Genomic DNA, 111792 nt, shown 5'->3' on the forward strand with positions numbered 1-111792 from the left:
GCTGGCCGAACAGGACGAGTTGGAGGACGGTGCGGTGGTCAATCTGCTCGACCAGAAGGTCGCCAATCTCAATCCCGATTTCTTCAGCTACACGCTGACCAAGATCGCGCTGGAAGGCGCGACGACGATGCTCGCCCAGGCGCTGGCGCCGCGGGTGCGGGTCAACGCCATCTCGCCCGGCCTGACCTTGCCGAGCGGCGACCAGAGCGACGCGGAGTTCGAGAGCGTCGCTGACGAGAATCTGCTGCGTCGACCAGTGCCGATCGAGGAGATCGCGCGCGCGGTCGACTATCTGCTCACCACACCGGCGGTGACCGGGCACAATCTTTTCCTCGACAACGGCCAGCGGTTTCTCAAGCGACAGGGTGACGTCATGTTCTCGACACCGGGCCGCCGCGATGGCTGAGGCGACCTACACGATCCGGCTCGACGGGCTTGAAGTGCAGATGGGGCTCGGCATTCACGAGGCGGAGCTTGCCGGGCCGCAGCGTGTGTTGGTGTCGGTGGCGATGACCTGCGCCTATCCGGCGGTGCCCGAGGACCGCATCGAGGCGGTGGTCGATTACGACCATATCCGCGAAGGCGTGCTGGCGATCGCGGCCGGCGGGCACGTAATGCTGCAGGAAGTCCTGTGCGAGCGCATCGCGACGCTATGCTTTGCCGATCCGCGTGTCGTCGCAGTGACCGTGCAGTCGGCGAAACCCGACATTTATCCTGACGCGCGGATCGGCTGCGAGATCACCCGGACGCGCTGACCTGCTCACATGAGTCATCCCGGCCCCGTGCCGGGATCCAAACCTCCCCAACGGAATCCAGCCGTTGTTGCGCGATAGATGCCGGGACAAGCCCGGCATGACGGGAGGTCAGGCAGCCCGGTTCGCCGCGCTCAGCACCGCGCGGACGCTCGCGGTCGCGACGTCCTCGTCGATGCCGACGCCCCAGACCGTTCCGCCATCCGCCGCGCGGCACTCGACATAGGCGGCTGCCTGAACGTCGCTGCCATGGCCGATCGCGTGCTCGACATAGTCGACGACATCCAGTTCGATCCCGAACCCGTCGCGGATTCCCGCGAGCACGCTCGAGATCAGTCCGTTGCCGCGTCCGCTCACCGACTTGACGCTGCCGGTTTCGGCGATGCTGCCGGCGAAGATGCGTTCGCCATTGGGCGCGCGCGTCTCGTCATAGGCCTGGAGCTGCAGCCGCTCGCCGCCATAGGGCAGGTAGGTGCGCTGGAAGAGCTGCCAGATATCGTCGGCATCGAGCTCGCGGCTGGTCTGATCGGCCAGGGCCTGGACATGCTTCGAGAAATCGGCCTGCAGGCGCTTGGGCAGCTTCAGTCCCTTGTCCTGTTCCAGGATCCAGGCAACGCCGCCCTTGCCGGATTGCGAATTGACCCGGATCACCGCTTCGTAGCTGCGGCCGAGATCGGCCGGGTCGATCGGCAGATAGGGGACTTCCCAGACATCGTCATTCTGGCGTTCGCGCGCGGTGAAGCCCTTCTTGATCGCGTCCTGATGCGAGCCCGAGAAGGACGTATAGACCAGCTCACCGGCATAAGCATGGCGCGGGTGCACCGGCAAATTGGTGCAATAGGTCACCGTGTTGATGATCTGGTCGATATCGGAGAGGTCGAGCTTCGGATCGACGCCCTGCGTGTACATGTTGAGCGCGACCGTCACCAAGTCACAATTGCCGGTCCGCTCGCCATTACCGAGCAGGCAGCCCTCGACGCGGTCGGCACCGGCCATCAATCCAAGTTCCGCCGCGGCGACGCCAGTGCCGCGATCGTTATGGGTGTGCAGGCTGATAATCACGCTGTCGCGATTGGGGATGGTTCGCCCGAACAGCTCGATCTGGTCGGCATAGACGTTGGGCGTCGCGCATTCGACCGTTGCGGGCAGGTTGAAGATGATCGGTTTATCCGGCGTCGGCTGGAGCACGTCCATCACCGCCGCGCAGACCTCGACCGAGAAATCGAGTTCGGCGGTCGAGAAGGTCTCCGGGCTGTATTCGAACCGCCAGTCGGTGCCCGGCCGCGCCGCGGCGCAGTCGCGCAGCATCTTCGCGCCCTCGACCGCGATCGCCTTGATCTCGTCCCTGGTCATGCCGAACACGATCTTGCGCCAGGCCGGCGAGACCGCGTTGTACAAGTGGACGATCGCTTTGGGCGCGCCGATCAGGCTGTCGAAGGTGGTCTCGATCAGGTCGCGGCGCGCCTGGGTCAGCACCTGCAGCGTGACGTCATCGGGAACGCGGCCCGATCGAACCAGATCCTGGATATAGTCGAAATCGGTCGCGCCGCTCGCGGGGAACCCGACCTCGATCTCCTTGATCCCGGTCTTGACGATGAGATCGAAGAAGCGGGTCTTCTTCTCGGCGTCCATCGGATCGATCAGCGCCTGGTTGCCGTCGCGCATGTCGGTCGACAGCCAGATCGGCGCCTGGGTGATCGTCCGCGACGGCCATTGCCGGTCGGGCAGGTTGATGGGGGGAAAGGGGCGGTATTTGGTCGATGGGTCGCGCAACATGGCTATGGCTCTTCTCGTCGTCAGGAGCGGCGGGGAGGGTCAGGCCCTTAGGCGCGGTGCGCGCCGTCGCCGGCACGCGGGATGAACTACGCGCCTAAGGGCGCGTAAGTCGAAGCAGGGTAAGGCCGAGTCCGATCGTCATCTCAGGTTCAGCCCTAGCCCCCGATGGTTAAGAAAGTCCAGCCCGAAAGACTGATCCACGGCAAGGAAAGGCTGGACGCGTTGTGGCAGCTTTACTGCCCTGTAAGGAGTAGCGTGTGCGTCAAATCATCTATCGCAGCCTCACCACATCGGAAAGCGGCCACGCGGCTGACGACATTCCGGACATCGTTCGCGATGCAGCGGCGCGCAACGGATTGGAGGGAATTACGGGTCTGCTCTACACAGAGGACGACGCTTTCCTGCAGGCGATCGAGGGACCCATCGATAGCGTGTCCGACTTGATGGAGCGGCTGAAAAACGACGCTCGTCATCGCGATCTGACGATTCTCGTCGACCGCCCGATCGAGGAACGCGAGTTCGGGGACTGGACGATGATCTATCGCGACCGCCGGGAATCGATCGACGCGTTCGATGATCGTCTGCGGGTGTTGCTTGCCGGGGTTTCTGACGAAACCGTCCGTCACTTCAGGGCACTGCAGCCCGCCTGACAGTTGGACCCTCTCCCGCTTGCGGGAGAGGGCAGGGTGAGGGTCTTCTTTCTTCTTCCAAACGTGTGCCGAAGCAGAAGTAGAAAGAAGACCCTCACCCTCCCACCGCTTCGCGGCGGGCCCCTCCCTCTCCCGCAGGCGGGAGAGGGCAAGAAAAACGCGGGATTGCGGTTCCTACTTAATCCCCGAACAACGCGTCGAACGGGCTTTTGGGCAGGCACCAGAGGAAGGCGACGAGCGCTGCGGCGGCGATGCCGAGCCATGGCGACACAAAGCTGAGCGCGGCGCCGGCGAGATAGATCAGCACCGCGGCGACGCCCTTGCGCGAGGTCTGGCGGTGATAGGTCTCTGCCTCGGCCCCGTGGACGCCGGTCCGCCGGATTTCGCCCTGTAGCGGAACGTAAACTATGCCCGGCAGGACCATCGACGCCAGGTAAACCAATGTCGCGTCGCGGCTGAAATGCTGCTCGCCGAGATAGGCGGCGGTGAACGGGATCAGCGACAGCGTGAACAGCAAACCCAGGTTCAGCCAGATCAGCAGGTTGGTTACCCGCGTCGCATGGCTGAACAAGCGGTGATGGTTGGCCCAATAGATGCCGACGTAGGCGAAGCTCAGGACGTAAGCGAGGAAGACGGGCCAGAGGTGCACCAGCTTGTCGAGCCCCGGCAGTTCGGGCGCGTGCAGTTCGAGCACCATGATGGTGACGATGATCGCGATCACGCCATCCGAAAAAGCCTCGACACGCCCGATCCCTGGCTTGCCTTCCCCACCTTCGCTCATTCCGTGTCGAACCCCGCTTTAACGACGGGGCCGACGGTAATCAGAAATCAGCGGCACGTCAGTTCTTTTCCTTGTCCACCAGCTTGTTGGCGCCGATCCACGGCATCATCGCGCGCAGCTCGCTGCCGATCTTTTCGATCGGGTGCGCGGCGGCCGCCTTGCGCGCCGCCTTGAGCTCGGGCTGGCCGGCACGGTTGTCGAGGACGAAATTCTTGACGAACCGCCCGGACTGGATGTCGGCGAGCACGCGCTTCATCTCGGCCTTGGTCTCGTCGGTGATGATCCGCGGGCCGGTGACGATGTCGCCATATTCGGCGGTGTTGGAGATCGAGTAGCGCATGTTGGCGATGCCGCCTTCATAGAGCAGGTCGACGATCAGCTTGGTTTCGTGGAGGCATTCGAAATAGGCCATTTCGGGAGCGTAGCCCGCCTCGACCAAGGTCTCGAACCCGGCCTGGATCAAATGGGTGATGCCGCCGCACAGCACCGCCTGCTCGCCGAACAAATCGGTCTCGCATTCTTCCTTGAAATTGGTCTCGATGATGCCCGACCGGCCGCCGCCGACGCCCGAGGCATAAGCGAGCGCGACGTCATGCGCGTTGCCGCTCGCATCCTGATGGATCGCGATCAGGCAGGGGACGCCGCCGCCGCGGACATATTCGCTGCGCACGGTATGGCCGGGACCCTTGGGCGCGATCATGATCACGTCGATATCCGACGGCGCTTCGATCAGTCCGAAATGGACGTTGAGACCGTGCGCGAAAGCGATCGCCGAGCCGGGGCGCATATTGCCCTTGAGGTCATTGTCCCAGATCGCCGCCTGATGTTCGTCCGGCGCGAGGATCATCAGGATATCGGCCCAGGCGGCCGCATCCTTGTTCGACATGACCTTGAAACCGGCGCCCTCGGCCTTCTTCGCGGTGGCCGAGCCCTCGCGGAGCGCAATGGCGACTTGCTTGACGCCCGAATCGCGCAAATTCTGGGCATGGGCATGGCCTTGCGAGCCATAGCCGACGATGGCGATCTTCTTGTCGGTGATCAGGTTCAGATCGGCGTCGCGATCGTAATAGACACGCATTTCATTCCCTTTCGAAACGTAACCGTCATGCCAGCGGAAGCTGGCATCTCATGAGTTGATTCCCTGGTGGCGCAAGATCCCGGCTTTCGCTGGGATGACGCGATCTGTCGATCGCTACGCCGCGTCTTTCCCCCGCGAAATGGCGACGATGCCGGTGCGCGCGACCTCGATCAGGCCGACCTCGTTCATCAATTCGACGAACTTGTCGATCTTCTCGGTCCCGCCGGTCACTTCGAACACGAAGCTCGATATCGTCGCGTCGACCACCCGCGCGCGGTACACTTCGGCCAGGCGCAACGCCTCGATCCGCGCTTCACCGGTGCCGCGCACCTTGACCAGCGCCAGCTCGCGCTCGACATGCGCACCCTCTGCGGTGAGGTCACGGACCTTGTGCACCGGCACCAATCGGTCGAGCTGCGCCACGATCTGTTCGAGGACATGCGGGCTGGCCGAGGTCACGATGGTGATCCGGCTGACCTGCTTGTCCTCGGTGATCTCGCTCACCGTCAGGCTCTCGATATTATAGCCCCGTGCGGTGAACAGGCCGGCGATCCGCGCCAGGATACCCGGCTCGTTGTCGACGATCACCGCGAGCGTATGCCGCTCGGCTTTCTCTTCCTTGATGTGCACCTTTGGATCGTCACCCCAGCAAATGCCGGGGTCTCCCTGTTATAATGGCGTGCTTGCGGCACGAGATCCCAGCTTTCGCTGGGATGACGGTAGATATCAGACCAAAGCCTTGGCTTCGTCGTTGAGCGTGCCCGCCACCTTGTCGGTTTGCAGGATCATCTCGACATGCGACGCGCCTGACGGGATCATCGGGAAGCAATTCGCCAGCTTGGCGACGCGGCAGTCGACGATCACCGGGCCGTCATGCGCGAGCATGTCGGCGATGCCGCCGTCGAGTTGCGACATCTCCTCGATCAGGATGCCCTTCCAGCCATAGGCTTCGCCGAGCTTCACGAAATCGGGCAGGCTGTCCGAATAGCTCTCCGAATAGCGGCTTTCATAGGTCAGTTCCTGCCACTGCCGGACCATGCCCATATATTCGTTATTGAGGATGAAGATCTTGACCGGCAGCCGGTACTGCGTCGCCGTCGCCAGCTCCTGGATGTTCATCTGGATCGAGGCTTCGCCGGCAATGTCGATGACCAGTGCCTTGGGATTGCCGAGCTGCGCGCCGATCGCGGCGGGCAGGCCATAGCCCATCGTGCCCAACCCGCCCGAGGTCAGCCATTTGTTCGGCGCCTCGAAATCGAAATGCTGCGCCGCCCACATCTGGTGCTGACCGACTTCGGTGGTGATGATCGGGGCCTGATCCTTGGTCGCTTCCCACAAGGCGCGGATCGCGCGTTGCGGCATGATCTCCTTGCCATTGCCCTCGGGGAAATCGAGGCTCTTGACCGCGCGCCAGCCTTCAATCCGACGCCACCATTCGCGGGTGTCCGGCTTGGGATGCTGGCGCGCTTTCCACACCCGGATCATGTCCTCGAGCACATGGCCGACATCGGCGACGATGCCGAGATCGATGCGCACGGTCTTGTTGATGCTCGACCGGTCGATATCGACATGGACCTTGCGCGCATTGGGCGCGAAGGCGTCGAGCCGGCCGGTGACGCGGTCATCGAACCGCGAGCCGAGCGCGAGGATCAGGTCGGCCTGGTTCATCGCCCAGTTCGCTTCATAGGTCCCATGCATGCCGAGCATGCCGAGCCATTGCGGACTGGAGGCAGGGAAGGCGCCCAGGCCCATCAAGGTCGAGGTGACCGGCGCGCCGGTGATCTTGGCCAATTCGCGCAGCAACAGCGACGCCGCGGGCCCGGAATTGATGATCCCGCCGCCGGTATAGAGGATCGGGCGCTCCGCCGCGGCCAGCATGTCGACCAATTGCTCGATCACCGCCGGATCGGCCTTAATCTGCGGGCGATAGGTCTTGTGCTGGATCGGGCCCGGCTTGGTGTATTTCGCGGTCGCGACCTGGACGTCCTTGGGAATGTCGATGACGACTGGCCCCGGGCGGCCCGACGTGGCGATATGGAACGCCTCGTGGATCGTGGCACCCAGCCGCGACGGGTCCTTCACCAAGTAATTGTGCTTGGTGCAGTGCCGAGTGATGCCGACCGTATCGGCTTCCTGGAAGGCGTCCGATCCGATCAGATGCGTTGCCACCTGCCCGGTGATGACCACCATCGGGATCGAATCCATCAGCGCATCGGTGATGCCGGTGACCGCGTTGGTCGCGCCGGGTCCCGAGGTGACGAGCACGACGCCGGGCTTACCGGTCGAGCGCGCATAGCCTTCCGCCGCATGAGTCGCGGCCTGTTCGTGGCGAACCAGAATATGCCGCAGCCGCTTCTGCTTGAAGATCGCGTCATAGATCGGGAGCACCGCGCCGCCGGGATAGCCGAACACGACTTCCACGCCGAGATCGCACAGCGCCTCGACCAGGATATCGGCTCCACTTTTTTCGGCCACGACAATGTCCTCCTTCTTCGCATACGCAACATGATTGCAGACGGGCGGCTCTACGTGCATGAAAACTACGCGTCAACCGTCAATGCTGTAATCTTATTGCTATTTCACTAATTAGATTGAAACTATCTGTCTCTTCGGTGCGTGTCCAGTCCGCAGGCGGTTGATTGCGGAACCAGGTATATTGGCGTTTGGCATATTGGCGAGTGGCAAGGCTGGCGCGCGCGATCGCGTCATCTAGGCTGATTTCGCTCAGCGCGGCCGCAGCGAGTTCGGGCATGCCGATCGCGCGGCGGATAGGGGCGTCGAGTGGGACGTCCTCGCGGGCGATCAGCGTGGCCACTTCCGCCATCGCGCCGGCGTCGACCATCGCCGCGAAGCGTCGGTCGATACGCTCGTTGAGCCAGTCGCGCGGCGGCAGCAGAATTGTCGCGACCAGGCCGATACGCTCGCCGATCCCGCCGACGCGCTCGCGCCGCCAATCGGCAATCGGGCGCCCGGTCGAGCGGATGACTTCGAGCGCGCGGCAGATGCGGCTGGTGTCGGCCGGGTTGAGCCTTGCCGCTTCCGCCCGGTCGACAGCGGTAAGTGCCGCATAGGCGTCGGAGAGGTTCATCGCGCGCACCTCGGCGCGGATCGTCGGGTCAATCTCGGGCACCGGCGCGATCCCGTCGATCAGCGTGCGGAGATAGAGGCCGGTGCCGCCGACCAGGATCGGCAAGTTACCGGCCGCGACAGCGCGATCGATTTCGACCCGCGCTTCGGCCGCCCAGCGCGCGGCGGAATAGTCAATATCGGCGGCATCGACATGGCCGAACAGGCGATGCGGCGCGCGTGCTTCTTCCTCGGGCGACGGACGCGCCGTGACGATACGCAGGTCGCGATAGACCTGCGCGCTGTCGGCGTTGATGATCGTACCGTCGAACTTCTCGGCAAGCGCAAGCGCGAGCGCAGACTTGCCACTCGCAGTCGGGCCGGCGACGATCGCCACCTTCGGCAGCTCAGTCTTGCTCATCTCCGTTCGCTTCGAACGAAGTAGAGAAGCGCTTCCCCACAACCAAAGGTGTCTCGACTTCGCGCGACACGAACGGGTAGGGCGGCGACTTCAAGGAGACCCGGCTTGTTCATCGCGACCCTGATAGCTCCCGATCTGCCCCAGGGCGAGATCACCGCCGCGCGCGACCGGCTTGATGCCGCGGGGAGCCTGCCCGTCGCGCAAGTCTGGGTCGAGAAAGGCGAGGCGATCGATCTCCAATTCGGCCGCGATCCCGAGGCCGCGCGGGTCTCGCTGGAAGGGCAAGGCTATGACGTCGTCGTCCAGCCGGCCGAGGATCGGCGCAAGAAACTGATCGTCGCCGATATGGATTCGACGATGATCACGGTCGAATGCATCGACGAGCTCGCCGATTACGCCGGCATCAAGGCGCAGATCGCAGCCGTGACCGAAGCGGCGATGCGCGGCGAGCTCGATTTCGGCGAAGCGCTCGACGCGCGCGTGGCGCTGCTCAAGGGGCTCGACGAAAGCGTGATCGCGCGCTGCCTTGCCGAGCGCGTCAAGATTATGCCCGGCGCGCGCGAGTTGGTCCGCACGATGCGCGGCTGGGGCGCGACCGCGATCCTGGTGTCGGGTGGCTTCACGCGTTTCGCCGAGCCGGTCGCCGCCGAGATCGGCTTCACCCGCGCTATCGCCAATGTGCTCGAAATCGCCGACGGCAAGCTCGCCGGCACCGTGACCAAGCCGATCGTCGACGCGTCGACCAAGCTGGCCACCTTATCGGAGGCGGTGCTCGACCTCGGCCTGTCGCGAGCCGGAACCCTGGCGGTCGGCGACGGCGCCAACGACCTGGCGATGATCACCCAGGCGGGGCTGGGCGTCGCCTATCATGCCAAGCCGGTGGTCGCTGCAGCGGCGGGCGCGCGGATCGACCATGGCGACCTGACTGCGCTTTTGTTCGCGCAGGGTGTTGCGCGCAAGGAATGGATTAGCGAATAGTGAGCGTTAACAAAACTTGAGGGAGGGGGCGATGGACCGACGTAGTGCACTTGCAGTGATGGCGTCGGGGCTGGCCTTGCCGGCATTCGCTGCCGAGCGTCGTCTTTCTCCCGTTACCGGCGGATTGGCGATCGATCGCAACCGCATCGACGCCGCGCTCAAGCAGATGGTCTCCGCCAACCGCGCCGCGGGCGCCTCGTGCCTGGTCTGGCAGCGCGGGGCCGAGCGCTATTTCGGCGCGGCGGGGTTTGCCGATCGCGAGGCCAAGCGGCCCATGGCACGCGATACGCTCGTCCAGATTTTCTCGATGACCAAGCCGGTGACCGGCGTCGCGCTGATGCAGCTTTGGGAACAGGGCAAATTCGGGCTCGACGACCCGCTGGCGAATTACCTGCCCGCGTTCGGCAAGGTGAAGGTACTCGCGGGCGGTACCGGCGCCGACGGCAAGCCGACGCTGCGTGATCCGGCACGGCCGATCGTGATTCGCGACATCCTGCGGCACACCGCCGGCTTCTCGTACGGGATGCGCGATACCGCTGCCGACAAGATCTTCCACGAGGTGGATCCGCTGGCGCTCACCAACAGCCTCGACGAGTTTGGCGACAAGCTTGCGAGTGTTCCCTTGCTGTTCGATCCAGGCGCCGAGTGGAGCTACAGCACTGGGGTCGATGTCCAGGCATTGCTGGTCGAGCATCTGACCGGTGAGAAGTTCGAGCCTTATGTCCGTCGCACGATCTTCGAGCCGCTGGGTATGAAGGACACCGCCTGGACCCAACCGCCAGAACGCCTCGCGCGATTCGCCGCTACTTATGCGCAGGCCGCAGGCGGCAAGCTTGATCGCGTTCCCGACGAGAAAGCGCGTGCGCTCAATTTCGGCCCCCGCAAACTGACGATGGGCGGCGCCGGGCTTGCCTCGACGCTCGACGATTATATGCGATTCGCGCGGATGTTGCTTGGACGGGGCACGCTCGAAGGGACCCGGATTGTCTCGCCCGACACGATCCGCGTGATGTCGACCGATCAGCTCGATCCGCGGATCACCAAACGCTTCTTCCTGCCCGGCAAGGGGTCGGTCGGGTTCGGTATCGATTTCGCGGTGCGCGTCGCGCCGCCCAAGGACGCGAAGGAGAATCGCGGGACTGTCGGCGAATTCTTCTGGGACGGTGCGGAAACGACCTTGTTCTGGGTCGATCCCGTCAACGATCTTGCCGCCGTATTCTTCGTCCAGGTTCTCCCGTTCGACGGGACATTGCATCACGACATCCGCCAGGCGGTGTACGGGCCGAACTATACCGGCCCGCCCGCCTGACGCGGTCTGACGTTACGGGTTGACCGGCACGCACTCCGACCCGGCGCGCTTGACCGCGCCGCACAGCCGCACCGCATCGGCCTGCGAGCGGATCGGTCCAGCCTGGAGCTTGGTGATCGGCCCGACGCGACGCAGATAGGGCTGCATGCCGGCAAGGCCGCCGACCTGACCCTTGAGCCGCGCCCACAAGGCCTTGGCATTGCCCTCGTCGCGGAAGGCGCCGAACTGGACGCGCCAGCCACCTCCGCTTGCGACCGCGACGGGTGCGGGTTCCGGCGCGGGCCGGACGGGCGCCGGCTTCGGGCGCGGGGCAGGCGGAGTTGCATAGGTGGGAGGCGGCGCCGAACTGTAGCTCTGCGGCGGATTGGCCGTAAGGACCGGCGGCTTGTTCTTGCCCGGCCTGGGTGCCTTGCCGGGCGCCGGATAGCTGGTACCGGGCAGGCCATAAACCGGCCCTGGCGCCGAAGACGGCGGAACGTCGGTCGACGCGATGCCGGGGCCGGCCGGGCCGCCGCCGGTAATCTCCGACCCATAATTGCCGTTGCTCGCGACCTGCGTGTCCATCTTGCGCGCGAGTTCGATGCCGCGCTGGCGCTGATCGGCGGGAATATATTTGTCCATTTCGGCGAGCGTCTGCGATCCTTGCGGCAAGCCGGCGCCCGACGAGCGCGTCATCAGCGCATAAGCGCGTACCCAGTCGCGCTCGATCCCGTCGCCGTTGAACAGCATCGTGCCGAGTACGAGCTCGGCCCGCGGCTCGCCGCGGCCGACCGATTTCTCGAGCCAGGGCACGGCGTCGGCGCGCTTGCCGTCCTGGAACAGCGCGAGACCGTAATTGTCCTCGGCCTGGGCATGGCCCTGCAGCGCCGCCTTGCGATACCAGCTTTCCGCCATCTGCAAGTCGACCGGCACGCCGCGTCCGAGCTTATAGGCCTGGCCGAGATTGAATTGCGCGTCGGCGTCGCCGGCGATCGCGGCCTTGCGCCATTCGTCGACCGCGGCCTTATAGTCGCCGCGGTTCCAGGCATCGACCCCGGTTTTTGTGTCGGCCATGGCCGGCGCGCCGATGGCGATGGTCGCGGCGATGGTCGCAAGGGAAAGCGCCGCAGCGCCGATCAGCGTTCGCATGTTTACTCGTGTCCCGCCCAACTGCACCGGTAATGAATATCACGCTCTAGCGGTTGAATGGCAAAGAAAAGGTTAGCCACGAGTCTGTTTGAAAACTCGCGGAAGAGCGGGCTGGTGCCGCGAAACGCACTCTCGGCGCGTTTTCAAACAGACTCCACGATCGTTCCAGGTCCCAACTGAATATCACGCCGTTAACCTGTTCTTAGCTCGCACCGTGGCACCTCGCTTCCCGAATAGCGGGGAGTAATAGGATCAATGCGCGTTCTCGCGATGGCATCGCAGAAGGGCGGATCGGGCAAGACGACGCTGTCTGGGCACCTTGCGGTGCAGGCACAGCTCGCCGGAGCCGGCCCTGTCGTGCTGATCGACATCGACCCCCAGGGATCGCTGTCGGATTGGTGGAACGAGCGGGAAACGGAATTTCCCGCCTTTGCCCAGACCACCGTTGCGCGGCTCGCCGCCGATCTCGAAGTACTGCGCCAGCAGGGCTTCAAGATGGCGGTGATCGATACGCCGCCCGCCATCACCATGGCGATCCAGAGCGTCATCCAGGTGGCCGAGCTGATCGTCATTCCGACGCGCCCGTCGCCGCATGACTTGCGCGCCGTCGGCGCCACGGTCGATTTGTGCGAGCGCGCGGGCAAGCCGCTGATCTTCGTGGTCAACGGCGCGACGCCCAAAGCCAAGATCACCTCGGAAGCCGCGGTCGCGCTGTCGCAGCACGGTACGGTCGCGCCGATCACGATCCACCATCGCACCGATTTCGCCGCCTCGATGATCGACGGCCGCACGGTGATGGAAGTCGATCCCAAGGGCCGCTCGGCTGCCGAAATCACCGAGCTCTGGGCCTATATCTCCGACCGTCTCGAAAAGAATTTCCGTCGCACGGTATTTGCCGCGCCGACGGCGATGCAGCATCCCGGCTTCGGCGCGCGTCCGCAGGCCGGCGGTGGTGGCTTCGGCCGCCGAGTGATGAGCTGAGGGCGGCGCGATGATGAGCGAACCCAAGCCTTTTGCCTCTTTGTCTTCCGGCCTGCTCGCCCGCAAGGGTCAGGCGCGTCCGGCGATGCGTCCGCAAGGTTTCACCGGCGGCTATGCCTCGCTGGCCGGAATCGAGGATCTCGGCTGGAACGACATGGGTCATATCCCCGAGCCGATGGCCGACATCCATCCGCTGCACGAGGATGACCAGATCCAGCCGCCGCCCGAGGGCGTGCCGCCTGTCCTGGCGCAACGCCATGCGCTGAAGCAGGAATTCGAGCCGGTCCTCGAGGAATTGGCGGGCGAGGAAGCTGAGGTCTCAGTCGAAGCGCCGGTCGAAACGCTGGTCACCGCGCCGGTCCCCGTGCTCGAGACGTTCGAACCCCGCCCGATCTCGGTCGCGGCGGCGGGCCGGATCGCCCGCGCCACGCAGCATAAGCACAAGGCGGCCTTCACCTTGCGTCTGGACGAGGAGCGCCATTTGCGGCTGCGCCTTGCCAGCGCGGTCAGCGGTCGTTCGGCCCAACAGATTGTTACCGGGGCGCTCGACGCCTTTTTGGAATCGCTGCCCGAAGTCGGCGAGCTGGCACGCCAGCTCCCAACGCGGGTCAAGGGGTGAATTGGGGGACGTTGCGATGAAGTCGAAGCGATTGACGATGGGCCTCTCGGCGGTCGCGCTTTGCGCTGCTTTGGGTGGCATCTATCAGGGCGCCGCGCTGGCCGGCTCGAAGTCGAGCCAGGTCGATGACAACGCGGCGGCAGCGGATATTGCCAAGGCACGCAAGGCGCTTGCGGACCGCCAGGGCAACAACGCGGTACGCTGGGCCGAGGCCGCGGTGGAACTCCGACCGCAAATCGCCGACTACCGCGCCGTGCTCGGTCAAGCCTATTTGCTGGCTGGTCGCTTCGCCTCGGCTCGCACTACCTTCAACGATGCGCTGACGCTGTCGCCGGGCGATGGCAAGGTCGCGCTCAACATGGCACTCGCCCAGATCGCCGAGGGCGATTGGACGGGCGCGCGCCAGACGCTCGACAGCAATTCGGGATCGATTCCGGTCAGCGATCGCGGTCTCGCCATGGCGCTCGCGGGCGATCCGATCAGCGCGGTCAATCTGTTGTTGCCGGTCGCGCGCCAGCCCGGTGCCGATGCCAAGCTGCGGCAGAACCTGGCCCTGAGCCTGGCGCTGGCCGGCCGCTGGCAAGATGCTCGCGTCGTTGCGGCGATGGATCTGTCCCCGACCGATGCCGACAAGCGCATTGTCGAATGGGCCGCCTTCGCGCGTCCCGCGTCGCGCTACGACCAGGTCGCGGCGCTGCTCGGCGTCACGCCGGCGGCAGATCCGGGTCAGCCGGTCGCGCTCGCGCTCAACGCCAGCACGTCGGTTGTCGCCAGCGCTCCGGCGCCGGTCGATGCCTATATGCCCAAGTCGTCGGCCGAGGTCGCGGTCGTTGCCGCGCCGGTCGAGCCCGGTACGATCACGCCCGCTCCCGTCGTCGCGGCCGCGCCGGCGGTCAGCACCGTCGTGTTCGGCCCGCGTGCCGAAGTCGTTCAGCCGCTGCCGGTGCAACCGGCGGTCGGCAGCAAGGCGCCGCTGATCAAGGCGCCGAAATCGGCCATCAAGGCCGCAGCATTTATGAAACCCATGGTTGCTCCTACCACCCCGGGCGCTTCCAAGGTCAGCGTGAGCAAGGGCAATTTCTATGTCCAGCTCGGTGCCTATGACAGCGCGGGCGTTGCCCGTGATGCCTGGGGCCGAGCCTCACGTGCTTATTCCGGCTTCGCTGGCCATGCCCCGACGGGCATGCCGGTGACGGTCAACGGCAAGAACTTCTATCGCCTGTCGGTCGGCGGGTTCGATCGCGCCGGCGCGGCGCAGCTCTGCGCGAATTATCGTGCCAAAGGCGGCACCTGCTTCGTCCGCGAGAATGCCGGCGATCAGGCGGTGAGCTGGAAGAAGTAAAATAGATCCCTCTCCCGCTTGCGGGAGAGGAGGGGCCCGCCGCGTAGCGGTGGGAGGTGAGGGTCTTCTTACTTCCTTTTGGCGTCGACCGCCTAGAAGAAGGAAGAAGACCCTCACCCAACCCTCTCCCGCAAGCGGGAGAGGGCTTTTTCTTAAGCGCTGATCTCTTTCCCGCCCTTCCACAGGCGGAGCACCTTTCCCTGGGTCGGTAATCCGTCGAACGGCGTGTTGCCGGCCCTTGCTGTCATGGCCTCCCCGCGAATCTGCCAAGATGCTTGCGGATCGAGCAGCATCAGGTCGGCAGGTTGGCCGGACATTAGCCTGCCGGTATCGACGCCCAGCACCTTGGCCGGATTGACTGCCAGCATCTCGAACAGCCGCTCGATCGGCAGGCCGAATCCCAGACTGAGCGCGAGCAACGTCTCCGCGCCCGACGCCCCGGGAGCCGCATCGGCGAACGGCAGCCGCTTTTCCTCAGGCCCGCGCGGATCGTGACCCGAGCATAGTATGTCGATCGTCCCGTCCGCCAGCGCGACCAGAGCGGCCTTACGGTCTTCCTCCGAGCGGAGCGGCGGCGATAAATGCGCGAAGGTGCGGAAATCGCTCATCGCATTGTCGGACAGCAACAGATGGGCAGGCGTGATCCCGCACGTCACCCGAACGCCGCGACGCTTCGCCGCGCGCACCAGGTCGAGCCCGGCCGCGGTCGTCACCTGACGGAAATGCAGCCGCGCACCGGTATCCTCCGCCAACGCGATGTCGCGCGCGATCGCCAGTGCCTCGGCCACGGCCGGCGCGGCGGGCAGGCCGAGCCGCGTCGCGGTCTCGCTCTCGGTCGCGACGGCATTGCCGGTCAGGCCGCCATCTTCCGCATGCGTTACAACGGTCAGGTCGAGGTCGCGCGCATAAGCCAGCACTTTGCGCATCACGCCCGAATCGGCGATCCAGCGCCGTCCGGTGCCGACCGCCTTGGCGCCCGCGCCTTTCATGATCGCCATTTCGGCTAGGTCTGTGCCCAGCAATTCCTTGGTTGCCGCCGCGATGGGGTGGATCCACAACAAAGGCTTGCCGACCAGCGACGAGCGCTGGACGATGCCCGGGCCGTCGAGCACCGGCGACTGATCGGGCATCAGCCCGACGCGGACGATGCCGCCGGCGCGGAACGCCTCGCGGTCGATCGCGAACACGCCGAGATCGACGATCCCCGGCGCAAGCAACTTGCCGCGGCAATCAATGGTCTCCGCGTCGGGGGCAGTGTCGACGATGCGGTCGCCGACGACGTGCAATTCGCCTTCCGCGACGCCGTCGGGCCGCACGATCCGGGCATTGACGAAGCGGAGCGCGGTCATGCCCAGCCCTCCACCTTGCGCGCCCGCCGGGTCAGCACGTCCAGGCACGCCATTCGCACGGCAACGCCCATCTCGACCTGCTCGGTGATCGCCGAGCGCTCGATATGATCGGCGACGTTCGAATCGATCTCGACCCCGCGATTCATCGGTCCGGGGTGCATCACCAGCGCATCGGGCTTGGCGAGCGCCAGCCGATCGAGCGTCAGGCCGTAGCGCAGATGGAATTCGCGGGTGGAAGGAATGAACGCCCCCGCCATCCGCTCGTTCTGGAGGCGCAGCATCATCACCACATCGGCACCCTCGAGCGCGGAGTCGAAATCTGCGTATGGCGTCACCCCCATCCGTTCGATCGCCGCGGGCATCAAAGTTGCCGGCGCCACGACGCGGACTTCGGCGGCGAGCGCGGTCAGCGCCAGGATGTTCGACCGCGCGACGCGGCTGTGCAGGATATCGCCGCAGATCACCACGCGCTGTCCGGCGATGCTGCCGCGGCGGCGCCGGATCGTCAGCGCGTCGAGCAGCGCCTGGGTCGGGTGTTCGTGGCTGCCGTCGCCGGCGTTGAGCACCGGGCAATCGACCTTGCCGGCGATCAACCGCACCGCGCCCGAACTCGAATGGCGAATGACGATGACGTCGGCGCGCATCGCGTTCAGCGTCATCGCGGTATCGATCAGCGTCTCGCCTTTTTTCACGCTCGATTGCGCGACCGCCATGTTGACGACATCGGCGCCCAGCCGCTTTCCGGCGATTTCGAACGAGAGAAGCGTTCGCGTCGAATTTTCGAAGAACGCATTGATCAGGGTGAGACCCGCGAGGCGCTTGTCGGGCTTGGCGCGATTGCGGTTCGCCTCGACCCATTGCTCCGCTTCGTCGAGCAGGAAGGCGATCTCATGGGGCTGGAGGCCGGAGATACCGGTCAGATGCCCGTGCGGAAAGACGGCGCCGCCCTCGATAAGGGCCGCGGGACGATGATCGGAAGGTTGCATTAAAGCCGTCGCCTAGACCCGCTTGGGCAGGGGCGCAAGCGCGCAACCAAGGTTGATCTGCATCAGCCCATTATGGGCTTTCGCTGTTGCCGACTTTTGGACAGAATGGACTGGAAGGAGACACATGACCGGTCCGTCAGCGACCAGCACGCCACCGGGCGCGCCGGAAATCCGCTTCTACCTGCCTGCGGAAGGGCTGCGTCCGCTCGTCACCTCTTATTATTTCCTCGAGTCGGCCGGACCGCTGGTCGATTTCACCCATCCGGAATGGGCCAATATCCGATTCGCGCTCAACGGCGTGTGGCGATTTGAAGGCGACGAGGCTCGAGAAACGATCGACCCGCCCAGAGCGGTATTGTTCGGGCCGACCGACCGCGCACGACGGTTCGCGACCGATGGCGGACTGGTGCTTGGCGTCGGCCTGACGCCGCTCGGCTGGTTGACGCTGATCGGCGAGGATGCGTCGGACTTCGCGAACCTCGCCGTCCCGCTCGACCGCCAATTGGGTCCATCGGGCTCGGCCATTCGTGCGCGGCTGCTCGAAGCGCGCACCGACGCCGAGCGCATCGCGATCCTCGATTCGATCCTCGGCGCGCAGCGGGAGTCGCAGAGCGCCTATTGCGCGCTCGCCGTCCAGGTGCAGCAGGCGCTGCTGTCGGGCACAGTCGACCATGTCGGGGATCTTGCCGAGCAGCTCGGGATCGAGCAGCGCACGCTGCATCGCGTCTGTACCGCGGTGTTCGGGTTTCCGCCGGTGCGGTTGCTGCGCCGTCAGCGCTTCCTGCGGACTCTGGCCAAGGTGCGCGACCAACTCGACCAGCCGCTCGGCGAACTGATCGATCCGGGCTATTACGACCAGGCGCATTTCAATCGCGACTTCAAGGCCTGCATGGGGATGACCCCGCTCGCCTATTTCCGCTTGCCGCGCGAGGCGCTGCGCCGGGCGGGAGAGGAACGCCAACGCGTGCTCGGCGCACCGGTGCAGGGGCTGCACATTGAGCAGGACGAGGCCGGGCAGGGGGATTAGGTTTAGAAGCTAAATAAGCCGTTGTTCTTAAATCGATCCGTTTTCCAAATTCGTCATCCCAGCGAAAGCTGGGATCTCAAGCGGCATCGCGTCACCGCCAGAGACCAACATCGGGTCGGATCGTCCCCCGGACGATCCTTGAGCATGCGGGGCATGCTCAACCCGATGTTCTTTCGCTGGGGTGACGGGAGGTGCGCTGGGGTGACGGCAGGATGACGACAGGAATATGTGTCCCCAATCTAGGGCTGAACGGCAACCAGCCCGTCGATCGCGCCTTGAAGGATGTAACTCGCCGCCAGCTTGTCGACGCGTTCGGCGCGTTTGGCGCGGCTCAGATCCTCCGCGATCATCTGGCGTTCGACCGCCTGGGTCGACCAGCGCTCGTCCCAGAGCAGGATCGGCAGGCCGAGATCGGCGATGTTGCGCGCGAATGCCCGGGTCGATTGGGTGCGCGGCGAATCGGTGCCGTCGAGATTGAGCGGCAGGCCGACGACGATGCCCTTGACCGACTGCGCCGCCGCCAGCGCCGCGAGCACCGCCTTGTCCGCGGTGAACTTGGTGCGGCGGATCAGTTCGGCCGGACTGGCGAAGCTCCAGCCCGCATCGCACAAGGCGGTGCCGATCGTCTTCGTCCCGACATCGAGCCCGAGCAGGCGCCCGCCATCGGGCAAAGCGGCACGGAACGCGACTCGATCCTCGGTGATCATCGGGTCTTCGCGGTTGGGACAGGGGTGGAGGCCGTCACGGGCTTGCCACCAGTGAAGGTCGCGAAGCGCCGCGCAGCGTCGTTTCGGACGTTCACCCAGAACATCGAATAATCGAACACATGGTAATTGTTGCCGGGCAGGACATAGCCGCCGAGGTTGACCGGCTCGCCGATCGACAGGAAGCCGCGTCCGAAACATTTGGCGGGCACGCCCGGCACGCCCAGGGTCGCGCTGCCCAAATCCTTGGATGGGATCAGCGTCCCGAGATTGTCTTTCCCTTCCGCGGTCGCCCCAGGCGTGCCGGTGATCGGATTGGTGCAGACCATGTCGGTGTCCTTGCGCGGCTTGCCGTCGAACCCGATGGTCGCGTCGTAGACATCGGTAATCATCGACGGATCGGCGGGCTCGGCGAAGCTCTGCCACGACAGGATGCACCCGGCCTGCTCGGCTGTCGCGCATTCGGGCAGGCCGAGGGCTGGGAGGTCATTGGCCTTCGAGATCGGCCAGCCGACGACATACGCCGCGACGATCCGCTTCGCGAGCGGCTGACCCGCGACGCGCTCACGCAGCAGGCGTTCGAGGTGGAGGGCGCCCTGGCTATGCCCGGCCAGGATGATCGGACGATCTGGGCCGACCTCTTTGAGGAATTCGTCGAACGCCGCGAGTACGTCGCGATAGGCGAAATCCAGCGCCTTCTGCGCCTCGGCCTGGCTCGTCAGGAAGGCGCCGAACGTGGCCTGGCGATAACGCGGCGCCCAAATCTCGCCGATCTCGTTGAACGCCGACGCCTGACCACGCAGGAAGACCGCGGCGGTGTTGTTGGCCTGGGCGTCGTCGAGCGGTGCATTCCAATGCGCGCGGTCGATGTACGAGGTAGGATGGATGAAGAAGACCGCGGCTGTCGGTTTCTCGCCCGGCTTGAAATCGGCTGGAGTCCACAAAGCCGGATTATTCGGAATGTCGGGCCGCGCGAACCACATGTCGGCCTTTTCGTAGGCCTGTTCGGGCGTGATTGGTCCGCCTTCGAATTGTGCGCTGGGGATCAGCGCCGCTTTCATCACCTGGCCGGGATAGAGCCGATAAATGAAGAGGCACGCGACCGCGACCAGGATAAGGAAGAGGACCAGATAGACGAATTTGCGGGCCAAGAACGCGCTCCGATTGCCGTCCGGGTCCCGTGCCTGATCGTCGCGGCGGTTGCAATCGTGGCGGCCGCTCTGCTAGCCGCGCGGCCATGTCCGTAGACGCTGCAACCGTAAAGAAGATCGCGAGCCTCGCTCGCATCGCGATCACCGACGAGGAAGTCGCGAAGATCGCGCCCGAACTCGACAACATCCTGGGCTGGATCGAGCAATTGGGTGAGGTCGACACGTCGTCGGTCGAGCCGATGACCGCGGTTATCGCCAATACGCTGCGCCTGCGCGACGACATCGTCACCGATGGCGGCAAGCGCGACGCGGTGCTGGCCAATGCGCCCCAGGCCGAACACGGCTTCTTCACCGTGCCCAAGGTGATCGAATAATGACCAATCTCACCGATCTTGGCGTCCGCGAGCTTCGCGACGGCATCCGCGCGGGCACTTTCTCGGCGCGCGAAGTGGCGGATTCGTTCATCGTCGCGGTCAGCAAGGCGAAGCAGCTCAACGCCTTTCTGGTCGAAACCCCCGATCATGCCATCGCCGCGGCCAACGAAGCCGATGCGGCGCGGGCCGCTGGCGAAACGCTGAAGCCCTTGGCCGGCGTGCCGATCGGCATGAAGGACCTGTTCTGCACCAAGGGCGTGCAGTCGGCGGCGGCGAGCCACATCCTCGAAGGATTCAAGCCCGAATACGAATCGACCGTCAGCCAGAAATTGTGGGACGCGGGCGCGGGCATGTTGGGCAAGCTCAACATGGATCAGTTCGCCATGGGCTCGTCGAACGAGACCAGCTATTTCGGCAACGTCATCTCACCGTGGCGGCGTGCCGATGGCGGCAACGCCCCGCTCGCGCCGGGCGGTTCCTCCGGTGGCAGCTCGGCCTCGATCGCGGCGCGGCTGTGCCCGGCGGCGACCGGCACCGACACCGGCGGCTCGATCCGCCAGCCCGCCGCGTTCACCGGTATTGCCGGCATCAAGCCGACTTATGGCCGCTGCTCCCGCTGGGGCATCATCGCGTTCGCTTCGAGCCTCGATCAGGCCGGGCCGATGGCGCGCGACGTGCGCGACTGCGCGATCATGCTCGAGACGATGAGCGGGTTCGACGCCAAGGATTCGACCAGCCTCCAGCTCGACGTGCCCAAATGGGAAGCCGGCCTCAACGCCAGCCTGGCGGGCAAGCGCATCGGCATTCCCAAGGAATATCGCGTCGACGGCATGCCCGCCGAGATCGAGGCTTTGTGGCAGCAGGGCATCGACTGGGTGAAGGACGCCGGTGCCGAGGTGGTCGAAGTGTCGCTGCCGCATACCAAATATGCGCTGCCGGCCTATTACATCATCGCCCCTGCCGAAGCGTCCTCCAACCTCGCGCGCTATGACGGCGTGCGCTACGGCCTGCGCGAACTGCCCGAGGGCGCGAACCTCCAGGAAATGTACGCCGCGACGCGCGCGGCGGGCTTCGGGGCGGAGGTCAAGCGCCGCATCCTGATCGGGACATATGTGCTCTCGGCCGGCTTCTACGACGCTTATTATACCCAGGCGCAGAAGGTCCGCACGCTGATCGCGCGCGATTTCGATCAGGCTTGGGAGACATGCGACCTGCTGCTCACCCCGACCGCGCCCTCGGCGGCGTTCGCGCTGGGCGAGAAGTCAGCCGATCCGATCGCGATGTATCTGAACGACGTCTTCACCGTGCCGTCGAGCCTGGCCGGTCTGCCAGCGATGTCGGTGCCGGGCGGTCTGGACAAGTCAGGCCTACCGCTCGGGCTTCAGGTGATCGGCAAGGCGCTCGACGAGCAAGGCGTGCTCGATGCATGCCTCGCGATTGAAGAGCGCGCCGGGTTCAGGGCACGGCCTGAGGCTTGGTGGTGACCGATCGCAGATAACCGGAATTGCGCTACAATCCGGCCAGCTTTCTACGATAATCAAGTCGAGCCATCATCCCGACGACCACGAGCAACGCAAGCCAAAGACATGGATATATGAATCGCATCCGAGCACTCTCAGAAAAACTCGAGGTGCTGTTCTGGGTTGGATCTCGCGGATCATAATAGATCGCTGTTGATTTACCGAGACTTTCGCCGCCTATTTCATCCTTTGGATAAGCGTCGCGGCCTGAATACCGCTGCCCGTTAGCCACAAAGATATAATCATACCGAGCATGGTCTTCGGGGTGATAGCGCACCATCGTACCCGTCGCGTGGGCTTCCCGACGCGATATTGAGAGATTCTCAACGCCCAAGTAGGTGCCGTAAGCGCAAAATGGCGTAAACACGAAAGCCATTGTCGCCCAAACGCCAATAGTCCTAGCGGTTATAGCAAAGAGTGGAATTCGCTCGTTCATATTTCAATATAGGCACTTCCATTCCGAGCGCTCGAGATTTTCTGTGGGGCTTACCCCCGCTCGACCGAATCCAATATCCGCGCCCCGGCCATGAACACCGCGATCGGGCAGACCGAGAACAGCATCCAGCCGCCGAAACCGGGATATTGCTGGAGATAATGGACCCCGCGCTCGACCGCGCCCAGACCCAGGCCATAGATCACCATGAAGGCCTCGAACTTGGTCTTGATGACGAACAGGCGGGCGATCTTGGCGAACATGCAGGTAGTGAAGCATGAGCTGTGCCAATGGCGGAAATGCGCGGTTTCGGATTAACGAAGATGGTTACCTGTAAATTTACCCGACATCGCTGGCGCTAAATCTCGGTCAGCGCGGCGATCAGCCGGTCGACTTCCTCGGCGGTGTTGTAATGGCATAGACCGACGCGGAGGAGCCCGCCTTTGTCGGCAAGGCCGAGTCGGGCGGCGACTTCGACCGCATAGAAATGCCCCGCCCAGGCGAAGATGCCGCGTTTCGCCAGATGCTGCGCGATCGCCGGCGCGGCATGGCCGGAAAGCGTGAAGGAGAAGGTCGGGACGCGGGCCTCCATCGTCGGCGGGCCCCAGAGCTTGAGGCCGGGGATCGCCGCGAACCCGGCGAGCAGGCGGTCGCCGAGGTCGACCTCATAGGCGGTGGCGGCGGTCATCGCTGCGACCAGCCGCGAGCGCCGGCTGTTCGCGCTGGGATCGGCGAGTTCGCCCAGCCATTCGAGATAGGAGATCGTGCCGAGCACGCCGGCCTGGCCCTCGAACGACGGCGTCCCCGTCTCGAAGCGATGCGCGCCGTCATTCCCGGCGGGTCGAACCTTATAGGCACGGACGCGATCGTCGAGGCGCGGGTTCATCCACAGCACGCCCTGGTGCGGGCCGAAGAATTTGTACGGCGAACAGGCGACGAAATCGGCGCCGATCGCGGCCACGTCAGTAACCAAATGAGGAACCGATTGCACTGCGTCGACATAGACGAGGGCGTCGCTCCGCCCACGAACCAGCTTCACCGCCTCGGCGATAGGATTGACCGTGCCGAGCGCGTTGCTCGCGACGCCGAGCGCCACCAATCGCGTCTTCGGTCCCAGCAACCCCGCAAAATCCTCGAGCGTCCAGCGGCCGGTCGCCGGATCGAAATCGAGCCAGCGCACCGTCATCCCGCGATCTTCAGCGACCTGCAGCCATGGCGCGACATTGGCGTCGTGGTCGAGGCGCGTGACGACAAGTTCGTCGCCTTCGCGCCAGTCGCGGGCGAGCGCGCGAGAGACGGCGAAGGTGAGGGTCGTCATGTTTGGCCCGAATGCGATCTCTTCGGGCTGGGCACCAAGCAGGTCGGCGATTGCCGCATGCGCATCGTCAGACAAACGGTCGGTCTCGACCGACGTTGCGAACGGACCGCCGGCATTGGCGGTGCCCTCGCGTAGATGCGTGGTCATTGCAGCGATCGCCGCGTCACATGCCTGGGTGCCGCCGGGGGCGTCGAAATAGGCTGCGGGCTGACCCTCGACGTCGCGCGACAGAGCGGGAAAGCGTGAGCGGATACGGTCGATCGGGAAATTCTGCATCAAGCTGACCTTGGCTGGGTATCAAGAAATTGCGCGCTTCCATTCTCTCGGCTGGGGCCTAAAGAGCAAGCGCCGCCCGATATGGCGGGCATGAAAATGGGATCGATGTGATGGGTTACCGTGTGGTCGTCGCCGGCGCGACCGGCAATGTCGGGCGCGAGATGCTGAATATCCTGGCCGAACGCGAGTTTCCGGCCGACGAGATCGCGGTCGTCGCCTCGGCGCGCTCGACCGGCAACCAGGTCGAATATGGCGACACCGGCCGTATGCTGACCATTAAAAACATCGAACATTTCGACCCGACCGGCTGGGATATGGCGCTGTTCGCAATCGGCAGTGACGCGACCGCGATCCACGCGCCCCGGTTCGCCGCGGCGGGCTGCACAGTGATCGACAATTCGTCGCTCTATCGGATGGACCCGGACGTGCCGCTGATCGTGCCCGAGGTGAACCCGGACGCGATCAACGGCTATACCCGCAAGAACATCATCGCCAATCCGAATTGCTCGACCGCGCAGATGGTTGTTGCGCTGAAGCCGCTGCACGACGCCGCGACGATCAAGCGCGTCGTCGTCGCGACCTATCAATCGGTCTCGGGTGCCGGCAAGGCCGGGATGGACGAACTGTTCGAGCAGTCGCGCAACATCTTCGTCGGCGACCAGGCCGAGGCCAAGAAGTTCACCAAGCAGATCGCCTTCAACGTCATCCCGCATATCGACAAGTTCCTCGAGGACGGGTCGACCAAGGAAGAGTGGAAGATGGTGGTCGAGACCAAGAAGATCCTCGACCCCAAGATCAAGGTCACCGCGACCTGCGTCCGCGTGCCGGTGTTCGTCGGCCATTCGGAAGCGATCAATATCGAGTTCGAGCACGAAATCTCGGCGGCCAAGGCCAAGTCGATCCTGCGCGAGGCCCCTGGCATCATGCTGGTCGATAAGCATGAGGATGGCGGCTACGTCACCCCGGTCGAGTGCGTCGGCGAATATGCTACCTTCGTCAGCCGCGTCCGCGAGGATTCTACCGTCGATAACGGCCTGTCGCTGTGGTGCGTATCGGACAATCTCCGCAAGGGCGCGGCGTTGAACGCGGTACAGATAGCCGAACTGCTCGGGCGCAGGTACCTCAAGAAAGCGGCTTGAGTCTGCTGATAGCAGTGTGATATCATCGAGGCATGGGACAGGTTCTGATCCGCAGCCTCGATGACGAAGTGATCGCCGCCTATCGCGCGGCGGCTGTCGCTAACGATCGCTCGCTGGAAGCTGAATTGCGTGAGGCACTGAAACGTGCCAAGCCGGTCGGCGCGGGCGACCGGCGTGCGTTGGCGATGCGGGTTCGCGACTTGCTCCCCGCCAATATGCCCGGCGAGGATGGTGCGGATATCATTCGTCGGTATCGCGATACGAACGGGGACCGCGAGCCCGATCGTTCCTGATGGCAGTGATCGTTGATGCCAGCGTCGCGTTCAAATGGTTCGTGCCTGAACCCGACAGCGATCGCGCACTGGCATTGTTCGAGACGCCCGAACCGCTGTACGCGCCGGATTTGCTGCTAACGGAAGTCTCGAATGCGATGTGGGCGCGGCTTCATAAGCTAGACGGCGACCACGGGCCCGTGGTCAAGGCCGCCGCGAGTGCGCTCCCACGCATGCTGACCTTCCTGGTGCCGGTGGTTGAGCTGTTGCCTCGGGCCATCGAACTCGCGTTCGACCTTCAACACCCGATCTACGACTGCGTCTACCTCGCCCTCGCCGAGCGGGAGAAGGCGGCGCTGATAACAGCTGACCGGCGCCTGATCGCAACAGCGGGAAGCGGCGGGCATTCCGCATTGGTGAAGGCATTGGCGTGACTTTGCGCGCGGACCTCTATTTCTCCTTTCGCAGCCCTTATTCGTACCTCGCGTTGCCGAAATGGCGCGCGATCGTGCGCGATTATGACCTCATGATCGACCTCAAGCCGGTCTATCCGCTCGCCATCCGCCAGCCCGATTTCTTCGAGCGCAGTCACCCCAATTGGCTGCGCTACACGATCCGCGACGTGGTGCGGGTCGCGCAGCATGAGGGCATTCCGTTCGGGCCGCCCCGCCCAGACCCGATCGTCCAGAATATCGCCACGCGCGAGATCGCAGCCGAGCAGCCGCATATCCGTCGGCTCGTGCGAACTGGCCAGGTGGCCGCGCGACGGGGCAGGGGGTTCGCTTATGCCGATGAAGTGGCGCAACTTGTCTGGGGCGGTGCCGTCGACTGGCATCTGGGCGATCATCTTGCCGGTGCGGCAATGCGCGCCGGGCTCGACATGGCCGACCTCGATGCCGAAGCCGGACGCGACGCAGACGCACTCGACGCCGAAGTCGCCGCCAACCAGGAGGCGCTCGAAGCGGCGGGGCATTGGGGCGTGCCGACCCTGGTCTTCAACGACGAACCCTTTTTCGGACAGGATCGCATCGACCTCGCTATGTGGCGGATGAGGCAGGCCGGGCTGGAGAAACGCGGATGACATTCACTGGGGGCTGTCGCTGCGGCGCGGCGCGCTATGAGCTGGCGGTCGACACCCTGACCGCGATCTATTGCTGCCACTGCACCGACTGCCAGCGTTGGTCGGGAAGCGCGTTCAGCGAGCAGGCGGTGGTGCCCGAAACCGCGATCAGCGCGACTGGCCCGATCGTCGAGTTCACCGTCACCAACGAGAGCGGCGCATTGTCCCACCAGCGCGCCTGCGGCGTGTGTCATAACCGGCTGTGGAACACGAACAGCTCGCGGCCCGGAATCGCGGTCGTCCGCGCGGGCACGCTTGACCACAACCGCGCGCTCGAGCCGCTTGTGCATATCTGGGTCAAAAGCAAGCAGCCCTGGGTGACGATCGCCGAGGACATTCCCTGTTTCGACGAAACCCCTCCGATCGCTAAATTCGCCGCTATCCTGTCGCGGTGAACCTTGCGCGCTATTCGGCGTGCACCACCTCGACCTTGCCCCTCGGCGTCTGTAGCAGCAGGACCAGCGGCAGCACCGCGATCGTGAGCCACGACATCAGGTAGAAATCGTCGATATAGGCGATCATCGCGGCTTGTTGCTTGACCATGTTGTCGACCATCCCGAACACTGCGTCGGACATCTCGCCGAGCTGAAATAGCTGGCCGATGTTGAAACCAGGAACGGCATGATCGGTAATGTGCTGGGCGAGATCGGCATGGCTGGTCTGGATGTTGCGCGCCAGGAACACCGTCACCATCGAAATGCCCGCCGATTGGCCGATCGACCGCATCAGGTTGAGCAGACTCGATCCATCGGTGCGGTAATTCTGCTCGAGCGTCGCAAAGGCCAGGCTGTTGAGCGGCATGAACACCAGGCCCATGCCTAGCCCCTGGATGAAGCCTGACGTAATGACCGGCCAGGAATCCATCTCGAGCGACCAGCTCGCCATCGAGTGTAGCGACCAGGCGAACAATACCAGCCCGATCGCGATGACGATCCGCGTATCGACCTTGCCGATCAAGCGGCCGGCCAGCCACATTGTGAACAACACGCCGACGCCGCGCGGCGCCATCATCATGCCGGTCTGGACCACCGAATAGCCGAACAATTGCTGCAGCATCGGTGGTAGCAATGCCATCGGCGCCATGGTCGAGATCCCGATGATGATCATGAAGAACATCGCCGTCACGAGATTGCGGTTCTTGAACAGATGCCGGTCGAACAGCGGCTTGGCAGCGGTGGCGAGATGGATCAGCGCGATCCACGCCGCGGCGATCGCGATCAGCCCTTCGGTGATGATTTCCCAGCTCGAGAACCAATCCTGGTTCTGACCGCGATCGAGCATCAGCTGGAAGCTCGCCACCGCCAGGCCGACGAACGCGAAACCGGTGAAATCGAACGAGCGCGTCGCCTTCGGCCGCGACGGCAGCAGGAACCACAGGATGGCGAAGGTCAAGGCGCCGACCGGCACGTTGACGTAGAACACCCAGCGCCAGTTGAAATTGTCGGTCAGATAGCCGCCGAGCACCGGCCCCAGAATCGGCCCGACCATCACGCCCATGCCCCAGACAGACATGGCCTGGGCCTGGCGTTCCTTGGGATTGATGTCGATCATCGCGGTTTGCGACAATGGGTTGATGAAGGCGGCAAAAATGCCCTGAAAGGCACGAAAGACGACCATCTCACTCAGATTGACTGCGGTCCCGCACAACGCCGAGGCGAGGACGAAGCCAGCGACCGAGATCAGGAACAGATTGCGGCTGCCCAGCCGATCGCTCAGCCAGCCGGTCGCGGGCAGGGCGATCGCGGTCGCGACGATATAGCTGGTCAGCACCCAGGTTATGGTGTCGGTGGTAGCGCCGAGCGCTGCGGTCATGTGCGGCAGCGCGACGTTGGCGATCGTCGTATCGAGGATCTGCATCACCATCGCGCCCATGACGCCGACGGTCAGGAGCGGGCGGTTCGAGGTCGCCAGCAGCGGCGGGCTGAGCGCGGGCTGGGCCGTGCGGGCCGCACTTGGGCCGGCGGGGATCGCCGCACTAGCCATTGGGTTTGGTATCGACCGAGACGTCGGTCGACAGTCCGGTGATCAACGGGCGGTCGGCTTTACAGGCGATCGTGATGCGCACCGGTACGCGCTGCGTTACCTTGACCCAGTTGCCGTTGGCATTCTGCGCTGGGAGGATCGACGCGGACGAGCCGGTACCGGCGCCGATGCTCTGGACCTTGCCGCACAATTTCATGCCCGGATAGGCATCGAACTTCAGCTCGACCGGCTGGCCGACACGCATGTTGGCGAGCTGCGTCTCCTTGAAGTTCGCCGTGACCCAGGGCGACGTCACGACGAGGCTGAGCGCGGGCACGCCCGAAGGGGTGATGTTGCCCACCTGCAACCGGCTGGTCTGCGTGATGATGCCGTCATGCGGCGCGCGCACCACGGTGCGGGTGAGGTTCATCTGGGCCTTGTCGCGATCGGCCATCGCGGCCTGGACCGCGGCGGGAACGCCCGATCCCGCGACGCCGCTGCCAAGCTGGACTTGCGCCTTCTGCGCCGCGGCACGGGCCGTTGCGAGGCGCGCTTTGGCGGCAAGGACCTCGTGCTGCGCGGCGTCGAGCGACGCCTTGGTCGTGAACCCCTTCTTCCACAGGGCATCCTGGCGCTGCCATGTCGCCTGGGCGAGCGCGATGTCGGCATCGGCGCTCTCGATATCGGCGGCGGCGCTTCCGGTGTCGGTTGCCTTGGTCGAGACGTCGACCTTCGCGCTGGCGATCGCGGCATTCGCCTGTTCGAGCGCGATGCGGTACGGCTCGGGGTCGATCACGAACAGGACATCGCCGGCCTTTACCCGCTGGTTCTCCTTTACGCGCACGTCGACGATGCGACCCGACACGTCGGGACTGATCGATACCGTATCCTGCTCGACATAAGCGTTATCGGTGGTCTGGTAGCGGCCGCCGGTGAGGTAGAAATACCCCGCTATCGCGGCGATCAACAACGGAACGCTGACCATCACCGCGATCCGCATCCAGTTGCGCTTCTTGGCGGCAGGCTGCGGCGCCTCGACCGTTTCGATGACGTTGGCGGCGGCGACCTTTTCGCCCTTCGTTTCTATTTTCGGATCGGCATCAGCCATGGGCGGTCTCGGTCGTACGGGGGGAAGGAAGGATGAGGAGGTTGGCGCGCATGCGCTGAAGCGTCTTGCCGAGCGCCGCTCGATCGGGTTCGTCGATGCCCTGCAGAACCTGATCGAACAGGTCTTCGGCCATGGAACGCAGATCGTCGAGGATCGGTTTCGACTTGTCGGTCAGGAACAATTGCCAGGCGCGGCGATCGGACGGATCGCGACGACGCTCGACCAGTCCCGATTCCTCGAGCCGGTCGATCATCCGGCACAAGGTAATCGGCTCGACTTCGAGCAGATCGGCCAGCGCGCCCTGGTTGAGACCTTCGTGGCGGCTGAGCGTCGTCAGCGTGCGCCATTGCGCGCGCGTTGCGCCGACCTCGCGCGCGCGTTCGTCGAAACGACGGCGCATCAGGCGCGAGACATCGCTAATCAGAAAACCGAGTGAGTCGCTCATAGCGACACATATAATGAGTATGCTTATATAAAATAGTAGCTGACGCAAAATTTTTTTGCGCAGTGCAGCATAGGAGGGATCGGTGGCGGACAGGATGACCGGCGGGTGCCAGTGCGGTCGCATACGCTATGTGGCTGAGATCGATGGCGATGATGCCTATTTGTGCCATTGCCGGATGTGCCAGCGCGCGACTGGCGGGGTATCGATCGCGTTCCGCAACGTGCCCAAGGCCGCGGTGGCCTGGGAGCACGAACCCGACCGCTATCGCTCGTCGCCCTTCGCGCAACGCGGTTTCTGTTCGAACTGCGGGACGCCGCTCACGTTCGAATTCGACGATGGCAACAATCTCGATTTGACCGTCGGCAGTTTCGACGATCCCGGCCGGTTCAAGCCGACCAGCCATTTCGGCAAGGAGAGCTGGCATGAGGCATGGCTTGACACCAGCACGCTTCCCGCCAAGCGGAGCGACGAGCATCAGGCTTTGGTCGACAAATGGATGAACAGCGTTGGCAAACTCCCCGATTGAGCCGCAATATTTCGAAAGTTTCGACGGCCAGCGCATGGCCTGGCGAGAGGTTGGAGATGGGCGGCCGGTCGTCCTGATCCACGGCTTCTTCTCCGATGCCGAGACCAACTGGATCCGCTACGGCCACGCCGCCGCCATCGCCGCCAAGGGGTTCCGGGTGATCATGCCCGATCTGCGGGGCCATGGATCGAGCGCGCGGCCGCACGATCCCGCCGCCTATCCGCCCGATGCCTTGGCGCGGGATGGGCACGCACTGATCGCGCACCTCGGACTCACCGATTACGATCTCGGCGGTTATTCGCTCGGTGCGCGGACCACCAGCCGGATGTTGGCGACGGGTGCCAATCCGCGCCGCGTGATCTTTTCGGGAATGGGGCTGGACGGTCTGACTTCGGCCGACCGGCGCGGCGGACATTTCCGCAATATCCTGACCAACCTGGGCAAGCACGAGCGCAACAGCCCCGAATGGTTTGCCGAGGCGTTCCTCAAGACAACCGGCGGCGATCCGCAAGCGCTGCTGGGGGTGATCGATACGTTCGTCAGCACGCCGATCCAGCAGATCGAGCATTTCGACTGGCCCACGCTCTGCGTGAACGGCGCCGATGACGACGACAATGGCAGTGCCGCAGCGCTCGCCGACGCCTTGCCTCACGCCCGCTATGTCGAAGTGCCGGGCAATCATATGAGCGCGGTGGTCAAACCCGAGCTCGGTCAGGCGATCGCCGATTTTCTCGCCGCTTGACCGCGGGCTTCCGGCGGGATCAGTGTCGCTCCCATAAGTTCAGGGAGTCGTTGAACATGATCCGTACCGCGATGGCGTCGGGCCTTGCGCTCGCGCTGGTTCTTTCTGGGGCCGTGGTTCTCGCCACCGCGCCCGACAAGAATGCTCCGGCGACCGCGGCGGATGCGGATACTTTCGTCGCCCGGGCCGAAAAGGATCTCGCCGACATTTCGGTCGATACCAACCGCGCCGGCTGGATCAACGCGACCTATATCACCGATGATACCGATGCGATGGCGGCAGAAGTCAGCGCCCGCCAAACCGAGCTCGCGGTCAAATATGCCGGCGAGGCGGCCAAATATCTCAACGTCCAGGGCCTGTCGCCGGACACGAAACGCAAGCTCGACCTGATCCGCAACGGCATCACCTTGCCCGCGCCGTCGCGGCCCGGTGCTGCCGATGAGCTGTCGACGATCGCGACGAAGCTCCAGTCCGAATATGGCAAGGGCAAAGGCACGCTCGACGGCAAACCGATCAACGGATCGGATATCGAGGCAGCGATGGGCACGACCCGCGACCCGGTCAAGCTCAAGGAGATGTGGGTCAGCTGGAACGACAATGTCGGCGTGCCGATGAAGGCCGATTACGCGCACATGGTCGACATCTCGAACCAGGGCGCCAAGGAACTCGGCTATGCCGATGTCGGCGCGATGTGGCGGTCGGGCTACGACATGCCGCCCGACGATTTCGCCAAGATGACCGACCGCTTGTGGAAGCAGGTCGAGCCGCTCTACCTCTCGCTCCACACCTATGTCCGCTGGAAGCTCAACGAGAAATATGGCGATGCGGTCCAGCCCAGGACGGGTCCGATCCGCGCCGACCTGCTCGGCAATATGTGGGCGCAGGAATGGGGCAATATCTACGACGTCGTCGCGCCCAAGGGATCGGGCGATATCGGCTACGATACCGAGGCGTTGCTCAAGGCCAAGGGATACGACCCGATCAAGATGGTGAAGACGGGGGAGGGCTTCTATTCCTCGCTCGGCTTCGCGCCGTTGCCCGACACGTTCTGGGCACGCTCGATGATCGTCAAGCCGGCCGATCGCGAGGTCGTCTGCCATGCCTCGGCCTGGGACATCGACAACAAGCAGGACGTGCGCATCAAGATGTGCACCAAGGTCAATGCCGACGACTTCGTCACGGTCCATCACGAGCTTGGGCATAATTATTATCAGCGCGCGTATATGAACCAGCCGTTCCTGTACGAAAATGGCGCCAATGACGGCTTCCACGAAGCAATCGGCGATTTCGTCGCCTTGTCGATCACCCCGAACTACCTCGTCCAGATCGGCCTGCTCGACAAATCGCGCGTGCCCAGCGCGGACAAGGACACCGGCTTGCTGCTGCGCCAGGCGATGGACAAGGTCGCATTCCTGCCGTTCGGGCTGCTGGTCGACAAATGGCGCTGGGGCGTGTTCAACGGCTCGATCAAGCCGGATCAGTATCAGTCGGCCTGGGACGCGCTGCGGCTGCAATATCAGGGCATCAAGCCGCCCGTCGCGCGCGATGCATCGCGGTTCGATGCGGGCGCCAAATACCATATTCCCGCCAACACGCCGTATATGCGTTATTTCCTGGCGCGACTGCTCCAGTTCCAATTCTACCAGGCGGCGTGCAAGCAGGCTGGCTGGACCGGGCCGCTTCATCGTTGCTCGTTCTACGGCAACAAGGAGGTCGGCGCGAAGCTGCAGAAGATGCTCGAGATGGGGCAATCCAAGCCTTGGCCAGACGCGTTGCAGGCATTCACCGGCAGCCGCGAGATTTCGGGGCAGGCGCTGGTCGACTATTTCGCGCCGTTGAAGAAGTGGCTCGATGAGCAGAACAAGGGCAAGCCTAGCGGATGGTGAGGGCTGGTGGCAAAGTTTAGCCCCTCTCTCCTTGTGGGAGAGGGAGGGGCCCATCGCGTTAGCGATGGGAGGGTGAGGGGGCGGTCGCGAAGCGACCGCGCGGTCCTACGGACCGCTCACCCCTCATCCAACCTCCGCTAGGCAGCGTAGCTGCCAAGCTGCGGTATCCTTCTCCCACAAGGGGAGAAGGTTTGAAGCGCCACTTCGTACTTTAAGAATCCGAGTCCTTCGGCTCGCCCTGCCGGCTGCTGCCACGCAAGGTGAACAGCGCCGCCACGGCACCGATCGCGCCGGCAATGCCGGCAGCGATTCCGCTGCGCTTGGCGATCGTCGCGGCGCGGCTGGGGGTCGATGGCGCCGGAGCGGCCGGCGTCGGAGCGGGTTTTGCGGCAGCCGGCTTCGGGGCCGGTTGCGGCGCTGCCGCCTTGGGTGCCGCTGCGGCCTTGGGCTTAGCAGCAGCCTTCGGTTTGGCTGCCTTCGGCGCAGCCGCCTTGGTTGCCGCTTTGGGTGTCGTTGCCGCTGCCGTGCCAGCCGCCTTGGCTACCGGCTTTGCCGCGGCTTTGGGCTTCGCAGCGGCCTTGGCCGGAGCCTTCGACGCGGCCACGGGCTTGGTTTCCCCTTCAGCCGCGGACGCGGCCGTCTTGGGCTTGGCCGCGGTCTTCGGCTTCGCGGGCGCCTTCGGTTTGGCGGTCGCCTTTGCAGCGGCGGGCTTGGCAGGCGTCTTTTTCGGCGTCGTGGCCATGAGAGATAATCCCCTGTTCTCTTTGGTCGCTAACGTCCGCGCATACCAGATTGTTTCAGGGTCGTGATAGCCCCGTGACAGATCAGCGGAATGGCGGCTCGTTGAAGGCGCGCAATTTGCGGCTGTGGAGCTTGGCGCCTTCCTGGCGGAGCTCCTCGCAGGTCTGGATGCCGATCCGCATATGCTCGTTGATCGCGCGTTCGTAGAAGCGGTTGGCCTGGCCGGGCAGCTTGAGCTCGCCATGGAGCGGCTTGTCCGAGACGCAGAGCAAGGTGCCGTAGGGGACGCGGAAACGATACCCCTGCGCCGCGATCGTCGCCGATTCCATATCGATCCCGACCGCGCGGCTGAGCGAGAAGCGCAGCGCCGATTTGGTGTAGCTCAATTCCCAATTGCGATCGTCGGTGGTGACGATCGTGCCGGTACGCAACCGGCGCTTGAGCTCTTCGCCCGACTGGCCGCTGATCTTCTCCGCGGCGCGCGCCATCGCGACTTGCACTTCGGCGATCGCCGGGACCGGGATTTCGGGCGGCAGCACGTCGTCGAGGACATGGTCGTCGCGCAGATAAGCGTGCGCGAGGACATAATCGCCGATCCGCTGGCTGGGCCGGAGCCCACCGCAATGCCCGATCATCAGCCATGCTTCGGGGCGGAGCACCGCAAGGTGATCACAGATCGTCTTGGCGTTGGACGGTCCGACGCCGATATTGACCAGCGTGATTCCCGTGCGATCGTCGGCCATCAGATGGTAAGCGGGCATCTGGTGCCGCCGCCATGCGCTGGTATCGGCCAGCACCGCTTCGATATCGTCGCCCGCGCGCAACAGCACGCTGCCCGCGCCTGAAACTCCGGTGAAGCGGCTGCCCTCGCCGAGCTGGTCGAATGCCCAGCGGACGAATTCGTCGACATAGCGGTGGTAATTGGTGAACAGCACGTAGCGCTGGACATGCTCGGGCGGGGTCCCAGTATAATGCCGTAGCCGCGCGAGACTGAAATCGGTACGCAGCCCGTCGAACAAGGCCAGCGGCCGCGCTTCGCCCGGCGTCGGCAGTCCGTCGGCGATCTCGTCACCGATATGCGCCAACTCGGTCGCCGGGAACCAGCGCGCGAGTTCTACCGCCGATACCTCTTCGAGGTTAAGTGCGTGACTCGGGTCGAGCACGTAAGGGAAGGGGATTTCCTGCCGCCCGGGGACCGCGGAGACCTCGACATCGTAATCCTCGATCAGCAGCGTGAGCTGTTCGGTCAGATAATCGGCATAGATGCGCGGCTTGGTGACGCTGATGCGATAGTCGCCTGCTTCCGACAGCCGGCCGAACGAGCGCAACGGGGTCGGGCGATCATGCTCGCCGCGATAAATCAGGCGGATTTCGGGATAGGCGAACGACCCGTCAGTGCGCGACTTGGGGTCGGGCGTCTTGCCGGTGGTGAGATAGGCGGTCAGCGCGTCCTGGAGGCGTTCGACCGAGGCGGAATAGAGCCGATCAAGTTCGGCGACGATATCGGAAGCCTGCGTCATCCGCTGCAGCTAAAGTACAGGGATGACGCTGGCAAGTCGTGGTCGTTACGCGGGCGCGTCAGTTCTTCTTCGTGGCGCCCTTGGATCCCGTCGTCGCCGTGTCGTCGTCCGACAGGAGTTTCGACGCGCCATAAGCCGCGCCGGCTACTGCCGCGGCAGCACCGGCAGCGATCCCGGCAGCCGCGATCGGATGCTCCTTGGCCGCCGCGACCGCGCTTTCAGCGGCATTGGTCAGCGTCTCCTGCGCCTTGGACAGGAATGATTTGGATTCGGTGAGGGCGGTGTCGAGTGCGCTTTTGGCGGTCTCGATCGCGCCGTCGACAAGCGACGAGTCGGCGGCTGCCGCCTTGGTGTCGGCTGCGGTGATGGTATCGTCGGCCATGGGGATCTCCACAAAAACAGAAAAACAGAACGCCGCGAGAACGCAGGGCGATCCCCTAGCGTTCCCGCGGCCGTGTTCATTTGTTTCGGTTACGCGACGATCCGAGTTGATCAGAGCTGTTCGAGCAAATGCTCCGCCGAGCTGACCTTGAACTCGCCCGGCGCTTCGACGTTGAGCTCTTCGACGACGCCATCGTTGACGATCATCGAATAACGCTGGCTGCGCTCGCCCATGCCGAATTTGGAACCATCGAACGTGAGGCCGACCGACTTGGCGAAATCGGCATTGCCGTCGGCCAGCATGGTGACCTTGCCGGCGGCGTCATTGGCTTTGCCCCAGGCGCCCATCACGAACGCGTCGTTGACCGAGGTGAAGGCGATTTCGTCCACGCCCTTGGCCTTGATGTCCTCGGCCTTGTCGAGAAAACCGGGCAGGTGGCGCGCCGAGCAGGTCGGGGTGAAAGCACCCGGGACAGCGACAAGAGCGACCTTGCGGCCGGCGAAGAAATCGTCCGAGCTGACCTGCTCGGGACCATTCTCGGTCGCCTTGACGATGGTGGTGGAAGGAAGCTTGTCGCCAACGGCAATGGTCATGTCGTTCTCTCCTCATAGGCGCGTCAACGCGCCGCGCGCCCGGCACTTGGCATCGCTGCCAGGAAATTCAAGCCGTGACGGCGGCGGTCCAACCGGCTTAGAGTGTCGACGATGGAATCGGCAGCCCCTTTTCTGACCGGACAGTTTCTTCTCGCATTGCCAGGCATCGGCGATCCGCGTTTCGAGCACGCGGTAATCGCGATGTGCGGGCACGATACGGAAGGCGCGATCGGCATCGGCATCGGCGCGACGATCAATGGGCTCGGGCTGCACGACGTGCTCGACCAGTTCGATATCGAGCTCGGCGAGGCGCCGGACGCGCCGGTTCATTTCGGCGGACCGGTCGAACCGCGCCGCGGGTTCGTGCTTCACTCGACCGACTGGTCCGGGCAGGACACGATCGACGTTGCCGGGCGCTGGGCATTGTCGGGCACGATCGACATATTGAAAGCGATCGCCGATGGGCAGGGCCCTAGCCGCTGGCTGGTGGCGCTCGGCTATGCCGGCTGGGGCGCCGGGCAGCTCGATGGCGAGATGCTGCGCCATGGCTGGTTCAATATCGCCGGCGACGAGCGGTTGCTGTTCGACACCGAAGCGGACGACCGCTGGACGGAAGGATTCGAGCGCGCCGGGATCGACCCGCGCCTGCTCGCGAGCCAGACGGGCACGGCCTGACGCTCGTCCGCTCTTGGCGGCCGCCGGGACAATGATTAGCGCCGATCATATGGGGTATGAGCAACTCGCCCGACCGGTATGGAACGCGCTGACGACGCGTTGGGCGCGAATCGCGGAGGGTGACGCGCGCGCTTGGCGAATTGATCGCGATTATGGCGTGTTCGGTGCGGCCGCCGATCGTTCACCCGAAAGCCTTGCTGCGCTTGCCGCCCTGGTGCCCGAACAAGGCGAATTGTGGATGGTCGAGCGCGAGGACTGGCCCGCGCCGCCCGGCACGCGCTTCGTACGGCAAGCCGAATGCGTGCAAATGATCTGCGAGGGACTGGCAGCGAGAAAGCCGCCGGCGTTCGAGATCGTCGACCTCAAGGAGGACGATGCGTCTGCCATGTATGATCTCGCGATGCTGACCCAACCGGGTCCCTATGCCGCGCATACCAATCGGCTCGGCGACTTCATCGGCGTGAAGCAGCATGGCGCGCTGATCGCAATGGCGGGCGAGCGGATGAAGATGCCCGGTCTCAGCGAGGTCAGCGGCGTATGCACGCATCCCGACCATCGCGGCCGCGGCTATGCCGGCGCGCTGATGCGCGTGGTTGCGGAGCGCATGCTGGCGCGAGGCGAGACACCGTGGCTGCACGCCTATGCCAGTAATGCGGGCGCAATCGCGCTCTATGAGACCCTGGGCTTCCGCCTTCACGGCACGGTGACCGCGAGCACGCTTGTCCGCGCTTAGGGTCGCGGGTGCGCCGCGCTAGCAAATGGTGCTGCGGAAGAACCTGACCTCGCTGATGTCGCGATTGACGAATGCGTGGGGCACCGCGCTGTCGAACAGATGGCTGCCGGGTTCGATCCGTTTCGCCTCGCCTGCATATTCCAGGGTCAAGCATCCCGAAACCACCACCAGCAGGACGTGCCAGCCCGGGGGGTCGGCGCCCGCATCGTAGCGATCGCCGGGAGCCAGCCGCCATTCCCAGGTCTCGACCTCCCGCCGGGCCTCGACGCTGGACAACAGGATACCCTGGCCGCCGTGCCGTCCGGCCCAGCCCGGTTTGTTGAGGATCTGCGAGCGGGGCAAAGCGGGATCGCTGACGAGTTCCGCCAGCGTGACGTTCAACGCGGCGCCGATTCGGTCGAGCGTCGCCGTGCTGACGCTGGTCGAGCCGCTTTCAACGCCGCCGATCATCCGTGGGCTGACTCCGGACGCCCGCGCCAGCGCCAATTGACTCATGCCCGCCGCGACACGCCGCGCGCGCACATTCTCGGCGACGTGCTGAAGGAATGAAGGGAGCGGTTGACTCGGCAATATTTTGCTGACCTATATGGCAATATATTGCCGATTATCAGGAAATCACGATCCATGCGAGCCTTTGCCCGCCGCGCCGCACGCGGCCTCGCGTTATGGAGTGCGATAGCCTTATGCGTGTCGGCGCTTCCGGCCGGTGGGCAAGCGCAACCGGCCGGCGAGTCATCGGGCCAATTGACGTCGGCGCAGGCGCGCGAGGATTTCGATCTGGTGATCGCAGCAGTCGAAGCCGGGCTGCCGAACATCTATTGGCATCAATCGGCCGAGCATTGGCGTACGGCGAAGGCGCGGGCGAGCGCGGCGCTGGCCCAGGTTCGCGACGATTGGAGCCTCTACCGCCTTCTCATTCCCCTGATGAGCGGGATCGGCGAAGGGCATCTGAGTTTCCAGCCGAGCGAGGCAATGCTTCTTGCCGGCAGGAATTCGCGTCGCTTTCCGCTCGATCTGCACTGGAATACCGAGGGCGTGTTCGTCGTCGCAGGCCATGGCGATGCCGCCGATATCGCCCGTGGTACGCGGCTGCTGTCGATCGATGGCGAAGGGTTCGATACGCTCGTGCGCGAGATCATGATCGCCTACGGTACCGACGGCTCGATCCCGACCCAGGCGATGCGCGCTGCCGGGGGTGCCGGCTATGCGAGTTTTCGGTACCGGCTGCGCGGTGAAGAACCGGTCTTTCACCTGCGCCTGCGGGTCGCCGATGGATCGACGGTCGAGCGCGACGTCCATCCGATCCCTTATAGCGGTCGCCCGGCTCTTCCCGAAACGACCACGTCGACCCTAGCGACGCTCGAATGGGTCAATCCCGTGACCGCCTATCTTTCGGTGCCGACCTTCAGCAACAAGAGATATCGCGCCGCGGGAGCGAAGTTTCCGGATACGATCAAGGCGCGGTTCACCGAAATCGCGCGCGGCGGGGCGAGGAACCTGATCCTCGATCTGCGCGAGAATGGCGGCGGATCGGAGCCGAATGAGAGTATACTCTTTTCCTATCTGACGTCACGGCTGCTGCACAAATATGCTGCGGTGGAAGCGCGCGGTAGCGCGGTGTCGATCACGAGCAATTCCGGGAAGCACTTCGAGACGACGGTGTTCGACGACGAGGAATTGCGTGGACAGCGCAGGATCAACGGCGGTCGGTTGTTGCGGCTGAACAAGGCACCGGAGGGCCTGATGTCGCGCTGGGCCGTGTTCGCACCGGTCTTTCACGGTCGATTGGTGGTCCTGGCCGGTGGCAGGACCTTCTCGGGCGGCGCCGAGCTCGCGTCGATGCTCTGGCACACCCATCGCGGCGTTTTCGTCGGCGAGGAAGTGGGTGGCAGCGATCAGGGCAATACCAGCGGCTATAGCTGGAACGTCGTGCTGCCCAATTCGGGGTTGCGCTTGTCGGTTCCGCTCCTGCAATTTCGGCTCAACTGGCGTCCGATGCAGGCCGATCGCGGGGTGTTTCCCCAATGCGATGTGCCGCCGGAGGTGATGGAGATCGGCAACCGCAAGGACAAGGCATGGCGCGTCGCGCTGACCCTGCTCGACCAGAATTGGGTGAAGCCAGCAAACGCGGTTTGCCCCCGATAGCGGCAGTCATGCCGGCAGGGTCGGGCAGGCGCGGCGTGCTCAGTGCAACGCGCCCTCCAGGTGCCGCAGCTTGTCCGGATTGCGCATCACGTAGATCGCCTTGATGCGGCCGTTCTCGATCAGTAGCGCGGTGGTCTGGAGTACGCCATCGGCCTCGCGGGTGACGAAGCCAGGCAGGCCGTTGATCCAGGCGAAGCGGATCAGCTCGCCGAAACGGCCCTGGAGCAGGCGCTGGATCGCTGCATAGGTGCGCGTGACCTCTTCCGAGCCGAGCATGATGCGCGCCGCGGCGGGCCGCTTGCCGCCGCCATCCGAATAAAGGCTCACATCGTCCGCCAGCATAGCGCCCAGGACGCCGATCTCGCCGCGCGTCGCCGCGAAAAAGGCCTGGGCGATCTCCAGGCCATGTTCGCGCTCGACCGGGAAGCGGGGCTTTTCCGCCCGGACATGCTCGCGGGCCCTGCTGGCGAGCTGACGGCAGGCCGCTGCGTCGCGGCCGAGGCTTTCGGCGACGTCGTCGAAACTCTCGCCGAACACGTCGTGGAGCAGGAAGGCCGCGCGTTCGAGCGGCGACAGCCGTTCGAGCGCGAGCATGAGGGGGAGAGTGACATCCTCCACTTCCTCGGCCTCTACCACCGGTTCGGGCAGCCAGGGGCCGATATATTCCTCGCGCCGCACCCGCGCCGACTTGAGCTGGTCCAAGCATAGCCGCGTGACCACGCGGCGCAGGAACGCCTCGGGCACGCGGACCGCGTCACGGTCGGTGTCGGCCCAGCGCAGCCAAGCATCCTGCACCACATCCTCGGCATCGGCGACCGAGCCGAGCATGCGGTAGGCGACGCGCATCAGCCGAGGCCGAAGCGCGTCGAATTGGGCAGCGGCGTCGCTCACGCCTTCCATCCGAGGCTCGGCTCGAACAGGTGGAAAGCGACCGCCAGGCGGTTCCAGCCATTGATCACGTTGATCATCATCGTGAGCTTGATCTGCTCCTCCTTGCTGAATTGCGCATCGAGCGCGGCATAGACATCGTCCGGGGCGCCCTTGTCCGCGATCAGCGTCAGCGCCTCGGTCCAACCCAGCGCCGCGCGCTCGCGGTCGGTATAGCACGGCGCCTCGCGCCATGCCGAGGTCAGATAGATGCGCTGTTCGGTCTCGCCGGCCTGGCGCGCCTCGAACGTGTGCATGTTGATGCAATTGGCACAGCCGTTGATCTGCGACGAGCGGATCTTGACCAGTTCGAGCAGCGGCTTTTCGAGGCCGCTTTCAGCGACGGCGTTCGAGTAAGCGAGGAACGCCTGCGTGATTTCGGGGGCGGCGGTCCAGGCATTGAGGCGGGGAGTCTTCATGATTGGGTCCTTTTCATCAGGGTTGCGCAGACCTGACGAGACAGCGTGGGCCGATGTGACATGGGCCGAAGGTTTTTTTCGGCTCACTGATTTTTCGACCGCCATTTAACCACTTGGGAGTGATCCGCGTGGCAAGCATCGTCCCATGCGCTTCGCCGAACTCCTGTTCACATATTTACCGGCCGCGACGCCCTGGCTTTTCTCCTTCGCGTTGATGACCGCGCTTGAATTGCTGTTGCCGCGCGACCGCCATTCGCTGCGCGGCCGTCTGCCGGGGATTCTGTTCTGGGCGATCTGGCTGCCGGTGATGGCGGCAACCTATACGGCGTTCCGCGCGATATGGCATTGGCTGGGGTTGGAGCCGATCCTGATCCTGCCGCTCGAATTCCGCTGGGCCGGACCGTTCGCCATGATCCTGGCACCGGTCGCCGGCGCGGCGGTCTATGACTTCTTCTTCTACTGGTGCCACCGCGCCCAGCATCGATGGTTCTGGCGCTATCACGCAGTCCATCATTCGATGCGCGAGATGAACGCGGTCAACGCCTATCACCATATTACCGAGCCGTTCTTCCAGGCCGTGCTCCTGCTGTTGCCGGCCAGCTTGTTCGGCAGCGACACGGGATATCTGGCGCCGGCGATGGCGGTGCTACTACACCTCCATTCCTCGTTCATCCACTCGCCGACCAGCGTCCATCTCGGGCCGCTCCGGGTGTTTTTCTGCGACAACCGCTTTCATCGCATCCACCATTCGCTCGAGGAGCGTCATTTTGATCGCAACTTCGGGGCATTCACGACCCTGTGGGATCGCCTGTTCGGCACCGCGCATTTTCCCGCGGCGGACGAATGGCCCGATGTAGGACTTGCCGAGATCGACCAGCCGCGCGACGTGATCGCCTGGGCGACCTTGCCCTATCGCCTTGGCCGGCAGGACGATCCGGCGCGCGCAACGACCGCTCCGGCGAACATATAAAGAAATCTTTATATCGAGATTGCAATCGGGCCGCCGGTTAGGTAGGGGAGCCGCATCAACCGACTTTTCCGGAGATTTTTGACGTGGCCACCGTGCTCGACCGTACGACCGATTATGTCGTCAAGGACCTTTCCCTCGCCGATTTCGGCCGTGCGGAGATCAACATCGCCGAGACCGAGATGCCGGGCCTGATGGCGCTGCGTCAGGAGTTCGGCGCGTCGCAGCCCCTCAAGGGTGCGCGCATCACCGGCTCGCTGCACATGACGATTCAGACCGCGGTGCTGATCGAGACGCTCACCGCGCTGGGCGCGAAGGTGCGCTGGGCGACCTGCAACATCTATTCGACCCAGGACCATGCCGCCGCCGCGATCGCCGCGTCGGGCGTGCCGGTGTTCGCGATCAAGGGCGAGAGCCTGGCCGAATATTGGGACTATGTCGGCTCGATCTTCGATTGGGGTGACGAGACCTGCAACATGATCCTCGACGATGGCGGTGACGCGACGATGTTCGCTTTGTGGGGCGCCAAGCTCGAGGCCGGCCAGTCGTTCGCCGAGCCCGAGAATGAGGAAGAGATCGAGATGCAGCGCGCGGTGAAGGAATTCATCAAGCGCAAGCCCGGCTACCTCACCGAGACGGTCAAGAACATCAAGGGCGTGTCGGAAGAAACCACCACCGGCGTCCATCGCCTCTACGCGATCGCCAAGAAGGGCGAGCTGCCGTTCCCGGCGATCAACGTCAACGACAGCGTGACCAAGTCGAAGTTTGACAACCTCTATGGCTGCAAGGAATCGCTGGTCGACGCGATCCGCCGCGGCACCGACGTGATGCTCGCCGGCAAGGTCGCCTGCGTCGCCGGCTTCGGTGACGTCGGCAAGGGTTCGGCGGCGTCGCTGCGCAACGGCGGCGCCCGCGTGCTGGTGACCGAGGTCGATCCGATCTGCGCGCTGCAGGCGGCGATGGAAGGCTATGAAGTGGTGACGATGGAGGAAGCGGTGACCCGCGCCGACATCTTCTGCACCGCGACCGGCAATGCCGATGTGATCACTGCCGATCACATGAAGGGCATGAAGAACATGGCGATCGTCTGCAACATCGGCCATTTCGACAGCGAGATTCAGATTTCGGCGCTGTCCAACTACAAGTGGACCGAAGTGAAGCCGCAGGTCGACCTGGTCGAGTTCCCCGACGGCAAGCAGATCATCATCCTGTCGAAGGGCCGCCTGGTCAACCTCGGCAATGCGACTGGCCACCCGTCGTTCGTGATGTCGTCGTCATTCACCAACCAGACGCTGGCGCAGATCGAACTGTTCACCAAGGCCGGCGAATATAAGAACGACGTCTTCGTCCTGCCGAAGCACCTCGACGAGAAGGTCGCCGAACTCCACCTCGAAAAGCTGGGCGTGAAGCTGACCAAGCTCACCCAGAAGCAGGCCGATTATATCGGCGTGCCGGTCGAGGGCCCGTTCAAGCCGGATCATTATCGCTATTGAGCGCTCTTCCAAGCGAATAGGCGAGGGGCCGCGGAGCGATCCGCGGCCCTTTTCGTATCAAGCGGCGAGGTCGCCCAGCGTATCGCGCAGTGGGCCGAGCCATTCGGCATAAGGCTCCCACACACCCAGACCGTCGCGGTTGAGCGGGCGACGGACCTGCTCGCTCGATGGCGTGCGTACGACTCGTTCGTTCCTGTGAAAGTCGAGAATCGTCGGGTCCCAGGGCAGACCGAGAGAGTCGAGTGCCGCGCGCAATTCGGGCTCGGGATCGGCGATCAGCCGCTCGTAATCGACGTGGTGCACAAGGCTCGGCGCCACCGCGTCGAGGTGCCGCATCATCCGGATATAGTCGATATAGCAGCGCCCGATATCGGTGAGCGCGAATGACGAGGCGTGCGCGTTCGAGAAGGATTGGGTGAAGTTGGAAAAGCAACAATCCATGGCGGGCCGTCGGATATCGAGAAAGCGCGCCTGAGGAAGAATTCGCTTAACGAACAGGATGTTGCTCCAATTGTGCGGCAGTTTGTCGAGGAAGAATCGCGTGCCCGCGCGCCGGTGCAGCGCCGCGCGCGCGAGATAGTCTCGGCCCATTGCCGCCGCTGTCGCGCCATCGAGTTGCGCGATGAGTTGCGGTACGGTGACGCGCCCACGCCGCGTCGCCAGCTCCATCGCAGTCCGCAGCAGGGCAGGGACATAGGGCAGCTCTCCGACCGGCTCGATCTCCGCATGGCTGCCCATCATCTGTTCGAGCAGGGTCGAACCCGACCGCGGCAGGCTGACGATGAATACCGGCACGATATCGGCATCGGGTGCCTCACCGAGTTTTGCGACGAAGTGCGTATCGACCAGTTGGGCGATTTCGTCGATTTCGGCGGTCAGTTCGCTGGCGTCATAGCCGATCCATTCGGCGCGTTCGGCGTTGCCCTGCGCATAATGGCGGAACGCCTCGGCGTAGAGGCCCCGATCATGAAGCGCGCGGCCGAGTGCGAAATGCAGCGGAGCGCTGTTCCGAACATCGACCGCGTCCGCGGCGCCACGCTGCATCGTCGCGACGTCGTCGTCGGTAAGCACTCGGCTCTTGATGCTGGCCAGCGCCCACCAGGCTTCACCGCACTCATAGTCGTCGGCCAGCGGCGTTCGATAAGCCGTGATCGCTTCGGGAACGCGGCCGGCGGCGCGTAGCGCGTGGCCATACTGGATCCAGAAACGAGTCTTGTCGGGATAGTCGCGCGTCAGCTGCTCGTAGATCGTGATCGATTCGGTGTTACGGCCGAGTTTGTCGAGTATCGCCGCTCGCAGCGCGCGGATTTCGGGATCGGTCGTTTCGCGCTCGAGCTGGGCGAACATCGCATCGGATTCGGCGATGCGCTCCTGCTGATTGACGACCAGCGCGAGGAGACGACGCGTGCCGAAATCGTCGCCGCCGCGCGTGATTGCCTGGCGCAGGAAGTGCTCGGCCTGACCGAGCGCGCCCAGCGCGTTGGCGATCTCGCCCAGCATCGTCAGACCGCGCGGTTCGCCCGGATGCTGCCGCAGATGCGTCATCACGCATTCCGCGGCCTGGTCGAACCGAGCACCGCTCATCAGCCTGCGGGCCTGCGCCAGCTGCGGGAAGCCGGAAATCGTGGAGCGAAGCCCGGTCATGTCACGCATAGCCCAGCAGCGCACGCAGACCGGGCGCGTGATAATCGACCAGCGCGCGATGGCGCGGTCCAAGCGTGTCAGGCAGTTCGCGCGCAATGCCTGTCAGGTTCTCGCGCGCGGTTCCGCTCTGGCGGCGGTCGGCACCAACCCGTACGCGCTCGCGCCAGTCGTCTGGCCGGTCGATCGCGCAAGCAGCGAGCAGATCGGCGAAGAACGTCTCCGATGCCGCTGAATCGAGGTCGGTGAGGGCCGCAGACAAATCCTCCAGCCTGACCGGCCAGACGCGCGCGCCGAGCCAAGCAGCGGCATTGAGCTCGTAGGTATCGTTGAGCGAGGGCTCGCGGCCCGGCAGGCCGAAGATCATCATCGTCAGCAGCTCGTCGAGGCTGAGTGACTCCGACTTCAAATGGTCGACATTGCCGACGAATTGCTCGGACAAGAAGAATCGCGCCCGGGCGATCACCCAGTCATAGGGATCGCGGTAGAGCAGGATGCGGCGTGCTGCCGCGGTTTCTATCAGCGAGGCGTCGGCGAGGAACAGATGTCCCCAGCTCAGCATCGGCTTGGCGGGGTCGAAAGCGGCCCGATGCTGCTGCAGGGTCGGCCATTGGACGAAGTCGCGATTCCATTGCTGGTCGACAGGGACGAACATGCGCAAAATATTGCGCAGCAGGTGACTGCCGCTCTTGGGTATGCTGTTGAGGAATACCGGACTGCGCAAGCGAGCCTGCGCGAAACGGCCATTCTCAGCGTCGAGCGTGTCAGCCAGGACGAACACATTGGGCATCACGCTATCCTAGAAGCGACGGCGGGCAGAGACAAACCGGGCGGCATGTCGCCACGCCGCCCAGCCAGTTTCCGGTGTCGGATCAGAACTTCGTCGAAACGTTCACGAAGCCCTTACGACCGACGAAGCTGTATTGCGACGCAGCCACTACCGGACCGAGCATCGAAATCTCGCCGCCGTTCAGCACTGACACGCGCGGTGGACGCTTGTCGAAGATGTTGCTGAGACCGAGCGTGATCGAGAACTTGCCATCGGCGATATCCTGCGTGATCGACATGTTGTGGTAGAACACCGCCGAGGTGGTGAGCACTGGGCAATAGGTGCCCCGTATCGATGAATTGATGCACCGCTGGCCGCCATTGTCCCGCAGGAAGTCCTTCAAATTGGACGTGCCACCGATCACGTTGATTCCGTAGAACAGGCTGAGGCTCTTATTGGGTTGCCAGTTGAAGCGGAAATCGCCCACCCAACGTGGCGACCCCGCCTCGCCATTGTCTGATTCAATCGGAGAACTTGACAATAACTGTTTGTTGTCAATGAACTGCCACGTCATGTCGGCGGTGAAGTTGAACGTGCCCAGCTTGCCCAGATCCTGACGCGCGTTGAAGGTGACGTCGAGGCCGCTATTGTGCTGGCTGGCCACGTTGATGAATTTGTCCTCGACCGTCGAGATGGTCAGCGGCGCGCTGGGAATGCCGCCGCGTTGGAAGAGGCTGCACAGTGGGTCGGTGGGGAAGGTTAGCGAATTGTAGCAGCCCCGGACGATGGTCGACGCCCCGAGTTGGGAGATCTCGCCCTTCACCTTGATGTCGAAATAGTCGACCGCGAGGCTCAATCGCGTGCTTTCCCCGAAGAACGAGAATTTGGGTGTCAAAATCCCGCCGAAGACCATTGCCTTGGAGGTTTCGGAGACGAGGTCGCCAATACCGCCCTGTGCGATCGCGGTCGCCGTGATACTGCCGCCCGGATAGTTGGTCGGGATGCCATCGGCCACGCAATTGTTGTAAGTACGCTGGTTGATGAGACCCGCCGCCAGATTGGCGGCGATCTGGATGCAGGGATCGATGGCACGCTGGCTTGGGAAGCTGGTTTCATTCGCGAGGAACTGCTCGAACAGCGCCGGCGCACGGAACGAGGTGCCATAGCTGCCGCGGAAACGGAGCCAGTCGGTCAATGCCCAGTTGGCGCCCAGCTTGTAGGTGAAATTACCATTGTCGCTAAACGATTTGCCATCGGATGCTCGCACAGATTTGACATTGGTGACGCGCCCTGCGAGCGAAAAAGTCAGCTCCTTGATGAGCGTGACGTCCTTCAGCAGCGGCACGTTGAGTTCGCCGAACGCCTCGTAAGTTTCCTGGCGGCCCTTGGTGATGCCCGAAGTAGACGCCCCCCATGCATTACCCGCGAGGGTGATCGCGCCCGGTACGTCGTTGATCTTGTCCTGGCGTCCGGTGACGCCGAAAGCGATGCCGAGCGGGCCGCCCGGTAGCTTGAACAATTCGCCCGACACCGACGCTTCGCCACTCAACTGGGTATAGGTCGTCTTGCCTTCCTCCCAGGAGAACAGGAAGTCGATCTGCTGTTGCGTCATCTGGCCGGCGAGGAAGTTGGGATCGGTCCACGGTAAGTCGATGCATTGCTTCTTCGAGATCGGCGTGATCATGCCGACGCACGAGCCCAGCGAACCGAAGCCCTGCTGCGTGCTGATGTCGTAGACATCTTGCAGGATCTGCTGTGTGCGGTAGCGCCCGACGCTCTTGCTATACTGGCCGTAAGCTTCGTAATGCCATTTGCCGCCGGCACCGAAATCGCCGCGCAAGCCGCCGACGGCACGCCAGTAATCGACCTTCTGGCTGCTGTCGGCCTGGTTGGTGATGCCGGTCGGGCTCAGCAGGTTGACGCCGGTCCAGCCGGGAGCCCAGAAATTGTAGGTGGTGCCAGTCCCGTAAAGGTCGCCGGTAAAGCCGAAACTCCAGAACTGGCGCCAGCCGTTCTGGTAGGTTTTGCGCCGGTTGGCAAGGAATTCGCCGAACAACTCGACCGAGTCCGAGAATTTGTACGCGCCCTCCGCATAGACCGTGTAGAGATCGGTCTTCGGGATGATCGTCTGTTCCTCGACGAACGGGTGATAGGCGTTCTGCGGCGCCAGCGAGGCGGTGTTGTAGCCCGTCGGGTACCAGCCGGGGGGCGTACCAAGGTCGCCAGAATATGCCGGGGCACCATAGGCTGGGATGCCGAGATTCTCGCCGGGATATTGATATTGCAGCAGTACCGTTTCGCCGTTGGGCGAGGTATCGAGGCCGGTGTTCGGACCGCCCGGCCCGTCGAGCTGCATATTGCCGATCAGGTTGTACGTCCAAACATGGCCCCAGCGCAGGTCCTCGCACTTGTACTTGCCGGTGCGCGGATCGATCAGATCGGCGCGGCCGCCGCCATTGGGCTTGAATGTGTACGCTTCGGGGCAGGCGAGGTAACTGCGGTCGCCGCGCCTGAGTTCGTTGGTGTGCTGATAGTCGGCCGCGATCATGAAATGGGCCTTGTTGCCCCAACTTTTTCCCCAGATCGCATTGATGCGATATTCCTCGCCACCGCCGTCGAACGGCTTCGAGACATTACCGTCGAGCTGGAGGCCGTTGGTATCGGTCTTGGTGATGATATTGACCACGCCCGCGACGGCGTCCGAGCCGTAAACCGACGACGCGCCCGTCTTGAGCACTTCGATACTGGAGACGATCGATTGCGGTAGAACGTTCAGGTCGAACGCCGATACCGCTCCGCGTGTACCCGCCGGACCGGCGCGCCGTCCGTTCAGCAACACGAGAGTGCGATTGGCACCGAGCCCGCGCAAGTCGATGGTCTGCGCACCCGGGCCGCCCGCGGTAACGAAATTGGAGGACAAGGCCGACGTAATCTGCGTCGAGCCGGCCGCGATCGGCGAACTCTGCAGCATATTGGCGACATCAAATTTGCCCTCGCGCATGGCGACCTGCGGGCTGATCACCGTGACCGGGTCAGGGCTGTTGAAAGGGGTGACCGTCTTGATGCGCGATCCCGTGACGATAATTTCGTTGGTGCCGTCTTTATCCTTCTGCGCGTCGGCGAGTGGGTCCTTTAAGGTATCCGGAGCCGTTGCACTGATCGACTGATCGTCGGGCGGGGTTGTTTGACCCCAAGCAGCCGACGCTTGGAACAACGCTATGAACGCGACAGAACACAGCGCGCTGGACGCGCGCAGAGACGTTTTTCGCATCGAGGCCCCCTTTTTTTGACCTATTTATGCGAGTGAGACTGCATTGCTGCGCTGCGGCGATCAAGTCCCTAAATTAACGCTACATGAATACATGGTTCATTCAGAAAATATTAGCCGAATTCAGGTGCTAAAGCCCGAAATCGACAAAAATTGTCACGCCGGTGCAGTCAAGCGTTGCCCGCAAGCAACAGCGTCCCAGGAAAGTGGGAGAGGAGCTTGGAAACCGATCAAGCTCGGCCCGAAGCACGTCGATATATTGGCGTGTCGGTCGAGGGGCCGAACGAGCTGGATCATTATCGGTATTGATCCCGCCTGGCAGGATCGACGGACAGGGCTGGCTTTGTCGGCCCTTTTTCGTTCGCGCTTCAGCCGGCCAGCGCAGCCTTCAGATCGTCGAGCCACGGCTCATAGTGGCGCCAGAGATCGAACGCGTCGCGGCTGATTGGCTTGCGGACCTGTTCCGAGCTTGCCGTACGGACTGGCCGCGCATTTTCATGGGGGCGCAAACACGCTTCCTCGAACGGCAAGTCGAGATAGTTGAGCAGGGCACGGATTTCCCGCTCGGGATCGGCCGCCAGCGATTCGTGCTGAACGCGATGTACCAGGCCGGGCAGGATCCTGTCGAAATGGTCCATCGCCCGGATGTAATCGCGATAATAGCTTCCGAGATCCTGCATCGAATAAGCGAAGGTTTGCCCGCGCGAGAAATGCTGACGGAAGTTCGAGAAGCAGCAAGCCATCGCATCGCGCCGCGCGTCGATGATTTTCGCGTTGGGCAGGATCAGATGGATCAGGCCGAGGTAGCGCCAGTTATTGGGCAGCTTGTCGACGAAGAACGGCCGGGAAGTCTTTCGTTTGGAAGCCGAATTCGCGATGTAGCGCTCGCCGAGCTCGCGCAGGTTGGTTGGCGTGAGGCGCTTTATGACGGCCGGGTAGGCTGCCGCACGGTTCTGCCAGTCCTTGGCGACCAACGATTGGACGATGAGCGGGATATCGGGCAGTTCCGACGTGCCCTCGATCTGCGAATGGCTCGCCAGGATCTGTTCGACCAGCGTGGAGCCGGCGCGGGGCATGCCGATGACGAAGATCGGGTCGGGCAGGGGGCAGCCCATTCCGCCATGTTCGGCGAAGAATGCGCGATCGAACAAGGCAATCGAGGCGTCGACCTCATCGGAAATCGCATCGCGATCATGCGGCTCCTGCTCGAGCCGAAGCCGGTTGCCATCGGCATAATGGCGGAACGAGGCTTCCCATTCCTTGCGGTCCTCGAACGCCTTGCCCAGGGCAAAATGCAGATAGAGTTGCTTGGTCGGCGCGGTGGCGCGCCTCAGCGCGGTCTCCATCTTCGAAAGGTCATCCGCCTCGACCTTGTTGGCCTTCAATTCGGCCAGCGACCACCAGGCCTCGGCGAGCTCGGGCTCGAGCGCCGTGGCACGACGATAGGCAGCGACCGAGTCAGATTGCCGGCCGATCGTTTTCAGGAGGTGGCCGTACCAAAGCCAGACTTCCGGATGGTCGCCGACTGTGTCGAGGAGACCGGCATAGGTCTGTGCCGCCTCGTCATAGCTTCCGGTCTGGGCCAGGATATCGGCCTTGGATGCCGCCGCGCCGACATGCCCGGGATTGTCGGCGATGACGTGGTCGAGCGATGCCAGCGCTTCGTCCAAGCGGCCCTGGGAGAAGAAGACCAGCGCCAGGCTGACGCGCGCGTCGGGATAGTCCGGTGCCACCGACGCAGCGTGCGTCAACAGTCGCTCCGCTTCCGGAAAGATACCCAGGGCGGACGCGATCTCGGCCAGCATCATCGTGGCGACGACGTCGTCGGGCGACCGCGACAATTGCGCTCGCAACAGACGCTCCGCGGAAGCGAGGTCGTTCCCGGCGATCGCGATGCGGGCAGAACGGATGTCGGGCAATCGCAGCGTCGCGTTGATCGCCGCCAGATCGGCCTTGGCGGCCCTCTCTCTTTGACCAAGCTTTCGCAACGCTTGCCCGAGCAAGCGCAGCGCGTCGGGCTGGCCCGGGGTGACTTCAAGGATTGCTGTCGCCTGTTCGGCGGCGCCGACGGGATTGCGATCAAGCAGCCGCATCCCGTTTTCGAGCGCGGCCCGAAGAGAGCCGATATCCTCAGGCATGGCCGAGCGATGCCAGCAAAGTCCGCAATCCGCTACAAAAAAGGGGCCGGGAAAGTCCCGGCCCCTCCACTATTCGATAGAAGCGATGATCAGAACTTGGCGATGACGCCGGCGTAGAAGAAGCGACCGACATTGTCATAAATCGCGCTGCCGAAACCGGCGCCCGTCGTTCCGAGCGGCGGCTGCGTATTCAACAGGTTATCGACGCCGATATAGAAATTGTATTTCTTGGTGACGTCTACCTGAAGGCGCACGTTATGATAGTATTGAGCCGGGTAGTATGTGATATTCGAATAATCCGTCTCTTGCGGCGCTTGCCCATTGACGCTGTGCAGGGCATCCCAGGGCGCGACCGTCATCTTGCCGACATAGCGCAGCTTGTAGCCCAGCGTGACCGGCCCCTTGTTGACGTCCAGATTCCAGCTGAACTCGTCGAACGGGAAGCCCAACGTACCCAATTGCTGCGTTCTGAACGTGGGATCAGTCGCGTCCAGATAAGTGTCGTTCCGGAAATTGTGGGTATAGATCAACCGGGTCGACACACCTGCGATATTGGCGAACTGATGCTGGTAGTTCAGCTCGACGTCGATGCCACGCACACGCAGCTTCGCGTAGTTCAGCGGTATGACGTGGAGGCTGTTCTCCAGGATCTGACCAGGCTCTTCGCCGGCCGGTCCAGTAGTACCCGGCGCGCCGTTGTAGCGCTGGAACAGACCGCAATATTGGTTGTTGATGCTCGACTGCGAATAGCAAGCGTCGAGCACGGCCTGGGCGTCCAGGGTGGCGATCGAATTGTTGACGTTGATGTCGAACCAGTCGACCGTCAACGACAAGCCAGGCACCCAATGCGGGGTGATGACGGTACCGATCGTGTACGAGTCGGAGGTCTCGACCTTCAGGTTGACGTTACCGCCAGACTGATAGCCCAGCGAGTTGATATACTGGTGGTTGAACGTCGCGGGAATCCCTGCCGCGGCGCAGTTGGTTGCGATCTGCGTACCCGGATTAGCCGCATAATTGGCGCACGGATCGGTGACCAGTTCATAGTTCTGGCCGAACGGTGTGTAGAGATCGACCAGAGTCGGCGCCCGCACCGCGCGCGAGTAATTGGCGCGCAGACGGATGTCGCGGGTCGGCGCCCATTCGAGATTGCCGTTATAGGCCCAGACCGAACCGGCATCGCCCTTGTAATCGGCGAACCGGACCGCGCCGCTCAGCGTCAGTTCGTGGAAGAACGGCTTGTCCTTGATGATCGGCAGGCGGAGCTCGCCGAATATTTCCTTCACCTCGAACGCCGGCGCGCTGAAATCCGGGATCGCGTTATAGAAGGTCAGGCCAGCCTTGGTGAAATCATCCTCATGGTATGACGCGGTTTCCCGCCGATATTCCGCACCGATCGCGATCCCGATTGGGCCGCCCGGCAGGTTGAGGAAATTGCGGGTGTCGCCGCTCAGGAAGGCATTGGCGACGAACTGGGTGATGCGGCCGTTGGCGACCGAGTTTTGCAACAGATAGTTGCGTGCCGCGTCGCTGACATTGCCGACGCCGAACAGATTGACCGGCTGGCACGCCGCGACATCGGCGGCCAGCTGGCTGGCGGCAAAGCCCGGATTGGCGGCATTTTCATAAGCGATGCGCGCCGCCGGATCGACCGTCGCGCGGCAGACGATATTGCCGTTCGCGACACCGGTCGTGTACTTGCCCTGGTCGACGGGATCGATCGCCAGCAGGAAGCGCTGCAGATTGACGTTGCCGAGTATCTCGTTCTTCTCGTCGAACTGGCCGTAATTGCCCGAGAGCTCGTAGGACCAGCCGTCACCCAGTTCGCCGCGGATACCTGCGACGATGCGATAGGTTTCGCGCCGCAGCCTTTCCTGGCGGTTGGTCAGGCTGGTGGCATTCTCGTCGAAATAGAAGGGCTGGTGAGCGTCGTTGGCCACGCCATAGTAGTTCGTCAGGAAGCCGCGAGCCTGCGAACTGAGGTAGGGATTGTCGGTGTAGAAAACCTCGCGCGGGGAGCCTGTCACGCCGCCGTTGAAGAAGAACGGACCGCTGGCGCTGCCGAGAACGTCGGTCCGGACATATTTGGCTTCGATGAACGGCACGAACGCCGGCGAGATTTCGAAATGGCCGATCAGATTGGCGCTGTAGCGATCCTGGTTCGGCATCAGGCCGAGCTGTGTTCCGTCGCGGAAATTGTCGCCGTTACCGCCGATGAAGCTGCCGTACGGCGCGATTCCGACACGTTGACCGGTGACCGGGCTCAGCGAGCCATCGGGTTGGAAGCCGTACGAGCAATAATAGCCACCGCAATTGTTCCCGAGAAATAGACCGCCATTTGAATAGGTCGCGCTACGAATGTTGTTGTAGAAGATGCGATTGGGTTTTCCGTCATTGACGACGTTATCGACCGTAACGAAGCCGCTGGAAATGCTGTAGTTATTACGGTCGCTAGCGTAGAAAGCTCCCTGATGCGCATATTCAAGATCGACCGCGATGTTGCCGCGCCCACCGGCGAAGTTCTTGCCGGCCAATAGACTCGCGAAATAGGACGGCGCATCGCCATATTGGCTGGTGCCGCCCTGCGAACGGAATTGAAGGCCATCGTAATGGTCCTTCAACACGAAGTTCACGACGCCGGCGACCGCGTCGGAACCATAGACCGCCGAGTCGCCGCCGGTGACGACGTCGACGCGTTCGATGAGATCGGCGGGAATCGTGTTGATGTCAGGTGACGAGGCTTCGTTCAGGATGTCGCCGGCGACGTGGCGGCGACCGTTTACGAGAACCAGCGTACGCTGCGTGCCGAGGCCGCGAAGGTCGAGCAGGCTCAACCCTGACGTTCCGAGGAAGCGAGTCGAGTTCGATTGGCTGAATGTGCTGGTCAGCGCAGGCAGTTCGTTGAGCACGTCGCCAACAGAGGTCGTACCCGTCTTGAAGAACTCTTCGCCCGAAATGCTGGTAACCGGAACCGGCGAATCCAGATTGGGCCGTCGAATGCGCGAGCCCGTAACGACGATCTCGCCCGATTGATCGGGAGCCGTCGAACCCGTCGCGGTCGGAGGGCACGGCGCTTCCGGCGTCGGCGTGCTGCCGTCCGGGCATGCTTTTTGACCATCTGTAGCCGCCGTCTGCGCCGAAGCCTGACCGGCATACAGCAAACCAAACGCGAAGACGGCGGAGGTGAGTGCCGTCGACGCGCGAAGACCATTGATGCGCATATAAGCCCCTTTTTGCCCTTTATGACAGGCGTCTTGCCACAAAAAATATGGGATTCAAGAGTAGGGGGAGTTGAGTATCGTCAAAGTGACGAACTGTTTCAAATTGGCCACACTAATCATGCGCGTTACAATTTACGACAGACTGATACAATTTGCGACAGACTGTTACAATTTGTTACAATTTGAGATAGAACCTCTGATGATCTACAAAAGTGCGTAACATTACGTTTAAGTAACGGTAAGAATCTGCCATCTATTCTTACGGATATTGCTCATCAACTGAGTGATCAGGTGGTATATTTGTCGCAGGTCATCCGCGTCGCGCCCGTCCCCGGATTGAAAATCTGGCTGAAGTCGCGCCGGTCGCGGACGATGAACGACGCGACATAATGGATGCGCGCCGGGCTGGTCAGCCAGTTGCCGAACAATGGCTTGGTCAGGTAGTTGACTTCGACGAACATCACGCCCGATCCGCCCGGCGCATCGACCTGGGCGCTGGCGTCGCCCATGCCGGTGGAGGTGGTCCCAGCATTGGTCAGGGTGGCGGTGGTGCCCGCGGCCGTGGTGGTCGTGCCGTAGGTCGAATCGTAGCCGGTGCCGCTCTTGGCGCCCAGACATCGTTGCCAGTGGATGCGCTGGACGGCAGCGGTGTCGTAACTCTGCTGGACGTTTTCCAGGCTCGACAGGATGATGCGGCCATTGGTCGTCAGATTGATGCCATTGCCCTGATAGCGGGCGGCGGCGAAGATGTCGTTGACGTCGACCTCGCGCAGCTGCTGCGAGGTAAGCCCGCTATAGGTGCCGACGCGCGACGCATTGTCCGCCAGCGCCAGCGCGATCTGGCTGATGCGCAGGTTGATCAGCGCCAGATTGGCGGTCTCGAGGCCGTAGCAACCGACGCCGAGGACCAGTGGCATCGCCATGGCGAATTCGATCATCGCGACGCCGCTGCGGTCGCGCATCAGGCGGCGATACAGACGGTGGGCGACGGCGCGCGGACGGGCAAGGATCATGTGCACACCGTGACGTTGGCGGTGGTAGTCTGGGTTGCGTAGGGTTGGTTCTTGAGCAACGTAGTCGCGCTCACCGTCTGGGTAGTCGGCCAGCCGAACAAGCCTGCGACCGGGAACAAGCGGGGATAGGTCGCGGTCATGGTATAGACCGTCACCGCGCTGGCGCCGCCCTGTCCGGCCGCGCCGGGATCCTGGTCCCACGTTCCGTTGCCGTTTTCGTCGGTGAAGCATTCCCCTGGATCGCGGACGCCGTTGCCATTAGTGTCGGTGAACGGCTCGGGCGCTACCTCGGAGAAGCTGTCATAGCTCTTGCGCGTCGAGGTGAACGTCGCGCCGGGCGCGATCTTCTTGACCATCGTCTGCACCTTGGCGTCGATCGTCGAGGTGCTGGCCGCGCCTCCTTCGATGCCCGAATCGCGCGCCGCCTTCTGCAACTCGCCGTTCAGGATCGACTGGGTGTAGACCTGATAGAGCATGTCGCCCAAGCCCATCAGTATGAGCAGCATGAGGGGCGTCAGCAGTGCGAATTCGACGAGCACGGCGCCGCGCCGATCGTCCCGCAGACCTGGGATGAACCGCGCGCGCATCAGTGCGTCAGCCGGAGCATGGCGAGATGTTGGGCGATGTTCGCGAAGGCGGCGGACAGACCGGTGCCGCTGGTCGTCGCGAGCGCTTGCGCAGAGGTCGTGGCACAGCTCTGCATCTGGCTCGTCGCGCTGGGCTGGATCGACACCGTCCAGACGTCGATGTTCCGCGCCTTCGCCGCCGAGCAGGCGGCCAAAAACCGCGCATTGTGATAGGCAGTGATGTTGCTGTAGTCGCCGCCGGTTACGCGCTTGTCGAAATACTCGACGCCGTACATGCTGTAAGTGTCCGTGGTCGGCGCCATGAAACCGTCGGTCAGCAGGACGATGACACGGTTGGGCGGCAAGGCGCCGGGACCGGATCCCCAGGGCGCGGTATCCGCCTTGAACAGGCCGGTCGGCGAGATCATCCGCACGCCCCAGATCATGCCGGTATCGTGATAGGTGCCGCCGATTGGCTTGAAATCGGCCGCGTAGAGGTAATTGTAGACGTCGGTACGCTGCCAGGTCGTCAGTCGCCGAACCGGCTTGCCGCACGACAGATAGCCCCATTTGATCATCTGCGCGCTGCCGTAGTTCGGCGCGTTGTTGCTGTCGTCACCGTTGCTGGTGCCGTTGCCGGTGCCGCCATAGTTGTTACGGCCATATTCGACGTCACCCCATTGCGGCGCCCAGCGCGTAGCGTCGCTGTTAGGCACGAAATCGGGGTCGATATCCTTGGGCAGGCTGGCGGTATTGAATACTGTCTGGCCCGCCGAGGTCGAATCGATCCGTTCCTCGAGACAACCCGCCCATTTTGTGGTCGACGAGTCGACCTTGGTCGGGTCGTCGATCGTGTTGCCCGCGACATACTGGCTAACGTCCCACGGGTAGCGCGAATAGGTATATTGCGGGCCCAGCGTCTTGGTCGTGACCACGCATCTCAAGGTGCCGGAGTTCCACGCATAGCTGACCTGCGTTGCCGTTCCGGAGGTCGTATAGGTCAGCGCCGTTGCCGGCGATCGTGTCGTCGTCTGGGCGTTGCACGTCGCCTGGTTCATCGAGTTGTTCGCGGTCGCCGTGCTGATCGTGTAATCGTTCGTGACCTTGCGAGACTGATAATTGTAATTCGTCGCCGCGCCGCTGCCACCGAGGACATAGGTCGGATCGAGCGACATCACGGCCTTGCCCGAATTGACCGCCGACGTGTAGGTCACGAAGCCATAACGGACGTGGGTCGACGGGTCGGCATTCGCCGCGAAGGTATCGTAGAAGCTCAGCACGGCCTGGCGCAGTGCCTCGATGCGCGAACCGCTCTTCTCCGGCACGGAGTAACCGGTCGATCCCGAATAGCCCGCGGTTGAATAGGTCGTGTCGGTCGGCCGGGTGTACGTGCTATTGCCGGCCGAGCCGACATAGCTGTTGCAGGTAGAGTCGCTGTCGCTTGGCGCACAGGCCATCGAGCCGGTCGTGTCGAGCACGAACAGCACGTCGGTATCGGCCACGTCGTAGCGCGCCGTGCAGGTGACCTGGACGGTGGTGTCGGGCGCCGCGAACATCTTCATCACGGTCATCGGGACGACGGCGCTCGCGGTAGCGGAGACCTGACTGTCGCTGGTCTTGGTGGGGACGAATGTGACCGTATTGGTCTTCATCCAGCCCGGGGTGAAATTGTTGTTGAAAAAGGTCGTCGCCTGGGTCGCCGCATTGCTGTCGAGAGTCGTCCCTGACGACTGGATCATGAACTTGCGCCCGGCGAGCACACCGGCGTCGCAGGCCTGTTGCAGACGGACCTTGACGACGTAAAGTCGCGCCATGTCGACACCCGAACCAGCCAAAGCCGCGAGGGGGATGAGCGCGATCGCCATCATGGCGAGCGTGTTACCACGCACATCGCGGCGTAACCGTCCCAGGAAGGTGCGCGCGTCCCCCCGCTTTGCGCCGAATGGTCCGAACATCTGCCCCGATCTGCCCGATATGATCCTACGAACATGCCTCATGCATCTAGAAGGGCTAACCGGCTCTCAATCGGTATGGTTAATGTTACGGTGACGATGGTTACCGATCCCTGGCTTGACCTCGCGCTGAGCTACGCTCCGGGCAGGTCGCGCGGGGCGCTGGACGCGCTGTTCGCGCTCGATGCTGCACTGGGCAATGTGTTGCGCACGACCCGCGAGCCGTTGGTCGGGCAGATGCGGCTCGCCTGGTGGCGCGAGGCGTTGCAGGGGCTCGACGCGTCCGACGCGCCCGCCGAACCCGTGTTGCAGTCCCTGACTGGCGTGGTCCTGCCGCTGGGGATTACCGGGCGCGCGCTCAGTGAGATGGTGGAGGCGTGGGAGCCTTTGCTCGGCGATATCCGTACCCAGTCGATCGACGATCACGCGCGCCTGCGCGGCGGCGCGCTGTTCACGATAGCCGGGATGGCGGTCGGCGCGGCCCCGGAAGACCCGGTTGGAGACGCGGGCGAGGGTTGGGCGCTGGCCGATCTTGCCGCCAATCTCAGCGACGCGGCGCTGGCGAGCCAGGCGCGAGAGCGTGCCGGCACCATGCTCACTCAAGCCCGCCGGTCGCGTTGGAGCAGGAACGGGCGGGCGCTGGGTGCGCTGGCGCTGATCGCGGACCGGCGGTTGGGCGGACCGATCCCGCCGACCTTCGTCCTTCGGCTCGCGCGATTCCGGCTGACTGGCAGATAGCACCATGATGGAGGGATTCGGTTTTCTCCGTCTTTCGTGCGCGCTAGCGTGAGGCCAAAAGGAGGATCGAGCGATGTGGCGATATCTTGCGGGGGCGGCGGCCGGCATCTTGTTGGTAGTGGCGGGAATGACCTTGCAGGCGATGCGATCGCCGCCCGCGACGACGCTTGCCGCCATGCCGGTGGCTGCGGCTGAAACCGCGACGCCGGACGGGCAGGCAACCAGTCCCGCCGTGCCCGAGGCTCTGCCGGCCACGCGCGAGCAGAAGCGATTCGATCGCTACGACAAGGATCGCAACGGTTCGGTCACCCGCGACGAATATCTGATGGCGCGGCGCAAGGCTTTCGCCAAGCTCGACGTCGATAACAACGGTACCTTGTCGTTCGACGAATGGGCGGTGAAAGCCGAAACCAAATTCGCGCTGGCCGACAAGGACAAGTCCGGCGCGATGAACGCGACCGAATTCGCCACGACGGCGGTCAAGCGCAAGTCCAAGCCGCGGCCCAATTGCCGACCGGCGTCACCCGCTCCGGCTGCGGCTCCGGCGGAGGATAACCGCGAGGACGATACCTAAGGTGAGAACTCAAATAAGCCGTTGTCCTTGAAGGGATGCGTTTCCAAAACTCGTCATCCCAGCGAAAGCTGGGATCTCAAGCCGCATCGCGTCGCCGCCAGAGACCCCAGCTTTCGCTGGGGTGACGGGAGGGTGCGATGGGATGACGGGAGGATTTCGCTGGGGCGACGACAGGAATATGAGTCCCCAAGCTAAGCGGCTAGCCAGCCGGCGAGCGCAGTGCGGGCGCGTTCGGTGTACATCTTCTTGCGATCCGCCTTTTTCGTGCGGCCGGTAATCGGCGGGAACAGGCCGAAATTGACGTTCATTGGCTGGTAGGTCTCGGCCTCGGCCGCGCCGGTGATGTGGTTGAGCAGCGCGCCCAGCGCGGTTTCGATCGGCGGCGGCGCGACGGCATTGCCGCTCAGTTCTGCCGCCGCGAAACGGCCCGCGAGCAAACCGATCGCCGCGCTTTCGACATAGCCTTCGCATCCCGTGATCTGACCGGCAAAGCGAATATTGGGCCGCGCCTTCAGTCGCAGCGTCGGGTCGAGCAATTCGGGCGAGCGGATGAAGGTGTTGCGGTGCAACCCACCTAGCCGCGCGAACTCAGCATTCTCCAGCCCAGGAATGGTGCGGAACAGGCGTACTTGTTCGGCGTGTTTCAGCTTGGTCTGGAACCCGACGATGTTCCACAAGGTGCCGATGGCATTGTCCTGGCGCAGCTGGACCACGGCATAGGGCCAGCGCCCGGTGCGCGGGTCGTCGAGCCCGACGCCCTTCATCGGTCCGAAGCGCAGCGTCTCCGGCCCGCGCTCCGCCATCACCTCGATCGGCATGCAGCCCTCGAAATAGGGCGTATCCTTCTCCCATTCGCGGAATTCGGTCTTTTCGCCATCGACCAGCGCCTGGACGAAAGCGTGATATTGATCCTTGTCGAGCGGACAGTTGATATAGTCTTTCCCGTCACCCTTGTTCCAGCGCGACTGGAACCAGGCGGTCTCCATGTCGATACTGTCGCGATGCACGATCGGCGCAATCGCGTCGAAAAAGGCAAGCGCGTCGCTGCCGGTGGCCGCGCCGATGCTGGCCGCGAGTCCGGGAGCGGTGAGGGGGCCCGTCGCGACGATCGCGAGACCATCGTCGGGAAGCGCGTCGACGCGTTCGCGAACGATCGTGATGTTGGGATGCGCCGCCAACCGCGCGGTGACACCGGCGGAAAAACCGTCGCGATCGACCGCCAGCGCCGACCCCGCAGGCACCTTGTGACGGTCGCCTTCGCTCATGATGATCGAGCCCAAGGCACGCATCTCGGCATGAAGCAGGCCGACCGCGTTGTTCTCGGCGTCGTCCGACCGGAAGCTGTTGGAGCAGACCAGTTCGGCCAGGCTGTCGGTGTGATGCGCCGGCGTCATATCGCCGCTGCCGCGCATTTCGGAGAGCTTTACGCGCACGCCGGCTTCCGCGAGCTGCCACGCCGCCTCGGATCCGGCGAGGCCGCCGCCGATGATGTGGATGTCATGAGTCATGGGGTCCGGCGATAGCCGCGCCGCGAGCGGATGACAAAGCATGTTGCCGATATCGAATCGTGGGGCCATCACATCGCCATGACCGCGATCCCATTGAGACCCCGCGCGACGTGGCTGCTGATCCTGGCATTACTGGCCGGCGCCAGCTTCTGGTTCTGGCTCTTGTTCGTCTGGTTCGTCGGGCAGCACACCGTTCCGACACTGCCCTGGATCGCGTGGAAGGGGGCGGGGGTCGGCCTGCTGACGATCTGGGCAGTGATAAATGCGCGCGGGCGCGATGGCTGGCTGATCACCACGGTGCTGGCGCTTGGAACGCTGGGGGATGTGCTGCTCGAGTGCAGCCAGACCGGCGGCGCGCTGGCATTTCTCGCGGGGCACCTTACCGCCGTCCTGCTCTATCTGCTCCATCGCCGCAGCAAGCCCACGCCGAGCCAGATAGCCTTATCCGTGCTGTTACTCCTCGGGGTGCCGGTGATCGCGTTCCTGCTTCCTGCCGATCGCGGGGCGGCACCTGGTATCGCGCTCTATGCCACCGGCCTCGGCGCAATGGCAGCGAGCGCGTGGATCAGCCGCTTCCCCCGCTATCGCGTCGGGCTCGGCGCGGTCATGTTCGTTGCCTCAGACCTGCTGATCTTTGCCAAGATGGGGCCCCTGGCCGGCTCGCTGATCCCCGTGTTCCTGATCTGGCCGCTCTATTTCGCCGGTCAGGCGCTGATCGCCTGGGGAGCCGTCACCACCTTGCTGCGTTGGAAAGACGATGAAGATCTTCACCATCGGTTATGAAGGCACGACGATGGACTCTTTCCTCGCCACATTGCGCGAGGCGGGCGTCGAGCAAGTGATCGACGTCCGCGCACTGCCGCTATCCCGCCGCCCGGGGTTCTCGAAGAACATCCTGGCGGCGACGCTGAAGGACAGCGGGATTGGCTATGTCCACTTGAAGGCGCTCGGCACGCCCAAGCCGGGGCGGGACGCGGCAAAGAAGGGCGACTGGCGGACGATGGAACGCGTCTATGCCGGGCAACTCCATTTGCCGGAGGCGCAGGCCCAGGCGGCGCAACTCCGCGACCTTGCCGCCGAAAAGCCGTCGGCGCTGCTGTGCTTCGAGCACGACCCCAAACATTGTCACCGCACGATGCTGCTGCGCGAAGAAGGCGAAGGGTTCGAGGTCGTCGACCTGCTGCCCTGAGCTGCCGTCAACCAGCGACGGGCAGCTTCACCGTCCCATCATGCTCCCGCTCGAGTTCGCCATAGGCGATCACGACGTCGAGCGGCATGGCGCCATAGACGTGCGGGAACAGCGCGCCAACGCGCGATTCTTCCCACCGAATGCTGTCGCCCAGCGCCACGAGGTCGATCGCCGCGACCCACAGGTCCGATTGGCCGGTAAAATGCCTGTCCACCGTCTCGGTCAGCTGATCGCGGGTCGACAGGTGGATATAGCCATCGGCCAGGTCGATCGGCGCGCCCTCGAAAGCATCGGCTTCCAGGGCGCGCATCTGATCGGCGGTCAGCACCTTATAGGCAATGTCCGGACGCTCACTCATTCGCCGTCGGCCGGTCCCGCCGCGCTGTCATCGGCGGTATCGGCGCCGGGATCGGGCGCGACCTCGCGCTCTTCTCCCGCGGTCAAATCCGCCTCGGCATCGCCTTCGGTCTCCTCGATCCGCGCGGCGGAGACGACATGTTCGTTCTCGGCCACGTTGAACAAGCGGACGCCTGCCGAACCGCGGCCGATCACGCGCAAATCGCCAAGCGACATGCGGATCAGCTTGGCCTGATCGGTGACGAGCATCAACTGATGCCCCTTGGTCGCCGGGAAGCTGGCGACGACCGGGCCGTTGCGGGCGATATTGTCGATATTGGTGATGCCCTGGCCACCACGGCCGGTGCGGCGATATTCATAGGCTGAGGACAATTTGCCATAGCCGTTGGCGCAGACGGTCAGGATGAACTGCTCCTTGGCCATCAGTTCTTCGTAACGGCTATCGTCCATCTCGCGCGGCTTGCGCGTGCCCTCGATGTCCTCACCCTTCCAGGGTGCGTGACGCAGATAATCCTCGCGCTCGTCCTGGTCCCTGACTCCGACCTTATGCAGGATCGACAGCGAGATCACTTCGTCGCCACCGGCCAGGCGCATGCCGCGTACCCCGGTCGAATTGCGGCTCTGGAACTCGCGCACCTCATCGCCGGCGAAGCGGATCGCCTTGCCCTGGCGCGTGGCGAGCAGCACGTCGTCGCTCTCGTCGAGCAACGCGACGCCGATCAGCCGATCGTCCTCATCCTCGCCCTCGAACTTCATCGCGATCTTGCCGTTCGACGGCACGTTGGTGAACGCGTCCATCGAGTTGCGGCGCGCCGAGCCCTTGGCGGTGGCGAACATGACGTGGAGCTTGCCCCACTCATTCTCGTCCTCGGGCAGCGGGAGCACGGTCGAGATCGTCTCGCCCTCGGCCAGCGGCAGCAGGTTGATCATCGGCCGCCCGCGCGTATTCGCGCCACCTTCGGGCAAGCGCCACACCTTCATCCGATAGACGCGGCCAAGCGTCGAGAAGAACAGTACCGGCGTGTGGGTCGAGGTGACGAACAATTCGGTGACGACGTCCTCGTCCTTGGTCGCCATGCCGGCGCGGCCCTTGCCGCCGCGCGCCTGGGAGCGGAACGTGTCGAGACTGGTGCGCTTGATATAGCCCTGCATGGTCACGGTCACGACCATGTCCTCGCGCTCGATCAGATCCTCGTCCTCGATACCGTCGGCGGCACCGGCGATCTCGGTCCGGCGCGGCGTGGCGAACTCGGCGCGCACCGCGGCCAGTTCCTCGCGCATCACTTCGTAGAGGCGCGCGCGATTGGCCAGGATTTCGAGCAATTCGGCGATCGAGGCGGCGAGTTCCTTGAGCTCGTCGCCGATCTCGTCGCGGCCGAGCGCGGTCAGGCGATGGAGGCGCAGGTCAAGGATCGCGCGGACCTGAAGGTCGGACAGGCGATAGCTGTCGCCGGTGACCTCGACATCGGTCGCCTCGACCAGTCGGATATAGCCGGCGATTTCGGCGATCGGCCATTCACGCATCAGCAGGGCGCGCCGCGCCTCGGTTGGGCTCGACGATCCGCGGATGATGCGGACGACTTCGTCGAGATTGGTGACCGCGATGACCAGGCCGAGCAACAGATGCGCGCGGTCGCGTGCCTTGGCGAGTTCGAACTTGGCGCGCCGCGTGATGACCTGTTCGCGAAACTGGATGAACGCCTGAATGAAGTCGCGGAGATTGAGCAGATCGGGGCGGCCGCCGCGGATCGCCAGCATATTGGCCGGGAACGATCCTTGCGCCGGCGTGTGGCGCCACAATTGGTTGAGCACGACTTCGGGAGTCGCGTCGCGCTTCAGATCGATGACGATCCGCACGCCTTCGCGGTTCGATTCGTCGCGAATGTCGCTGACGCCTTCGATCCGCTTATCCTTGGCGGCCTCGGCGATCTTTTCAACGAGCGCGTTCTTGCCCTGTTGATAGGGGATTTCGGTGAGGACGATCGAGCGGCGATCGCCGCGCCCCTCTTCGAGCTCGTGCCGCGAGCGCAGGATGATCGAGCCACGTCCGGTCTCATAGGCCGACCGCGCCCCCGAGCGGCCGAGGATGATCGCGCCGGTCGGGAAATCCGGTCCCGGCACATATTCCATCAACTCTTCGGTCGTGATGGCGCCATTGTCCATATACGCGAAGCACGCGTCGATCACTTCGCCCAGATTGTGTGGCGGGATGTTGGTCGCCATGCCGACCGCGATGCCGCCGGCGCCATTGACCAGCAGATTGGGGAAGCGTGCCGGCAGAACCGACGGTTCGCTTTCCGATCCGTCGTAATTGGGAACGAAGTCGACCGTATCCTTGTCGAGATCTTCCATCAGGAAGCTCGCCGACTTGGCGAGGCGCGCTTCGGTGTAGCGCATCGCGGCCGCGGGATCGGGATCCATCGATCCGAAATTGCCCTGGCCGTCGATCAACGGCAGCCGCATCGCCCAATCCTGGGTCATGCGCGCCAACGCTTCGTAGATCGAGCTGTCGCCGTGCGGGTGATATTTACCGATCACGTCGCCGACGATGCGTGCCGATTTGCGATAGGGCCGGTTGTAGAAGAATCCGCTTTCCTGAGCGGAGAACAGAATCCGGCGGTGGACCGGTTTCAGCCCGTCGCGCACATCGGGCAGCGCGCGGGCGACGATCACGCTCATCGCATAATCGAGATACGACGACTTCATCTCATCGACGATGGAGATGGGGGTAATGTCCGAGGGGTCGGCGAGGACGGTCTCGTCGGTCAAGTTTTGGGGTCTTTCAGGTGATGTTGCTGTTCGATGACGACCCTAGCGGGTCATGCAACCGATGTCACGCGCGCGCGTACGCGCGCGAAGGCGCAATTTGGCGCGCGCGAGGGCGCAATTCGGCTCGCGCGAGGGCGCAATCCGCTGGCCCCTCTGCCCGAGTGGCGGCGCGGGCGCAATTCTCCGTTCAATCCGCATTCAGCCGCTTTCGGCGATTTGCGCCGCTACGCGCCTTGAACCCCCGGCGCCCGCTGATTAGAGCGGTGGGGAAGGGTTCCCCCGCCCCCGCCCATGAGGAGAGATTGATGAAGAGCATTTCGACGGCCGCCTTCGCCGCGGCGATGGTCGCCGGCGCGACCGGGCTGGCCTTTGCGCCGCCCGCTTTTGCCAAGAAGAAGGAAGAGGCGCCGGCCGGACCGCAATATACCCAGGCCGTGGCGGTCGCCGCCAACAAGGCGAAAACCGCGTTGCTCGCCAAGGATATGGCGACGGCGGAAGCCGCCGTTGGCGAAGCCGAGGCTGCCGCCAAGACCGACGACGACAAATATATCTCGACCTTCCTGCGCTACGCCCTGGTGTCGCAGAAGATCGCCGATTCCTCCGCCGGGACCAACGGCGCGTTCGATCCGGCGCCGATGATCGCTCCGCTCGACGCGCTGATCGTCAATCCCAAGACGCCGCCGGAGATGCTGCCCAAGTTCGAATTCAGCCGCGCGACGATCGCTTACGACAACAAGGATTGGGCGCGCGCGAGCCGGCTGTTCCAGCAGGCGCAGCAGCACGGCTCGACCGAAGCGAACCTGCCGCTCTATCTCGCCAAGTCCAAGGTCCAGGCCGGTGACGCCGCCGGCGGCATGGCCGACCTCGAAAAGGTGGCCGCGGCCGGCAAGCAGTCTGAAGACATCTACAAATACGGCATCGCGCAATCGGCCGCCGCCGGCCTCAAGCCGCAAACCATCGTCTGGCTAAAGCGCTGGCTGGTCGCCTATCCGACGTCGAAGACCTGGCGCGATGCGCTCGGCTATTACGCGCTGACCCAGAATCCGGTCGCCAAGCTCGACAAGAAGCAGATGATCGACATATTCCGGCTGATGCGCCAGACCAAGTCGCTCGCCGACCAGAATTATTACGAGGAATATGCGCAAAAGGTGATGGACGTCGGCCTGCCCGACGAAACCAAGGCGGTGATCGCCGAGGGCAAGGCGGCGGGCAAAATCCCCGGCACCGGCAATTCCAACATCCAGGCGCTGGTCACCAGCTCTAACAGCCAGGTCGCGGCCGAAGGCTCTTTCGCGGGGCTCGAGACCAAGGCGGCGGCCTCGCCCAACGGCGCGCTGTCGTCGCAGACCGGCGACGCGTTCCTGGGCCGTGGCGACTATCCCAAGGCGATCGCGCTCTACAAGCAGGCGCTGGCCAAGGGCGGCGTCAACAATGACGAGGTCAACACGCATTTGGGCATCGCCTTGGCGCTGTCGGGCGACAAGGCCGGCGCCAAGACGGCGTTCGCCGCGGTCACCACCGCGCCGCGCAGCGACATCGCCGGCTTCTGGTCGACCTGGATCGACAGCCCGCCGACCAGCTGAGTCGAGGCGATCGAAACGAGAAAGGGGCGGCTGGCGACGGCCGCCCTCTTTTACTCAGCCCCGACCGGAATTCCCGGCTGATTCTTCGACGTGCGGATGGTCAGCGACGTCTTGACGCTCGCCACGTTGGGGGCGGGGGTCAGATGGGTCGTCAATATGTCCTGGAACGCCTTCAGATCGCCGGCGACGATCTTCAGGATGAAGTCGATTTCGCCGTTGAGCATATGGCATTCGCGGACTTCGGGAATCGTCGCGATGTGCGATTCGAACGCGGTCAGGTCGCGCTCCGCCTGGCTCTTCAGGCTGACCATCGCGAAGACGGTGATCGGATAGCCCAGGGTCGCGGGGTCGAGTTCGGCGTGATAGCCCTTGATCGCGCCCGCTTCCTCCAGCGCGCGGACGCGCCGCAGGCATGGGGGTGCGGTCAGACCGACCCGGTCGGCCAGTTCGACATTGGTCATCCGTCCGTCGGCCTGTAGTAAAGACAATATCTGCCGATCGATCCGATCCAACGCCATCGCCGGTTCTCCAAGAATTTTATGCGAGTTAGCCCGATGGCCAACATAATATAATTGCTGGATTGCGCAATCGTCCCACTATGCGACGCGTCAAAATGAACCGTTTGAAGCGCGCCGCACTGCGGTTAAGAAATTCCTAAGGCGCGGCGGCTCCGCGCGATCAGAGGGCGATCATTGCGCTTCGACGACAGTCTCGACACCGTGCTCGGCGCTGATATGGCAACGTCGTTCGGCGCGCAATCGGCATGGCGTCAGCTGACCGATCTGATTGGCCGCCGCCGGGCGGCGCCCGACGCGAAGGCGATCGAGCAATTGCGGGCGATACGGTCGCGGGTCCCGACGCGGACCCGCGCGGCGAGTGCGCGCAGCCTCGCCTTTGCCAACCCACCGGCGGAACTCGTCCGACTGTTCGCGGAGGACGAGCCGTCGGTCGCGGCACCGGTGATCGCGGCGGCGCAGCTGACCGGCGAGGAATGGCGCGCAATGCTGCCCGATCTGCCGCCGACCTCGCGCTCGTTGTTGCGCCATCGTCGCGATCTGCCCGCTGAGACGGTGCGCGCGCTCGACAGTTTCGGGCGGTCGGATTTCGCGCTGCCGCGGCCCGATAACGAGCCGGAGCCGACGATAGCCGCGATCGAGGCGGTCGCGTCCGTTGCCAGCATCGTGCCGGATCGGCCGGTCGTCAGCGAGATGCCGCAGCGCGCCGAAACGCCCGCGGGCGCACCGGCCAATGATGCGAGCCCGGCGCCCGCGCCAAGAGGACCGTTTCAGATCGCCGATCTGGTCGCCCGGATCGATGCCTATCAGCGCGACCATGGCGGCCTGGGGCATCCGCCGCGAGCAATCGCCAGCGATGGGCCGATCGATCATTTCTGCTTCGAGACCGACGCCACGGGGACGATCCGCTGGGTCGACGGCGCGCCGCGCGAGCCGCTGATCGGCGTGCTGCTCGGCACCGGCTCGGCGCAGGTCGATGGCGTGGTCAGCGGCGCGTTCCGCCGTCGCGCGTCGTTCGCGGATGCGCGCCTGGTGATTGCCGGTGCGTCGCCAGCCGCCGGACAATGGCAAGTGTCGGCGACGCCGGCGTTCGATCCGGCCACCGGCCGCTTCACCGGCTATCGCGGCGTGGCGCGGCGACCGCGCGCCGACCAGCGCGCCGAACCGATGCCCAAAACCGGTCCGTCGCCCGAGGCGCTGCGCGCCTTGGTCCACGAATTGCGCACGCCGACCAATGCGATTTCGGGCTTTGCCGAGATGATCGAGGCGCAAGTGCTCGGGCCGGCACCCGACGCCTATCGCGAACGCGCCGCGGCGATTCGTCATGATACGCATGACCTGATCGCCGCGATCGACGATGTCGACACCGCCGCCCGGATCGAACAGGACGCGCTGGTCCTGCGTCCCGGGGTGGTCGAGGTGGCGCCGCTGCTCGCGCGGGCCGCACGCGATCTCGAGCCGTTGATGCTGCTGCGGCAATCGGTGGTCGACATCGATGGCGGCGCGCCGGGGCTCGCTATCGCCGGCGACGAGGTCGCGGTCGCGCGTCTGATCAGTCGGTTGATGGCATTAGCGGTCGGCGCCAGCGGGATCGGCGAACGCATCGCGATCAGGGCATGGTCGAAGGACGGTCAGGCGCGGATCGCTGTCGAGCGCCCGCGCGCCTTTGCCGCATGGCCGGGTGAAGCCGTGCTGTCGCTGGAAGGCGAGGATCAGGAAGGCACGTTGCTCGGCACCGCGTTCGGGCTCAGGCTGGCGCGCAACCTGGCCGGCGAGCTTGGCGGCAGCCTCAAGATCGGCGAGCAGCGCTTGACATTGCGCCTGCCGGCGGCGTTGGATCACGGCGTGGGGCAGCTCTCTTCAAATTGACGTGACCAGCGCGTTCCGTCCGCAACCGCCGGCGGCCGGCGACCTCGTCGCGTGGCCGGACTCGTTCGGCACGCGCTTCGTCGTGTTCGTCGACACCGAAGAGGAATTCGACTGGAGCAAGCCGCTCGCGCGCGAGAACCGGTCGGTGTCGACCGTGGCGGCGCTCCCTGCGGCGCAGGCCCAGTTCGCGGCGGCCGGCGTGCCGCTCGCGCTGATGGTCGACCACCCGATCGCCACCGATCCGCGCGCGATCGACCTGATCGGGCCGTTGCTGACTGGCGGTACGGCGGTGGGGACGCAGCTTCATCCCTGGGTCAACCCGCCGTTCGACGAAGCGCTGACGCCGGGCAATAGCTTCGTCGGCAACCTGCCGCGCGCGCTCGAAGAGGCGAAGCTGGTGGCACTGACCGAAGCGATCACGACGGCCTTCGGAACGCGCCCGATGGCCTATCGCGCCGGGCGTTATGGGCTGGGGCCGGCAAGTTTCGATCTGCTGGCGGCGCATGGCTATCGTCTGGATAGTTCGATGCGGCCCGGCTTCGACTATGCGTTGGAAGGCGGCCCCGATTTCTCCGCGCTCGGCAACCATGCCTTTCGCGTCGGCGGGATCGTCGAGCTGCCGCTGACGACCGTCTTCACCGGTGCGGCCCGCGTGGGCGGGATGCCGCTCTATCGGTCGGCAGGACGCATTCCGAAGGGGAGGGCGGTGCTGGCACGATCCGGGCTGCTTCAGCGCATCCCGCTGACTCCGGAGGGCATTCCGGTGCGTGAGGCATTGGAAGCAGTCCGCGTCGCGATCGGCGAGGGCGTTCGCGTGCTGAGCTTCGCTTTCCACTCGCCCTCGCTCGTTCCCGGGCACACGCCCTATGTGAAGGATCAGGCGGATCTGGCGGCGTTTTGGGATTGGTGGGACAAGGTATTGGCCGAACTCGATCGCCTCGGCGCCAAAGCGGCAGGTCTGGACGATGTGATCGCAGCGGCGCTGGTGGGCCCGGCAGGACTTGAACCCGCAACCTAGCCGTTATGAGCGGCCAGCTCTAACCAGTTGAGCTACAGGCCCCACCCGTGAGGCGCACGACCCTAGCGGAGCTAGTGTCGAGACGCCGAACGCCGGCCGGCCTCGCGTTAGCGAGGACCGACGACGCGGGATTTACTCCCGCGTCGTCATTTAGCAAGCGACAGGAGCATCGCGCGGAAAAGTGGGCACCGGTTTTCCGCAGAAAGCGATGCGACCCCAGACAGCAAAATACTTCCCCCCCCGTTGCACTCGGGAGTTTTGCGGGCGGGCGTCCGCCGGACGCCCGCTGATTCCACAAAACTGGTCGGGGAGACAGGATTCGAACCTGCGACCCTCTGCTCCCAAAGCAGACGCGCTACCAGGCTGCGCCACTCCCCGACGCGGGCGTCCTCTAGGCGGCATTGATGCAGGCGGCAACCCGGCTCGTTCACGTCGCGTTTGACCGCCGACGATCAGTCTGGAGAGCACGCAAGAAGAAGGGGCAGCTCCCGGAGGAGCCGCCCCTCTATCGTGCCGGCGGGCCAGGCCCGACGGTGCGAAGTTACTTCTTGGCCGGGGCCGCGGCGTTTGCCGCTTCGGCGCGGATCGAATCGGCCGCGTTGTTCAGGCTGTCGGACGCATTGCTGACAGCGGCAGCGGCCGTGTTGTTGGTGAGGTCGCTGGCCTGATCCGAGAGATTGTCGGCTTCGGCCGCCAGATTGTCCGCAACCGCGTCGGCATTCGCCGCAGCCGGGGTCTGCGATTTGCAGGCCGCCAAGGACACCAGGCTCGCGGCGGCGAGAACAATGGCGATCTTCTTCATCTGGGTGCTCCCAAAAAGGTTACCGTCGTTTCGCAGCCGGGCCGATCTGCCCTTCGCGAAGCGAGAGGAATAACGGCGACAATGTGGCGGTCAACGACCAAATTGCCCCAACTCCCGGTTTGCGCCGAGCCGCACTCGCCGCTGCGGGCGTTTCACTCGCTCGTATTGGGCGTTACGGGCCCGAATTCCTCGGGCGCGTTGGCGACGATCGACAGCATTGTCGTCCAGGCGGCAACGTTCTGGCGCAATTGTTCCGGGTCGATCTTGTCGAGCGTGTCCTCGGGCGTGTGGTGCCAGTCGAAATAGCGCTGACCCGATTGGGCGAGCGTCACCGCGGGAACGCCGGTCGCGAGCACCGGGCCGACATCGGTCCCGCCACCCGCGACATCCTTGCCGCGGACGATGCCAAGCGGCGCCAGGGCGGCCGCCAGCCGATCGCCGACCGCCTTGGCGCTGTCCGGCAGGTTGGTGTTGAACCGCCAGACATTGTCGGCGCCGAAATCGGATTCGCTCGCCATCGCGAATTTTTCGCCGGCATGCGCCTTGGCATAAGCCGCGCCACCGAACCCGCCGGGTTCCTCGGCGCCGAACCACACGACGCGGATGGTGCGGCGCGGGCGGGGACCGTCGAGCAGGCGCTTGGCCGCCGCGGCGGTGATCGCGATACCCGCGCCGTCGTCGATCGCGCCGGTGGCGAGATCCCAGCTGTCGAGATGGCCGCCGATCAGGATCGTGCCGGCCTTGGGGTCGCTACCCGGCACTTCGGCGACGACGTTGCCCGATTCAGCGTCGGGCAGCATCTGCGGGGTGAGGACCAGCTTCATCGTCACCTTGTCCGTGCGCGCGAAGATGCGTTCGAGCTGCTCGGCGTCGGCGACCGACAACGCCCCCGCCGGGATCGGCGTCACGCCGGGTGCCCAATTGGTCCCGCCAGTATGCGGCCAGCGGCCCTTGTCGCTGCCGATCGAGCGGATGACGGTTGCGACCGCGCCCTTCTTGGCGGCGATGTTCGGACCGATGAAGCGCGCGCCGCCATAAGCGCCATAGCCGCTGCCGTCCTGCGTCGCCTTCATCTGGTTGGAGATGAACGCGATCTTGCCCTTCAGGCTGCCGTCGGGCGCAGCGACCAGGTCGCCGAGCGTCGGGAAATAGACGACCGGTGCGGTAATGCCCTCCGGCGGAGTCGCACCTGATCGGCCGAGCGCCGCGACGACGAGCTTCTGCGGATAAGGGCCGACAATCTCGGCCGTCTCCGCGCCGCGCACCCAGACGGGCATCTTGTAGGTTTCGATATGGACGTTCTGGAACCCGAGCTTCTTCAGGCGGATCACGGCCCAGGCCCGCGCGCGCGCTTCGGCTTCGGTCGCCGCCAGCCGCGGACCGACCTCGGTCGTCAGATCCTCGACGATATCCCAGGCGACCTGATCCTTGAGCGCGGCGTCGCGCGCCATGGCGACGGCGGGATCGACCTTGGCGGGCTCGGGCGCCGCATTGCGTTGCGCGAGGCCGATCGAGGGGAAGGTAAGGGCAAGCGTGGCGACGGACAGCATCAGCGGGATGCGCATAGGTTCAGGTCTCCTGCGACGAACAGCGCCCATGACGCCGGACGGCGCTGGGAGGACCCGTTGCTTAGAGCCGATACGCTCCGCCGAGCAAGCCTAGCGGGGCTTTCCAATCGGCAACCCAATCGCTATCTGGCCGCTCTACTTTTCCGGCAATTTCAAAACACGGAGCAACGCGCCGCCATGGCCGCCCAATACGCATATGTCATGAAGGACATGACCAAGTCCTTCCCCGGCGCCCCGAAGCCGGTGCTGAGCAACATCAATCTGCAATTCTATCATGGCGCCAAGATCGGCATTGTCGGCCCCAACGGCGCCGGCAAGTCGACGCTGATGAAGATCATGGCCGGCATCGACCAGGACTTTTCGGGCGAGGCGTGGCCGGGCGAGAACATCACCGTCGGCTATCTCGCGCAGGAGCCCGAGCTCGACCCGAACAAGTCGGTACTCGAGAACGTCAAGGACGGCGCGCGCGCCACGGCCGACATGGTCGACCGCTTCAACGCGATCTCGGCCGAAATGGGCGATCCCAAGGACGACACCGATTTCGACGCGCTGATGGAAGAGATGGGCGATCTCCAGGGCAAGATCGACGCGGTCGACGGCTGGACGCTCGACAGCCAGCTCGAACTGGCGATGGAAGCCTTGCGCTGTCCGCCGTCGGACTCGCCGGTGACCAGCCTGTCGGGCGGTGAGAAGCGCCGCGTCGCACTGACCCGGCTGCTGATCCAGAAGCCGTCGATCCTGCTGCTCGACGAACCGACCAACCATCTCGATGCGGAAAGCGTCGAGTGGCTGGAAAACCACCTCAAGGAATATGCCGGCGCGGTGCTGATGATCACCCACGACCGCTATTTCCTCGACAATGTGGTCGGCTGGATCCTCGAGATCGATCGCGGCAAATACTTCCCCTACGAGGGCAATTATTCGACCTATCTCGAAAAGAAGTCGAAGCGGCTCTCACAGGAGGAGCGCGAGGAGTCCGGGCGCCAGAAGGCGATCAAGGACGAGCTGGAGTGGATCCGGCAGGGCGCCAAGGCGCGCCAGACCAAGTCCAAGGCGCGTATCGCCAAGTTCGAGCAACTGGTCGAAGCGCAGCAGAACCGCTCGCCCGGCAAGGCGCAGATCGTCATCCAGGTGCCCGAGCGGCTGGGCGGCAAAGTGATCGAGGTCGAGAATCTCTCGAAATCCTATGGCGACAAATTGCTGTTCGAGAACCTGTCGTTCACGCTGCCGGCCGGCGGCATCGTCGGTGTGATCGGGCCCAACGGCGCGGGCAAGTCGACCTTGTTCAAGCTCATCACCGGGGCGGAACAGCCCGACGCCGGCAAGATCGATATCGGCACTACCGTCCGCCTAGGCTATGTCGATCAGAGCCGCGATCACCTAGACGACAAGAAGAATGTCTGGGAGGAAATCTCCGACGGGCTCGATTCGATGAAGGTCAACGGCTTCGATCAGTCGACCCGGGCCTATGTCGGCGCGTTCAACTTCAAGGGCGCCGACCAGCAGAAGAATGTCGGCAAGCTGTCGGGTGGTGAGCGCAACCGCGTCAACATCGCCAAGATGCTCAAGCGTGGCGGCAACGTGCTGCTGCTCGACGAGCCGACCAACGACCTCGACGTCGAGACCTTGGGCGCGCTCGAGGAAGCGATCGAGAATTTCGCCGGCTGCGCCGTGGTCATCAGCCACGACCGCTTCTTCCTCGATCGCCTGGCGACGCATATCCTGGCATTCGAGGGCAACAGCCATGTCGAATGGTTCGAGGGCAATTTCGAATCGTATGAGGAAGACAAAAGACGTCGTCTTGGGGATGCTGCAGACCGTCCTACGGCATTGGCCTATAAAAAGCTCACGCGTTAGCTTGATGGAGGAGACTCATAGGTCTCCTCCTGAAGAATATTCCATCGATGACGCGCTGCGTGACTACTTTGCACCAGTAATCCGCGATGCCGGATTCAAGGGTTCGGGTCGTAACTTCTGGCGTACCACCGACGCATTTGCTCTTGTGGTGAACGTTCAAGGATCGATGAGCGGCGGGAGGTTTGCCGTAAATCTGGGTATCCAGCCGCTGCTTCTCCTCGAGGAAGATCCAAGGAAGCTAAGGGAATATCGCTGTGATTTCCGGCAACGTCTGTCGGAAAACGACTGCGATCAGTGGTGGGACTATTCGACATCGGCATCATCGACCCGCGGAGCTGCTAAGGCAGCTGCGACAGTCTTCTCCACGATCGGAGTCCATGCGTTCGAGCAACAGACAGGCCCCGATGCGCCGATCCTAAACATCTCGGCTGCCGAGTTTTCCGAGACAGAAGAACGCTTTTCGGGCTTTCGAAACAATCTTACCCGAACAGCCCGTGCACTCGCTCTTCTTAGAGAAAAGCAAGGGGACAGGCCGGAAGCGGTCAAGTTCGCCGAAATAGCGCGCAGAGAAGCCGGCCGTGCGATCGGGCTCGCCAAGGAAATGACGGATTTGATCGAACGTGCTCGCTAGGCCGTGAACCTCTTCGTGAACCCTTTCACCGGCTGGCCCGCTTCGACATAGGCTTCGACATGGTCGACCCGCGCCAATGGCGGGCCGGCGCGGCATGCCTCGACCAGCGAGGCGACCGCATCCTCCTCCCCGGACGCCAATATCTCGACCGTGCCGTCGTTGCGGTTGCGCACCCAGCCGGTGACCCCCAAGGACTGCGCCTTGCGGATGGTAAAATCCCTGAAGCCGACCTGGTGCACTTTACCCGACACCACGACCCGCTGCATTATCCCCATAAACTTACAACCCTTTTGACGCGACCGCGGGGTTGATCCCCACTAATCGCGCCGAGACTAGCACCGGGTGTACCGAACCGTAGCGGTTTGATCCGCAGCCCGGCGTATCAGCGGGGCGATCCGGCGACGACTGCCGCTAATTTGCGCCGAACCGAAAGAGGTAGCTAGGAACACAGGACGAAATCAGGAGGATATGTGCCGATCATCCCGGTCTTGCTGAGCTGGGCGGTGGCCATGGCCACGACCACGGAAAGCCTGCCGCCGATCGACGGTGCGCTGCTGCCGGTTGGTGACGCTTGCTACGCGGTCCCTGCGCCGGAGCAGGGTAAATCCGCGGGCAATGTCCTGCGCCGTGTCGAGCGCATTGACGACAAGCGGCTGGCGATCACGATCATCTCGCGCTTCAACGAAGGTCCGCTGCTGACCAGCCGGATCGACGTGGCATTCCCCAGCTTGCGGCCAATCCGTACGATCGAGGAGACCGACAGCAAGACCGACTTGTCGGTACGCTATCGCGACGGCGAAGCGCGCGCGACAGTCACCGGCGGGGACGGACGACGCCAAACGAGTGAAGTTCCACTGCCCGGGCCGATTTGGGATGAGGAAACGATCGAATTCGTCCTGGCCGCGCTGCCGCTGGCCGAGGGTGTGCATTTCGACCTGCCCGTGTTCCATTTCGGTCGCGGACCCGGCGTGACCAGGATCGATGTCCGGCGTTCCATTTTGGCAGGGGGATTCGGTCGCGGCCCGATACCCGCCTGGGAAATCGAAGCCAGCACGCGATCGGACATGACGATCACTTTCCTGGTCGCGAAAGCCGATCGTCGGCTCCTGGCGGTCGATGTGAGCGGCGTGCGCTCGGTCCTGGGCGGCGATTGTTCGGGGTTGATCCGGTGAGAAAGCCGGAACCACGCTTGACGCGCCAGCGGCGCTTTCATAGCTGACGCACCATGACTGTCCTTACCATTCTCGAAGTACCCGATCCCGGCCTGCGCGCCGTTGCCGCACCCGTCAGCGAGGTCGACGCTTCGATCCGCGCCACGCTCGCCGACATGTTCGAAACGATGTACGCCGCGCGCGGCATCGGTCTCGCCGCGACCCAGGTGGGGATCGAAAAGCGTCTGGTCGTCATCGACCTGCAGGAGCCCGAGGAGGAAGGCGGCGAGCCCGTGCGCAAGCCGGCCGCGTTCGTGAACCCCGAACTGCTCTGGGTCAGCGAGGAAATGGCGGTCTATAACGAAGGCTGCCTGTCGATCCCCGAGCAATATGCCGAGGTTGCACGTCCCGCACGATGCCGCGTGAAGTGGCTCGACGGCGACGGCAAGGCGCACGAGGAAGAGATGGACGGCCTGATGGCGACGTGCATCCAGCACGAGATCGACCATTTGAACGGCGTGCTGTTCACCGACCATATCTCACGGCTCAAGCGCGACATGATCATGAAGAAGCTGGCCAAGGCGCGGAAGGCGGCTTGATCACCGTCGAAGGCGGCTGTCATTGCGGCCATGTCCGTTTCGAGTTGCGGCTCGAACGCCCTGAGGTCGAACTGCTCGATTGTGATTGCTCGATTTGCCGGATGACCGGCTATCTCCATCTGATCGTGCCCGATGCTCGCTTCCGCCAGACTGAAGGGCGTGGCGACGTCGTGCTGTATCGCTTCGGCTCGGGCCGGGCGCGGCACCTGTTCTGTCAGCATTGCGGGATCAAGAGCTTCTACCGTCCCCGCTCGCACCCCGATGCGATCAGCGTCAATTGGCGGTGTCTGGATGAGGACCATGGCCTGACCGCGACGATCGTGCCGTTCGATGGGAAGTATCCGGCCTGACCGTCATGCCAGCGAAAGCTGGCATCTCAAGCCGCATCGGCTAGCCTAACGTTATGGCGAAGGGCGGCTGGACCTACATCATGGCGAGCAAGCCGAGAGGGATGCTCTACATTGGCGTAACGGCCTATTTGGCGGAACGCGTTGATCAGCATCGCCGGGACGTCGGATCGGCGTGCTGCCGGCGCTATGCCATCAAGATTTTGGTCTTGGCCGAACCGCATGATGAAATCGAATACGCAATCGCCCGCGAGAAGGCGCTGAAGGCGTGGAAACGGACTTGGAAAATCGAGTTGATCGAGAGCGTTAATCCGGAGTGGGAGGACTTGTTCGACCGGATCGCGTGATCGCCTGAGACCCCAGCTTTCGCTGGGGTGACGTAGTTGAGGCGGGATCGATTAAAACAACCCCTCTATTTCCCCAGCCGGCCCGATCCTGATGCCTTCCGCCGCCGGCACGCGCGGCAATCCCGGCATGGTCATGATCTCGCCGCAGATCGCGACGACGAACCCGGCGCCGGCGGCCAGCCGCACTTCGCGCACCGGGACGATATGGCCGACCGGCGCGCCCAGTTTCGCCGGGTCGGTGGAGAAGCTGTACTGCGTCTTCGCCATGCAGACGGGAAGGTGCCCGTAACCCGCATCCTCCCAGCGTTTCAGCTGCGCCAGCACGCTCGGCTCGGCGGTGGCGTGCTCGGCGCGATAGAGGCGCGTCGCGACAGTGTTGATCTTGTCGAATAGCGGCATCGTATCGTCGTACAGCGGCGCGAATTGCGCGCCACCGCCATCGGCCAGCGCGGCGACGTGATGCGCCAGCGCCTCGGTGCCCGCGCTGCCGTCGGCCCAATGCGTGCAGACGATGGCGTCGCAACCGTTGGCAGCCGCGATCTCGCGCACGACGCGCATTTCATCCTCGGTATCGCTGTCGAAGCGGTTGATCGCGACGACCACAGGGACACCGAATTGACGGACATTCTCCAGGTGCCGCGCGAGATTGACCCCGCCAAGCCTCACAGCATCGGGGTCGGGGGTGCCGAGATCTGCCTTGGCGACCCCGCCATTCATCTTGAGCGCCCGGATCGTCGCGACGACCACCGCTGCGGAGGGTTTGAGGTCCGCCTGGCGGCATTTGATGTCGAAGAACTTCTCGGCGCCCAGATCGGCGCCGAACCCGGCTTCGGTCACGACATAATCGGCCAGGCCAAGCGCGGTGTTGGTCGCGATCACCGAATTGCAGCCATGTGCGATATTGGCGAAGGGGCCGCCATGGATCAGCGCCGGATTGCCCTCCAGCGTCTGGACCAGATTGGGCTTGATCGCCTCGGCGAGCAGCACCGCCATGGCGCCGTCCGCCTTGAGATCGCGCGCGGTGACCGGCTGGCGATCGCGCGTATAGGCGACGACGATCCGGCCGAGCCGTACTTCCAAATCCTCCAGGTCCTCCGCCAGGCACAGGATCGCCATCACTTCGCTGGCGACCGTGATGTCGAACCCGCTCTCGCGCGGGAAACCGTTGGCGACGCCGCCCAGCGATTGCGCGATGTCGCGCAACGCGCGGTCGTTCATGTCGAGCACGCGCCGCCAGACGATCCGGCGCACGTCGATATCGAGCGCATTGCCCCAATGCACATGGTTGTCGATCATCGCCGCGAGCAGATTGTGCGCGCTGGTGATGGCGTGGAAATCGCCGGTAAAATGAAGGTTGATGTCCTCCATCGGCACCACTTGGGCATAGCCGCCGCCGGTCGCGCCACCCTTGGTCCCGAAACACGGCCCCAGGCTCGGCTCGCGCAACGCCAGCATCGTCTTCTTGCCGATCCGGTTGAGCGCGTCGGCGAGCCCGACCGAGGTGGTCGACTTGCCCTCACCGGCAGGCGTCGGACTGATCGCGGTGACCAGGATCAATTTGCCGAGGTCGCGCGGGACGGGGAGGTGCTCGCGGATCAGTTTGGCCTTGTATTTGCCATAGGGTTCGACCGCGTCGACCGGGATGCCTGCTTTGTCGGCGATCTGCTGGATGGGATGAAGGGTCGCGGCCCGCGAAATCTCGATATCGGAGAGCATGATGGCTTCTTAGCCGCCCCGCACGCCCGTCGTCACCCCGCGTCCGTAATGAAATTGGGACTGTCCTAGCTGGGCTGTTCGATCTATGTTCCTGCGATGATCGAGTGTCGCGGGTGAATTGTGGTTGAATTGGTGATTGCCGCGCTGGGTGCGCTCGTCGTCGGGTTGGTGATCGGCTGGCTGGTGGCGTCACGCCGTGGCGTGGCCGAACTGGCGGCCGCCAAGGTGCATGCCGATCAGCATGACATGACGCGCCAGCAGTTGCTCGCCGTGACGGCCGAGCGCGACACGACGATGCGCGCGCTCGACGCGCATCAGGCGGCCTCGCGCGAGCGTGAGCTGGCGTTCGAGGCGCGGCTGGTCGAAATCGTCGCTGCCAAAGAAGCGCTGGCGGCGCAATTCGCCGAGGTCGGGCAGCGGCTGTTCGACGACGCCCAGACCAAATTCCTTCAGCGCGCCGACGAGCGGTTCAAGGAATCGGAAGCGACCAGCGGCCAACATCTCCGCGCCTTGCTCCAGCCTGTCCACGAACGCCTGCAGCGCTACGAAGAAGGCGTGGCCAAGGTTGAGGCCGATCGCCGCGATGCGTTCGGTACGCTTCACGGCCAGATCGAAGCAATGCGCGTCGGGCAGGAATCGGTACGCTCGGAAGCGTCCAAGCTGGTCAATGCGCTGCGTAACGCGCCCAAGGCGCGCGGGCGCTGGGGCGAGCAGCAATTGCGCAACGTGCTCGAGACGTGCGGGTTGAGCGAGCATGCCGATTTCCAGGCGGAAGTCAGCGTCGACGATGGCGAGGGCGGGCGGCTCAGGCCCGACGTCATCATTCGCGTGCCGGGCGGCAACGCACTGGTGATCGACGCCAAGGTGTCGCTCAACGATTATCAGGACGCGTTCGGCGCGATCGATGACACTGAACGCGCCGCCGGGCTGGTGCGCCACGCGGCGTCGATGCGGGCGCACGTCCAGGCGCTCGGCGCCAAGGCCTATTGGACGCAATTCGACGACGCGCCCGATTACGTGATTATGTTCGTGCCGGGGGAGCATTTCCTGTCCGCGGCGCTCGAGCAGGACCCGACCCTGTGGGATTTCGCGTTCGACCGCCGCGTCCTGCTAGCGACGCCGACCAACCTCATCGCGATCGCGCGCACCGTCGCCGCGGTCTGGCGGCAGGAGAAATTGGCCGGGGAGGCGCGGCAGATCGCCGAGCTGGGTAAGGAACTCTATGCCCGCCTGTCGGTGATGGGCAGCCATGTAGCGCGGTTGGGACGCAATATCGGGCTCGCCAACGATGCCTATAATGCGTTCGTCGGCAGCCTCGAGACGCAAGTGCTGACCCAAGCCAAGCGGTTCGAGGATTTCAATATCGACACCGGCGGGCGGGCAATCGAGTCGCCGCCGATGGTCGAGCAATCGCCGCGCCCGCTGGTGAAGCTTGCGTCGGTCGGTGAGATAGGGGATCGTTCGTCGGAGGGATGATCCTCGTGCCTGTTGGGGAGCGGGTCGATGACGAAAATGGTCGGATTGCTGATTGCCGCGATGCTGACGGCGGTGCCAATGGCCGCCGCGGGGCAGGATAAAGACCGTGACTCCGCCGCCGAGGCGACAATCAGCCAGGCTTTCTCCGCGATCCAGGCCGGTGATCCGGCGCGAGCCTTGGCCACGGTCGAGCCGGTCGTCGCGTCATTCGACAAGGAATTTTCGGGCGAGAAGCGCCATATCTTCTGTTCGCAGACAGCCGAACAGGACGGCTATTATCTGACCACCGCCGATGGCGGGGCGGACAATGTTCGACTCGTGACGGTGGTGTGGTGCGAGGCGTTATATGTCAAAGCGTTCGCGTTGGTCGATCTCGAGCGGCTCGACGATGCCCAATCGGCGTTCGAGAGATTGGTGACTTTTGCTCCGAAACACGCTCGGTATCTCAATGAGTTAGGCTATGTTCTTCTGAAGAAGAAAGAATGGCAGCACTCGATCGACACTTATAGAAACGCCGAAGCTGCGGCGACTTTCACTCCCAAGCGGCGCGATTACGAGCGGTGCGTGTCGTTCCGCGGAATCGGTTACGACCTCGTCGAACTCGGGCGGCTCGACGACGCCGAAGCCGCCTATCGCAAATGCCTGGCGATCACCCCGGATGAGCCAAAGTCGCTGCGCGAGATCGAGTATATCAAGGAGCAGCGCAAGAAAACGACGTGATGCCGTTCGCCTGACTGCGTCTCCGGCGATATGAACGGGGGCTCGGGTGATCGCTACAGTCCGAGGCCGTTCAGTCGATACGGGTCAGCGTGGCGTTGCCTTTGGCGCTCGACAAAGTGAGCGTTCGGTCGCGCAGCGCGACGCGCGCTGGGCCGGCGATGATCGACAGGAACTTGCCTTCGACCTCCATGCCCGGCCCCGGACACGCCATCTTGGTCGAGATCACCCGGCTTGCGCTCAGACTGCCACGATCGATGCGATAGGCGCCGCCAAAGCTGTTGCAGCCGGCGTTCCCGGTGATGCGGTCGCCCTCGAAGCGTATCTCGGTCGCACGGGCGGTGCGGACCGGGCGTCCGTCGATGCTGGCAATCGTCCAGTGCGATCCGTCGAGCGCGGCGGCGTCCAGCACGGGATCGCCGCCACAGCCCTTGACGCTGCGCCGGCCGGTCGTGACGGTGACACGATCGGGAAATTTGCGGTCGCTCATCCCGTCGCTGCACGGCGCGCGGGTAATATCGACGACGATCCGCCGCGTGACATAGCGCCGTCCATTGAAACTGGGCCGCGCCGTGGGCGCCTTGACCCGAATCCGCGTCTTTCCATAATCGCCGGCATAATTGATCCAGCCGCGTTCGATGGTCAGCGTCCAGCCGGGTTCGGTGCCGACCGCGCGATAGGTCTCGGTCCTGGCCGAGGCGGGCAAAGCGAGGAACAGCGCGGGGAGGGCGAGGGTCGCGGCGAGCTTCATGGCATCTCTCCTTTGGCCAGGCTCATAGCCTAGTCCGGCTGAACCGGCCATGTCGGCCATATTCAGCAGCGATGCTGGGCGAGCACTTCATACGCCATTACCGCGGTCGCCACCGCGGCGTTCAGGCTGTCGGCCTTGCCCAGCATCGGTAATTTGACCAGCAAGTCGCATTCCGCCTCATAGGCGTCAGGCAGGCCTTGCGCCTCGTTGCCGGTGAGCAGGAAGGTCGGCGCCTGATACGCCGCACCGCGATAATCGTGGTCGGTCTGCAGACTGAGCCCGACGAGTTGCCCCTGTCCGGAGCGCAACCAGGGCAGAAACTCGTCCCAGCGCGCCTGCGCGATCGGCACCGTGAATAGCGCGCCCATGCTTGCGCGTACCGCTTCGACCGAAAAGGGATCGACGCAATCGTCGACCAGGATCAGCCCGCCGGCGCCGACCGCATCGCCGGTGCGCAGGATCGTGCCGAGATTGCCGGGATCGCGCAGCCGCTCGGCGACCAGCCAGATCGGCGAGGTCGAACGGTCGAGCGCGTCGAGTGGCGTGGTGAATTCGGGAAAGACGCCGACTACCGCCTGCGGATTGTCCTTGCCCGACAATTTGGAGAGGATGTCGTGACTGGTCTCGATCGCTTCGCCACCCGCGCTTTCCACGGCGCCGACCAGCGCCAGGACCAGCGGATGTCTCGCGCTGTCGGCCGCGAAGAACAGATATTCCGGCAGGCGTCCCGCTTCGCGCGCCTCGGTCAGGATGCGCAGTCCCTCGGCGAGAAACAGACCCTCCGCCTTGCGATGCTTCTTGTCGCGCAAGCTGCGGACGCGCTTGACCAGGGTGTTGGAGAAAGCGGTGATCTCGCGGGGCATGATGGGTTCCTAGCGAACCCATCACCCCAGCGGAAGCTGTGGCGGTCACCGCAGCGGGAGCTCTAACCGTCACCCCAGCGTAGGCTGGGGGCTCACGCAGTATTTTCCCCTCATGAGATGCCAGCTTTCGCGGCCATGACGGATTGGGGAGGGAGTCAGTCTTCGCCGAACTTGGCCTCGACCAACTCGCACAGCGCGCCAACCGCGGTCTCCGCGCCGTCGCCATCGGCGCTGATCGTGATCGTGTCGCCCATCGCCGCGCCCAGCATCATCAGGCCCATGATCGAGGTGCCGGTGACCGCCGGGCCGTCCTTGACCACCTGGATCTCGACCGACTGGGTCGAGGCGAGAGTGACGAACTTGGCCGATGCCCGCGCATGCAGGCCGCGCTTGTTGATGATCTGCACTGTGCGGCTGATCGCCGGCATCAGGCAGCGGCCTCGCCGAGCGCCTCGGATGCCACTGCGATATATTTCCTGCCCGCCTCACGCGCGGCGATCACCGCGTCCACCACCTTCATCGACTTGCGCGCCGACGCTAGGCGAATCAGCATCGGCAGGTTGATTCCCGCGATCACTTCGACTCGCCCGCGCTCGAGCAGCGAGATTGCGAGGTTCGACGGCGTGCCGCCAAACAGGTCGGTCAGCACGATCACGCCCTTGCCGTCATCGACCTTGCCGATCGCCGTGGCGATATCGGCGCGGCGCGCTTCCATATCGTCGTCAGGGCCGATCGCGATCGACTCCACGCGCTCCTGCGGACCCACGACATGTTCCATTGCGGTCACGAACTCGGACGCGAGCCGTCCGTGCGTCACCAAAACCAGACCGATCATGCGTTTGCTTACTATCCCAAACCCGTCCGCGGCGCACCCTCCAAGGAGTCCTGCGGTGCCGCCCCCAGATCTCGATGCGTGACCGTGGGCGAAAACCCGGCGTCGCGCAACCGCTTCGCGATCTGTTCCGTGACATGGACCGAGCGGTGACGCCCGCCGGTGCAGCCGAAGGCTATGGTAACATAGGCTTTTCCCTCGGCCCGGTAGCGCGGCAGGAGGAGCAGGAGCAGGTCCTGGATCTGCTTCATGGCGTCATCATAGGCCGGATCCGCGGCGACATACGCCGCCACATCGGCGTCGAGTCCCGTTCCGGGGCGCAATTTCTCGTCCCAATGCGGGTTGCGCAGGAATCGCATGTCGAACACCAAATCGGCGTTGCGCGGGACACCGCGGGCATAGCCAAACGACATCACCGACAAAGTCGGTTCGCCCAGACCGTCGCCGCCGAACGTCGCGCGCACCTGTTGCGCGAGCTCGTTCGACGACAGATCGGTCGTGTCGATCAAGCGGTTGGCCCAGCGCCGCAGCGGGGCGAGCAATTCGCGTTCGCGTGCGATGCCGTCGCTCGCCGGGCGGTCGAGCGCGAGCGGATGGCGCCGCCGGGTCTCGGCATAACGCCGCTCGAGCTCGGCGCCGCTGCAATCGAGGAACAACGTACCGATGTCATAACCATGCTCGGCGCGCAGCGTCTTGATGCGTTTGACGATGCTCTCGGGATCGAAGTCGCGCGTCCGTGCGCCGATTCCGACCGCCAACGGCGAATCGCTCTCGGTGCTCTCCGACAAGGGCGTGCTCAGCAGCCGGTCGAGCAACCGCAGCGGCAGATTGTCGACGGTTTCCCAGCCGAGATCCTCGAGCGTCTTGAGCACGGTCGACTTGCCTGCGCCGGACAATCCGGTGACCAGCAGGATCTCCTTGGCGCGAGTCACGCCTTCGTGCCGACCAGGTGCCGCAACGCCAGTTCGACCTTGATCGGCGCCGAGGCCGTACGCGAATCGACCGCGATCTCGCGAATGTCGAGCCCGGCGATGCGGCGGACGTCATCCGCCAGCGGCAACCGCTCGGGCGCATCGGTCAGGCGAATGAGCAGGGCTACCGGGATCTTCTCAACATATGCCGTCTCGAGGAGGCCCAGCCCGCGCACCTCGATCTTGCCGGCGATCGTGTCGGGCGGCGACGCGATCAGTTCGCCGCCGGCGCGCTGAAGCAAAGTGTAATCGTCGCTGATCAGCGTAGCGCCGCGGTCGATCAGGCGCAGCGCGAGGTCGGACTTGCCGGCCCCCGATTCGCCTTCGATCAATACCGCGCGCCCGTCGATGGCGACGCTGGAGACATGTAGGGTTTCAAATGAGAGCCCGGTCGCGATGGCTGCCTCCCTAGCCTGGAGCGAGCGGCAGCCGGACGACGAATCTGGCCCCACTCAGACGGTCTTCACGCGATTCGACCGCGATGGTGCCCTGATGCCCCTCGACGATCGTCCGCGCAATGGCGAGCCCTAGCCCGGAATGCTTGCCGAATTCCTCATTTTCCGGGCGGATAGATTGAAAACGCCGGAACACCGCTTCACGCGCCTCTTCGGGGACGCCCGGGCCTTCGTCCTCGACCCGGATCACCAAATCGTCGTCGGCAAGGGTCGCGGCAACCGTGATCAGGCCATTGTCGGGGGAGAAGGACACGGCATTGTCGAACAGATTCTCGAACACCCGTTCCAGCCGGGCGCCTTCGCCCATCACCAATGCGCCGCCGCGCACGCGATTGTCGAACCGGATGCGCACACTGCGTTCGATCCCGCGCGTGGTGCGTTGCTCGATCAGCGCGGCGAGCATCGCCAGCACGTCGACGGCATCGAACTTGGCGCGGCTGAGCTGGGCGTCGAGCCGCGATGCCTCTGAGATATCGGTGATCAGCCGATCCAGCCGGTGCACATCGTCGCGCACGACCGCCAGCAACCGTTCCTGCAGCGCAGGATCCTTGACGTGCGCCAGCCCGTCGACCGCCGATCTGAGCGAGGCGAGGGGGTTTTTCATTTCGTGCGTGACGTCGGCGGCGAACGCCTCGGTGGCGTCGATCCGTGCCCGCAGCGCCTGACTCATGTCGCTCAGCGCGCGGGCCAGGCTGCCGATCTCGTCACGGCGCGAGGGCAGCCGCGGGACGACGACCTCGCGCGCGCGCCCCAGCCGGACCCGGACCGCGGCGCGCGACAACCGGCGCAGCGGCCGCACGATCGTCCGCGCCAGGAACAGCGACAGGAAGATCGACACCAGGCTGACGATCGCCAGCACGACCCCCAGCCGGAAACGTTCGAGCCGTACCGTCTGGGTCACGTCGCGGGCGTTGACCGTCGTCATCACGACCTCGCCGTCGCCCAAGCCCGCCGCTGCGGTGATGACAGGGGTACGATCGGGCGCGCGCCAAACCGTTGCCGGCGCGACTTGAGCGGTGCGGGCGGTGCGCACGTCGGGCCACTCACTGCCGGCCTTGCGCTCGCGATAGAGCGGCGCGCGCGGCGCGTTGACCACGGTGTCGATGATCGCATCCAAGAATCGCGCCGCTTGCAGACCCCAACCTTCCTTGTTCGGGTCGATCAGCACGAAATTGCGCAGACCCATCGCGCGCGTGTCGGCGATCGGGGTGCCGTCGGCGGCGAACAGCCGGATGCGTGTGTCGGTATCGCGGGCGAGGCGCAGCGCCAGGTCGTTGCGGTGATCGGCCGGCGTCGACACCATCGCCGCCGCGATCAGCCGCGCCTCGCGACTCGCCTGGGCGGTGCGGTTGTCGAGAATCCGCGTCCGGTACGAATCGAGGTAGAAGAACCCGCCCGCAAGCAGCGCCAGCGCGAAGATATTGAGCGCGAGAATGCGCGCGGTGAGCGAAATCCGACCCGACCATTTGAGCGTCAGGTCACGGCCTTCACCCTCCGCCTCACTCCTCCGAGAAGCGGTAGCCGGCGCCATAGAGCGTTTCGATCGCATCGAATTCGGCATCGACCTCGCGGAACTTGCGCCGGACGCGCTTGATATGGCTGTCGATCGTGCGGTCGTCGACATAGATGTCGTCCTGATACGCCGCATCCATCAACTGATTGCGCGTCTTGACCACCCCGGGCCGTTGCGCAAGCGCCTCGAGGATCAGGAATTCGGTCACGGTCAACGTCACGTTGTCGCCGGCCCAAGTCACACGATGCCGTGCCGGGTCCATCTGCAGGCGGCCGCGGTCGATCGCGGTTTCGGCGGGCGGCTCGTCGCCGCCGGCGCTGGCATGGCTCAATTCGGTACGACGCAGGATCGCGCGGATGCGGGCGATCAACAGGCGTTGGCTGAACGGCTTGGCGATATAATCGTCCGCGCCCATGGCGAGCCCCAGCGCCTCGTCGAGCTCGTCATCCTTGCTGGTCAGGAAAATGACCGGGATCTGATTCTTCTCGCGAAGCCGCCGCAGCAGCTCCAGCCCGTCCATCCGCGGCATCTTCACGTCGAAGATCGCCAGGTCGGGCGGATTGTCGACCAGCGCCTTCAACGCGGTTTCGCCGTCCGAATAGACCCGGGTCAGAAACCCTTCGGCCTGCAGCGCGATCGACACCGAGGTCAGGATGTTGCGATCGTCATCGACGAGCGCGATAGTGGCCGTCATCGTCCGGACAGATCCCAAAGCATAGCGCGGCTTGCCTAGGCGAAACCTTTGCGCCGGTAAACCATTCGCCCATTTGACGGACGCATGGAGCGGTTCTATGCGCCCGGGATAACGAGGATGCATACGTATGCGGGATCAACCCGCAGCGTGCGATATTCGGAGGAAAAATGATCGATCGAGTCCCTACGCAGGGGCTGGACGCGCAGGGCATTGCTACTGCCGCCAAGCTTTATTGGAATCTGGAAACGGCCGCGCTCGTCGAGCATGCGATCGCCCGCGGCGAAGGTCATCTCGCCGCCGACGGACCGTTGGTGGTCGCCACCGGGCGCCACACCGGGCGCTCGGCGCAGGACAAGTTCATTGTTCGCGATGCCGAGACCGAGTCGACGGTCTGGTGGGGCAAGACCAACAAGGCGATGAGCCCGGAAGGGTTCGCGGCACTGAAGGCGGACTTCCTTGCGGCGCTGGGCGAGCAGGACACGCTGTTCGTGCAGGATCTGTTCGGCGGCTCGCAGCCCGCGAACCGGGTCAATGTTCGCGTGATCACCCAGCTCGCCTGGCACAGTTTGTTCATCCGCACGATGCTGGTCCGCCCGGCGGCGCATGAACTGGCGGGGTTCGAGGCAGAGTATACCATCATCGACCTGCCGAGCTTCCGCGCCGATCCCGAGCGTCATGGCTGCCGTAGCGAGACGGTGATCGCGGTCAATTTCAGCGAGAAGCTGATCTTGATCGGTGGCACGCAATATGCCGGCGAGATGAAGAAGTCGGTGTTCGGGCTGTTGAACTATTTGCTGCCGGTCAAGGGCATCATGCCGATGCATTGCTCGGCCAATATCGGGCCTGAAGGCGGATCGGCGGTGTTCTTCGGCCTGTCGGGCACTGGCAAGACGACTTTATCCGCGGACGCCAGCCGCACGCTGATCGGCGATGACGAGCATGGCTGGTCGGACGATGCGGTGTTCAATTTCGAAGGCGGTTGCTACGCCAAGATGATCCGCCTGTCGGCCGAGGCCGAGCCGGAAATCTACGCGACCACCAAGCGCTTCGGCACCGTGCTCGAGAATGTCGTGATGGATCCGGAGACGCGAATTCTCGACCTCGATGACAACAGCCTCGCGGAGAATTCACGTGGCGCGTATCCGATCGACTTCATCCCCAACGCCTCCGCTGCCAACATGGGACCGGTGCCGCGCAATATCGTGATGCTGACCGCCGACGCGTTCGGCGTGTTGCCGCCGATCGCCAAGCTCACGCCCGACCAGGCGATGTACCACTTCCTGTCGGGCTATACCGCCAAGGTCGCGGGCACCGAGATCGGCGTGACCGAGCCCGAAGCGACCTTCTCGACCTGCTTCGGCGCACCCTTCATGCCGCGGCATCCGTCGGTCTACGGCAATCTGCTCAAGGAACGGATCGCCAAGGGGGGCGTCGATTGCTGGCTGGTCAATACTGGCTGGACCGGCGGCAAATATGGTGTTGGCAAGCGGATGCCGATCAAGGCGACGCGCGCGCTGCTCAACGCGGCGCTCGACGGCAGCCTGAACGACGCCGAGTTCCGCACCGATCCCAATTTCGGCTTCCAGGTGCCGGTCGCGGTGCCGGGCGTCGACAGCGCGATCCTCGATCCGCGCGAGACCTGGGCGAACAAGGCTGAATACGACGCGATGGCCGCAAAGCTGGTCGATCTGTTCGTCGAGAATTTCGCGCAATTCGCGGACCATGTCGACGAAGGGGTGCGACAATCCGCGCCCCGGACCCCTGCCACCGCTGAATAGGGCTCGGCATTAGGTCGGGCCTCTCCGAAGGAAGCCCGACCGATGACCGACCATGAGATCCGCTTCTTCGCCGATGATGCCGCCGTCCGCCATGTGGGGGAGGGGCTACTAGCGCGTACCTTGCCCAAGGCGGAGTGGACGCATGAGGCGCACCTTGCCGCGTGCCTGTGGCTGCTGACCGAGCGGCCCGATATCGATGTCGAACGCGACCTGCCGGCGATCATTTCCGGCTATAACGAGGCAGTCGGCGGGGTGAATGACGCCACACAGGGCTATCACCACACGATCACGCTGACCTATATCGTGGCGATACGTCGCTTCCTCGGGTCAGTTCGCAGCGACTTGCCATTGGTGGAAAAGGTCAATGCGTTGCTTGCGGCGCCCGAGGGGCGGCGTGACTGGGCCCTCACGCTTTATTCGCGCGACCGCTTGTTCTCGATACAGGCCCGGCTCGGCTATTTGCGTCCCGATCTGGCTTCCTGACCGCACCGCAACCGCGTATCTGACGGGAAGCTGGAGTCGTTTCGTCTCCGGTCCAGTGAAAGGAAGTTCTATGTCGTTGCTCGATGGCATTCTCTCGCAGGTAAGTTCGAACGCCGACGTCCAGAACCTCGCCGCCAAGGTCGGGATCACGCCCGAGCAGGCCGAGAGCGCGATCATGGCGCTGGCCCAATCGCACACCGCGCCCGGCGATACCGTGGAAGGTGCGGCCGCATCGACCGGCCTGGGCTCTGACGTGCTGAGCCAGATCGTCGGCCATATCGGTGGCGAAGGCTCGCTCGGTCAGTTCGCGACCTTGATCAACAGCGGCGAGAATTCGGGTATCCTGGGTCAGCTCGGCGGTTTCGCCTCAAGCCTGTTCGGCGGCGGCAACAAGGCCTGAGGGAAAGAGCTCAGGCGAGCTCGACCGATAAGACGCTCCCGGTGGCACCCGTGATCCGCACGAGTGCCCCGGCGGGCGCATCCGGTCCCGTGGCGCTCCAGGCGCCGTCACCCACCTTTACTCGACCTTCGCCGGCGACGATCGCCTCGCATACCTCGACGGTCTTGCCGATCAGTTTGGCGGTGCGGTCGTTCAATCCGTGCGAAGGGCTGGCCAAGCGGTCGCGATGATACCATCGCCGGCCGATCGCGACGGCAGCCGCGCTGAACGCTGCGAACAATAAAGCCTGCACGATCCAGCCCAGTCCCGGGATCACCAGCACGACGAACCCGGTCAGCGCCGCACCGGCGGCGATGAAGATCATGAAGAATCCCGGCGCGATCAATTCCGCGATCGCCAGTGCCAGTGCGGCGGCGAGCCACAAGGCGCCCAAGCTCCACTCCAATCCGAACAGCGTCATGATGATATTCCTATCGTGTCCGCGGTGCCGAAGGGTTGCTCGGTGAGCCCGCAGGGGTGCCCAGCGCATCGCGCGCCAGTTCGCCGATGCCGCCCAACGTGCCCATCAATTGCGTCGCCTCGACCGGGAACAGGATCGTCTTGGCATTGGGCGAGGTCGCGAACAGCCCGATTGCCTCGACATATTTCTGCGCGATGAAATAGTTGATCGCCTGGGTGCTGCCGCCTTCGATAGCGTCGGACACCATCTTGGTCGCGGTGGCTTCGGCCTGGGCGGAGCGTTCGCGCGCCTCGGCGTCGCGGAACGCCGCTTCCTTGCGACCCTCGGCCTCCAGGATTTGCGCCTGCTTCTGACCCTCGGCGCGGTTGATTTCGTTCTGACGGGCAGCTTCGGACTCGAGGATCGTCGCGCGCTTTTCGCGCTCGGCCTTCATCTGGCGAGTCATTGCGTTGACGATGTCGGCAGGCGGACGAATGTCCTTCAACTCCACGCGCGTGATCTTGACGCCCCAGGCCTCGGTCGCGTGATCGACCACCGAGAGTAGCCGCGCGTTGATCTCGTCGCGCTTGGACAGCAATTCGTCGAGGTCCATCGAGCCCATCACGGTGCGCAGATTGGTCGTCGCCAGCTGCATGATCGCGACATAGAGGTCGCTGACCTCATAGGCTGCCTTCGCCGCGTCGAGCACCTGGAAGAACACCACGCCGTCGACGGCGACCATGGCATTGTCCTTGGTGATGATCTCCTGGCCCGGAATATCGAGCACCTGCTCCATCATGTTCACGCGGCGGCCGATCCGGTCGAACATCGGCGTGATGAAGGTCAGGCCGGGTTGCGCCACATAAGTGAACTTGCCGAAGCGCTCGACGGTATATTGATAGCCCTGGCGCACGACCTTGATCGCGCTGAGTATGTAGATCAGTACGACGACCGCGACCAGCAATCCGATAATGGCACCCATCAGCGCTCCCCCAAAAGCCCCTTCGGCCAACGCCGAACTCGTTGCGATAGTAGCAGATCGTGGGCGCCAATATAGCGAAATGCGACGTGCGCGCTCGGCCCCTAGCTAATCCGGCGGCCCGCGTTTACATGGACCGCCAACCCTCGATTCGAGAGATTGGCACTCCCCATGAATATCCGCCTCGGCCTGACCTTTGACGACGTATTGCTCGTACCAGGGGAGTCCGACGTCTTGCCGAGCGGGGCTGACACCAGCACGCGCCTGACCCGTGGCATCGCATTGTCGATCCCGATCCTGTCCTCTGCGATGGACACGGTGACCGAAGCGGACATGGCGATCGTCATGGCGCAATTGGGCGGGATCGGCGTGCTCCACCGTAATTTGTCGGTCGAGGAACAGGTCGCCGCGGTTCGCGCGGTCAAGCGCTATGAAAGCGGCATGGTGGTCAACCCGATCACCATCGCCCCCAACGCCACCCTTGCGGAGGCGCAAGCATTGATGGCGCATCACCGCATCAGCGGCATTCCGGTGACCGAGACCGATGGCAAATTAGTCGGTATCCTGACCAATCGCGACGTGCGCTTCGCCGGCAATCCGAAGCAGCCGGTGTCCGAATTGATGACCAAGGACAATCTGGCGACCGCTTCGATCGGCGTCCGCCACGAAGAGGCTCGACACCTGCTCCACCAGCGCCGGATCGAAAAGCTGCTGGTGGTCGACGACGATTACAAATGCGTCGGGCTGATCACCGTCAAGGATATCGAGAAGGCGGTCACCTACCCCGATGCGACCAAGGACGAAGCGGGCCGGCTGCGCGTCGCTGCCGCGACCACGGTCGGGGATAAGGGGTTCGAGCGCACCGCAGCTTTGGTCGATGCCGAGCTCGATCTGGTGGTGATCGATACCGCCCATGGCCACAACAAGGACGTCGCCCGCGCGGTCGAGCGCGTGAAGAAATTGTCGAACTCGGTGCAGGTCATCGCGGGCAATGTCGCGACAGGCGAAGCGACGCGCGCGCTGATCGATGCCGGCGCCGACGGGATCAAGGTCGGGATCGGCCCGGGATCGATCTGCACGACGCGCGTGGTCGCCGGCGTGGGCGTGCCGCAGCTGACCGCGGTGATGGATTGCGCCGAAGAAGCGGCCAAGGCGGGCGTTCCGGTCATCGCCGATGGCGGCATCCGCACCTCGGGCGATATGGCCAAGGCGCTGGCGGCGGGCGCGTCGACCTGCATGATCGGGTCGTTGCTCGCCGGTACCGAAGAGGCTCCGGGCGACACCTTCCTGTACCAAGGTCGCGCATACAAATCGTATCGCGGCATGGGCTCGGTCGGCGCGATGGGCAGGGGATCGGCCGACCGCTATTTCCAGGGCGATATCAAGGATCAGATGAAGCTGGTGCCCGAAGGCATCGAGGGCCAGGTCGCGTTCAAGGGGCCGGCGCGCGACGTCATTCATCAGCTGGTCGGCGGCATTCGCGCGGCGATGGGCTATACCGGATCGCAGACGATCGCCGAACTCCAGAAGCGCGCGCAATTCGTCCAGATCACCGGCGCGGGCTTGCAGGAAAGCCATGTCCACGACGTGACGATCACGCGCGAGGCGCCGAATTACCCGACACGATGACGCCGGGTGCACGCCTGGCGGCGGCGATCGAGTTGCTCGATGCCGTCATCGCTGCTGCGCGCGAAGGCGGCGCGGCTGCGGACACGCTGATCGCTCGCTATTTCGCGACGCGGCGCTATGCCGGATCGAAGGACCGCCGCGCGGTGCGCGAGCTGGTCTATGAAGCCATTCGCCGTTTCGGCGAGCCGCCCGCATCGGGACGCGCCGCGATGGTCGCGCTCGCCGATATCGACCCGGCAGTCGCGGCGCTGTTCGATGGCTCGGCGCATGCCCCGCCGGCGATCGATCCCGACGAACCGCGCTCGGTCGAAGCGCGCGTGCCGGGCTGGCTGGGCCGGCGATTGGCGGAATCGGGGCTGGATCAAGCCGACATCGACAGTCTGATCGATCGAGCGCCGCTCGACCTCCGCGTCAATCGGCTGCGGACCACGCCCGCCGAACTGGCCGACCAGTTCGCCGAGGCAACTTTGGTCGACGGCGCGCCCGATGCGATGAGGCTCCCGACCGGAACCATGGTCGACCAGGTGCCGGCCTGGCAGGCAGGGCTGATCGAAATCCAGGATGTCGGCAGCCAGTTGGTCGCCGCGGCAGCGCGCGCGGAACCAGATATGCGAGTGATCGACCTGTGCGCCGGGGCGGGCGGCAAGGCACTGACGCTGGCCGCGGCGATGGACAATCATGGGGTGGTGCTCGCGACCGATGTCGATCGCACTCGATTGTCGCGCCTTGCGCCCCGCGCCGAGCGTGCGGGCGCGACGATCATCGAGACGCGGTTGCTTGACGGCGATCGCGAGGCCGCCGCGCTGGAGGATTGGACCGATCGCGCCGATGTCGTGCTGATCGATGCGCCCTGTTCGGGTACCGGCACGTGGCGACGCAACCCGGAGGCGCGCTGGCGGTTAAGTCCGCCACGGATCGCCCGCCTCGCGGCGACGCAGTCCCGCCTGCTCGATCTTGGCGCCACGCTCGTCCGTCCGGGTGGCGCACTGGTCTATATCGTCTGCTCGCTGCTCGACGCGGAAGGGGCAGGGCAGGTCGACCGCTTCCTCGCTGATCACCCCAGCTGGACCGCCGAAGAGCCGATCGAACAGGGGCGCCCGCGCGGCGCCGGTAAACGGCTGACCCCCGCGCACGATGCGACTGACGGCTTTTTTGTCGCGCGGCTGATCCGGCCATGCTAGCCGGTGGCATTGTGCCCCGTGTGGAGACGATCATGCGTTTTTCGCCCGTAGCGCTCGCAATCGCTTTGGCGGGATTGAGCGTTTCGACTTCCTTGCAAGGCCAGCGCGCCGATGCGCAGATCGACCCGCGGTCGATGGCCTTGCTGATGCAGGGCCGCGCCGCGGCCGCGTCGGGAAACCTCGATGGCGCGACCGACCTGATCGAAACCGCGCTGGCGGTCGACCCGCGCAACCGTGCCGCTTTCCTCGAACTCGCGACCGTGGCGACGCGCCAGGGTCTGCCCGGCAAGGCGATCCGGTTGTACCGCGAGGCATTGACGATCGAACCCAATGACGTGACCGCGCTGCGGGGTCAGGGCGAGGCTTTGGTCGCCAAGGGCGCGATGGAAGCCGCACGCGAGAATCTGACGCGGATCAAGACCTTGTGCGGGAAGAAGCCGTGCCCCGAGGCGACGACCTTGGCCTCGGCCATCGCCAAGGGGCCGCCGCCGAGCGTGGAGGTTGCGACCAAGGTTCCCGACAAACCGGACGCGGAGAAGAAGTAGGGGCCAGTTAAAGCCCTCTCCCGCAAGCGGGAGAGGGTTTGGGTGAGGGTCTTCTTTCTTCTTCCAAGCGTGTGCCGAGACAGAAGAAGAAAGAAGACCCTCACCCTCCCACCGCCTGCGGCGGCGGGCCCCTCCCTCTCCCGCGCGCGGGAGAGGGTCTTAGCGTTCAGGAAAGGCACCGCGCGAGCGCGATGAACTCTCCGACCGATACCGTCTCCGCCCGGCGTGCTGGGTCGATGCCGACTTTCTCGAGTGCTTCCAATGCCCCGGGCACGCTCTTCAGACTCTGCCGCAACATCTTCCGGCGCTGCCCGAACGCTGCGGCGGTCAAGCGTTCGAGCTTGGCGAACTCCACTCCGTCAGGCTGCTCGCCGGGTACGATATGCACGACCGCGGACATCACCTTGGGCGGCGGCGTGAACGCCGAGCGATGGACGTTCATCGCGATCCGCGCCGACGACCGCCACTGCGCGAGCACGGCCAGCCGGCCATAAGCGTCGCTGTCGGTGGTGGCGACGATCCGTTCGGCCACCTCGCGCTGGAACATCAATGTCAGGCTTTGCCACCAGGGCTGCCAATCGGCCGACAGCCAGCGGACGAGCAAGGCGGTGCCGACATTATAGGGCAGGTTGGAGGCGATATGCGGCCGGCCCGCGAACAGCGCGGGCGCGTCGACCTCAAGTGCATCGCCCTCGATTACCCTGAGCTTGTCCGGATAAGCGACTTCGAGTTCGGCGAGCGCGGGCAGGCAGCGCCGGTCGCGTTCGATCGCCGTGACGCGAGCCCCGGCGGCGAGCAAGGCACGAGTCAGGCCGCCCGGGCCGGGACCAACTTCGAGTATCTCGGCATCGGTCAGGTCGCCGGGGATCGCCGCGATCCGCGCGAGCAACTGGCCATCGAACAGGAAGTTCTGGCCGAGTGCCTTCGACGCCGACAGGCCATGACGCGCGATGACCTCGCGCAGCGGCGGAAGGTCGGGAGTCACGCCGCGACGAGCGCGTCGGCGCGGCGCTGGGCGGCTTCGGCGGCGAGGCGGAGGGCGGCAATCATCGCACCCGGCTCGGCGCGGTCCTGGCCGGCAATGCCGAACGCCGTGCCGTGATCGGGCGAGGTCCGTACGATCGGCAAGCCAAGCGTGATGTTGACGCCTTCGTCGAAATGCAGCGTCTTGAGCGGCACCAGCGCCTGGTCGTGATAGCAGCAGATCGCCGCATCATAGGTTGCCCGGGCGCGCGCGTGGAACATCGTATCGGCGGCCATCGGGCCGGTCGCGTCGATTCCCTGCGCCACCAACGCTTCGACCGCCGGGATGATGACGTCGATCTCTTCGCGTCCGATCGCGCCTTGTTCGCCGGCGTGCGGGTTGAGGCCGGCAAAGGCCAATCTCGGGCTGGCGATGCCGAAGTCGCGCACCAGCGCCCGGGCAGTGACCAGCGCCTTCGCCACGAGCAGCCCGGTGGTGATCAGGCCAGGCACCTGGCGGAGCGCGACATGGGTCGTCACTGGCACCACGCGCAAGGTCGGGCCGGCGAGCATCATGACCGTCGTGCTGGCGGCGACGCCGACCCGTTCGGCGACGAACTCGGTCTGGCCGGGATGGGTGAAGCCGATCTGATAGAGCTGTGCCTTCGATACCGGCCCCGTGACCAGCGCACCGGCGGCGCCCGATCGGGTCAGCCCGGTTGCCAGTTCGAGCGAATGCAGCGCGCAACGCGCTCCCTCCAGGTCCGGGCGTCCGGGAACGATTTCTCCGCCGTCTTCCACGCTCAGCACGGGCAAGGCGCCGTCGAATGCGGCAAACGCGCCGCTCGGCGAATCGATATGCGCGACCGGGCCGTCCCAGACGCGCGCGATCGCGCGAACGTCGCCGACCGCGAAAAACGGCAGCAACCGTTCCTCGCGCCGGCGCGCCCAGGCCTTGGCGATGATCTCCGGACCGACCCCGGCAGGGTCGCCCATCGCGACTGCCAGCGGGGGAAGGGCGGTCATGTCAGGGCCTCTCCGTCAACGATACTCGACGATGGCGTCGCGCCTGAGGTCGCGCAGGATCTTCTGCGCGCGTTTGTTCACGCGGTCCTGTTCCATCTTATATTGCAGGTCGGCCGCGTTGGGCAGCGTCGGCGCCTTGGCATCGTCTCGCCCGCACAGCACGAGGACGCTGACGCCCTCGGACGGCGATCCGAACGGTGGCGTCGCCTGGCCGATCTGCATACTCAGGACCATCTGCTGCAAGGCCTGCGGCAAATCGCGTACGGTCAGCGAATCGTTGTCGACGATTTCCGCGCCCATGCCCGCCGCCGCCTGGTTGGCGGCGCCGCAGCCGTTGATCGCCTGGGTCGCCTTGGCGAACTCGGCGGCGCGGCCTTGCGCCTGTTCCTGGGTCGTCCCGGCCGGGAACGTGATCTTGATCTGCTTCAGGCTGAGCTTTGCCGCGAGCGGATCGATCCCGAGTACCTGCCGCTTTTCCTGGAGGAACAGGATGTCAAAACCGCCCGGAAGCTCGATCGGACCGGCAAGCTGCCCCGGCTGCATCTGCGACGCAGCGGTCGCGATTTCGGCGGGCAGCATCGCGGCGCGAACCCAGCCGAGGTCGCCTCCGCTCGGTCCCGTCGTCGTTTCCGACTGCGTCTGGGCGAAGTATCGGAACGTCTGCTTGCCGTCCTTCATCTGCTGCATCATGTCCTGCATGCCGGCGACGACGGCTTGCGGGTTGGTTCCCGCGCTCTTGTAGATTTCGTAGAGGTGATATTCCTCCGTGCCCTTGTCCTTGGTCATGCGGTCGAGGATCGATTGCACTTCCTCTTCGCTGACGTTGACGCGCGGTTCGACCGTGCGGCGAAGATAACGCTGCCAGGCGAGTTCGCCCTCGATCTGCTTGCGCACCGATCGTTCCGACGATCCGATCGAGCGCAGGAAGGCGGCGAACTTTTCCGGCGGCTGGTTGAAATTCTTGGCGACGCGGCCGAGCGCCTGGTCGATTTCTGCCGAGGTGATCGTGATGTCGTTGGTCTTGGCTTCCTGAATCTGCAGCACTTCGTCGATCAGGCCGCGCAGCACCATCAGCCGCAGCTGATCGCGCTCCTGGTCGTTGAGCTGATACTGGTTGGCGGCGATGATCAGCGCCATCCGCTGGTCGACATCGGTGCCGGTGATCACCACGCCATTGACGATCGCGGTCGGCTTGCGAACGTTGGGATCGAGCTTGCCGAAGATCTGGAGGTTCTCCGGAATATCCAGGCCGGTCTGCGGCACGCCGCTATCGGGCACGGTCTGGGCGATCGAGGCGCTGCTCGCCGCCATCATCGCGCCAGCACCAAGCGCAAGCGCGATGCGCGCCGAAGTCGAGAAAATTTTCACCTGAAAGAAACCCCATGAACAACCGGGCGCACCCGACAAACCGTTTACGCCTGCCCGATTTCGCATGAACGCATGCTTAGCGACCCAAATTCTTGAACGCCAGCGTCAACAGGAAGCTGTTGCCGGCCCGGGCGTCGCCAGTATCCTGATAGTCGCGTTTCCAGGTCAGGCCGAGGCGCAGGCAATCGTCTTCATATTGCACGCCAAGCCGGTGTCGGATCGGATCGAAGCCGTCGGCTAGTGATTGCGGATCTTCGTTCTTGTCGGTCAGATCGATCGTCGTCGACCCGAAGATCGACCAGAAGCGTGCGAACCCGACCCGCGCGCCGAGACGCAATTCCTCACGATCGCGCAAATCCTCCAGCGTCGGGGCGATATTGCGATTGAGGCGAAGATAACCGAACAGCAAATAGGTGCGCTTGGTGCCGACCGTCGCGTCGACCTCGTTACGGCGGATCGCCAGATTGTCCTTGTCGAGCCGATAGCGGTGAATGAACGAAACGAAGTCGCGGAACCGCACCTCGGTCCGGCCGACGACGTCGGACCAGCGATCGGTCAGACCGGTGCCGTCGGGGAAGATCGTCGGCTTGCTCGACAACCGATAGCTCTGCCCGATCGTCGCGTTGATCGCGATACCCGGCAGATCGAGCGAATAATCCAGGCCGTAGGTGAAACGCGTCGAATCCTCCCACCGGTCGTAACCGGGGAAGCGGTTGAGCGCGAACAGGTTCGAATCCTCGAGGTCGACGGCGCGCGCATCCTCGTTGGGAACCTTGAGGTTTGGAGTCGGTGGCGAGGCGACGACCTGGAACCGCGGCGTCAGTCGCTGCGTGCCGCCGAGGAACTCGCCGATCAGCGGCCATTTGACGTCGAGTGCCAGCGCCGCGATGGCGCGTGCGTGGAAGCCGTTCTGACCGCGATAGCTGATGACCGTGGTCGCGGCCGTGTCGCTGGCATTGTAGAGATCGCCGCGCGCAAAGGCGGTCAGCGTCACTTCCTGACCCCAGGGCGTGATGCGGCGCAAATCCCATTGCGCGCTGACAAAGGCGCGCTGCGTATCCTGCCCAGCCGTGCGCGCGATGCTGAGCGTGTTGGCCTGGAGGTTGAGGCGGCCGCCGAGAATGCCATCGATCCGCCGGCGATAGTCGAATTCAGGCAGCGCGATCGGCTGCAGTCCCTGGCGGTCGCCGAGCCGTAAAGTCTGCACCAGCCAGCCGTTGATCGCGAAATAGCTATTGGCGTCGATCCGCTCGACGCTGAAGGTCGAGCGGAGGCGATCGTCGTTGGAGATTTCGTAGCGGCGCAGGAACGTACGGTCGGTGGTGATCCTGAGCGAGCCGGAGATCGACCAATTGGGATCGAGCTGATACCGTGCGACACCGTCCAGGTAACCGCGGAACGCATTCTCGGTCGTCGCCGGCGTGGGTGTCGCGAGTAGATCGCTTCGCGGCGATACCGTGCCGTAACCGGTGATCTTGAACGCGCCCTTGGTCGACAATTGCTCATATTCGGCCTGGATCATCGGCGCGACGCTGGTGAACAGCCGCGGCGTGATGGTCAGGCCCTTATTGTCGGCCAGCCGGAAATAATAAGGGACGCCGACCTCGAACCCGTTGGTGCGGCTGTAGCGGATATCCGGGCTGAGAATCCCGCTTTGCGCACCGTTGCCGACCGGGGTCGACAATTTGGGCAGCGGAACGGTGGCGAAACCGAACAGGTTGAAGCGCGCGCCGGTGAAATAGATGCGTTCGCGATCGGGGCGATAGACGACCTTGACCGCGGTGACCTTCCACGACGGTTCCTTGGGACACCCCTCGGAATCGGTCACGGAACAGGGCGTATAGGCGGCCTGGCGCAAAGTGACGACGCCGCTCTCGCTACGCTCGCCCTTGACCGCGGCCAGTCGTCCGCCCTGTTCGAGGACGACGAGCATATTATCGACGACGCCGTCCTTGAGCGTATCGGTCAGGTCGATCTGATCGCCATAAGCGGTATCACCCTGAGGGTTGGTGACTGCGATATTGCCGATCGCCGTCACTTTGCCCGTCTTGCGGTTCCAGACCACCTTGTCGGCGCGCAACTTGTCGCCCTGGCGGTACATCCGCACGTCGCCGGTCGCCGTGACGATCTCGGTGTCGGTATCGTATTGCAGCGTGGTGGCGGAGAATTGCACCTGGTCGGGATCGGTCGATGCCGGCGCTTCGGACGGCGGCGGCACCTCGACCGGGCGGTCCTGAAGATCCTGCGCGCAAGCCGGTGTCGCGGCCGCAAGCGCGAGAAGAATCGCCGAGCCGGCCAGAAATGCGGAACGCGTGACGATCACCAAACACCCTTTTTCCGGCGACGGTCCCTGACATGCCGGGCCGCCGGTATCGCATCCATGCCGCCGATCCGCAATCGCCGGGGCCGGCCTTTGCAGCCAGCGCAATAGCGGCCTAGAGAGGCGCGTCCAGCACGCATTTCGTGTTTTTGATTGAGGTTGCAGTCCATGAAGATCGAGTTCGCCGCCACACCTCCTGTCGCCGATGCGCTGGTTATCCCGGTGCAAAAGAACGGGCTCGACACGGCGATTGGCGGTCGTACCGGTCAGGAAGTGCTCGCCGCGACCGCCGCGGCAGCGCGGTTCGAAGGCGAAGCGGGCTCGATTGCCGAAGCGTTTGTCGGTGTCGATGGCGCGGTGAAGCGCATCCTGTTGCTAGGGGTCGGCGACGGCAACGAGACGGATTGGGAGCGGGCGGGAGGCGCGGTCACCGCGCGGTTGCTGACCAACGCGATCAGCGCGGCGATCGATCTCGGTGCGGTCCAGCCCAGCCCTGCGGCGGTCGGACGGTTCGCGGGTGCGCTCGCCCAACGCGCGTGGCGGATCGATACCTATCGCACCAAGCTGACAGAAAAGCAGAAGCCGACATTGGCGGAAGCGACGATCGTCGGCGCTCCCGATGGAGCCGACACTGCGTGGCAGCACAATCAGGCAGTCACTGGCGGCCTCGACCTTACGCGCACGCTCGTCGCGGAACCGCCCAACGTCGTCTATCCGGAAACCTTCGTCGAGCGCGTGCTGGCGAGCGTCGAGGGATTGGGCCTCGAAGTCACCGTGCTCGGCCCCGACCAAATGGCTGAGTTGGGCATGGGCGCGCTCCTGGGAGTCGCGCAAGGATCGGCCAGGGAAGGGCGCCTGCTGGCACTCAAATGGAGCGGCAAGGGCGCGGGCGATCCCGATCTCGCCTTGGTCGGCAAGGGGGTGACGTTCGACACCGGCGGCATTTCGCTCAAGCCCGGGCCCGGCATGGAAGACATGAAGTGGGACATGGGCGGCGCCGGTGCGGTGGTCGGCGCGATGAAGGCGCTGGCCTCGCGCAAGGCCAAGGCGAACGTGATCGGCGTGTGCGGCCTGGTCGAGAACATGCCCGACGGCAACGCGATCCGGCCGGGCGACATCCTGACCTCGATGTCCGGACAGACGATCGAAGTGCTCAACACCGACGCCGAGGGGCGGCTGGTGCTGTGCGATTGCGTCACCTGGGTGCAGCGCACGCATCATCCCAAGGCGATCGTCGACCTCGCCACCCTGACTGGGGCGATGATCATCAGCCTGGGCAACGAGCATGCCGGCGTCTTCTCGAATGACGATGCGCTCGCCGATCAGTTGCTCGCTGCCGGTCGCGCGTCGGGCGACCTGTTGTGGCGCTTCCCGATGAGCGACGCGTACAACAAATTGATCGACTCGCCGATCGCCGACATGAAGAATGTCGGCCCGCGCGGCGCCGGATCGATCACCGCCGCGCAATTCATCGGGCGGTTCGTCGAGAACAGCGTCAAATGGGCGCATCTCGATATCGCCGGCATGGTCTGGGCCGACAAGGCCGGCAACACCTATGACAAGGGCGCGACTGGCTATGGTGTGCGCCTGCTCGACCGCTTCGTCGCCGACAATTACGAGGGTTGAACGCCGGTCCCACATGCAAGTCGATTTCTACCACCTCACCGTCACCCCGCTCGACCGCGCCTTGCCCAGCATCGCCCAGCGCGTGGTGGCGGGTGGGGGGCGGCTACTGGTGGTCAGCGACGACGCGGTCCAGCGCACCGCGATCGACCGCCTGCTCTGGACGTTCGCCGCCGACAGCTTCCTGCCACACGGCCAGGCCGGCAGCGAGGACGACGCAGCCCAGCCGGTGCTGATCGGAGAAGCGCCTGTTCCCACCAACGCCGCACGCAACATCGCGCTGATCGACGGGCGGTGGCGCGACGAAGCGCTCGATTTCGATCGCGCGTTCCACTTCTTCGACGGCGACCGCATCGTCGAAGCGCGCGAGGCGTGGAAATCGCTCGCAACCCGCGACGGCGTCGAGCGCAATTACTGGAAGCAGGACGATAACGGGCGCTGGTCGAAAGCTGCCTGATAGTCAGTCGTTTGAAACGTTCATCACCGCGTCGTCGGAACCAGCCGGTCCGTAAGGTTGATCGGCAATCCAGACCGCTTGCCATTTCGGCCAATCCGACGCGGTTTTTTGGGCAACATGACGCACAGCTCTGGCCGAAGTCACCTCGCATTCGTCCGGTTGGGTTTTGTCCGGCTTTGGAATGCGCCTGATGTCCGGATCCCTATCGCCATCCCGGGGACAATAAAGCGGCATCAGCATCCCACGCGTGACCGGGTCGTTCGGGGACGGCAGGAAAGCGAGATATGCAAAGGCCATTTCAGGCTTCTTGTCGTCAGGCTTCGCGGGCGGCAGGTCCATCGTGCCGTCATTGTAGAGGTCGGACGCGCCGGCACCCATTCGATCTTTGTCGGCTGAGATTTGAAGGATCATCGGCATCCCGTCGCTCGAAACGAGCTTGAGCCGCACCGGCCCCGCGCCGGAAAAAATCCTGATCTCGCCATCCCGGACCTGCGCCGGCTTGGCGCAATCTGGCCAGTCGAAAATATTGGCATCTACAGGCGCGGGGCAATCTTTCGGCTCGATGACCCACAAACCGGGTTTGAGCCTGGCCTTGCCTTGCTCGAACAGCGGATTCTTAGACATCAGCGACGCATCGCATCCGCCGAGCAGCAATGCGGCCGCGGTGGCGATGACCCAAGCAGACCGCATCGATCCTCTCCCCGATATCGACCCTGGAGCAAAGGCTGACACAAAATCCCCCGAGCGGGTAGAGATTACATGTCGCATCCGAGCGCGGGTTGCATCCCGGACGCTCCCCGCCTAGGGAGCCGCCAGTTTTCCACAGCCCCAGCAATAGAGGAGCGAGCGACCGCCATGGCCGCCAACCGCACGTTTTCGATCATCAAGCCCGATGCCACCCGCCGCAACATCACCGGTGCGGTCACCAAGATGCTGGAAGAAGCGGGTCTCCGCGTCGTCGCATCGAAGCGCATCCACATGAGCCGCGAGCAGGCTGAAGGCTTCTACGCGGTCCACAAGGAGCGCCCGTTCTTCGGCGACCTGGTCGACTTCATGATCTCGGGTCCGGTCGTGGTTCAGGTGCTCGAAGGCGAGAACGCCGTGCAGCGCAACCGTGATATCATGGGCGCGACCAACCCCGAGAACGCCGCGCCGGGCACGATCCGCAAGGAGCTGGCCGAATCGATCGAGGCGAACACCGTCCACGGATCGGATTCGGACGAGAATGCCGCGATCGAGATCGCGTTCTTCTTCACGCCCGACGAAATTGTCGGCTGACGCCGGTTGGCGATTGAAGCGAGCGACCGCGGCGGATGCCGCGGCGCTGTCGCTCGTCGCCTCGGCCTGCTTCCTCGAGACGTTTGCCGGGCTCCTCGAAGGGCCCGACATCGTCGCGCATTGCGCCAAGGCCAATCACCTGGACGCATTTCGCGCTTGGGCCCAGGCGGCGGGTAGCCGCGTCGTCGTCGCAGAGATTGCGAGCGGCGGAGCGCCGATCCGCTATTCGGTGCTGACCACGCCCGAACTGCCCGCAATCGAAACGAGTTCCGCAGACATCGAGCTCCGCCGCATTTATACCCTATCGCGGGCGCACGGCACCGGGCTGGGCCCTGCGCTGATGGCTCAGGCGCTGCTCGACGCGCGGGCGATGGGGGGCGAGCGTATGTTGCTCGGCGTCTATGCCGGCAACGAGCGCGCCCGCGCATTTTACGAGAAGCAGGGCTTTATTAAGGTCGGCGAACGGCAGTATCAGGTCGGCGCTACCTTATGCGACGACGTGATCTACGCGCTGCAGCTATGATCGGGTGACGCCGGGTCGGCGGTCAGTGTTCCGCCGGCTTTTCCTTCGCCCATAGGGCATCGAGCCGCGCCGGACTCCCACCGCGTTCGGCCAGACTGGCGCCTTCGAGTTCGAGCTTGCGGCCGCCGAGCAGACGCCCGGCTGTCTTCCATCGGACTTGATAGATTGCCCGGTCGGTCTTCTTGGTGTCGCCATCCCACCAGGTCGCGGTGATCAGTACGGGCAGGCGGCCCTGACGGTCGTCCGCGCCTTTGTCGGTGACCTTGAGCAAGGCGCGTTCGAACCAGTTTGTGTCGATCTGCGGGCTGGACAGTCCGGTCTGCGCGTCCACTCCCAATGCCGGCGGGAAGGCGACGTCGATCTCCTGGATGCGATGATCGGGGTCGTTGAGCGTTAGCACAGTGTTCCCGTTGCGGGATGCGGTGAAGGCGACGAGCGATTTCTCGTTGCTCTCGGTCGCGCGCTCGGCCTGATCGGCCTTGCGATCGGACCAACTCATCCACAAGCCGCCAGCCGATACCAGCAAAGCGGCGATGCCGACCCATTCGGCCAGCGAAATCCAGCGCCGGCGGATCGCCGCCTTCTCGGCGCGCTCGGCCGGAGTTTCGACCGCGGCAGGAGTCGACATGGGCGTCTCTGGGTCGGTCATCGCCCACCGGCCTCCAGCAAGCGGCGCGGCGCCACCATTTCCCAGCTCATCGCGATCCTGTCCTCGACGCGTTGCCAGTCGGTCGCGTCGCCGTTCAATTCCATTCCAATCCAGCCCGACGGGCCGAGATAGGGCGGGATATGATAGAAATCGGGGTCCATCTCGACCAGCATCGCCTGTTCCTCGCGCCCGCTGGTCTTGACCATGACGGCGGTGTGTCCGTCACCGTGATGGTTGTGCCAGAAATAAGCATAGACCTTGCCCTTCTCGATGAAAAAGGCGGGCGATCCATGCGACAACTTTTCGGCTGCCTCGGGGAAGGTCATGCAGATCGCGCGGATCTGCTTCAGGTCGGCATCGGGATCGGGACTCATCGTGCCGCGAAATCTGCCAGAACCTGGGGGTAAAGGCGATGCTCTTCCGCCAGGACCCGTGCGGCCAGCGTGTCGGCGTCGTCATCGGGCAGGATCGGCACGCGCGCTTGTCCGAGCACTTCGCCGGCGTCGAGCTCCTCGGTCACGATATGCACCGAGCACCCCGCTTCTTCGTCGCCCGCCGCGATGGCGCGTGCATGCGTGTCGAGGCCCTTATATTTGGGCAGCAGCGACGGATGGATGTTGATGATGCGCCCACGCCATTCGGCGACGAACTCGTCCGAGAGAAGCCGCATATAACCGGCGAGCGCGACGATCTCGGTACCGGCCTCGCGGAGCGCCGCTGAAATTGCCGCTTCATAGGCAAGCTTGCCGATCCCCTTGGGCGACAGCGCGAAGGTCGGGATACCGTGCTCGCGCGCCCAGATGAGGCCCGGCGCCTCGGGCTTGTCCGACGCGACCACCACGACTTCGTAAGCGTCCGCCGCATACTCGACGAGCGCCATCATGTTCGACCCACGACCGGAGATCAGGATGCCGACTTTTTTCATGCGTTCCCCTCCCTCCAGCGGGAAGGGAGAAAAAACGCATCATGCATTGTGGGTCGCCGTCCAATCGGCGCGCGCGCTCCAGGTGCCGGCCGAGCCCTCCACGGTGCAACCGCGCTGTCCGGCCTCGATCATTCCGATCGTCAGCACGATCTCACCGGCTGCCGTTAGAGCGGCCGCCACCACTTCGGCATCGCCCGCCGCAACCACGACCGCCATGCCGACTCCGCAATTGAAGGTGCGTGCCATTTCCTCGGGCTCGATCGCGCCCTGCGCTTGCAGGAACGCCATGAGACGCGGCTGTTCCCAGCGATCGGCGTAGACCCGGGCATGCGTACCCTCGGGCAGAACGCGAGGGATGTTCTCGAGCAGGCCGCCGCCGGTGATGTGCGCCAGGCCCTTGATTCGCCCTTCCGCGATGAGCGGCAACAAGCTCTTCACATAGATGCGCGTCGGCGCCATCAGCGCGTCGATCAATAATGTGTCGGAGTCGAACAGGGCAGGGCGGTCGAGCTTCCAACCTCTGTCGGCCGCCAATCGCCTGACCAGCGAATAGCCGTTGGAATGAACGCCCGACGAAGCAAGCCCGAGGATCACGTCCCCGGCCGCGATGTCCTTGCCGGTCAGCACGTGATCGCGCTCGACCGCGCCGACGCAGAAACCGGCGAGGTCGTAATCGCCCTCGGCATACATGCCGGGCATTTCAGCGGTCTCGCCACCGATCAGCGCACAGCCAGCGATGCGGCAGCCTTCGGCAATGCCCGCCACCACCCGCTCGGCAACCGCATTGTCGAGCTTTCCGGTCGCGTAATAATCGAGGAAGAATAAAGGCTCGGCGCCTTGCACGATCAGGTCGTTGGCGCACATCGCGACGAGGTCGATGCCGACGCCGTCATGGCGTCCACTGTCGATCGCGAGTTTCAGTTTGGTGCCGACTCCGTCATTCGCCGCCACCAGCAGCGGATCCTTGAACCCGGCCGCCCTGAGGTCGAAGAACCCGCCGAATCCGCCGAGATCGGCGTCCGCGCCGGGTCGACGCGTTGCCTTGGCCAGTGGTCCGATCGCGCGAACCAGCGCGTTTCCGGCCTCGATGGACACGCCCGCCTGGGCATAAGTGTAGGGCTCATTCTCGCTCATGTGGACGCGACTAGGGCGCACATTCACCCCTGGCAATGCCCTGGATTGCGCTGGGAGGCGTGCTGGCTAGGAGCGCAGCGCAGTCGCGTAGCCTTGAGCTACGCGCAAGCAAGCGACAACGCCGGTGCGTCTCCCAGCGCAACCGCGAAGCGGCGGGCGGATTTTGGCGCATGGCGTCGTCGCGCGTCGGTCACGATGCATAATGCATCGCTCCCTCCTCGCTTCTAGCCCTGCACCAAAATCCGCTCCGTCCAGGGCATCGCCAGGGATGAATGTGCGCCCAAACGACAACACGCTTGGATTTCCACGTCTGCTTCGCCAAAAGGGCGCCGACATGCGCCGCAGCCGTTTCTTCCACGCCTCCGCTTTAGCCGCGGCCCTTGCTCTTGCCGGGGCCGCCGGGATGGTCGCCGCACAAGACGATGGCGGCGACAAGATCGACATGAACCAGCCGATCGACGCGTCGGGCAGCTATCAGGTCGATAATGTCGAGGTCGACGTCAACGGGCCCGATGCCGAAACCGCGCGGATCGCCGGATGGCGACTTGCCCAGCGCAAGGCCTACCAGATGCTGTCGCAGAAATACGGCGGTGGCGGCGGCGTGCCTGCCGACAGCGTGCTCGATTCGATGGTGACCGGCATCGTCATCCAGAACGAGCAAATCGGCCCCACTCGCTATATCGCCAAGCTGGGCGTGCTGTTCAGCCGGGCGCGGCTGGGCGGGTTGATGGGCGCGGTTGGCGACATTTCGCGATCCGCACCGATGTTGCTGATTCCGGTTCAATGGTCCGGCGGCAGCGCGGTTGCGTTCGAACAGAAAACGGCCTGGGCGGATGCCTGGCAGCGGTTCCGGGCCGGAGACAGCTCGGTCGATTACGTCCGGCCGACCGGCGTCGGCGCCGATTCGTTGTTGGTCAACGAGGGGCAAGCAGGCCGGCGCGATCGCGGCTGGTGGCGCAGCGTACTCGACCAATATGCCGCCGCCGACGTCCTGGTGCCCTCGGTCACGCTCTATCGCCAATGGCCGGGTGGGCCGGTCGTTGGCGTGTTCGAGGCGCGGCACGGCCCCGACAACGAGTTGCTGGCGCGATTCGCCTTGCGCGTCGACAGTGAAGCCGGCGTGCCGGCGCTGCTCGACGCGGGCGTGAAGCGGATCGACACGATCTATCAGGACGAACTGCGCAATGGTGCGCTCGGCGTCGATCCCAGCCTCGCTTATATTCCGCCGCCCCAGGCGACGCCGACGGCAACCCCGACACCTACCGATACGCCGACCGGCGAGGCGACGACCGCCGACGCCACGACGGCGATCGCCGGCGGTGCTGCCATTACCGTCCAGTTCGATACGCCTAGTGCCGCATCGGTCTCGGCGATCGAGGGCGCGGTTCGCGGCGTGCCTGGCGTCAGCGGAGCCAACACCACCAGCATGGCGATCGGCGGCGTGTCGGTGATGCGGCTCAATTATAGCGGCGATCCGGCGGCGCTGGCGTCGGCGCTCGAAGCGCGCGGTTTCCAGGTCGGCCGTAGCGGCGCGACGCTCAGGATCCGGCGGCCGTCCTTGCCGCCGCCGGCCGTCCCGTCGGAAGACCGACCGACCGGATGAGCCAGCAATTCGGCCTGCCGCTGGCTTGGCCGCCCGGACCGGGCGACGACGAGTTCCTCGTCACGCCGTCCAATGCGCACGCCTTTCACCAGCTCGAACACTGGGGAACCTGGCCGGTGATGACCGCCTTGCTGGTCGGTCCGCGCAAATCCGGGCGCAGCCTGCTGGCGCGCGTCTTCGCCAGCCGGAGCGGCGGCAGGATCGTCGATGACGCCGATCTGCGGCCCGAAAAGGAGTTGTTCCACGCCTGGAACGACGCCCAGGCCGCGCGCCGTCCGCAATTGTTCGTCGCCAATGCGGCGCCGCCGGTGTGGAAAGTCGGCATCGCCGATCTGCGCTCACGCCTCGCCGCCAGCCCGATCGCGGAGATCGGAGCGCCCGACGATGCGCTGATGCAGGCATTGCTCGAACGCCAGTTCCTGCGGCGCGGCCTCGATGCGCGGCCGGACCTGATCCAATGGCTGATCGCGCGACTCGAACGCAGCTTCATTGCGGTGGAACGTGTCGTCGACGTGCTCGATCAGGAAGTGCTCGAACGCCGCAAGCGCTTGTCGATCCCACTGGCAAGGGCCACACTGGCCGAGGCGGGAATCATCGCCCGACCGTCCGCAGCCGACAACACCGAACAAGGTGAACAATGACTCGCCCCGCCCATATCGCGCGCCTCGCCAATGACGACGATCCGTTCGAAAGCGGGGAGAGCGGCGAACGCTATTTCAATCGCGAGCTGTCCTGGCTGGCGTTCAACCGTCGCGTGCTCGAAGAGGCCTGCAATACCGCGCATCCGCTGCTCGAACGCGTGCGCTTCCTGTCGATATCGGGCTCGAACCTCGACGAATTCTTCATGGTCCGCGTCGCTGGGCTGATGGGCCAGCAGAAGCAGGAGGTCGAGCGCCGCTCGCCCGATGGCCTGACCACGCGCGAGCAACTCGCCGCAATCGTCGCCGGCGCCGATGCGCTTGTCGAGGACCAGCGCAACGTCTGGCGAGACCTGCGTCACCAACTGGGCGAGGCTGGTGTCCATGTGCTGGGCTCGCGGCAGATCGACGAAGCAGTCACCGCGGACGAGGCGGCCTGGCTCGAAAAACACTTCCGCGAACAGATTTTCCCGATCCTGACGCCACAGGCGCTCGATCCCGCCCATCCGTTTCCGTTCATGCCCAATAAGGGGCTGGCGGTGATCTTCGACCTGACGCGCGCCTCGGACGGCGAGATGATCCGCGAACTGGTCATGCTGCCCGCGGCGATGGCGCGGTTCGTGCGATTGCCCGGCGAGCCGGCGCGCTATGTCGCGGTCGAATCGCTGGTGAAGCGCTTCTCGACCTTGATCTTTCCCGGTTACGCGGTGAACGGCGCGGCTGAATTCCGCGTCCTGCGCGACAGCGATATCGAGATCGAGGAAGAGGCGGAGGATCTGGTCCGTTACTTCGCCAATGCGATCAAGCGGCGGCGGCGCGGCCGGGTGATCCGGCTCGAGCTCGAATCGGGCATGCCCGAGGCACTGGGCGTGGTGTTGCGCGAGGAACTGGCGGGGGGCGATGCCTTCGTCACCGAAAGCGGGGCCTTCCTGGGCGTCCACGATCTCGAAGCGATCATCGACGAGAACCGGCCCGATCTGAAATTCGTGCCGTTCAGCCCGCGCTTTCCCGAACGCATCCGCGAATTCGGCGGCGATTGTTTCGCGGCGATCAAGGCCAAGGATATCGTCGTCCATCACCCCTATGAGACGTTCGAGGTGGTGATTGAATTCCTCAAGCAAGCGGCGGCCGATCCCGACGTGGTCGCGATCAAGCAGACGCTCTATCGCGCCGGCAAGCAGTCGGCGGTGATCAACGCGCTGATCGCGGCGGCCGAATCGGGCAAGTCGGTGACCGCGGTGGTCGAGCTGAAGGCGCGGTTCGACGAAGAGCAGAATCTGCTCTGGGCCTCCGCGCTCGAACGCGCCGGCGTTCAGGTGGTCTATGGCTTTTTCGACTGGAAGACCCACGCCAAGGTCTCGATGGTGGTCCGGCGCGAGGGCGGCGAGTACCGCACCTACTGCCATTTCGGGACGGGCAATTATCATCCCGTCACCGCGCGCATCTATACCGACCTGAGCTTCTTCACCGCCGATCGCGAGCTCGGTCGCGATGCCGCGCAGATCTTCAATTACGTCACTGGCTATGTCGAACCGGTGCTGAGCCTAGTCGGAATCTCGCCACGCGACATGCGGACGCGGCTGACCGCGCTGATCGATGCCGAGATCGCCAATGCCAATGAAGGCCGGCCCGGCGCGATCTGGGCCAAGATGAACTCGGTGGTCGACCCGGCGATCATCGAGAAATTATACGAAGCGTCGAACGCCGGCGTCGAAATCGACCTGATCATCCGCGGTATCTGCTGCCTAAGGCCGGGCGTGCCGGGCATGTCGGAGAATATCCGGGTGAAGTCGGTGATCGGGCGCTTTCTGGAGCACAGCCGAATCTGGTGCTTCGGTAACGGCAAGGCGCTGCCCAATGACGGCGCCAAGATCTTCATCTCCTCGGCCGACTGGATGCCGCGCAATTTCGACCGCCGGGTCGAATATATGCTGCCGATCCTCAATCCGACCGTGCATGACCAGATTCTCGACCAAGTGATGGTGGCCAACCTGATCGACACCGAGCAGAGCTGGGTGCTCCACGCCGACGGCACCTATGACCGAATCGAGCCGGGACC

110 protein-coding genes and 2 tRNA genes (2 of these 112 only partly in view) are annotated in these 111792 nt (G+C 64.3%); 52 read left to right on the forward strand and 60 right to left on the reverse strand.

Features of this window, described 5'->3' with window-relative positions; genetic code table 11:
- Together AC1DRD_RS06800 and AC1DRD_RS06805 are read left to right on the forward strand one after the other, a co-directional pair.
- Positions 1-406, forward strand: the 3' portion of a protein-coding gene (locus AC1DRD_RS06800) for an SDR family oxidoreductase (protein ID WP_478040811.1). Its footprint begins 368 nt before the window's first position; only the last 406 of its 774 coding nucleotides appear in the window; its start codon lies off the left edge, out of view; its stop codon occupies positions 404-406.
- Positions 399-755, forward strand: coding sequence for a dihydroneopterin aldolase (locus tag AC1DRD_RS06805; protein WP_478040812.1), 357 nt, complete (start codon positions 399-401; stop codon positions 753-755). The genes AC1DRD_RS06800 and AC1DRD_RS06805 overlap by 8 nt, the downstream gene beginning before the upstream one ends.
- Before the next feature lie 108 nt (positions 756-863).
- Here the strand turns inward: AC1DRD_RS06805 and leuA are convergent, their stop codons facing one another.
- Positions 864-2528, reverse strand: a complete 1665-nt coding sequence (gene leuA / locus AC1DRD_RS06810) for a 2-isopropylmalate synthase (protein ID WP_478029989.1) — start codon at positions 2526-2528, stop codon at positions 864-866.
- Between the two features lie 257 nt (positions 2529-2785).
- Here leuA and AC1DRD_RS06815 point away from each other — a divergent pair, with 257 nt between their 5' ends.
- Complete coding sequence (locus tag AC1DRD_RS06815) at positions 2786-3178, forward strand: BLUF domain-containing protein (protein WP_478040813.1); 393 nt, start codon at positions 2786-2788, stop codon at positions 3176-3178.
- Between the two features lie 178 nt (positions 3179-3356).
- On the opposite strand, the gene AC1DRD_RS06820 is transcribed toward AC1DRD_RS06815, so the two are convergent.
- The 5 genes from AC1DRD_RS06820 to miaA all read right to left on the reverse strand — a co-directional run bounded on the left by AC1DRD_RS06820 (position 3357) and on the right by miaA (position 8524).
- Complete coding sequence (locus AC1DRD_RS06820) at positions 3357-3959, reverse strand: TMEM175 family protein (protein WP_478040814.1); 603 nt, start codon at positions 3957-3959, stop codon at positions 3357-3359.
- 58 nt (positions 3960-4017) lie between these two features.
- Positions 4018-5037: a ketol-acid reductoisomerase gene (gene ilvC / locus AC1DRD_RS06825; RefSeq protein ID WP_478040815.1), complete on the reverse strand. Its 1020-nt coding sequence runs from the start codon at positions 5035-5037 to the stop codon at positions 4018-4020.
- 114 nt (positions 5038-5151) lie between these two features.
- Complete coding sequence (ilvN, locus tag AC1DRD_RS06830; RefSeq protein ID WP_066810648.1) at positions 5152-5667, reverse strand: acetolactate synthase small subunit; 516 nt, start codon at positions 5665-5667, stop codon at positions 5152-5154.
- A 96-nt stretch (positions 5668-5763) separates the two neighbouring features.
- On the reverse strand, positions 5764-7512 hold the full coding sequence (locus tag AC1DRD_RS06835) for an acetolactate synthase 3 large subunit (protein ID WP_478040816.1): 1749 nt from the start codon (positions 7510-7512) through the stop codon (positions 5764-5766).
- Between the two features lie 79 nt (positions 7513-7591).
- Positions 7592-8524: a tRNA (adenosine(37)-N6)-dimethylallyltransferase MiaA gene (gene miaA, locus AC1DRD_RS06840; RefSeq protein ID WP_478040817.1), complete on the reverse strand. Its 933-nt coding sequence runs from the start codon at positions 8522-8524 to the stop codon at positions 7592-7594.
- A gap of 105 nt (positions 8525-8629) precedes the next feature.
- Here miaA and serB point away from each other — a divergent pair, with 105 nt between their 5' ends.
- Positions 8630-9502: a phosphoserine phosphatase SerB gene (gene serB, locus AC1DRD_RS06845; RefSeq protein WP_478040818.1), complete on the forward strand. Its 873-nt coding sequence runs from the start codon at positions 8630-8632 to the stop codon at positions 9500-9502.
- 31 nt (positions 9503-9533) lie between these two features.
- Positions 9534-10811, forward strand: a complete 1278-nt coding sequence (locus AC1DRD_RS06850; RefSeq protein ID WP_478040819.1) for a serine hydrolase domain-containing protein — start codon at positions 9534-9536, stop codon at positions 10809-10811.
- Between the two features lie 12 nt (positions 10812-10823).
- On the opposite strand, the gene AC1DRD_RS06855 is transcribed toward AC1DRD_RS06850, so the two are convergent.
- Positions 10824-11939 (reverse strand): SPOR domain-containing protein, encoded by a 1116-nt coding sequence (locus AC1DRD_RS06855; RefSeq protein ID WP_478040820.1) that lies wholly within the window; start codon positions 11937-11939, stop codon positions 10824-10826.
- Between the two features lie 255 nt (positions 11940-12194).
- Between AC1DRD_RS06855 and AC1DRD_RS06860 the strand changes: the two genes are divergently transcribed.
- From AC1DRD_RS06860 to AC1DRD_RS06870, 3 genes are read left to right on the forward strand one after another with little or no spacing between them, the layout of a single operon-like run.
- Positions 12195-12920 (forward strand): AAA family ATPase, encoded by a 726-nt coding sequence (locus AC1DRD_RS06860; RefSeq protein WP_478029998.1) that lies wholly within the window; start codon positions 12195-12197, stop codon positions 12918-12920.
- A 13-nt stretch (positions 12921-12933) separates the two neighbouring features.
- The gene (locus tag AC1DRD_RS06865) at positions 12934-13539 is read left to right on the forward strand and encodes a hypothetical protein (protein WP_478040821.1); all 606 of its coding nucleotides are present in this window, start codon (positions 12934-12936) and stop codon (positions 13537-13539) included.
- A 16-nt stretch (positions 13540-13555) separates the two neighbouring features.
- A complete protein-coding gene (locus AC1DRD_RS06870) occupies positions 13556-14881 on the forward strand; it encodes an SPOR domain-containing protein (RefSeq protein ID WP_478040822.1) in 1326 nt (441 codons plus the stop codon).
- Between the two features lie 152 nt (positions 14882-15033).
- Here AC1DRD_RS06870 and AC1DRD_RS06875 read toward each other — a convergent pair whose 3' ends face one another.
- Both AC1DRD_RS06875 and AC1DRD_RS06880 read right to left on the reverse strand, forming a co-directional pair.
- Complete coding sequence (locus AC1DRD_RS06875; RefSeq protein ID WP_478040823.1) at positions 15034-16230, reverse strand: dihydroorotase; 1197 nt, start codon at positions 16228-16230, stop codon at positions 15034-15036.
- Positions 16227-17216, reverse strand: a complete 990-nt coding sequence (locus tag AC1DRD_RS06880) for an aspartate carbamoyltransferase catalytic subunit (RefSeq protein WP_478030002.1) — start codon at positions 17214-17216, stop codon at positions 16227-16229. The genes AC1DRD_RS06875 and AC1DRD_RS06880 overlap by 4 nt, the downstream gene beginning before the upstream one ends.
- Positions 17217-17340: 124 nt before the next feature.
- Between AC1DRD_RS06880 and AC1DRD_RS06885 the strand changes: the two genes are divergently transcribed.
- The gene (locus AC1DRD_RS06885) at positions 17341-18243 is read left to right on the forward strand and encodes an AraC family transcriptional regulator (protein ID WP_478040824.1); all 903 of its coding nucleotides are present in this window, start codon (positions 17341-17343) and stop codon (positions 18241-18243) included.
- Positions 18244-18482: 239 nt separating this feature from the next.
- On the opposite strand, the gene ruvX is transcribed toward AC1DRD_RS06885, so the two are convergent.
- Positions 18483-18950 (reverse strand): Holliday junction resolvase RuvX, encoded by a 468-nt coding sequence (gene ruvX, locus AC1DRD_RS06890; protein ID WP_478040825.1) that lies wholly within the window; start codon positions 18948-18950, stop codon positions 18483-18485.
- A complete protein-coding gene (locus tag AC1DRD_RS06895; RefSeq protein ID WP_478030005.1) occupies positions 18947-20098 on the reverse strand; it encodes a DUF3089 domain-containing protein in 1152 nt (383 codons plus the stop codon). The genes ruvX and AC1DRD_RS06895 overlap by 4 nt, the downstream gene beginning before the upstream one ends.
- An 86-nt stretch (positions 20099-20184) precedes the next feature.
- Between AC1DRD_RS06895 and gatC the strand changes: the two genes are divergently transcribed.
- A complete protein-coding gene (gatC, locus tag AC1DRD_RS06900; RefSeq protein WP_478030006.1) occupies positions 20185-20472 on the forward strand; it encodes an Asp-tRNA(Asn)/Glu-tRNA(Gln) amidotransferase subunit GatC in 288 nt (95 codons plus the stop codon).
- Entirely contained in the window at positions 20472-21956 is a 1485-nt protein-coding gene (gatA, locus tag AC1DRD_RS06905; RefSeq protein WP_478040826.1) for an Asp-tRNA(Asn)/Glu-tRNA(Gln) amidotransferase subunit GatA, read from the forward strand. Before gatC ends, gatA begins: the two co-directional genes overlap by 1 nt.
- 522 nt (positions 21957-22478) lie before the next feature.
- Here the strand turns inward: gatA and AC1DRD_RS06910 are convergent.
- Both AC1DRD_RS06910 and AC1DRD_RS06915 read right to left on the reverse strand, forming a co-directional pair.
- Positions 22479-22688: a hypothetical protein gene (locus tag AC1DRD_RS06910; RefSeq protein ID WP_478040827.1), complete on the reverse strand. Its 210-nt coding sequence runs from the start codon at positions 22686-22688 to the stop codon at positions 22479-22481.
- Between the two features lie 95 nt (positions 22689-22783).
- Positions 22784-24019, reverse strand: coding sequence for a cysteine desulfurase-like protein (locus AC1DRD_RS06915; RefSeq protein ID WP_478030010.1), 1236 nt, complete (start codon positions 24017-24019; stop codon positions 22784-22786).
- Between the two features lie 110 nt (positions 24020-24129).
- On the opposite strand from AC1DRD_RS06915, the gene AC1DRD_RS06920 reads away from it, so the two are divergent.
- The 5 genes from AC1DRD_RS06920 to AC1DRD_RS06940 are packed head-to-tail and all read left to right on the forward strand — an operon-like array spanning position 24130 to position 26945.
- A complete protein-coding gene (locus AC1DRD_RS06920) occupies positions 24130-25158 on the forward strand; it encodes an aspartate-semialdehyde dehydrogenase (RefSeq protein ID WP_478040828.1) in 1029 nt (342 codons plus the stop codon).
- A 32-nt stretch (positions 25159-25190) separates the two neighbouring features.
- Complete coding sequence (locus AC1DRD_RS06925) at positions 25191-25451, forward strand: FitA-like ribbon-helix-helix domain-containing protein (RefSeq protein ID WP_478030012.1); 261 nt, start codon at positions 25191-25193, stop codon at positions 25449-25451.
- Positions 25451-25864 carry a type II toxin-antitoxin system VapC family toxin gene (locus AC1DRD_RS06930; RefSeq protein WP_478040829.1) on the forward strand — a complete coding sequence of 138 codons (414 nt, stop codon included), beginning with the start codon at positions 25451-25453 and terminating at the stop codon, positions 25862-25864. Before AC1DRD_RS06925 ends, AC1DRD_RS06930 begins: the two co-directional genes overlap by 1 nt.
- A complete protein-coding gene (locus AC1DRD_RS06935) occupies positions 25861-26511 on the forward strand; it encodes a DsbA family protein (RefSeq protein WP_478040830.1) in 651 nt (216 codons plus the stop codon). Before AC1DRD_RS06930 ends, AC1DRD_RS06935 begins: the two co-directional genes overlap by 4 nt.
- Entirely contained in the window at positions 26508-26945 is a 438-nt protein-coding gene (locus AC1DRD_RS06940) for a GFA family protein (protein ID WP_478040831.1), read from the forward strand. The genes AC1DRD_RS06935 and AC1DRD_RS06940 overlap by 4 nt, the downstream gene beginning before the upstream one ends.
- Positions 26946-26955: 10 nt before the next feature.
- Here the strand turns inward: AC1DRD_RS06940 and AC1DRD_RS06945 are convergent, their stop codons facing one another.
- The 3 genes from AC1DRD_RS06945 to AC1DRD_RS06955 are packed head-to-tail and all read right to left on the reverse strand — an operon-like array spanning position 26956 to position 30020.
- Complete coding sequence (locus AC1DRD_RS06945) at positions 26956-28533, reverse strand: DHA2 family efflux MFS transporter permease subunit (RefSeq protein WP_478040832.1); 1578 nt, start codon at positions 28531-28533, stop codon at positions 26956-26958.
- Positions 28526-29620, reverse strand: coding sequence for an HlyD family secretion protein (locus tag AC1DRD_RS06950; protein WP_478040833.1), 1095 nt, complete (start codon positions 29618-29620; stop codon positions 28526-28528). The genes AC1DRD_RS06945 and AC1DRD_RS06950 overlap by 8 nt, the downstream gene beginning before the upstream one ends.
- Positions 29613-30020, reverse strand: coding sequence for a MarR family winged helix-turn-helix transcriptional regulator (locus tag AC1DRD_RS06955; protein ID WP_478040834.1), 408 nt, complete (start codon positions 30018-30020; stop codon positions 29613-29615). The genes AC1DRD_RS06950 and AC1DRD_RS06955 overlap by 8 nt, the downstream gene beginning before the upstream one ends.
- 127 nt (positions 30021-30147) lie before the next feature.
- On the opposite strand from AC1DRD_RS06955, the gene AC1DRD_RS06960 reads away from it, so the two are divergent.
- Genes AC1DRD_RS06960 through AC1DRD_RS06970 form a run of 3 tightly spaced genes read left to right on the forward strand, consistent with a single transcriptional unit; the run spans position 30148 to position 33219 of the window.
- Entirely contained in the window at positions 30148-30591 is a 444-nt protein-coding gene (locus AC1DRD_RS06960; RefSeq protein ID WP_478040835.1) for a GFA family protein, read from the forward strand.
- Positions 30572-31333, forward strand: coding sequence for an alpha/beta fold hydrolase (locus tag AC1DRD_RS06965; RefSeq protein WP_478040836.1), 762 nt, complete (start codon positions 30572-30574; stop codon positions 31331-31333). Before AC1DRD_RS06960 ends, AC1DRD_RS06965 begins: the two co-directional genes overlap by 20 nt.
- Positions 31334-31389: 56 nt before the next feature.
- Entirely contained in the window at positions 31390-33219 is a 1830-nt protein-coding gene (locus tag AC1DRD_RS06970; protein ID WP_478040837.1) for a M2 family metallopeptidase, read from the forward strand.
- A gap of 211 nt (positions 33220-33430) precedes the next feature.
- Here AC1DRD_RS06970 and AC1DRD_RS06975 read toward each other — a convergent pair whose 3' ends face one another.
- The 4 genes from AC1DRD_RS06975 to AC1DRD_RS06990 form a co-directional block, all read right to left on the reverse strand.
- Positions 33431-33961, reverse strand: coding sequence for a hypothetical protein (locus AC1DRD_RS06975; protein ID WP_478040838.1), 531 nt, complete (start codon positions 33959-33961; stop codon positions 33431-33433).
- An 82-nt stretch (positions 33962-34043) separates the two neighbouring features.
- Complete coding sequence (locus AC1DRD_RS06980) at positions 34044-35480, reverse strand: AMP nucleosidase (protein WP_478040839.1); 1437 nt, start codon at positions 35478-35480, stop codon at positions 34044-34046.
- A 58-nt stretch (positions 35481-35538) separates the two neighbouring features.
- On the reverse strand, positions 35539-35862 hold the full coding sequence (locus tag AC1DRD_RS06985) for a hypothetical protein (protein WP_478030024.1): 324 nt from the start codon (positions 35860-35862) through the stop codon (positions 35539-35541).
- Between the two features lie 110 nt (positions 35863-35972).
- Entirely contained in the window at positions 35973-36455 is a 483-nt protein-coding gene (locus AC1DRD_RS06990) for a redoxin family protein (RefSeq protein WP_478030025.1), read from the reverse strand.
- Between the two features lie 111 nt (positions 36456-36566).
- Here AC1DRD_RS06990 and AC1DRD_RS06995 point away from each other — a divergent pair, with 111 nt between their 5' ends.
- Both AC1DRD_RS06995 and AC1DRD_RS07000 read left to right on the forward strand, forming a co-directional pair.
- Entirely contained in the window at positions 36567-37130 is a 564-nt protein-coding gene (locus tag AC1DRD_RS06995) for a YqgE/AlgH family protein (protein WP_478040840.1), read from the forward strand.
- 31 nt (positions 37131-37161) lie between these two features.
- On the forward strand, positions 37162-37863 hold the full coding sequence (locus AC1DRD_RS07000) for a GNAT family N-acetyltransferase (RefSeq protein WP_478040841.1): 702 nt from the start codon (positions 37162-37164) through the stop codon (positions 37861-37863).
- A gap of 18 nt (positions 37864-37881) precedes the next feature.
- Here the strand turns inward: AC1DRD_RS07000 and AC1DRD_RS07005 are convergent, their stop codons facing one another.
- The gene (locus tag AC1DRD_RS07005) at positions 37882-38385 is read right to left on the reverse strand and encodes a helix-turn-helix domain-containing protein (protein WP_478030028.1); all 504 of its coding nucleotides are present in this window, start codon (positions 38383-38385) and stop codon (positions 37882-37884) included.
- Between the two features lie 165 nt (positions 38386-38550).
- On the opposite strand from AC1DRD_RS07005, the gene AC1DRD_RS07010 reads away from it, so the two are divergent.
- Positions 38551-40008, forward strand: coding sequence for a S41 family peptidase (locus AC1DRD_RS07010; RefSeq protein ID WP_478030029.1), 1458 nt, complete (start codon positions 38551-38553; stop codon positions 40006-40008).
- Between the two features lie 39 nt (positions 40009-40047).
- On the opposite strand, the gene AC1DRD_RS07015 is transcribed toward AC1DRD_RS07010, so the two are convergent.
- Positions 40048-40908 (reverse strand): sigma-70 family RNA polymerase sigma factor, encoded by an 861-nt coding sequence (locus tag AC1DRD_RS07015; RefSeq protein ID WP_478030030.1) that lies wholly within the window; start codon positions 40906-40908, stop codon positions 40048-40050.
- Positions 40896-41354 (reverse strand): carboxymuconolactone decarboxylase family protein, encoded by a 459-nt coding sequence (locus AC1DRD_RS07020; protein WP_478040842.1) that lies wholly within the window; start codon positions 41352-41354, stop codon positions 40896-40898. The genes AC1DRD_RS07015 and AC1DRD_RS07020 overlap by 13 nt, the downstream gene beginning before the upstream one ends.
- Positions 41355-41499: 145 nt before the next feature.
- Between AC1DRD_RS07020 and AC1DRD_RS07025 the strand changes: the two genes are divergently transcribed.
- Positions 41500-42324 (forward strand): sterol desaturase family protein, encoded by an 825-nt coding sequence (locus tag AC1DRD_RS07025; protein ID WP_478030031.1) that lies wholly within the window; start codon positions 41500-41502, stop codon positions 42322-42324.
- A gap of 83 nt (positions 42325-42407) precedes the next feature.
- Complete coding sequence (gene ahcY, locus AC1DRD_RS07030) at positions 42408-43814, forward strand: adenosylhomocysteinase (protein ID WP_478040843.1); 1407 nt, start codon at positions 42408-42410, stop codon at positions 43812-43814.
- A 57-nt stretch (positions 43815-43871) separates the two neighbouring features.
- Here the strand turns inward: ahcY and AC1DRD_RS07035 are convergent, their stop codons facing one another.
- The 8 genes from AC1DRD_RS07035 to AC1DRD_RS07070 form a co-directional block, all read right to left on the reverse strand.
- Positions 43872-45458 (reverse strand): sulfotransferase family protein, encoded by a 1587-nt coding sequence (locus tag AC1DRD_RS07035; protein WP_478040844.1) that lies wholly within the window; start codon positions 45456-45458, stop codon positions 43872-43874.
- A gap of 1 nt (position 45459) precedes the next feature.
- Positions 45460-46245: a hypothetical protein gene (locus tag AC1DRD_RS07040; RefSeq protein ID WP_478030035.1), complete on the reverse strand. Its 786-nt coding sequence runs from the start codon at positions 46243-46245 to the stop codon at positions 45460-45462.
- Positions 46246-46327: 82 nt separating this feature from the next.
- On the reverse strand, positions 46328-49495 hold the full coding sequence (locus AC1DRD_RS07045; RefSeq protein WP_478030036.1) for a TonB-dependent receptor plug domain-containing protein: 3168 nt from the start codon (positions 49493-49495) through the stop codon (positions 46328-46330).
- A gap of 365 nt (positions 49496-49860) precedes the next feature.
- A complete protein-coding gene (locus AC1DRD_RS07050; RefSeq protein WP_478040845.1) occupies positions 49861-51585 on the reverse strand; it encodes a tetratricopeptide repeat-containing sulfotransferase family protein in 1725 nt (574 codons plus the stop codon).
- A 134-nt stretch (positions 51586-51719) separates the two neighbouring features.
- A complete protein-coding gene (locus tag AC1DRD_RS07055; protein WP_478030038.1) occupies positions 51720-54851 on the reverse strand; it encodes a TonB-dependent receptor domain-containing protein in 3132 nt (1043 codons plus the stop codon).
- 287 nt (positions 54852-55138) lie between these two features.
- Entirely contained in the window at positions 55139-55864 is a 726-nt protein-coding gene (locus tag AC1DRD_RS07060; RefSeq protein ID WP_478030039.1) for a TadE/TadG family type IV pilus assembly protein, read from the reverse strand.
- Positions 55861-56403 (reverse strand): TadE/TadG family type IV pilus assembly protein, encoded by a 543-nt coding sequence (locus tag AC1DRD_RS07065; protein ID WP_478040846.1) that lies wholly within the window; start codon positions 56401-56403, stop codon positions 55861-55863. The genes AC1DRD_RS07060 and AC1DRD_RS07065 overlap by 4 nt, the downstream gene beginning before the upstream one ends.
- Before the next feature lie 47 nt (positions 56404-56450).
- Entirely contained in the window at positions 56451-58385 is a 1935-nt protein-coding gene (locus AC1DRD_RS07070) for a TadE/TadG family type IV pilus assembly protein (protein WP_478040847.1), read from the reverse strand.
- Between the two features lie 96 nt (positions 58386-58481).
- On the opposite strand from AC1DRD_RS07070, the gene AC1DRD_RS07075 reads away from it, so the two are divergent.
- Together AC1DRD_RS07075 and AC1DRD_RS07080 are read left to right on the forward strand one after the other, a co-directional pair.
- The gene (locus AC1DRD_RS07075) at positions 58482-59120 is read left to right on the forward strand and encodes a squalene/phytoene synthase family protein (protein WP_478041205.1); all 639 of its coding nucleotides are present in this window, start codon (positions 58482-58484) and stop codon (positions 59118-59120) included.
- A 73-nt stretch (positions 59121-59193) separates the two neighbouring features.
- Positions 59194-59694 carry an EF-hand domain-containing protein gene (locus AC1DRD_RS07080; protein ID WP_478040848.1) on the forward strand — a complete coding sequence of 167 codons (501 nt, stop codon included), beginning with the start codon at positions 59194-59196 and terminating at the stop codon, positions 59692-59694.
- A 191-nt stretch (positions 59695-59885) separates the two neighbouring features.
- Here AC1DRD_RS07080 and trmFO read toward each other — a convergent pair whose 3' ends face one another.
- Complete coding sequence (trmFO, locus tag AC1DRD_RS07085) at positions 59886-61202, reverse strand: methylenetetrahydrofolate--tRNA-(uracil(54)-C(5))-methyltransferase (FADH(2)-oxidizing) TrmFO (RefSeq protein ID WP_478040849.1); 1317 nt, start codon at positions 61200-61202, stop codon at positions 59886-59888.
- 30 nt (positions 61203-61232) lie between these two features.
- Between trmFO and AC1DRD_RS07090 the strand changes: the two genes are divergently transcribed.
- Both AC1DRD_RS07090 and AC1DRD_RS07095 read left to right on the forward strand, forming a co-directional pair.
- Positions 61233-61985 (forward strand): lysoplasmalogenase family protein, encoded by a 753-nt coding sequence (locus AC1DRD_RS07090; protein ID WP_478040850.1) that lies wholly within the window; start codon positions 61233-61235, stop codon positions 61983-61985.
- Complete coding sequence (locus AC1DRD_RS07095) at positions 61960-62391, forward strand: DUF488 domain-containing protein (protein WP_478040851.1); 432 nt, start codon at positions 61960-61962, stop codon at positions 62389-62391. Before AC1DRD_RS07090 ends, AC1DRD_RS07095 begins: the two co-directional genes overlap by 26 nt.
- Before the next feature lie 7 nt (positions 62392-62398).
- On the opposite strand, the gene AC1DRD_RS07100 is transcribed toward AC1DRD_RS07095, so the two are convergent.
- Together AC1DRD_RS07100 and gyrA are read right to left on the reverse strand one after the other, a co-directional pair.
- Positions 62399-62749, reverse strand: a complete 351-nt coding sequence (locus tag AC1DRD_RS07100) for a DUF952 domain-containing protein (protein ID WP_478040852.1) — start codon at positions 62747-62749, stop codon at positions 62399-62401.
- On the reverse strand, positions 62746-65517 hold the full coding sequence (gyrA, locus tag AC1DRD_RS07105; protein WP_478040853.1) for a DNA gyrase subunit A: 2772 nt from the start codon (positions 65515-65517) through the stop codon (positions 62746-62748). The genes AC1DRD_RS07100 and gyrA overlap by 4 nt, the downstream gene beginning before the upstream one ends.
- Before the next feature lie 305 nt (positions 65518-65822).
- Here gyrA and AC1DRD_RS07110 point away from each other — a divergent pair, with 305 nt between their 5' ends.
- Entirely contained in the window at positions 65823-67100 is a 1278-nt protein-coding gene (locus tag AC1DRD_RS07110) for a tetratricopeptide repeat protein (RefSeq protein ID WP_478040854.1), read from the forward strand.
- 50 nt (positions 67101-67150) lie between these two features.
- On the opposite strand, the gene AC1DRD_RS07115 is transcribed toward AC1DRD_RS07110, so the two are convergent.
- Positions 67151-67618: an Lrp/AsnC family transcriptional regulator gene (locus AC1DRD_RS07115; RefSeq protein WP_066810938.1), complete on the reverse strand. Its 468-nt coding sequence runs from the start codon at positions 67616-67618 to the stop codon at positions 67151-67153.
- A gap of 174 nt (positions 67619-67792) precedes the next feature.
- Between AC1DRD_RS07115 and AC1DRD_RS07120 the strand changes: the two genes are divergently transcribed.
- Positions 67793-69484 carry a sensor histidine kinase gene (locus tag AC1DRD_RS07120; RefSeq protein ID WP_478040855.1) on the forward strand — a complete coding sequence of 564 codons (1692 nt, stop codon included), beginning with the start codon at positions 67793-67795 and terminating at the stop codon, positions 69482-69484.
- Between the two features lies 1 nt (position 69485).
- Positions 69486-70502, forward strand: a complete 1017-nt coding sequence (locus AC1DRD_RS07125; RefSeq protein WP_478040856.1) for a polysaccharide deacetylase family protein — start codon at positions 69486-69488, stop codon at positions 70500-70502.
- Here the strand turns inward: AC1DRD_RS07125 and AC1DRD_RS07130 are convergent.
- From AC1DRD_RS07130 to AC1DRD_RS07145, 4 genes are all read right to left on the reverse strand, one after another.
- Positions 70468-70544: transfer RNA gene (locus tag AC1DRD_RS07130), tRNA-Ile, on the reverse strand. The two genes, AC1DRD_RS07125 and AC1DRD_RS07130, sit on opposite strands and share 35 nt — an antisense overlap.
- A 259-nt stretch (positions 70545-70803) precedes the next feature.
- Positions 70804-70880 (reverse strand) — tRNA-Pro (locus AC1DRD_RS07135).
- 163 nt (positions 70881-71043) lie between these two features.
- Positions 71044-71304 carry a hypothetical protein gene (locus AC1DRD_RS07140; RefSeq protein ID WP_478030051.1) on the reverse strand — a complete coding sequence of 87 codons (261 nt, stop codon included), beginning with the start codon at positions 71302-71304 and terminating at the stop codon, positions 71044-71046.
- A gap of 152 nt (positions 71305-71456) precedes the next feature.
- Entirely contained in the window at positions 71457-72869 is a 1413-nt protein-coding gene (locus AC1DRD_RS07145) for a M20/M25/M40 family metallo-hydrolase (protein ID WP_478040857.1), read from the reverse strand.
- A gap of 180 nt (positions 72870-73049) precedes the next feature.
- Between AC1DRD_RS07145 and ettA the strand changes: the two genes are divergently transcribed.
- Positions 73050-74729, forward strand: coding sequence for an energy-dependent translational throttle protein EttA (ettA, locus tag AC1DRD_RS07150; protein ID WP_478030053.1), 1680 nt, complete (start codon positions 73050-73052; stop codon positions 74727-74729).
- Between the two features lie 4 nt (positions 74730-74733).
- Positions 74734-75360, forward strand: a complete 627-nt coding sequence (locus AC1DRD_RS07155) for a DUF4304 domain-containing protein (protein WP_478040858.1) — start codon at positions 74734-74736, stop codon at positions 75358-75360.
- On the opposite strand, the gene AC1DRD_RS07160 is transcribed toward AC1DRD_RS07155, so the two are convergent.
- The gene (locus AC1DRD_RS07160; RefSeq protein ID WP_245656946.1) at positions 75357-75635 is read right to left on the reverse strand and encodes an acylphosphatase; all 279 of its coding nucleotides are present in this window, start codon (positions 75633-75635) and stop codon (positions 75357-75359) included. The two genes, AC1DRD_RS07155 and AC1DRD_RS07160, sit on opposite strands and share 4 nt — an antisense overlap.
- Before the next feature lie 234 nt (positions 75636-75869).
- On the opposite strand from AC1DRD_RS07160, the gene AC1DRD_RS07165 reads away from it, so the two are divergent.
- From AC1DRD_RS07165 to AC1DRD_RS07180, 4 genes are read left to right on the forward strand one after another with little or no spacing between them, the layout of a single operon-like run.
- Positions 75870-76532 carry a DUF3108 domain-containing protein gene (locus tag AC1DRD_RS07165; RefSeq protein ID WP_478040859.1) on the forward strand — a complete coding sequence of 221 codons (663 nt, stop codon included), beginning with the start codon at positions 75870-75872 and terminating at the stop codon, positions 76530-76532.
- Between the two features lie 53 nt (positions 76533-76585).
- Positions 76586-77110, forward strand: a complete 525-nt coding sequence (gene def / locus AC1DRD_RS07170) for a peptide deformylase (RefSeq protein ID WP_478040860.1) — start codon at positions 76586-76588, stop codon at positions 77108-77110.
- Positions 77107-77460, forward strand: coding sequence for a GFA family protein (locus AC1DRD_RS07175; protein ID WP_478040861.1), 354 nt, complete (start codon positions 77107-77109; stop codon positions 77458-77460). Before def ends, AC1DRD_RS07175 begins: the two co-directional genes overlap by 4 nt.
- Before the next feature lie 53 nt (positions 77461-77513).
- On the forward strand, positions 77514-77804 hold the full coding sequence (locus AC1DRD_RS07180) for a GIY-YIG nuclease family protein (RefSeq protein ID WP_478040862.1): 291 nt from the start codon (positions 77514-77516) through the stop codon (positions 77802-77804).
- A gap of 51 nt (positions 77805-77855) precedes the next feature.
- Here AC1DRD_RS07180 and AC1DRD_RS07185 read toward each other — a convergent pair whose 3' ends face one another.
- Positions 77856-79520, reverse strand: a complete 1665-nt coding sequence (locus AC1DRD_RS07185; protein WP_478040863.1) for a formate--tetrahydrofolate ligase — start codon at positions 79518-79520, stop codon at positions 77856-77858.
- A 120-nt stretch (positions 79521-79640) separates the two neighbouring features.
- Between AC1DRD_RS07185 and AC1DRD_RS07190 the strand changes: the two genes are divergently transcribed.
- Complete coding sequence (locus AC1DRD_RS07190) at positions 79641-80996, forward strand: DNA recombination protein RmuC (RefSeq protein ID WP_478040864.1); 1356 nt, start codon at positions 79641-79643, stop codon at positions 80994-80996.
- A gap of 27 nt (positions 80997-81023) precedes the next feature.
- Entirely contained in the window at positions 81024-81716 is a 693-nt protein-coding gene (locus tag AC1DRD_RS07195; protein WP_478030060.1) for a tetratricopeptide repeat protein, read from the forward strand.
- A gap of 70 nt (positions 81717-81786) precedes the next feature.
- Here AC1DRD_RS07195 and AC1DRD_RS07200 read toward each other — a convergent pair whose 3' ends face one another.
- The 8 genes from AC1DRD_RS07200 to AC1DRD_RS07235 form a co-directional block, all read right to left on the reverse strand.
- Positions 81787-82464 (reverse strand): META domain-containing protein, encoded by a 678-nt coding sequence (locus tag AC1DRD_RS07200; RefSeq protein WP_478030061.1) that lies wholly within the window; start codon positions 82462-82464, stop codon positions 81787-81789.
- Between the two features lie 62 nt (positions 82465-82526).
- Positions 82527-83327 (reverse strand): TrmH family RNA methyltransferase, encoded by an 801-nt coding sequence (locus AC1DRD_RS07205; protein ID WP_478040865.1) that lies wholly within the window; start codon positions 83325-83327, stop codon positions 82527-82529.
- A 155-nt stretch (positions 83328-83482) separates the two neighbouring features.
- Positions 83483-83755 (reverse strand): HPr family phosphocarrier protein, encoded by a 273-nt coding sequence (locus AC1DRD_RS07210; protein ID WP_478030063.1) that lies wholly within the window; start codon positions 83753-83755, stop codon positions 83483-83485.
- On the reverse strand, positions 83755-84162 hold the full coding sequence (locus AC1DRD_RS07215; protein ID WP_066583126.1) for a PTS sugar transporter subunit IIA: 408 nt from the start codon (positions 84160-84162) through the stop codon (positions 83755-83757). The genes AC1DRD_RS07210 and AC1DRD_RS07215 overlap by 1 nt, the downstream gene beginning before the upstream one ends.
- Before the next feature lie 11 nt (positions 84163-84173).
- Entirely contained in the window at positions 84174-85091 is a 918-nt protein-coding gene (gene rapZ / locus AC1DRD_RS07220; protein ID WP_478040866.1) for an RNase adapter RapZ, read from the reverse strand.
- Positions 85088-85528, reverse strand: a complete 441-nt coding sequence (locus tag AC1DRD_RS07225) for an HPr kinase/phosphorylase (protein WP_478041206.1) — start codon at positions 85526-85528, stop codon at positions 85088-85090. Before AC1DRD_RS07225 ends, rapZ begins: the two co-directional genes overlap by 4 nt.
- Before the next feature lie 10 nt (positions 85529-85538).
- Positions 85539-87116: a sensor histidine kinase gene (locus tag AC1DRD_RS07230; protein ID WP_478030065.1), complete on the reverse strand. Its 1578-nt coding sequence runs from the start codon at positions 87114-87116 to the stop codon at positions 85539-85541.
- A complete protein-coding gene (locus tag AC1DRD_RS07235) occupies positions 87085-87792 on the reverse strand; it encodes a response regulator transcription factor (protein WP_478030066.1) in 708 nt (235 codons plus the stop codon). Before AC1DRD_RS07235 ends, AC1DRD_RS07230 begins: the two co-directional genes overlap by 32 nt.
- Positions 87793-87959: 167 nt before the next feature.
- Between AC1DRD_RS07235 and AC1DRD_RS07240 the strand changes: the two genes are divergently transcribed.
- From AC1DRD_RS07240 to AC1DRD_RS07250, 3 genes are all read left to right on the forward strand, one after another.
- Positions 87960-89570: a phosphoenolpyruvate carboxykinase gene (locus tag AC1DRD_RS07240; protein WP_478040867.1), complete on the forward strand. Its 1611-nt coding sequence runs from the start codon at positions 87960-87962 to the stop codon at positions 89568-89570.
- 42 nt (positions 89571-89612) lie between these two features.
- A complete protein-coding gene (locus tag AC1DRD_RS07245; protein WP_478040868.1) occupies positions 89613-90053 on the forward strand; it encodes a hypothetical protein in 441 nt (146 codons plus the stop codon).
- 70 nt (positions 90054-90123) lie between these two features.
- Positions 90124-90453 (forward strand): hypothetical protein, encoded by a 330-nt coding sequence (locus tag AC1DRD_RS07250; RefSeq protein WP_478030069.1) that lies wholly within the window; start codon positions 90124-90126, stop codon positions 90451-90453.
- A 10-nt stretch (positions 90454-90463) separates the two neighbouring features.
- On the opposite strand, the gene AC1DRD_RS07255 is transcribed toward AC1DRD_RS07250, so the two are convergent.
- Positions 90464-90913, reverse strand: coding sequence for an NfeD family protein (locus AC1DRD_RS07255; protein WP_478040869.1), 450 nt, complete (start codon positions 90911-90913; stop codon positions 90464-90466).
- Between the two features lie 10 nt (positions 90914-90923).
- Positions 90924-91874, reverse strand: a complete 951-nt coding sequence (locus AC1DRD_RS07260; RefSeq protein ID WP_478040870.1) for an SPFH domain-containing protein — start codon at positions 91872-91874, stop codon at positions 90924-90926.
- A gap of 168 nt (positions 91875-92042) precedes the next feature.
- On the opposite strand from AC1DRD_RS07260, the gene guaB reads away from it, so the two are divergent.
- From guaB to AC1DRD_RS07275, 3 genes are read left to right on the forward strand one after another with little or no spacing between them, the layout of a single operon-like run.
- A complete protein-coding gene (gene guaB, locus AC1DRD_RS07265) occupies positions 92043-93500 on the forward strand; it encodes an IMP dehydrogenase (protein WP_478030071.1) in 1458 nt (485 codons plus the stop codon).
- On the forward strand, positions 93497-94681 hold the full coding sequence (locus AC1DRD_RS07270; RefSeq protein ID WP_478040871.1) for an RsmB/NOP family class I SAM-dependent RNA methyltransferase: 1185 nt from the start codon (positions 93497-93499) through the stop codon (positions 94679-94681). Before guaB ends, AC1DRD_RS07270 begins: the two co-directional genes overlap by 4 nt.
- Before the next feature lie 32 nt (positions 94682-94713).
- A complete protein-coding gene (locus AC1DRD_RS07275; protein WP_478030073.1) occupies positions 94714-95226 on the forward strand; it encodes a tetratricopeptide repeat protein in 513 nt (170 codons plus the stop codon).
- Between the two features lie 166 nt (positions 95227-95392).
- Here AC1DRD_RS07275 and rsmA read toward each other — a convergent pair whose 3' ends face one another.
- The 4 genes from rsmA to AC1DRD_RS07295 form a co-directional block, all read right to left on the reverse strand.
- Entirely contained in the window at positions 95393-96211 is an 819-nt protein-coding gene (gene rsmA, locus AC1DRD_RS07280; protein WP_478040872.1) for a 16S rRNA (adenine(1518)-N(6)/adenine(1519)-N(6))-dimethyltransferase RsmA, read from the reverse strand.
- The gene (pdxA, locus tag AC1DRD_RS07285) at positions 96208-97215 is read right to left on the reverse strand and encodes a 4-hydroxythreonine-4-phosphate dehydrogenase PdxA (protein ID WP_478030075.1); all 1008 of its coding nucleotides are present in this window, start codon (positions 97213-97215) and stop codon (positions 96208-96210) included. Before pdxA ends, rsmA begins: the two co-directional genes overlap by 4 nt.
- A 15-nt stretch (positions 97216-97230) precedes the next feature.
- Positions 97231-98583 (reverse strand): peptidylprolyl isomerase, encoded by a 1353-nt coding sequence (locus AC1DRD_RS07290; protein ID WP_478030076.1) that lies wholly within the window; start codon positions 98581-98583, stop codon positions 97231-97233.
- Between the two features lie 76 nt (positions 98584-98659).
- Positions 98660-100906, reverse strand: a complete 2247-nt coding sequence (locus AC1DRD_RS07295) for an LPS-assembly protein LptD (protein WP_478040873.1) — start codon at positions 100904-100906, stop codon at positions 98660-98662.
- A gap of 165 nt (positions 100907-101071) precedes the next feature.
- Between AC1DRD_RS07295 and AC1DRD_RS07300 the strand changes: the two genes are divergently transcribed.
- Together AC1DRD_RS07300 and AC1DRD_RS07305 are read left to right on the forward strand one after the other, a co-directional pair.
- Positions 101072-102529 (forward strand): leucyl aminopeptidase, encoded by a 1458-nt coding sequence (locus AC1DRD_RS07300; RefSeq protein WP_478040874.1) that lies wholly within the window; start codon positions 101072-101074, stop codon positions 102527-102529.
- Positions 102530-102542: 13 nt separating this feature from the next.
- Complete coding sequence (locus AC1DRD_RS07305) at positions 102543-102983, forward strand: DNA polymerase III subunit chi (RefSeq protein WP_478040875.1); 441 nt, start codon at positions 102543-102545, stop codon at positions 102981-102983.
- A gap of 3 nt (positions 102984-102986) precedes the next feature.
- On the opposite strand, the gene AC1DRD_RS07310 is transcribed toward AC1DRD_RS07305, so the two are convergent.
- Positions 102987-103673 carry a hypothetical protein gene (locus tag AC1DRD_RS07310; RefSeq protein ID WP_478040876.1) on the reverse strand — a complete coding sequence of 229 codons (687 nt, stop codon included), beginning with the start codon at positions 103671-103673 and terminating at the stop codon, positions 102987-102989.
- A gap of 165 nt (positions 103674-103838) precedes the next feature.
- On the opposite strand from AC1DRD_RS07310, the gene ndk reads away from it, so the two are divergent.
- Positions 103839-104261 (forward strand): nucleoside-diphosphate kinase, encoded by a 423-nt coding sequence (gene ndk / locus AC1DRD_RS07315; protein WP_478030081.1) that lies wholly within the window; start codon positions 103839-103841, stop codon positions 104259-104261.
- A gap of 13 nt (positions 104262-104274) precedes the next feature.
- Positions 104275-104784 carry a GNAT family N-acetyltransferase gene (locus tag AC1DRD_RS07320; protein WP_478040877.1) on the forward strand — a complete coding sequence of 170 codons (510 nt, stop codon included), beginning with the start codon at positions 104275-104277 and terminating at the stop codon, positions 104782-104784.
- Positions 104785-104806: 22 nt separating this feature from the next.
- Here the strand turns inward: AC1DRD_RS07320 and AC1DRD_RS07325 are convergent, their stop codons facing one another.
- The 4 genes from AC1DRD_RS07325 to purM are packed head-to-tail and all read right to left on the reverse strand — an operon-like array spanning position 104807 to position 107492.
- Positions 104807-105433 (reverse strand): hypothetical protein, encoded by a 627-nt coding sequence (locus AC1DRD_RS07325; RefSeq protein WP_478040878.1) that lies wholly within the window; start codon positions 105431-105433, stop codon positions 104807-104809.
- Positions 105430-105807, reverse strand: a complete 378-nt coding sequence (locus AC1DRD_RS07330) for an MmcQ/YjbR family DNA-binding protein (RefSeq protein ID WP_478040879.1) — start codon at positions 105805-105807, stop codon at positions 105430-105432. Before AC1DRD_RS07330 ends, AC1DRD_RS07325 begins: the two co-directional genes overlap by 4 nt.
- A complete protein-coding gene (gene purN / locus AC1DRD_RS07335; RefSeq protein ID WP_478040880.1) occupies positions 105804-106358 on the reverse strand; it encodes a phosphoribosylglycinamide formyltransferase in 555 nt (184 codons plus the stop codon). Before purN ends, AC1DRD_RS07330 begins: the two co-directional genes overlap by 4 nt.
- A gap of 39 nt (positions 106359-106397) precedes the next feature.
- Entirely contained in the window at positions 106398-107492 is a 1095-nt protein-coding gene (gene purM / locus AC1DRD_RS07340; protein WP_478040881.1) for a phosphoribosylformylglycinamidine cyclo-ligase, read from the reverse strand.
- 334 nt (positions 107493-107826) lie between these two features.
- Here purM and AC1DRD_RS07345 point away from each other — a divergent pair, with 334 nt between their 5' ends.
- The 3 genes in view from AC1DRD_RS07345 to AC1DRD_RS07355 are tightly spaced (each overlapping or abutting the next) and all read left to right on the forward strand, a layout consistent with a single transcriptional unit that may run on beyond the window.
- A complete protein-coding gene (locus AC1DRD_RS07345; protein ID WP_478040882.1) occupies positions 107827-109095 on the forward strand; it encodes a heavy-metal-associated domain-containing protein in 1269 nt (422 codons plus the stop codon).
- Positions 109092-109736 (forward strand): HdaA/DnaA family protein, encoded by a 645-nt coding sequence (locus AC1DRD_RS07350; protein WP_478040883.1) that lies wholly within the window; start codon positions 109092-109094, stop codon positions 109734-109736. The genes AC1DRD_RS07345 and AC1DRD_RS07350 overlap by 4 nt, the downstream gene beginning before the upstream one ends.
- Positions 109733-111792, forward strand: partial view of an RNA degradosome polyphosphate kinase gene (locus tag AC1DRD_RS07355; protein WP_478030089.1) — the 5' portion only. The gene runs 112 nt beyond the window's last position; the window shows 2060 of its 2172 coding nt (coding positions 1-2060); it begins with the start codon at positions 109733-109735; its stop codon lies off the right edge, out of view. The genes AC1DRD_RS07350 and AC1DRD_RS07355 overlap by 4 nt, the downstream gene beginning before the upstream one ends.

Source organism: Sphingomonas sp. P4_G2 (assembly GCF_056401155.1).

Excerpts from the sequence above, each read along its gene's own strand:
- AC1DRD_RS06885 (WP_478040824.1), top strand. The coding sequence starts at position 17,341 with ATGACCGGTCCGTCAGCGACCAGCACGCCACCGGGCGCGCCGGAAATC.
- AC1DRD_RS07080 (WP_478040848.1), top strand. The coding sequence starts at position 59,194 with ATGTGGCGATATCTTGCGGGGGCGGCGGCCGGCATCTTGTTGGTAGTG.
- AC1DRD_RS07275 (WP_478030073.1), top strand. The coding sequence starts at position 94,714 with ATGCGTTTTTCGCCCGTAGCGCTCGCAATCGCTTTGGCGGGATTGAGC.
- ettA (WP_478030053.1), top strand. The coding sequence starts at position 73,050 with ATGGCCGCCCAATACGCATATGTCATGAAGGACATGACCAAGTCCTTC.
- AC1DRD_RS07155 (WP_478040858.1), top strand. The coding sequence starts at position 74,734 with ATGGAGGAGACTCATAGGTCTCCTCCTGAAGAATATTCCATCGATGAC.
- AC1DRD_RS06870 (WP_478040822.1), top strand. The coding sequence starts at position 13,556 with ATGAAGTCGAAGCGATTGACGATGGGCCTCTCGGCGGTCGCGCTTTGC.
- AC1DRD_RS06910 (WP_478040827.1), bottom strand. The coding sequence starts at position 22,688 with ATGTTCGCCAAGATCGCCCGCCTGTTCGTCATCAAGACCAAGTTCGAG.
- guaB (WP_478030071.1), top strand. The coding sequence starts at position 92,043 with ATGAATATCCGCCTCGGCCTGACCTTTGACGACGTATTGCTCGTACCA.
- AC1DRD_RS06975 (WP_478040838.1), bottom strand. The coding sequence starts at position 33,961 with ATGGCCACGACGCCGAAAAAGACGCCTGCCAAGCCCGCCGCTGCAAAG.
- ruvX (WP_478040825.1), bottom strand. The coding sequence starts at position 18,950 with ATGATCACCGAGGATCGAGTCGCGTTCCGTGCCGCTTTGCCCGATGGC.
- AC1DRD_RS06925 (WP_478030012.1), top strand. The coding sequence starts at position 25,191 with ATGGGACAGGTTCTGATCCGCAGCCTCGATGACGAAGTGATCGCCGCC.
- AC1DRD_RS07180 (WP_478040862.1), top strand. The coding sequence starts at position 77,514 with ATGGCGAAGGGCGGCTGGACCTACATCATGGCGAGCAAGCCGAGAGGG.
- trmFO (WP_478040849.1), bottom strand. The coding sequence starts at position 61,202 with ATGACTCATGACATCCACATCATCGGCGGCGGCCTCGCCGGATCCGAG.
- gatC (WP_478030006.1), top strand. The coding sequence starts at position 20,185 with ATGTCCGTAGACGCTGCAACCGTAAAGAAGATCGCGAGCCTCGCTCGC.
- AC1DRD_RS07345 (WP_478040882.1), top strand. The coding sequence starts at position 107,827 with ATGCGCCGCAGCCGTTTCTTCCACGCCTCCGCTTTAGCCGCGGCCCTT.
- AC1DRD_RS06880 (WP_478030002.1), bottom strand. The coding sequence starts at position 17,216 with ATGCAACCTTCCGATCATCGTCCCGCGGCCCTTATCGAGGGCGGCGCC.
- AC1DRD_RS07090 (WP_478040850.1), top strand. The coding sequence starts at position 61,233 with ATGACAAAGCATGTTGCCGATATCGAATCGTGGGGCCATCACATCGCC.
- def (WP_478040860.1), top strand. The coding sequence starts at position 76,586 with ATGACTGTCCTTACCATTCTCGAAGTACCCGATCCCGGCCTGCGCGCC.
- leuA (WP_478029989.1), bottom strand. The coding sequence starts at position 2,528 with ATGTTGCGCGACCCATCGACCAAATACCGCCCCTTTCCCCCCATCAAC.
- AC1DRD_RS07160 (WP_245656946.1), bottom strand. The coding sequence starts at position 75,635 with ATGGGGATAATGCAGCGGGTCGTGGTGTCGGGTAAAGTGCACCAGGTC.
- AC1DRD_RS07230 (WP_478030065.1), bottom strand. The coding sequence starts at position 87,116 with ATGGCGCCGGCTACCGCTTCTCGGAGGAGTGAGGCGGAGGGTGAAGGC.
- AC1DRD_RS07195 (WP_478030060.1), top strand. The coding sequence starts at position 81,024 with ATGACGAAAATGGTCGGATTGCTGATTGCCGCGATGCTGACGGCGGTG.
- AC1DRD_RS07020 (WP_478040842.1), bottom strand. The coding sequence starts at position 41,354 with ATGAAGACTCCCCGCCTCAATGCCTGGACCGCCGCCCCCGAAATCACG.
- AC1DRD_RS07205 (WP_478040865.1), bottom strand. The coding sequence starts at position 83,327 with ATGCCCCGCGAGATCACCGCTTTCTCCAACACCCTGGTCAAGCGCGTC.
- AC1DRD_RS06920 (WP_478040828.1), top strand. The coding sequence starts at position 24,130 with ATGGGTTACCGTGTGGTCGTCGCCGGCGCGACCGGCAATGTCGGGCGC.
- AC1DRD_RS07045 (WP_478030036.1), bottom strand. The coding sequence starts at position 49,495 with ATGCGAAAAACGTCTCTGCGCGCGTCCAGCGCGCTGTGTTCTGTCGCG.
- AC1DRD_RS06945 (WP_478040832.1), bottom strand. The coding sequence starts at position 28,533 with ATGGCTAGTGCGGCGATCCCCGCCGGCCCAAGTGCGGCCCGCACGGCC.
- AC1DRD_RS06805 (WP_478040812.1), top strand. The coding sequence starts at position 399 with ATGGCTGAGGCGACCTACACGATCCGGCTCGACGGGCTTGAAGTGCAG.
- AC1DRD_RS07110 (WP_478040854.1), top strand. The coding sequence starts at position 65,823 with ATGAAGAGCATTTCGACGGCCGCCTTCGCCGCGGCGATGGTCGCCGGC.
- AC1DRD_RS06970 (WP_478040837.1), top strand. The coding sequence starts at position 31,390 with ATGATCCGTACCGCGATGGCGTCGGGCCTTGCGCTCGCGCTGGTTCTT.
- AC1DRD_RS06820 (WP_478040814.1), bottom strand. The coding sequence starts at position 3,959 with ATGAGCGAAGGTGGGGAAGGCAAGCCAGGGATCGGGCGTGTCGAGGCT.
- AC1DRD_RS07060 (WP_478030039.1), bottom strand. The coding sequence starts at position 55,864 with ATGATCCTTGCCCGTCCGCGCGCCGTCGCCCACCGTCTGTATCGCCGC.
- AC1DRD_RS07015 (WP_478030030.1), bottom strand. The coding sequence starts at position 40,908 with ATGGAAGGCGTGAGCGACGCCGCTGCCCAATTCGACGCGCTTCGGCCT.
- AC1DRD_RS07100 (WP_478040852.1), bottom strand. The coding sequence starts at position 62,749 with ATGAGTGAGCGTCCGGACATTGCCTATAAGGTGCTGACCGCCGATCAG.
- AC1DRD_RS06850 (WP_478040819.1), top strand. The coding sequence starts at position 9,534 with ATGGACCGACGTAGTGCACTTGCAGTGATGGCGTCGGGGCTGGCCTTG.
- AC1DRD_RS07165 (WP_478040859.1), top strand. The coding sequence starts at position 75,870 with ATGGCCACGACCACGGAAAGCCTGCCGCCGATCGACGGTGCGCTGCTG.
- AC1DRD_RS06875 (WP_478040823.1), bottom strand. The coding sequence starts at position 16,230 with ATGACCGCGCTCCGCTTCGTCAATGCCCGGATCGTGCGGCCCGACGGC.
- AC1DRD_RS07040 (WP_478030035.1), bottom strand. The coding sequence starts at position 46,245 with ATGCCCAATGTGTTCGTCCTGGCTGACACGCTCGACGCTGAGAATGGC.
- AC1DRD_RS07235 (WP_478030066.1), bottom strand. The coding sequence starts at position 87,792 with ATGACGGCCACTATCGCGCTCGTCGATGACGATCGCAACATCCTGACC.
- AC1DRD_RS07070 (WP_478040847.1), bottom strand. The coding sequence starts at position 58,385 with ATGTTCGGACCATTCGGCGCAAAGCGGGGGGACGCGCGCACCTTCCTG.
- ndk (WP_478030081.1), top strand. The coding sequence starts at position 103,839 with ATGGCCGCCAACCGCACGTTTTCGATCATCAAGCCCGATGCCACCCGC.
- AC1DRD_RS07250 (WP_478030069.1), top strand. The coding sequence starts at position 90,124 with ATGTCGTTGCTCGATGGCATTCTCTCGCAGGTAAGTTCGAACGCCGAC.
- ilvC (WP_478040815.1), bottom strand. The coding sequence starts at position 5,037 with ATGCGTGTCTATTACGATCGCGACGCCGATCTGAACCTGATCACCGAC.
- AC1DRD_RS07025 (WP_478030031.1), top strand. The coding sequence starts at position 41,500 with ATGCGCTTCGCCGAACTCCTGTTCACATATTTACCGGCCGCGACGCCC.
- AC1DRD_RS07210 (WP_478030063.1), bottom strand. The coding sequence starts at position 83,755 with ATGCCGGCGATCAGCCGCACAGTGCAGATCATCAACAAGCGCGGCCTG.
- AC1DRD_RS07140 (WP_478030051.1), bottom strand. The coding sequence starts at position 71,304 with ATGAAGAAGATCGCCATTGTTCTCGCCGCCGCGAGCCTGGTGTCCTTG.
- AC1DRD_RS07055 (WP_478030038.1), bottom strand. The coding sequence starts at position 54,851 with ATGCGCATCAATGGTCTTCGCGCGTCGACGGCACTCACCTCCGCCGTC.
- AC1DRD_RS07215 (WP_066583126.1), bottom strand. The coding sequence starts at position 84,162 with ATGATCGGTCTGGTTTTGGTGACGCACGGACGGCTCGCGTCCGAGTTC.
- AC1DRD_RS07200 (WP_478030061.1), bottom strand. The coding sequence starts at position 82,464 with ATGAAGCTCGCCGCGACCCTCGCCCTCCCCGCGCTGTTCCTCGCTTTG.
- AC1DRD_RS07305 (WP_478040875.1), top strand. The coding sequence starts at position 102,543 with ATGCAAGTCGATTTCTACCACCTCACCGTCACCCCGCTCGACCGCGCC.
- AC1DRD_RS07260 (WP_478040870.1), bottom strand. The coding sequence starts at position 91,874 with ATGGGTGCCATTATCGGATTGCTGGTCGCGGTCGTCGTACTGATCTAC.
- AC1DRD_RS07350 (WP_478040883.1), top strand. The coding sequence starts at position 109,092 with ATGAGCCAGCAATTCGGCCTGCCGCTGGCTTGGCCGCCCGGACCGGGC.
- AC1DRD_RS06995 (WP_478040840.1), top strand. The coding sequence starts at position 36,567 with ATGGAATCGGCAGCCCCTTTTCTGACCGGACAGTTTCTTCTCGCATTG.
- purN (WP_478040880.1), bottom strand. The coding sequence starts at position 106,358 with ATGAAAAAAGTCGGCATCCTGATCTCCGGTCGTGGGTCGAACATGATG.
- AC1DRD_RS07270 (WP_478040871.1), top strand. The coding sequence starts at position 93,497 with ATGACGCCGGGTGCACGCCTGGCGGCGGCGATCGAGTTGCTCGATGCC.
- AC1DRD_RS06990 (WP_478030025.1), bottom strand. The coding sequence starts at position 36,455 with ATGACCATTGCCGTTGGCGACAAGCTTCCTTCCACCACCATCGTCAAG.
- purM (WP_478040881.1), bottom strand. The coding sequence starts at position 107,492 with ATGAGCGAGAATGAGCCCTACACTTATGCCCAGGCGGGCGTGTCCATC.
- AC1DRD_RS07255 (WP_478040869.1), bottom strand. The coding sequence starts at position 90,913 with ATGACGCTGTTCGGATTGGAGTGGAGCTTGGGCGCCTTGTGGCTCGCC.
- AC1DRD_RS06855 (WP_478040820.1), bottom strand. The coding sequence starts at position 11,939 with ATGCGAACGCTGATCGGCGCTGCGGCGCTTTCCCTTGCGACCATCGCC.
- AC1DRD_RS07035 (WP_478040844.1), bottom strand. The coding sequence starts at position 45,458 with ATGACCGGGCTTCGCTCCACGATTTCCGGCTTCCCGCAGCTGGCGCAG.
- AC1DRD_RS07050 (WP_478040845.1), bottom strand. The coding sequence starts at position 51,585 with ATGCGGCTGCTTGATCGCAATCCCGTCGGCGCCGCCGAACAGGCGACA.
- AC1DRD_RS07145 (WP_478040857.1), bottom strand. The coding sequence starts at position 72,869 with ATGCGCATCCCGCTGATGCTGTCCGTCGCCACGCTTGCCCTTACCTTC.
- AC1DRD_RS07325 (WP_478040878.1), bottom strand. The coding sequence starts at position 105,433 with ATGACCGACCCAGAGACGCCCATGTCGACTCCTGCCGCGGTCGAAACT.
- miaA (WP_478040817.1), bottom strand. The coding sequence starts at position 8,524 with ATGAGCAAGACTGAGCTGCCGAAGGTGGCGATCGTCGCCGGCCCGACT.
- AC1DRD_RS06865 (WP_478040821.1), top strand. The coding sequence starts at position 12,934 with ATGAGCGAACCCAAGCCTTTTGCCTCTTTGTCTTCCGGCCTGCTCGCC.
- AC1DRD_RS06940 (WP_478040831.1), top strand. The coding sequence starts at position 26,508 with ATGACATTCACTGGGGGCTGTCGCTGCGGCGCGGCGCGCTATGAGCTG.
- AC1DRD_RS06930 (WP_478040829.1), top strand. The coding sequence starts at position 25,451 with ATGGCAGTGATCGTTGATGCCAGCGTCGCGTTCAAATGGTTCGTGCCT.
- AC1DRD_RS06980 (WP_478040839.1), bottom strand. The coding sequence starts at position 35,480 with ATGACGCAGGCTTCCGATATCGTCGCCGAACTTGATCGGCTCTATTCC.
- AC1DRD_RS07245 (WP_478040868.1), top strand. The coding sequence starts at position 89,613 with ATGACCGACCATGAGATCCGCTTCTTCGCCGATGATGCCGCCGTCCGC.
- AC1DRD_RS07310 (WP_478040876.1), bottom strand. The coding sequence starts at position 103,673 with ATGCGGTCTGCTTGGGTCATCGCCACCGCGGCCGCATTGCTGCTCGGC.
- AC1DRD_RS06860 (WP_478029998.1), top strand. The coding sequence starts at position 12,195 with ATGCGCGTTCTCGCGATGGCATCGCAGAAGGGCGGATCGGGCAAGACG.
- AC1DRD_RS07330 (WP_478040879.1), bottom strand. The coding sequence starts at position 105,807 with ATGAGTCCCGATCCCGATGCCGACCTGAAGCAGATCCGCGCGATCTGC.
- AC1DRD_RS06950 (WP_478040833.1), bottom strand. The coding sequence starts at position 29,620 with ATGGCTGATGCCGATCCGAAAATAGAAACGAAGGGCGAAAAGGTCGCC.
- AC1DRD_RS06955 (WP_478040834.1), bottom strand. The coding sequence starts at position 30,020 with ATGCGCCGTCGTTTCGACGAACGCGCGCGCGAGGTCGGCGCAACGCGC.
- AC1DRD_RS06915 (WP_478030010.1), bottom strand. The coding sequence starts at position 24,019 with ATGCAGAATTTCCCGATCGACCGTATCCGCTCACGCTTTCCCGCTCTG.
- AC1DRD_RS07115 (WP_066810938.1), bottom strand. The coding sequence starts at position 67,618 with ATGGCGTTGGATCGGATCGATCGGCAGATATTGTCTTTACTACAGGCC.
- AC1DRD_RS07095 (WP_478040851.1), top strand. The coding sequence starts at position 61,960 with ATGAAGATCTTCACCATCGGTTATGAAGGCACGACGATGGACTCTTTC.
- AC1DRD_RS06985 (WP_478030024.1), bottom strand. The coding sequence starts at position 35,862 with ATGGCCGACGATACCATCACCGCAGCCGACACCAAGGCGGCAGCCGCC.
- AC1DRD_RS07000 (WP_478040841.1), top strand. The coding sequence starts at position 37,162 with ATGATTAGCGCCGATCATATGGGGTATGAGCAACTCGCCCGACCGGTA.
- AC1DRD_RS07185 (WP_478040863.1), bottom strand. The coding sequence starts at position 79,520 with ATGCTCTCCGATATCGAGATTTCGCGGGCCGCGACCCTTCATCCCATC.
- AC1DRD_RS07300 (WP_478040874.1), top strand. The coding sequence starts at position 101,072 with ATGAAGATCGAGTTCGCCGCCACACCTCCTGTCGCCGATGCGCTGGTT.
- AC1DRD_RS07075 (WP_478041205.1), top strand. The coding sequence starts at position 58,482 with ATGGTTACCGATCCCTGGCTTGACCTCGCGCTGAGCTACGCTCCGGGC.
- gatA (WP_478040826.1), top strand. The coding sequence starts at position 20,472 with ATGACCAATCTCACCGATCTTGGCGTCCGCGAGCTTCGCGACGGCATC.
- AC1DRD_RS07240 (WP_478040867.1), top strand. The coding sequence starts at position 87,960 with ATGATCGATCGAGTCCCTACGCAGGGGCTGGACGCGCAGGGCATTGCT.
- pdxA (WP_478030075.1), bottom strand. The coding sequence starts at position 97,215 with ATGACCGCCCTTCCCCCGCTGGCAGTCGCGATGGGCGACCCTGCCGGG.